Origin of the sequence: Yersinia sp. FDAARGOS_228 (genome assembly GCF_002073315.2) — a bacterium.
Classification (GTDB): Bacteria; Pseudomonadota; Gammaproteobacteria; order Enterobacterales; family Enterobacteriaceae; genus Yersinia; species Yersinia intermedia.
The window spans coordinates 2,133,847-2,249,189 of sequence record NZ_CP020409.2 but is presented as its reverse complement, the minus strand read 5'-3'; the positions used below and the strand labels follow the sequence as shown (position 1 = coordinate 2,249,189).

Sequence of the window (115,343 nt, the reverse complement as noted above, 5' to 3'; positions counted from 1 at the left end):
AAGCAGTACCATGCCACCGTTGGCTGCATGCTCGACAAACAGAGCTAACAGGGTAGCAACCCCCTGTTTATCAATCGCGGTCAACGGTTCATCCAAAATCCAGAGTGGAGCCTTGCTCAACCACAAACGGGCCAATGCCACGCGCCGTTGCTGCCCGGCAGATAATTGAGATACCGGTAAATCTTCATAACCCACTAACCCGACCTGAGATAAAGCCTGCCAGATTGCGGCGCTATCGACCTTTTGCCACACCGATTGGTAAAACGCCAGATTCTCAAAAGGCGTCAGTACCGACTTAATTCCCGGCTGATGGCCTAAAAACAATAAATCCTGATGATACTTAGCGCGATCTCGGCGAATATTCGCCCCCAACCAGCTCACCTGCCCTTCATCTGCATCGGCCAGTCCGGCTAAAATCCGCAATAGACTGGTTTTACCTGCACCATTTTGCCCCTCGACTTGGACAATTTCCCCCGCAGCCACACAGAAGCTCAACTGTTGGAACAAGCTTCGCTCATCTCGGATACAGGTCAGGTTTTTAGCTTCCAACATGAAGGTGTGGTTTCCACCGTAGGATTGTTGTTTCAGGAAAACTGAATGATAACATAAGGCTTAATCCTTACGTAGCGTGGGCCTGACCCTGGCCCTACTCTTATAGAGGTATTATTCGGTATAAGATCAAATTTCTGTAGAAAAAACCAACAACATTAGCGTTTGGTTACTTTACCCTCCCGTTCTGATGGGCTATTTCACGCCCTTAATAACTGCGCCCCCCTCCTCTGAATAGCACAAACTTAACCGCTGTGCTAACGTGGTAATTCCGTACTAGCAAGGAAGTACAACTCATGCATTTCTCTTCGATAGAGGACATCAGAACGGCCATTGATGGCATAGATTCGCAAATTGTCGCGTTAATCGCGCAACGGGGCCAATGTGTCAAAGCGGCCGCCGCATTTAAGCAGGATCAGAACGCAGTACGTGCGCCAGATAGGGTTCAGATAGTGATAGATCGCGTCACCGCAGAAGCCAATAAAGCAGGGCTAGCAGAAGAGATTATCGAGAAAGTCTACCGGACGATGATCAATGCCTTTATTGACTATGAACTTGAACAACATCAGCGCTTAGCACAGAAGTAAACAGAATTCAGTTATCACCGTTCCACTCGCAATGGGTAACCATGATATAGCGGAAATTTTTAATAAAATCCCCTTAGTTAAGTCAATTATCTTTATATCATCTAAACCATGGGAAATACCGTGGCGTAGCAGGATTCAAAGATGATTGAGTAGATAGACCAATAATTATTTACCGGCCCTACTGACCACTTGGCTATTCTTTAATACAATAAAAAGTGTAAAATATGCGAACATCAATATAGCAGTCTGCTATTTATCACTTTTTTATATTTATTCAATTTAATTTCAAGAGGTTAACGTGCAGGATTTACCAAACTGTCCAAAATGTAGTTCTAAATTTACATGGCAAGAAGGTGAACAACTGAATTGCCCGGAGTGTGGTCATGAATGGTCTGAAAGCAGTGCTTCAGCCACGGCCCAAGACGACCTGGTGGTGCGTGATGCCAACGGCAATTTATTGGCTGACGGTGATTCGGTCACTGTGGTTAAGGATCTGAAAGTAAAAGGCAGTTCTTCAACGCTGAAAATTGGTACCAAAGTGAAAGGTATTCGTCTGGTTGAAGGTGATCACAATATCGATTGTAAAATTGATGGGTTTGGTCCAATGAAGTTGAAATCAGAGTTCGTTAAGAAAAGTTAAATTCTTAATCAATGAATTACCCCCCCCGATAGAAATGTAGCCTCTGGGGGAATTGCCGTTGGTTGCTGAGTTTACTGGACACGAGTGGCGACAGCCTCGTGTCCTTAATTAACCTATTCAAATTAGCTTATTCACTTCTCACGTCAGCCTGATACTCGATGTTGTTAATGGCTTACGGCAAAAAAACAGTTATAAGGCTAGATAGCTACAACTGTGCCGATAAACATCGTTTTTCGGTTATTACTATCACTTAATCACTCTCAGTTGGTGACAGAGTAACCAAACAGCCAGCTAACCGCTTATTATCTGGATAAAAATGCGTATAATGCTCGGCAGTACACTTCAGCGGCAATCACCCTGCCGATGACCGGGTCCCCGTAGTTAAACGGATATAACAAGCCCCTCCTAAGGGCTAGTTACTGGTTCGATTCCAGTCGGGGACACCATTAGCACTTCTCAGTACATCCCACTAAGTCCATAAAATCCTGTTAAAACAACGATAAATAGACATTTGGCGTCTAAAGAGATCCCACAATGTTTAGTGGAATCTAAGCACATATGTGTATAGGATTGCGTATAACGCTAGGTTCGATCTTTAGGGCTATACACATGCTACTCACAGATATCCAAATTCGCCGGGCTAAAGCCCAAGATAAAGCCTATACCTTGAATGATGGCAATGGCCTATCCCTATTGATTGAACCCAATGGCTCCAAGGGTTGGCGCTTCCGTTACCGCTTTGCCGGGAAGCCTAAAATGATATCTTTCGGCCTGTATGGTGATATTTCATTAGCCGATGCTCGCAAGAAACGCGATGAAGCCAGAGCGCAAGTGGCCAACAGCATTAACCCCAGTGATGCCCGCAAAGCTGAAAAGATAGCCCTACAGCATTCCCACGCCAACACGTTCGAGGCTATCGCCAAAGAATGGCATACCTCCAAATTACCCACCTGGACGCAAGAATATGCGGATACGGTTATGCGTGGCTTCGATAACAACGTATTTCCTTATATCGGCAAGCGCCCAATTGACCAAATAGCGCCGTTGGAACTGTTAGCCGTTCTGCAACGCATCGAAAAACGTGGCGCACTGGAACTCACCGGAAAAATCAGGCGGCGCTGTGGTGAAGTATTCCGCTATGCAGTAGTGACAGGGCGGGCCACTTATAACCCAGCCCCTGATTTGGCCAGCGCATTGAACCGCCCCAAGAATGGCCATTACCCTTTCCTGACTGAAAGTGAGTTACCCGAATTTATTCAGGCATTGGATAACTATAAAGGCAGCAAACTGACCAAATACGCCACCCAGTTGTTAATGCTCACGGGCGTAAGAACTATCGAGCTACGGGCCGCTGAATGGTCTGAATTTGATCTGGATAATGCCTTGTGGGAGGTTCCTAAAGAACGGATGAAAAAGCGCCGCCCTCATCTTGTACCGCTTTCCACACAAGCCTTAGCGATCCTTGAAAAGCTAAAGGTGCTGACAGGGAATTATAAGTTGGTGTTCCCCGGACGCAATGATGCCGGTAAGCCGATGAGTGAGGCGAGTATCAATAAGGTGATCAAGATGCTGGGTTATCATGGCAGGGCCACCGGTCACGGCTTCCGGCACACCATGAGCACTATCTTGCATGAGAAAGGCTATAACAGTGCATGGATTGAAACCCAGCTTGCCCATGTTGATAAAAATTCCATCCGTGGAACTTATAACCATGCGCAATATCTCGAAGGGCGCAGGGAGATGTTGGAATGGTATGGGACATACATTTTAAATGCAAAGAACTACTAAATTATTTTTTATCGACAAAAGGCCTTACATCTACAACTTTTGTATTTATATAAAAATTATCTATATATACAGTATCATTAAATTTAGTACCAAACTCCCTCTTACGAGAATCAAAAATAACTAGGAAACCTACTTTCGAGTTCGTATTTCTTAGATAATGTAATATCTGTGACTCTCCACTTATAGCATAAGTAGAACTATAGCCTTCCCCACACATTTTCAATTCAACAACTATATTCAGACCTCCTTTTAAAAGGATATATAAATCAATGAATCCAGCACCAGCTCTAGGTTCCTGGATAAGTTCTATACACGACTTTCCAAACTTACCCTTTAAATAAGTTATCAATGCATGTTTTGATACTTCTTCTGGATTTTTAGTCCATCTATATCTTTTTATGGTATCTTCTTTGTTAGCAACCCAAAATTGCATTCTAGAATCAGAAGACATTGACTCTATAAATCCATCGAGTGCTAAAGAAAAGTCATCAAGACTGATAGAGTGATTGTCACTAACTATTATACTTTTATTACTCTCCACTAACTCTTCATTATCAAAATGTTGAATACAGTTTTGTATATGAGAATTTAAAACATCAATATTTATAGATGAATACTGTTTTGCTTTATTAAAGTATTTAAATGCGTCTATCCATTTATTATTTTTTTCTAATATTCTTGCATAGGTAAAACAGATATTCGGTTGTTCTCCATTTATCTTAATTAGTTTTTTCAAAACAATCTCTGCATCATTCCACAACTCATTCTTAAATAGAATGGCTATTAGATCTTGATAGGCATCATAATAAAATTCATTTAGTTCCAAAGAAGTATTATAACTTTTAATAGCCTCTGTTAAGAATCCTTCCTCATAATAAACTCTAGCCATTATATAATAGACCATTGCTTTTAAATCTCCTTCTCTATGGTCTGCAATATTCAGTGCTGAATCAAGAAACTCCAATTTACTATGAATGTTATAACAAGGTTTTAAAGCTTTAGCCATAAACATAGAGGTTTTCAAATTTGAATGTTCTGAGGATAATATTCTTTTTTCGAATTCTTGATCTATTACTTCATTTTAATTTGATAGATATTCATTTAATTCCTGAGATAATAAAAACTCCTCATCATCTATGATGGAAATAATTGAATCCGCTTCTAGCTTATACCTATTTGCTTCATCGTGCTTTTTGATTTTATTACAGCATAACTCAGCCAAAGATAAAGATGCATGAAAACCTTCCAAATTCCCATATAAACCTCTCCGTAGATCACAAATTTCAACGACTAAATCATACGCAACATTTGATCTATTTAATTCAATAAGTAGAGAGGCTTTTTTATGCTTCAATGAAGCTAAATACTCTCTATCCAACAAATTATCACTACTATATAAATTGATAGCTTTATCTATAATATTAAGTGCTTCATCAGGATTTTTCCCTGCTATGATAGAAAATAGAAGCATCATGTTATTTACTGCTTGTTTTTTATTCCCACAAACAAGATGATTATCGATAGATAAAGTAGCATAATGTTTTACATCTTCATACTCACCGTTTACTCTAGCTAATTGACCATATATATAACCTAGAAGTTTTTTATTTTTAATATTACTAATTAACTCTTTAAACAAGATGGTTGAAGCATTAAATGATCCCTTTCTAAATAAAACATTTGCCTTCTCAAAAAGCAATATTTCTTTCATTTCATCTTTTAATTCATCTCCATGATTTTCATATATTAACTCAATATCACTTTCGATATAATCAAACATTTTAAAGTGAAGTGACAAACCTAATATGCTTAAACTTAATTCTTTCTTTCTGTTTTTATCTACAACTAATGAGTAAAGTCTCTTTAGATTGAAATAAATAACCTTATCTTTGGATAACGGTAATCTGTCTTTATTTTCTTCAAAAACATAATAAGCATCATCAACTTTATCACAATTTAGTAACTCTGAGAAACTGGATAAAAATGGAGCTGTGATATCTTCAAAACCTTTTTTTACCGCATCAAAAATACGTAAAGATATATCATCGGAATCATTATTAATAGAATCTCCAGATTCAGACTCTCCAATTACACTCAAACTATCCATATCAAATTCAAATCTGAATGTTTTATTTGTCATTCGTTTCTCCAATTTAACATTGAGTTAATGTTGTTATACTGTGATTTTATACAATATTTTATTTTGTACAAATCTTTAATCCCACGGAAACGGCACTACACCGCACCCGCCTGCACACTTTGCTTTATAAACTTATTTCAGTTTTAAATTCCTACAAACCCTAGCGCCAGCCCGCGCCGTGACTGGGGTTCTGGCTGAAAATCCCAACTGAAAAGATTGAAAAGAATTTCAGTAAATTTCAGTTTCACTTTATCTAACCTTACCGCTGAAAGTTTTAATTATATGATTTAAAAGACATATTCTATTTTACGTGGTCAGGGTGGAAAAAATTAGGTGAGAGAATAGCGTGGGGGAAATGTTGAAACCCTTGCCGGGCGTGGCTTCGCGGGGCAAGGTTATTTTTGGCTAACTGAAAAACACAGTACAGGGCCGGGAAGAAAATCGAGCGCCAGAGTGGTAACACCGGGCTAGCGGTTGGCCACGTAATCCTTGCTCACCCTACGCGTAATTTGCGGTTTTGCGTCACTGATTGCCTGCTGTTGTTCCTCATCTTTATGGGCCACTTGCAATAGCCGGATAGCCTCTTGCCGTTCCTGCGGTGATATATGGTCTACCAAGTCCTTAATTAACCGGCTATGCGTTAACGCACTGGGGCTAAGGGTATGGGAAAAGGTCGCATTCATCACAAAGGTATGGCCACATTCAAGATTAGTACAAGCACAATAGAGATCCGCTATATGGCTATGCTTGCGGTTAGTTTTACGAATATGAGCGGGTGTACCACAATCTGGACAAATAACTTTAAAAACTCGCATATTGATATGGCCCTCTGTTTAAAGCCAGAACCGCCAGCCAGAAAATAAGCCTCGAACTGACTCGTTTTTATATTGTCTCTTACGCCTGTGACTGGTATCAGTGGTAACGCTGGTAACACCTTTGATTTATATAGATAAACTGAGTTACCACTGAGCAATATCAACTGGTAACCGGTGGTAACAGGCTGATTTCTGTTACCAGTGTTACCAATAGCCCTCTACTACTGGTAACAGCCCTGCCCCTTGCGGCTTATGGTTGTTACCTCTGTTACCAGTGTTACCAGTTCTCAATAAGACTCGCGTAAATGTATTAACCTAAAACCGTGCTATTGAACTGATAGACCCGTTTCAGCCCCATTTCTGGCAGGCGAATGTTTTTCTGTGTCCGGGCATCCTCTGGCACATCGAGATAACCGGCCTTTACACAGAGTTGAGCTACTTTCTTGGCATCAAAGCCCTTGCAGATTTCTTTCCAACCGGTGGCCAAAATAAAGAAAGTCGTCACCGCATCTTCTTTGTTATTGCCTTTATCCACTCGCCGGAAGCCCACCATGTTAGCCGGGCGGCTGCGCTCGTCATGCCAGTCAGCAAAGCGGCTGAACTGATTACGGGTAATGAACTCTTTCACCTGCTCCAGTGCGGCAGCGTCTTCCTGATTGGCGGTGTGACCACGATCCCCCATCCACGCATTAAGGCAGGTTTGTGCTGCCCGGAACGCCTCGCCCTCTGGCCAGCCGGTGATCCCAACCTGTGTGGCCAACTCTCCGGCCATTGCCACCAGTGCAAAACGGGTAACTGCGCGGCCCACCTGATTACCGGCGTTCTCCGGGGTAAGCAGCCGGGTATATTCTTTTAGCAGTATCTTGGCCTTGCTGGTCATACCGGTCAGGTCTGCAGTTAAAAATCGCAACCAAGCGCGGAACGGCTCACCGTAGCAGGAAGCAACCGCCTGTTCTAAGTGCTCCGACAGTGCTTTACCTCCGGCAAAGCCGTGCAACTCTTCAAATACACCATGCTTACCGGAATCACTGGGGATCTGTACCATCCGTACTTCCACCCCGGCATAAGTACGCTCTCCGGCGTTGGCAGCATGTTCGACTAACGACAATTCACCGGTAGACAGAAACAACAGACACCAGCGATTAGCCTCGCGCAAACTGCCGTCAGTACGCGCCCGCGCTTTCCCTTGGCCATTCGCCAGCATATAGGCGATATTCCCGGCCTCTCTGCCGTCCACTTCCCGTATTTCGTCTAACATTAGGGTGGCATCATTGCGGCGGCTGGCGGTGCCCTCCAGCGCATTACCGGTTGAGCGCCACGTATGCCAGAAGTCAGTGCCACCACAAACTGAAGCCGCCACTTTCATAGTGGTGGTTTTACCGTCCGTTGATTCCCCTTTCAGGTGATAACCACCGCCGCCCACACCGACCAGTTTTAACAGTGGTGAGGCAAAAGAGAGACTGACAGAAAACGCCACCCGGCCATTACCGACACAATAACGGGAAACCTGATCGCGCCATTCGTCCAGTGTTCCAGCCGTTCTGAAATCCCGCCCTTGCACACTGGCGGTTTGTAAGATTACCGACTCAGCCCCAACGCCGATCACTTCGTCTTGCAACACGTAAACCGAACCATGCCAGCCGGTTTTATTAACACAAGTTACCTTGCGCTCTGGCTTGCACAGGGAAAGGTATTCCATCAAATGCGCCCGTGCCTGCCCGGTGGTACTGATATAAGACAGGCCATTACTCAACAGAATGCGCCGCAGCTCTTCCCCACTGCTACTGAGCATCTCCATCGGCATGGCCCACTTTCGGCTGATACCGTTGGTGTCTTCCCATTCCAGCAAGCGGCCATAATTGCCGCCGTCAGAATCGCAGGTAATCGCCGTGACTCTTACCGGGCTGCACAATTTGATATTGCGGATCTCGGTATCACCATCAGACTTATTCACCAACTTGTCATACCAGAGATATTCCTGCGTTAAGCGGAACCCCTGCGGCAGTTTGGTTTTGCCTTTACCAAACAAGATCATTTCTTCCCGAAAGGCTTCCTTAGCTCGTTCCAACCCGTTATCACGGCGGTAATCGTCCCAATCCGCTTTATGACGGGTAGGCGGTAGTGATACCCAGCCATCTACCGCTTTAGCGGCTTTCTCGGCCCACTGCTTACCGGTGTTCTCTTTACCATCATCAAAATCGTTATCCCCAGCGATAATCAACCGTGCATCGGGCCATTTATGGCGCAGGTGTTGCGCCACGTTCGGCAGATTGTTAACCGCGACTGCCGCCACAACCAGCCCATCAGTTAACATATCCAGCGTTAAAGCCGTGGCATAACCCTCTGTGATAACAACCAGCTCCGGGTTATCCCCTGCCTCTAATGGGTGAACCGCAATAAACGCCCCTTTAAGCACCGTATTGGGCAATAACCGCTTGTCACCTAACGGGCTAATAAGCTGACCACCGGTTAGCTTGCCGTCGATATCAGTTAGCGGTAACAACAAAGAGCCTGCCGGGAAGTCCATACCTCCCGTTTTATGAACATCCTGCGTAATGGATTGGCTATGGACAGACAACCCCTTATTAGCCAGATAACTGCTTTCTCCGCTGCTGCAACGGGCTAGCAAAGCGTGGTAAACCTTGGCCACCATCGCCTTTTTACGCTCTTCGGGGATTTCATTTCTGGCAGGCTTAATCGCTTCCTGCGGTGCATTCGGTAAGGTTAGCGTCTTGGCCACCTCAGTTGCCGCCTGAAATGCCCCGTTGCCAGAAACCAAACGAATAAGATCCAACCCATCACCATGACTGCACTGGCTACAAATCCATGTGCCACGGCCCTCTTGATCATCAAAGCGGAAACGATCACTACCGCCACACTTCGGACAAGCACCGTGTTTACCATTCTCCGGCACGGTAATACCCAGCGCTGGCAAAATATGCGGCCAACGCCCACGGGCCGCTTGCAGCGTTTCAGAGACAAATTGACTGCTCATCGCGGCGTCTCCATCGTAAATATGAAAAGAAATAACAGTGACGGGAATAAATTAACGGCGCTCATTCTTTCCCCTGTCAAATTCGTTATCCAATACAGAATCTAAATCTTCATAAATACAATCAAAGACAGCTGCAATATTGACTGAATTAACATGAGGCTGTGGGGTTTCATTTTTTGAGTACAATAACTCTCTCATTAATTCTGAAACCAGCATGGCCCGTAGAACTTTATCTACACTTCCCTGCGCTAAATTATATTTAGTCGTCATGTTATGCCTCCTGCACAGGCAAACGCCCGGCAAAAAGCAGTATGTAATCTGCGGCATAACGGCGGCGGGCCGTCTTCTCATTCTCTGCGATGATATGCAGCATGACAGGGCTAATTTTCTGTTGGGTGCGGTTGATCGCCGCAAAGATGTAGGTACACTTTGACGTAGCCATTGCGTTAGTTCCTCTAACATGATGGTCAGGCCCGGCTTGGTGTTGGTAGCACCTTGACGGGCCGCTGTATTTTGTCGGTACGCCGTGTTAACGTACGTACCTAACGAAAGACAGCTTATGAGGTTATGTACGTACGTGTCAACTATAAAACGAGATAAAAGCCCGAAAGGTGACGGTCTATCGCCAACATTCCAAATTCGTATCGCACCAGAACTGCGTGAACAACTTAATGCGGAAGCGGCTAAAGATGGCGTGAGCCTTGGCAATTGGCTTAAAGAGCTGGCCCGGCAGGAATTAAAACGCCGTGGCATAGAACCTAAAGCATAAATACTTTTGTCAGTAATATAACCGTATATATCCGAACCTATTTTATTGACGGAAATAACGGTGAATGAGATAGTCAAATCAGCATTAATTGAATTATTTTTCATTGTTGTTTTCCGATAGAAGAGAACCATACCCGGCCCAGCAGCCGGGTATTTCTTATCTGTAATATAAAAATTAACTTAACGCTATTGCAGAAACCCAACCTTTACCGACCATAATAGTGGCGTCTGATAAACTAAATTCCCTCGGCTTACTTATTTTTGCTTTAACACCACGTTTAGAAAAATAAGAACGGTTAGCACTAAAACGTAACCGGTCAGTGCCAATGCTGGCGGGGCTATCAGTAACCGCCAGACCACTTAAATAAAAATGACCTTTGTCCTGAAAATCTTCTTCCACTTCGATGGAGCAAAACAGTTTTTGCCCCAGTTCGTTATAACTCATCAATTTGGCCGTGGGCCGGATACGAGCATACAAATGAACAATACCTCTTTGCTTATCACTGCGTAGCGCCAGCACCTCGCCTAAATTATCCCGGTCACGTTTATGCTCTTCCCAAATCAATGCCGTGTAAGTGCGTACATCATAGGTTTCAGCCATATCAAGCAGCCACTGCGATTCAATTTTGCGGCCATCAAGAGTGGTTCCCTCGGTGGCGATACATATCCAGCCGGTAGTTAATTGCGAATCAGTCATTAGCTACCTCACTTCTTAACCAAGCTAACAGCACTTTCATCGGCTGCCGCATATAAGAAACCGTTCCCTAGGGCATAGCCCTCATTGCGCCAATAGCTGTGCTCATAAACGCACCGGTCATCGACAAACTCAGCTCGGAAGCGGCGGCTTCCCTTTTGGGTATAAATATGCAAATTACTTAATGTAGTCACCGCCAAGCGTTTACCCGGCATAAATGGGGGGACAAAAGCGAAGCGCCCTGCTACCGAACTCATTAGCATTTGGGCTGCGGCCACATCAGATGGACGGTCTGCGGTATTAAATAACCGTAAACGTTCTGCTGCTGCCAATTCAGCACCAATCATCACTACCAAGCGGGGATCTTCTCGATAGGCTTAGGGGATTTTTTCAGTAATAAGATGATTAGCAAGTGCATCTAAATGTGCAAAATCGCCTCCATCACCAATAGTAAATCCATCGGTCAATACCTGAGAGCCGCCATTAAATTCTTTAGCAATTGCGTGCCAACCAATATTTACATCTTCCCCCTTAGGGCAAGCAATAGGATCTGTTGGATAAGCAATCCGTTGGCCATTTAATCCAACCCGCAACATATCCAATGAAACCGCTGTAGCGAAGAAATCTGAGACAGTCTGTGTGAAATGCCCAATACCTCCTACATTAGCAATTGCAGCCATTCGCTCATAAGAGAGAGATGCACAGGAATCTGTATCTGCTAAAGAATAGTCAGAGCCTTCAATCTTTAATTCTCGATTAAAACGCCCCTCAATTGATCTTCCAGTATGTAAGCCTGATTCTCCTATCTCAATATTCTGTCCTTGTGGTGTATCCACATCCAACAAGATAATATTATTCATCATCCAGCCTGATTCCAGCATAGAAACACGCAACTGATTTTCAGCCGGTTCAGAAATAGAAAAACTATTATTGTTATCAAATCTAGATGCTATATTACCAATGAAATTTTGATGAAACTGTCCCGCCATAGCAGGAGGATTAATTCTAGCCATTATAATTTCCTTTTATGAAATGAATTACTTGATCTATTGTTTAAAGGGACTGGTTTAATTCTTGCAATCGACGTTTAGTCCAATCCGTCTTTCCTTTCATATCTTTAACATACTCACTTACCGACATTATTTTCCTAATACTCTCACTTTCTGGCCGATAGTATTGCATACTGAATTCAGCATTTTCTTTTCCACCTTTAGACAATAAATATTTATCATTAGGTATAGAACATTTATCTAAAATAGATTTTATTGATTTTTCTAGTATATTTAGCTCTTTCCAAGCATAAATATGTGATTTCAATCCAAAATTAAACGTTCCCTCTTTATATGTTCTAGCTGGCAGTGGGTCTAAAGGTAATAATGTCATCACCTTGCTTTTAAGTCCTTTTACTCCATTGTTAAGCATAGACTCAGTTTGCTCTCGTAGTAGTCCCAACAAACCTTTACGGGCTGATACCTCTAGTATTGCTTGCTCAAGGTATTGATGCTCATTTTCCATTTTATATTGAACATCAGCAATTAAATGACGAGTATTCTCATGATAATCAGATAAACTACTAACACCACGCTTGGCGTTATTTAGTTCAATTTTTAATTGCTGTATTTTTTGCTCTATCTTCTTTACGTTGCTTTCTTCTCTTTGGCAAATAATCAAACCTCTCTCGACCAGTGAGTTTATTTCTTCTGATGTACAGTTCGCGCGAGGAGTTGCATAACCCGTTAATAATTCGAATTGTTCCAATAAGGGGGCCATTTTCTTTAATCGATATATTTCGATTACCCGGATTGCATAACCAGCATCACCCTGCTCAGGGGAAAATGGTATTGGCTGATATGTCACAATAGTATTGATATCATCATCATACTTCGTCAGTTGTAATTCTTTTAGCATCTCATTTCTCTCTTTGAAATATTTCCATTAATCCAATTAATTACTTCCCCCTCAACCCATGCAACGGATCTTTCTCCGATAGGGATATTGTTAGGGAAGTTCCCTTCTTTCATCTTGAAATAAATAGTAGAACGTTTTAACCCGGTAATAGACATCACATCGGGTAACCGTATTAACCTTTTTGCCATATTATTTATGGTAATAGAATCCCGCTCCATAAAATTATCCTTTAATAGACTTGTATAAATGTGTGAAGACGCTATTAGACTTACATTTCCCCTAGCCAATGTAAATATAGGGTGAATGGACACAACCTAAATTAATACCAATAATTGCTTCTTATTTGTACACCTAATGGTGAATAAAGGTTAATGACAGTTAATAAGGGTTAAGAAGCTTTTCTGTAACTAAATGTAAAAAAAAGAGAATTAAGAGCATTAGGTCAGAGATACTCTATATAGGTAGGCTAATAACATGAATATTGAGTTAGGTGTGACTATCTCGAATAAGAGAAAAATTTATGTATAAGGATATGTATAAGTAGATTAAGAAAAATTAAAAATAAGCATTAAAAACATATAATTAAGTAAATAGTTCGATTCCAGTCGGGGACACCATTAGCACCTCTCAGCACATCCCACTAAGTCCATAAAATCCTGTTAAAACATTACCAGCCAACCCATCCCCCTCACTATATGTGACTTGTTCCTCACTCCATTTCTCGTTGGCACATAATAAATATTTATGATAAATATCAATAAATAACGTACAAACCCCCTCTATTTTCACCCAGAAAATCCACTATTTTTTACTCTCGGCTTGCGGATTTAGATATATCGATCTAAATTAGATATATCTAAGTTGTTTAGATATATCTAAAGGAGAGTCATTATGTTTGGTTTTTCAAAATGTGGTCATCACCAAGGTGGTGAGCACCATGAAGGGCAGCGTTGTTGTGGCAAAAGAATGCATCGCGGGGGCCGTCATCATATGGCCGCTGAAGGCGCTGAGGCAGTAAGGGGTGGCAGGCGTGGTCGTGGTGATAAAATGCACCGTTTGTTCGAACACGGAGATTTGCGCATCGTACTCTTGGCGCTGGTTGATAAAAAGCCGAGCCACGGCTACGAGCTGATTAAAGCAATTGAAGAAGCGTCTTCTGGGCTCTATGTCCCAAGCCCTGGGGTTATCTACCCAACGCTAACGCTGCTAGAAGAGCAAGATTTTGTCACGCCAGTGGCAACCGGTAATGGCCGTAAAAGCTACCAAATCACTGATGCGGGTAAAGTGGAATTACAACAAAATCAACAAATAGTGGATGTAATTTTCTCCCGCTTGGCGCAGGTAAATCGACGGCCAGAAGGGAATCTGGCAGAAGGTATTTCTGATGCTATGCATCGCTTACGCCATATTCTGCGCAGCAGTATGATGCGTTCTGATGTCGCACCAGAGCAGGTGGCGCGCATTAACGCCGCATTACTGACAGCAGTAGAAGTGATTGAAAAAGAATTAGCCCCCCCATCGGTTACAACTGATGAAAAAGATCAGGAGAAAAGCTGATGCCGGGATATCGTTATCGCATCACCATTGAGCCGCTAACCGACCGCAAAGGTGACGCTATTGATAAAGCCCCGCTAACGTTCGAAGCCGAGAATCACGACGAGATCCTCGGCATCATCGAACGGTTACAAGCGCGGGAAGATATAGACTTCGGCAAAGAGAAAACCGCAGCATTTGCCCTCGGGCTGAAACTGTTTTCAGAAACAATGCTGGAAAACCGTAAACACCCGCTGTTTGCACCGCTGCGCACCGCATTTACCGATTTCATGATTCATCTGAAGAAAGGCCCGCACGATCGTAATGATAGCGCCGAGTAATACATCATAAGGAGAAAATGGACCCGCTCCCGACTATATTTATCCACTGGGGATATCGGCTATAGACGATATCCCGGCAGATGACTTAATCCAAATCGGCACCGTTACTGGCAATAACTTTTTTGTACCAATAAAAGGATTTCTTTCTCTTACGGGCTAAAGACCCGTTGCCCTGATCATCACGGTCAACATAAACAAAACCATAGCGCTTGCTCATTTCACCGGTAGAAGCAGAAACCAGATCAATACAACCCCATGAGGTATAGCCCATTACCGGAATGCCATCAGCAATGGCCTCCCCCATCGCGTTGATATGCTCGCGCAAATAACTGATGCGATAATCATCGTCAATCTCGCCTTGCGGGTTGATTTCATCCTTGGCACCCAGCCCATTCTCAACCAAAAATAGCGGTTTCTGATAGCGGTCGTACATCATGTTCATGGTGATGCGCAAACCTAAAGGATCAATACCCCAACCCCATTCACTGGCCTTAATGTGAGGATTTTTCAGCGATTTTACGATATTCGCCGCACTGCTATTATGGTCGTTCATATCTGCCGACGCACAGCGGGAGGCATAATAACTAAAGGAGACAAAATCCACTGTGTGTTTGAGTATCTCGTCGTCACCCGTTTCAGTCACAATTGAAATCCCTTTCTCCCTGAAAAGCCGTTTGGTATAAGCCGGATAAGCACCTCGGGCCTGTACATCAATAAAAAACAGATTTTCACGGTCTTTCTCCAGCGCGGCCCACACATCCTCGGGTTTGCACGTGCGCGGATAGAAGTTCCCCCCCGCCAACATGCAACCCACCTGATTAGCAGGATTGACCTCATGGGCAATTTTTGTCGCCAAGGCGCTGGCAAGCAACTCATGATGAGCCGCCTGATACTTTACTTGCTCCTGATTTTCCTGTTGCTCAAACACCAACCCAGCGCCAGAGAACGGACTATGCAACAGGATATTAATCTCGTTAAACGTGAGCCAGTATTTAACTAATCCATCAAACGCCGTAAAACATGTGCGCGCATAACGGGCAAAGAAATCAACCATTTTCCGGTTACGCCACGAGCCATATTTTGTGACCAGATGCATGGGAACATCAAAGTGGCACAGCGTCACTAGTGGCTCAATATTGTACTTTTTACACTCGGCAAAAAGGTCGCGATAAAATGCGATGCCCTCCGCATTTGGGGTTAGCTCATCACCGTTAGGGTAAATTCGGCTCCATGCGATTGAGGTACGAAATACGGTGAACCCCATTTCGGCCATTAATGCGATATCATCTTTATAACGATGATAGAAATCGATCGCCTGATGACTGGGATAAAACTCATCATCTCTTAAGGTAAAACGCTTCTCCTGCCCCAACTTTACTGCCAAACGGTGTGGTCCATGAGGGATCATATCAACCGTCGTCAGCCCTTTTCCACCTTCAAAGCAAGCACCTTCGGCCTGGTTTGCGGCTAATGCGCCGCCCCATAAGAAACCGTCGGGAAATGTTGATGCTGGCATTACATACCTCGTATTTAGTTAATTTTTACTGCACTCGGCGCAACAGCAGAATGGGCGGTATCGCTTTCGCTATTTTCAACCGGAATATCTTCAAAGCCCAGCAACAGCGTGGTAATAAACGAAATCACGATGGCCAGAATCATCACACCAAACACCCATACAATACTCATTGGATTGGCCGGGTCGAAGAACTGGACACTGGTAAATAATCCAGGAGATGCCATCGAATGGCTTGCCAGCCCACCGATTCCAGCGACCGCACCACAGATAAAACCACTGATAAGACTGGCGATCAGCGGGCGTTTAAGGCGCAATGCCACCCCATAAAGTGCCGGTTCAGAAATACCCGCGACAATCGCTGATGCGGCTGCAGCCAGTGCCGTTTGGCGCAATTCTGGGTTTTTGGTTCGCCAGGCGACAGCCAGCGAAGAGCCGCCTAGTGAAAGATTAGCGCCAATCTCTGATGGCATAACCATGCCTTCTTTGCCCGTCTCCGCAATGGTCTGAATAATGGTTGGAGTAAAGACACGGTGCATGCCGGTCATAACTAATAATGGCCAAAGTGCCCCCATAATCGCCACCGAGAGCCAGCCCAGATAGTCATGAACCGTGTACACTAACGAAGAAATACCGCTGCCGATCCAGATCCCCAGAGGGCCAATAAACATGATGGCAATAGGCGCGGAAATCAGCACGATTAGCATCGGCTTAAGGAAGTTTTTGGTCACCGCGGGTGTAATGCGATCCACCCATCTTTCAATATAAGACAGCAGCCAGGTCATACATAATGCCGGAATAACGGTATAGGTATACTTCACTGCCGTGACCGAAACGCCCATAAACTCAACTTGTTGGCCTTGTGCAGCTTTCGCCATTAAATCAATAAAGGCTGGATGAACCAACACCCCGGCAATGGCGATAGCCAGAGACATATTGGTTTTAAATTTGAGTGCAGCAGAAGCCGCAACCATAACCGGAAGGAAGAAGAACGCCCCATCACCAATGACATTGAGAATAATCAGTGTCGATGAGCCTTTGCCAAAAACACCGGTCATATCCAGAATCATGGCTAACAGTTTCACCATCGACCCACCGATAATGGCCGGTATCAGAGGTGACATGGTGCCAATCAGCGCATCAAGTATCCCTGCGCCAATACGTTTCAAGGTTATTTTATTTTTTTGCGGCAGTGTATTTTCAGCCACCAGCCCTTCTGGCAGAAGTTTTAGCACTTCAGCATATGCATATGAAACGTTATTACCAATAATGACCTGACACTGGTTTTCATTGCGCACCACACCCAGCACACCGGTGATGGACTTCAACTTCGCCAGATCAACCGCACTATCATCGTTAAGCACAAAGCGTAAACGCGTCATACAGTGGGTCACTGCTGCGATGTTATTCACCCCACCAATGGCATCGACTATCGATGCGGATACTGCGGCATAATTCTTTGACATGAGTAGCAACTCCCCGTAATGACGCACGCCGAGCTAAGCAAACCATTTGCGGTCTAAGGGGACTGCCCTCACCGGTATAAGTGGTAATTAGCTATTATATTCATAGAGTTATTTAAATATCACCTGCCGGTATACCCTTGCTTTTAGTTATTATCAGGCAACTAGGTAACCGGTTCCACACGAGAATCTTAAATTACCAATTACAATTCAATAGATGTCAGCATTAAATTTTCATTCTGTGATAAGGATCGGCATTGATCAGGGACGATTGTGTAAGACAGTAGCTGTAGGCCTAAAGAACTGAGTATTGCAGTCAGCCACCAGTCTATGGCCCATTGACCAGAACCCAATGGGAACAGCCTGTATGCCCGCTCAGAGGGTCAGTGAATATTGCTAACAGCCGTGCAGTTTCAAGGATGAAAGGTATAGAATGACAATAATTTTCAACGGGTAGGAAAGACCTATGTCTACAATGCAAGAAGTGGCAAAAAAAGCAGGTGTCTCGAAAGCCACTGTTTCGCGTGTTCTGTCAGGCAAAGGCTATGTCAGTGAAGTGACTAAAGCGCAGGTATATAAAGCGATTGAAGAGAGCGGATATCGGCCAAACTTACTGGCCAGAAATCTGGCGACCAATAAATCACAATGCATTGGTTTAGTGGTGACCAATACTCTTTATAATGGTAACTACTTTAATGAAATACTGTCTCAAGCGGCAAAAAAATTAGAGAATAATGGCCGTCAATTGGTACTGGTTGACGGGAAACACAGCGCGGAAGAAGAACAAGAAGCAATCCAATTCCTGCTCGATTTACGTTGCGATGCAATAATAATTTACCCCCGGTTTTTAACTGTGGATGATATGGATGTTATTATTGATAAATATAAGCAGCCTATTATGGTGGTCAACAGAAAATTAAGAAAAAACCACAGCCACTGTATTTTCTGCGATCATAAAGGGTCCAGTTATAATGCAACAAAATATCTTATTGAACGAGGCCATCAGGATATTGCATTTATCACCGGCTCACTGGATTCACCGACAGCGATTGAGCGCCTTTCTGGATACAAAGAAGCATTAAGAGCATGTTCGCTTCCGCTGCGGGATAGCCTGATTATTCAAGGGAAATGGACCCCGCTCAGTGGTGCAACTGCAGTAGAATCGTTATTAGCCAGCCAACAACCATTTAGTGCCATTATCGCCAGCAATGATGATATGGCCATTGGTGCCATGAAAAGATTAAATGAGGTGGGGATCAACGTACCTGAAGCCGTATCTCTTATTGGGTTCGACAATATTCCCATTGCGCCTTTTTTAAGCCCATCGTTATCCAGTATTAAAGACCCGGTCAGCGGTATGATAAATGATGTCATTAACCGGCTAATTTCAATGTTAGACGGGGGGTATTTATCAACTGAAAATATATTTCAGTCCGAACTGATTGTCAGGGACTCAGTCAGTGACGGGCCCTATTTAGGCCAATCAGCGCTCAACCATCAATAAAGCGCCCTGTTCACTGGGCGCGTATTGGGTATAGCAAGGGCTAGTTTGTGTTTATAGCCCATCGCCCCGGCGATCACTGGGTATTGGTGGCACAGATGAAGCTCTCTCAACCACAATTCGGCGAACCTTATAGCCGGTAACACCCAGTATTAACGTGACTATCGGCGCAGCAATATTAAATACCGCAAATGGCAGGTAGCCCATGGTGGATACGCCTAATACAGCCGCCATATAGGCGCCGCAAGAATTCCAGGGAATCAACGGAGACGTGACGATACCGGCATCCCCCACCAAGCGAGAAAGATTCTCTGGCGCTAACCCGCGTTTGGCAAATTCACCGTGGAATAACCGTGTTGGCAGCAATAAAGCAATATATTGATCACCCGCGACGATATTCAGCCCAATGGCCGTAGCAACCGCAGAAGCAAAAAGTTGCCCAACGGTTTTGGCTCGCAACAAAATAGGGGTTACCAGCTTATTAAGCAGACCAAAGTCATCCACCATAATACCGAACGTCACCGCACCGATGATTAACCAAATAGTTAACAGCATGCTGTCCATTCCCCCGCGCGACAACAATGCATCCATCTGTGGAATACCAGAGTTCTCCTGAAAACCATTAGCCATCGCCAGCCAGACGCCCTTCACAGCGGCAATGGGTAACGCGGTATCAGGTTCAGCAATAAAGCGCGCAATGGCCTGCGGCTGAATAAATGCCGCCATCACACCAGCAAGCAACGCAGCGCTAATAATGGCCAAAGGTGCCGGGACTTTACCGACGGATAATCCAAGCAAGAATATCAGTGGCAGTAAATTCCAAGGTGTAATGTTGAATAACTCATCAAATCGGGCTAATTCGGCGTGCGTAATTGTGGCATCAAAGCTGGCTTGTTGATTGATACCTAATATGATGAAGGCCACCAAAGCAATCAATGCGGCAGGAATAGTGGTCCAAAGTTGTGCCTGTATATGGCGATACAGCTCAACACCATTCAACTGTGCGGCTAACACAGTACTTTCTGATAATGGCGAGATTTTGTCCCCCACATAGGCACCCGAAATCACCGCGCCTGCGGTTATCTCTGGTGAGACACCAATCATATTTGACAGCCCGACTAACCCGACGCCAATAGTCCCCGCGGTTGTCCATGAACTGCCAATGCTCATAGAAACCCCGACGCAAACAAGAAAAGTAATGGGGAAAAACCAATTCGGGGTAATCAGAATAATGCCGTAATAAACCAAGGTCGGGATCGTCCCCGACATGTTCCAGGTACCAATTAATGCACCAACAGCAAGCAGGATAAATATCGCACCGACCACCGTCGATATCCCCTTACGCGTCGACTGGGCAATATCCTCCCACGAATGACCATTTTTCATGATGATTACCGAAGTAATCATGGTGCAAAGGATAAGGGCAACCTGTAAGGGGCCATTGACGGCCTGAAGCCCAAACAGCGCGACAGATGCACCGACGAGTATCACCAACGACAGCATCGGCGTAATGGCATCTAAATAAGAGGGTGGTTTGATAGTGCGCGTTTTTTTGGGAACATTGGCCATATATACCCCACGAACAATTAAATACGATTAGTGAGTCAAATTAATCTTTTAATGATGGTTGCACGCTATGGTCCGATTTTTTAAGTATAGCTATTGGAAGGATATCCGATTAATTAGTTTAACTTTTAACTCAAGCACCCACGCTGGGTACCGACCAAAGAAAAGGAGCACAAGGCTCCTTTAGGTCAAGCAACTGCGGTATTCGTGTCACCCAAACTATTTAGCGCGAACACCTTCGACTGACAAAATCAGCTCGACTTCCTGTGAAGCCGGGCCCAAGTCAGTGGTGATATTAAAATCTTTCAGTTTGATCGTGCCATTGGCTTCAAAACCAGCACGATAACCACCCCAAGGATCATTACCTTGCCCCGTCAACTTGCTTTCCAGTGTCACCGGCTTAGTGACACCGTTTAATGTCAGATTACCCACGACGGAATAACCCTCTGCATTTTTCTTAACGTCGGTCGACTCAAACGTCGCCTGTGGGTATTTACTGACATTCAGGAACTCTTTACTACGCAGATGTTTATCACGCTCGGCATGGTTGGTATCAACACTATTGGTATTGATCACCACATTGACTTTATCAGCGGCCGGATTTTTCTCATCAAAAGTGAAAGAACCGTCAAAATCATTAAAACTGCCGTATAACCAGCTATATCCTAAATGTTTAATTCTGAATTCGATAAAGGCATGTTGCCCTTCTTTATCGATTTTATATTCGGCGGCTACAGCACTGCCTGCAGTAAACATCAGTGCCCCTACAGCCAGGCCCAACAGGGTCTTATTAAACATATTTAATTCTCCATAATACAGTTGGTTAATCGGTGCTACGTCCCAGCATCCGCTTAAGGGTTACATCACCATCAATGAAATGGTGTTTAATTGCGGCCAGTCCATGCAAGAGTGAAAGCACGACGACTGCCCAAGCCAAATAGAGGTGCACAGTTCCGGCAGTATCTGCCTGATCAGGTAGGTTAGTCAGTGTTGCAGGGACAGTGAACCAACCAAATACATTGATAGGTTGCCCATCGGCCGTTGAGATTAAATAACCGCTGAACATAATACAAAATAAAACTAGATATAATATCAAATGTACCAATATCGCACTGAGCCGAGTGAAACGGCTATAACTCGATAATGGTTTTGGTGGCGGCGAAATAAAGCGCCAAATCACCCGAAATAACATCACTGCAAACAGTATGCATCCGATGCTTTTATGTATTTCAGGTGCCTGATGATACCAACCATCGTAGTAGCCTAAGGTTACCATCCATAAACCCAGAGCAAACAATGCATATACTGTAAATGCCACTAACCAGTGGATACCAATAGTTATACGCCCGAACTGCTCCTTGGTATTTTTCCAAAGCATGATTATTCCCTTTTGCTTAATTTACAGAATGCTTAATTCACATGACAATAGTCAAACACTTTGAAACATAAAATCAACACTTATTTTATATAAGATATATCTTTCCAAACGCTGTCAGTTATTTTGTAGGAGTCGATAATTACTCGGTCAGATTAATTGTTGGACTTTACTTAACCTGACATAAGCAGAGTAAACAAGCAGATAAGTACTGGAGAAATAAAAACAGTGGATTGGTTAAACAAGCATTCCCAGCGAAAAAATAGCTGGAATTTAAAGCAGAAAATAATGCCATTATAAATATTTATAATGGCATTATTTGTAGGGGTATCCGTAGAACCTTCTATCTAACAGATAGGTAGAAAGCCATCAGGTTATACCGTAAACCCGAGATAGAGATAGATTGCCAAAACAATACTTGCTGTGGCGATAGCATAAGGCATTTGTGTTCGAATATGCTCAATATGGTCGCAATCCGTTGCCATAGAGGCCACGATAGCATCACCAGAGATAGGGGATGTCATGTCGCCAAAAATAGAACCCGCAATGGCCGCACCAATCATATATTCCACTGGCATCCCCAGAGAGACCCCAAGCTGAACACCAATAGGGATCATAATGGCAAATGTGCCCCACGACGTCCCCGTTGCTAGTGACATAATGGCACTGATAATAAAAATAAAGCCAATTGAGAATCCAGGAGAAATAACACCGGACGTTATAGTGGCAATATATTGCCCGGTATTCAGATCAGCAGAGACATTCCCCATCAAAAATGCCAATACCATAATTGAGCTGATTTTCACCATACTGGCGTAACCGATATACAACTCTTTAAAGAAGGATTCTATATTCAGGATCCGCCGCCCACAGAACCAAACAAAAGAAACTGTTGTCCCAAACATCACGGCGCTATATACCGACATAGAGCCGCTACCTTTAGTGAAATCACCGTCCCCTGTAACATAAAGGGCAACCGGAACCGCAATAACTGTCGATAAGATAGGGATGAGGAAGTTAAGCAATGAATTACACGCCGGATGATCAATGACTTCATCGGGTTCTTTCTCAACGTGCAGATCCTGCTTGCTGGTGAAATTCACCTCAGCTTTTCTCATCGGCCCCCAAGATGCCCCGGAGAAAATATAGAACAGCACTGACGCCAACGAGAACCATGCCATCAGATTCCATACCATCGATCTGGCCAGAATCTCAAAAGGCTGTCCATCGATGTACCCTTTGGCGATCTGGACACCGATAACCCCCATCATTGCCGCCCCCCAACCATTAATCATTGCTGAAGAACAGACTGATACGCACGAGGTTTGGACAATATAAGACATTTTCTCTGGTGATAGACCGTATCTTTTTGCCAGATCTTTGGTCGATGCGCCGGCAATAAGCTGGTTGATCGAACTTTCAATAAAAATAATTGACGTAATCACCATCGCCAACAACTGCACTGCTTTTTTATTGGTAACAAACTGGGTTTTTTCTGTTAAGGCGCGAACTAAACTTCGGACGCCCCCGGTCACGACAATTAAGCGCATGATCCCGCCAATCATCACCATAAAAATAACGGTACGAGTATTCCCAGGAGAAGAGAACGTATCAATAATTCCATTTAAAGTGCCACTGATCCCCTGAAGTAGATTGTGATCATTAATAACCGTAAATCCAACAACTATCCCCATTAATAACGATAATATTACCTGCCGAGTAAAAATTGCCAAACAAATAGTTACCAGTGGAGTTATAATTGTCCACACGCCATAATCATGCATATGACTACCCTATTAATTATTGTATAAAGGAAAGGGCTTGCTCTGCGTCTGCTATTAAATCATTAATATCTTCGATACCGATTGAGAGCCGTAGTGTTGTATCGTATATGCCTATATTTTCCCTCTCTTCTTGAGACATTGAGCCATGCGACATTGAAGCAGAATGGTTAACCATACTTTCAACGCCCCCCAGTGATTCGGCTAAAACAAAATAACTTAATTTGGCAATAAAGGTTTTCACCGCTGTTATATCGCCTTTTAACCGGATACTGACTACCGCTCCGCCAGAACGCATCTGTTTTTTACATAATTGATATTGAGGATGAGATTCCAGACCTGGGTAATGCACATCCAGCACCTTAGGATGTTGCTCTAAAAACTGAGCAATTTTTAAAGCGTTACTGCATTGACGTTCCATACGGACATCGAGTGTTTTCATACCGCGTAATGCCAAATAGGCATCAAACGGCGAGGCAATAGCCCCAACGGTGGTTTTACAGAAATCCAATTGATCTGCAATATCCTGTACATTGGTAATAACTGCACCGCCAATTAAATCTGAATGCCCACCAATATATTTACTGGTAGAGAGCATAACGATATCAGCACCTAAGGTGAGTGGCCTTTGGTTCCAGGCACTGGCAAAGGTATTATCTACGCAGCTCATTATGCCCCTGCTTTTGGCAACCTGGCATACTGCTTCAATATCAACTAATTCCAACAGTGGGTTAGTGGGCGTTTCGATCCAGATTAAACCTGTATTCTCTTGAATATGGTGCTCTACTGACGTCAAATCATTAAGATCGACATAACTGAATGTCGTACCTGAAGTTTGTTTACGCAGACGTTCAAACAACCGATAAGTACCGCCATAGACCCCTTTCATTACTAATACATGGGAATCCTTAGGTAGCAACTCCAATATAAGTGCAGTTGCTGCCATACCGGAAGCGGTTGCCGTAGCATAGATACCACCTTCCAACTCAGCCAAGGCGGTTTCATATGCATATCTTGTCGGGTTACTGCAACGGGAATAACAAAACTCCCCTTCTTCGCCTAAATTTGGCTGAATGAAGGAACTGGCGGTAGTAATCGGTGGAAAAATAGCATTATTGCCTCGGTCAACTTGATCTCCGGCATGGATAACCAGAGTCGCGATCGATTTTGAGTTGCTCATTATTTGTCCCTTTAAATTTTAACGATAGCCCGCCGATCATTATTAATAATGATGTTAGGCCACGCGGTTAAACCGTAATATTTATTTACGTGTCATTATACTGATAATTTCTTTATCTGTTTGCCTCATTGGCGATAACACTAATTTACATAAATTATTGATAGAACCTTCAACATCGCAGGAAACAATGCCATCGCGCTCCCCTGCAACACTATTTTGTTGCGCCATCAACACCGACTTAAATGCACAGGCGGTAGCGGTAGACACTTTCATGGCACAACTATTTGATGCACCATCGCAAATAATGCCACTAATATCACTGATCATATTACTGACCGCGTAGGAGATAGTTTGAAAATCTTGGGTCAATAACCAACTCATACCTGCCGCCGCCCCCATTGCTGCCGTTGACGCCGCACACAATGCGGACAATCGGGTATAACGCATATGAATTGAGATTGCGGCTAGATGGGCCAACGCTAATGCCCGGGCCAGTGTTTCATCATTGGTATTAAGATGTCGGGCAAGTGTCACTACCGGCATTGTCACGGTAATCCCCTGATTACCAGAGCCATAATTTGACATCGCGGGTAAGGGTGCGCCGCCCATACGGGCATCTGATGCCGCAGTGGTGTTGATCAACATTTGACTCAGTAAGTCAGTGCTAATAAAGCCATTTTTTCTGGCTTGCGACAACGCGCCACTCACGTTCAAACCATAGTTCTTCCTTTGCCCCTCGTCAGAAAGCGCGGTATTAATCTCAGCACTTTTCAGCATAAACATGATGTCTTTAGCGGCGACATCGGTTACAAATTTAAATGCATCGTTAAGGGAAAATTCGGGTAGTACACCACTGTCATTGGTGGTAATTAAGTCTCGGACTAATATTTGCTTTATATTATTAATATAAACTTCAGTGACATTAGTATGGCTGCCTTGAATCACAACCCGGCACTGATCACTAAGACTATATAGCGTAATATCGATAAAAATAAAGTCCGTAGCATCTACTGCGTTTAGACACACGTTACCTGATTGATTGAATATATAGGCTTCGGTAATTTGTGTCGCAGTAATATCTTTTAATACCTCTAAATCGGCATCCGCGTTACCACCAATAGCCCCTATTGCCGCTGCAAGAGTGACTCCGCAATAGCTTGTTCCCGGAATAGTGACGCCCATCGCATTTTTATACAGATTCTCCGATATATTCCCCGTTATTTTTAATATCGGTGCGTTGAGATATTTAGCAGCCACTGCGGCAGCATACGCAATAGCAATAGGTTCAGTACAACCTAATGAAAGTTTCACTTCCTTTTTCAACCAATCGAGTAATTGTTGATGTGTTATTTTTTGCATTTGAAGTAATTAATCAGTGATTTGGATTATTTTTATCTTATGGTTTTACGGGGAGAAATACTTTTCCTATTTTCTTGTTGTTTTTAATACCTGGAGAATATTGTTCTCTTTAACAAAAAAGATAAACACAGAACAATTTAAATAAAAAACCATTAAAAACAATACAATAGATAACTCAAACACCATTTACCCCCCACTCAATGAGATACTAATCACAAAACAATAAAGAGAATATTTTCCCCTTGGACGCAATTATTCGCCTTGAATCATTAAACTAGACGATAAAAAAGGCGAGTTAGCTACTGCCAACTCGCCTCAGATAAAATCAGCCGGTGCTGGTTTAGATATCAACCCTGCGCAGGGGACTGCTGCATCGTCCAGTTGAGCACTTGAGTGGCTAACTGGTCACTGGCCAGGCCAAAGGCCTGAACCACCTCATTCATCTCGTTACCTTTTATCGGTTGGCGAATTTCAAACTGGCGAGTTGCAATAATCCTACGGTCTGAAATTCTTACCAGCCGAGCATCAAAGCGGATCAGCACTTCGCTGCTACCAACATGGTATACCCCTTGGAACGCTGACAAATCACCACTCAACTCCACATCAGCCTGCAAGCTATCATCGTCGCTACTGACTGCACGGATCCGTCCATCGCTACGGAACGCCTGAATAAGACGATTGCGCACCAAGATCGGCGCTGAATCACTCCAACGGGAGTTTTTATAAACCGCTATCTCCTGGCCTTGAGGCTGCACCGCTATGCGTGAGCTATTAAGAAACTGGTTCGTCGCCGGTTGTGAAACCCGTAATGACCAGTTTACTGTCTGCGCGTGTGGCGCACTCACTGCTGCTGGCACCGGCAGAAGATAAACTTGTGATACGGGGGCCGAGGGTAAAATGGTGCAGGCAGAGAGCAGTATCGCTCCCCCGGATATCATCAATAGCCACACGCGGCGGCCTGCATAGCGCATTAGATTAAAAGAGAGCATTAAGGCGTAAACTCCTGTGTTCTTTCACGGCCGCGCAACAAGGCCGCTGGGTTTTCTTCCAAACGAGAAACGGCGGCACGTAATGTCGCTAATGTTCTGCGCAGCTCATCTACTGCCGGCCCCAGCTCATTCATCCCCCGCATCCCGTTATTGAGTGAGGTTTTATTTTCACTCACTAATTTATCGAGGATGGCACTGGTATTTTGCAACGATGCCATGGTCTTGGCGGCATCACTGACCAGTTGTTTCCCCTGCCCATCCATTAAGCCGTTAGCATTACGCAGCAGGCGATTAGTTTGAGTCAGTGTCTCATTAGCCTGTTTACTGGCCTGCGCCAACTGCTGCAACAGGGTACGGAGATCACCACGTTGATCAGCCACGGTTTGGGTGACTAGCGCGAGATTATCCAGTGTCGTTACCAGGCGCTGCTGGTTATCCGGTGCCAGCAACTGGTTCAAGCGCACCAACACTTCATTCGCATTGGTCATGAAATTCTCACCGTTAGCCAGTAACTGGCTCATCGGCGAAGGGGTAGCAATAATAATAGGAACCTCGTCATCTTTGCCCTCCAGCAACGGGCTGGTCTGGCTGCCACTGCTGAATTGAATATTTGAGGTGCCGGTAATACCCGCAACGGTGAGACGAGCTTGGGTATCTTCGCGTATCGGAGTAGATGCAGAAACGCGGATACGTGCCCAAACCTTATTCGGATTGTCTCGGTCCAGGCGTAATTGCGTCACCTCACCGACTCGAATCCCGCTGTACTGAACGGTGCTCCCCTGTGACAGGCCACTCACAGGCTCATTGAAAACGATATCGTACAATCTGAACTGGCGATCAGAACCGGAATTTGTCAGCCATAGGCAAAACAGCAGCGCGGCACTCACCACAATAAGAGTGAATAACCCAATAACGACATGATGAGCACGGGTTTCCATATTACAACCTCTCTCCACTGTTAATTGCCGCTGCTTGATAAGCAGCCCGGCCACGTGGGCCATGAAAATACGCCTGAATCCAGCCATCATCAGTCGCTGCAACTTTATCCAGAGTATCAACCACCAGCACTTTTTTCTGCGAAAGCACCGCTACACGATCACACAGTGTATACAGCGTATCCAGATCATGGGTCACCAAGAATACCGTTAGATTGAGGGCATCCCGCAGGGTGCGGATCAAACTGTCAAACGCCGCCGCACCAATGGGATCAAGACCCGCAGTCGGTTCATCAAGAAACAGAATATCCGGGTCCAGCGCTAAGGCACGGGCTAGCGCAACACGCTTGACCATACCACCCGACAGAGATGCCGGATACTTACTGCCAGTGCCCGGCGGTAGCCCGGCCAGTGCCAGTTTAACCTGAGCCAATCGCTCAGCCTCAGCCCGGGGTAATCCGGCGTTTTCTATTAATGGTAATGCCACGTTCTCAGTCACGGTTAGAGAACTGAACAGTGCGCCTCGTTGAAATAATACGCCGAATCGGCGCTCGACCATGGAGCGGGATTGACCTGACAGTGCCATTAAATCCTTGCCAAAAACATGAATTTTCCCGTCAGTCGGACGACGTAGCCCAACAATACTGCGTAACAGAACAGATTTACCGGTACCCGAGCCACCAACCACGCCAAGAACTTCTCCGCGCTTAACATCAAGATTCAACCCTTGATGCACGCACTGTACGCCAAAGCAGTTAACCAGATCGCGAATTTGAATGATTGCATCTTGCGTCATTTGGCTCACCACCCCATTTCCATGAAAAATAGCGCTGCCACGGCATCAAGCAAAATCACCACAAAGATCGAATGCACCACACTGGTGGTGGTATGAACCCCGACTGATTCAGCACTACCGGTTACTTTGAACCCCTCCAGACAGCCAATAATAGCAATCAGGAAAGCAAAAATAGGGGCTTTACTTATTCCCACCAGAAAATGCTGCAACCCATTACTGTTTTGCATAATCGACAAAAACATAGTGGGAGAGATATCCAGTGTTAAGGCACACACCACCATGCCCCCGAAAATACCGCAAACCATGCCAATAAAGGTTAGCATCGGCAGAGAGATCAATAGTGCCAAGACGCGCGGTAGCACCAACAGTTCAACCGGATTCAAGCCCAGTGTTTGGATAGCATCAATCTCTTCATTGGCTTTCATCAAGCCAATTTCAGCGGTAAAAGCACTGGCTGTTCGCCCTGCCATCAGGATCGCGGTAAGCAGTACCGCAAATTCACGTAGAAAAGAAAATACCACCAAATCGACGGTAAAAATGCCCGCGCCGAAAGTAGTGAGTACGGTTGCACCGAGAAAGGCGATAACTGCCCCCACCAAAAAGGTGAGCAACATAATGATCGGCACAGCATTGAGGCCAATCTGTTGAATATTGGCAATTAATGAGGTAATGCGCCAGCGGGAGGGGCGAAAAAGTGTTCCCAGCAAGGTTTCCAGCGCCAGACCAATAAAGCCCAATAGTGACTTAATATCTTGCCATAAGTTATCTACCGAACGGCCGGTATTAGCCAGCATCTCAAGCCAAAACCGTGCGGGTTTTTCAGACAACTCAGGGGTTACGTCAGGCAATACATGGCTTACCGTTTCAAGTAATATCCTCCGCTCTTCTGGCAATTTAGGCGCAAGTTCGCGTAAATTTGCCACACGATCCTCACCCAGAAGCAGAGCTAACAACGTTGCACCGGCGGTATCTAACGCCCCCAGTTGGTTGAGATCAAATACCCCCCCATTGGGCATATTAGCGCGCAATTGCGCAACGCGCGGCTCCAAAACGCAGTAATGCGCCAACACCCAGTCCCCCCGAATATAAACTCTGGGGGGCTGAGCCGCGCTATCGAGATCAAGTTGTGCGGGGGACGTTTGCTCAGTCATTGCTCAGATCTTACCTCTTCCAAACTCTAATGTTTCAAACCCTAAATAGGTATATCACACAGTTAAGTAAGAGTAATGACTGTTTAATTAATGAAGTGTTAACCACACCCTAATCAGTGAGGTGTGGCACGCTGTTTGCCCAATTGCCGTATTTTCCTCTCTGGCAGGGTAAACCAAACGACTACCGCCAGCAGAATTAACAGTACGCTGGCAGTACCTAATACCAGACTATGTGAGGCAGAAAAGGCCAGTTTGGCGCTGCTCAGTAGACGCTCGTCTCCACCAAGGCTATTGACCACCTGAATGGTTTCACTGATAGAAGCACTGGCCTGTGTAACCAGATCAGCGGGTAAATCTGCCGGTAGCTCAATAGACGCGGTATAAGCCCGCGATAACATCAAACCAAATATTGCCACCCCAAATCCAGCCCCCAACTCATAAGCCATGCCCTCAACCGCCCCTGCCGCACCGGCTTTCTCTGGGGGGGCCGCACTCATAATCGCCGCGGTAGAAGCTAATAACGAGGCTTCAATACTGAACCCCAGCACTATCATCCATCCCCATGCCAAATAAACTTGCGAGGCAAAATCGGTCAAGGCCAGGCCGAGAAAACTCAATGAGCTAAATGCAATGCCTGCGCTTGCCACGGTACGCAACCCCAGTTTAGCCACCAGCCAACCGGATATCGGCCCGCTAACACCACTGGCAATCATCAATGGCATCAGAAATATACCCGCTTCGAGTGGGCTTTTACCTAACACAAACTGCAATTCCTGTGTCAGCAAGAGTTCAAAACCAACCAGCGTTATCATTGCCGTCATGGCCATTGCCATACCAACAGCGATCACCCGCTGGCTTATCAGGCGAAAATCGATCATCGGAGCCGTCGTTGATAACTGGTGACGAACAAAAGCAAACAGCATCGCCCCCCCGGTAAACGCGGTCAGGAAGGTTACCCTCATATCTCCCCCACCGCGTAGCCCGGTTTTGGCCGCATAGACCAACAATAGGATCGCAGTAATCAATACCAGTGCCGGTGCCAATTTCCATGATTGCTCCACCCGTACAGGCAGGCTCGGTATGACCAGCAGCGTGGCAATAACCACGGCAATAATAATCGGGATATTGATCAGGAAGACGGACCCCCAGTAGAAATATTCCATCAATAATCCACCGACCAGTGGCCCCATCGCGGCCCCCGTCGTTCCAATGGCAACCCATATCCCCAGCGCCAATGCTCTTTCTCGTTCATCGGTAAAGATATGGCGCACGGCCGACAAAGTTGCCGGCAGGATCATTGCAGCACCGATCGCCAAAAAAGCGCGCGCCGCAATAAGCGCGGCAACCGATGGCGCAAGAGCCGCTGCCAGTGAGGCGAATCCGAACAGTACCGACCCCAATAGCGCCAGCCGTTTGAAACCGATGCGATCCCCCAGCGCCCCCATGGGCAGCAGCAAACAAGCCATGACCAGTGAGTAAATATCAATAATCCACAGCAATTCACTGCCCGTGGCTGACAGCGCAATACCCAGCCGAGGGGCGGCCACATGCAGTACCGTTGCATCAATAGAAACAGGAAGATACATCAGAATAATAACGTAGAAAATCATCCACTTTTTAGACATACAAAACGCTCAAATAAGGCATAGATTAATGTTGAACACTTGTTCAATATATCAATGATAGCGGAAAGTTGAACTGGCGTCCAATTCATCACATAATGGCTGAAACACTAATGCGTCAGATAAGGAGTCACTTTGGCCTATTTGAACCGTGAAGAACGCCACGACACCCTTTTGCAGGCGGCGATGCGTATCGCGATAAGTGAAGGGATGGCGGCAACCACTGTACGCCGAGTTGCCAGCGAAGCGGGGGTGGCTGTTGGGCAAGTTCATCACCATTTCACCTCAGTTTCACGACTACGAGCAGACGCATTTCTACTCTTAGTTAAACAGTCGTTATCTGCTTTTGCGCTAAACAGTCAGCACTTACCTGCCGTTGAACGGATACAGCAAGTTTTGGGCTATCCACAAGATGAAGCCTGCCAAAGAGAAACCCGGCTGTGGAATGAAATTTCAATACTGGCCGAGCGGGATGAACTCATTAAGGAAGCCTATGCGGCTTCGATGTCAGACTGGCACTCGGCGACCGTGGCGGTGATCCATACCGGCATCACCAGCGATGAATTCCGCTCAGATATCAATGCCAGTGATGTTGCCTGGCGGCTGATCGGGCTGGTGTGCGGTCTGGATGGCCTGACTCAGTTTACAGAGTTAGGTTTTTCAGAAGCGGAAATCTTGCGCCATCTGGCCGCGATGATGAAAAGCGAGTTACTGAAAAAACCTTAATAGATTTTCACCTTGGCGGGTACTTAACTCGGAGAGTTTTCCCTGATAGGACAAGCTATAATGATTATCTGATTCCTCAAATCCCCAACGTCATTGGCGTGGCAGCAAAGCAGCGCAGGAATGATCCCCGATGAACTGATATAGGTTATTGATTCGGGTGATAAATCTGTTAGAAGCAGCTAACAGCGCGTCAAGGAACAAGGGGCATATTATAAAGTACATAACATGACTAAACAGACTCCTGTCGCCGACAGTATTTATTACAACGGCACAATTTATACGGCAGATGCTGATAACACGGTTTGCAGTGCCATCGCCATAGGCCAGGGCTATATTCTGGCCACGGGCGGTGAGGAGATCAAACAGCAATTCGCTAGCGCGCATACTCAACTTATCGATCTGGCGGGTAAGTTTATGATGCCTGGCCTGATTGACAGCCATATGCACCCGTTTTGGGGCGGGAAACAACTGATTGGTTGTAACCTCAATTATGCTGCACTAAGTGTTGAACAGACACTGGATATTATCCAGCAGCACCTCGATAGCGATCCTTTTAACGGTGAAAATGACTGGCTGACCGTGCGCGCCTGGCAGCGTCAGGCGATGACACCAACCGGCGCTGATATGAGCCGAAAAGCCTTGGATTCGCTCAATACCCGCCGCCCCATTGCATTATTCTCCAATGATTGCCACACGCTGGCAGCCAACAGCCGCGCGCTGGAATTGCTGGGCATCGATGAACACACTCCAGTACCGCCAGATGGCAAAATTGCTCGCGATAACAACGGTAAATTGACCGGTATTCTGGAAGATGCGCCCGCCATGCGCGCCTTTGACAGTATCCCCTCCGCCACTGCGGAAAAAAATGTGCAAATTGCAGCCCATGTGCAGCAAGTACTTAATGCGCAAGGTGTCACTACCGTGATGGATACTCGTGTTTTTGCCGAACAGTTGCTGGCTTTCCGCCGCTTGCATGAACGTGGCGCATTAACCTTACGGGTACTGGGTGCTAAAGAAGTGACCCCTGATAGCCTGCAAGGCCCGCAGGACGCCGCGCGCGTGGTAGAAGAAGTGGTAGCGTTCGCCCGCCAATGGGGAAGCCACGCATGGACGCCCGCACCGGGTTTCGCCATCGATCACTTGAAATTGTTTATCGACGGGGTATTGCAACCCCCGACTATGACCGCTGCATTACTGGAGCCGTATCGTGCCAACCAAGGTTCAGCACACCAACCTGACTGGCAAAATACCGAGCGCTATGGCGACCTCTATTTTAGCGCGCCAGTAGTCAATGCCGTGATTTTGGAATGTGCTCGCGTCGGTCTTCACCCACACACTCATACCGTAGGTGATGGGGCCATCGAGATGGTGCTGGATGCCGTGGAACAGATGCGCGCTGCTTTGCCGGGCAAAGATATCCGCCCAGGATTAGCACATAACGAACTGGTTGCCGCCCATCAATATGATCGCTTTGCCAAACTGGGGGCAACAGCGGTGCTCTCCTTCCAGTGGGCCGGCCTGCCTGGCGTGCTAATTGATGAAGAGCGTGAGATGTTGGGCGAGGCCCGTTTCCAGCATATGGAGCCGGCAGCGCGCTTCCTTGATGCTGGCGCACGTATTGCGTATGGCAGTGACTGGCCCATTGACCGACTGGATGAATGGTACAACCTGCAAGTGGGTATGACCCGTCGTGCATGGGATCTCGATGGTCATCCGGCTGGCCCACGGTTGGATAATGATCGTGACCTGACGCTGATTGAAACATTACGTTCTGCCACTATTGATGCCGCTTATATGATTGCCAAAGAGCAATATATCGGCTCACTGGAAGCAGGGAAGTTCGCCGATATCATCATTCTGAAAAATAACCTGTTTGAGCAGTCGCCAAACGCGATTTACCAGACACAGGTGGAATCTACGCTGATCGGCGGTAATGTGGTTTATCAAGCCTAGTCAATTCCCCCGCGTCGGTGATGCGGGGGACACATTTGTTTGGCGCAAATTTCAGCATGGCAACATCGGGTTAAGACGGAAGTCATTGGCGTTACAGCGACCCTTATGTCAAAATCCGCTCCTTTATGTTCTATAGCTGCATAAAAATGCAGCGTAACGGTGCTTTTTATCACCAGGAGATGATACGGTAATGCCACAAAATATTCAGTTGCGCAGAGTGCTTAAAACCCCCGCGCTGGTCGCTTTCGGGCTTGCCTATATGGTGCCTTTAGGCGTATTCACTACCTATGGACAGGTGACTGTATTAAGTCAGGGGCATTTGCCCGTTGCCTATCTGGTGACTGTTGCCACCATTCTGTTTACCGCCCTCAGTTATTGCCGGATGACCAGCGCCATGCCGCTGTCTGGCTCCGCCTATTCCTATGTTCAGCGCAGTTTTGGCGGTAAAACCGGTTTTCTGGTGGGTTGGGCGCAAATTTTGGATTATCTGTTCCTGCCAATCCTTAATTATTTAGTTTTAGGCATTTTCTTGCATGAGGCATTTCCGGCTATTCCCGCTCCGGTATTTATTATTGCGTCTATCATCAGTGTCAGTCTGCTTAATATTCTGGGTGTGCGTTTACTCACCTCAGTTAATTTCTCGCTGATCGCAGCACAGATGGTCTTTATCGTATTATTTATTGCGCTTTCTTTCAGTCAGGCCGATTTAAGCCCGGAAGCGTTAATGAAGCCACTGCTGGTGAACGCCGGTGACCTGTCGGGGTTACTCTCTGGTGCGGCAGTGCTCTGTTTAGCCTTCCTTGGTTTTGATGCCATCGCGACCATGGCCGAAGAGGCGCACGACGCCAAACGCACCCTGCCACGGGCTATACTCTTTACGGTGATCAGCGCCGGTGCTATTTTTATCGCCGTTTCCTATGCTGCCCATTTGGCCTATCCCGACTGGCAATCGTTGATCCCGCATCAGGATACCGCCAGCCTGATTATCTCCGAGCATGTCGGTGGGAAGTGGATGTATAACTTCTTTATGGCCACTTATTTGACCGGCGTTTATGCCTCCGCAATGACCGCGCAGACCAGTGTGTCACGTATTTTCTATGCCATGGGGCGAGAAGGCGTACTACCACACAAAGTGTTCTTCCATCTGCATCGCAAATTCCACACACCGTGGCGGGCCATTTTGTTCGTTGCAACCATCTCGCTGCTGGCCCTGTTCCTTGACCTGAACTTAGTGGTATCGATGATAAGCTTTGGTGCCCTCGGTGCCTTCACCTTTGTTAATTTGAGTGTGATAAAGCATTTTATTATCAATGAGAAACGCCGCGGTACTGCGGCTATGTTTAAGTACGGGCTATTACCCATGATGGGATTCGTCATGTCGGTGTGGCTGTGGGTTCACCTTGAGCAACGGGCGCTTGAAGTCGGCTTATTGTGGCTATTGGCAGGCTTTATCTACTTGTTGTGGCTGACTCGCGGCTGGCGTAAATCGCCGCCATCCGTTAATCCAGATGATATTTCACACCTGTTGTAATAAGCACCAACCACTAATAGAAATAGAAAGGGCCGCATCGTAACATGTGGCCCTTTTACTGCTTGCCATAACAGCGCTAACCGCCGGCAACGCCTTTGACTCACCATTTACTGTATTGAACGTGCCCTGCCTACTGCCTCACCTAGCTGCCATACCGCCATCGCGTAATGGGTGCTGTGGTTGTAGCGGGTAATCGTGTAGAAATTGGGTAACCCGTACCAATACTGATAACCGGTGCCGACATCCAGGCGCAATAAACTGGCTTCCTGATAGCCCCCTAACGAACCGGACGGGCTTAGCCCTGCGGCAGATAACGTCGAGGTAGGGTATTTCGTCTTAAAGCCATTATCAAGGTATGGCGCTTGCCCATTAGCGGGCACCGCGACCATCGCATCTTTGGTCCAGCCATGGGATTTGAAGTAGTTGGCAACACTGCCGATGGCATCTTCCGGGTCCCATAAATTGATGTGGCCGTTACCATTAAAATCAACAGCATAGCTTTTAAATGACGATGGCATAAATTGGCCGTACCCCATCGCTCCAGCATAAGACCCCCGCAAGCTGAGCGGATCATTACCCTCCGCACGAGCCATCAACAGGAAGGTTTCCAGCTCGCCAGAAAAGTACTCAGCACGGCGTGGATAGGCAAAGGAGAGTGTTGCCAAGGCATCAATGATGCGCGTTTTACCCATCACCCGGCCCCAGCGAGTCTCAACCCCAATGATTCCGACGATAATCTCTGGTGGCACGCCGTAAACCTCATAGGCGCGTTGCAACGCCTCTTGATGCTGATTCCAGAAGTTCACACCGTTTTGCACATTATCAGGGGTAATAAACTGCTTGCGATAGCGGTTCCACGCACCATTAGGGCCGGAAGGGCGGCCTGCCGATGGCGCTTGTTTATCCATCAGGCGGATAACAAAATCCAGTTTTTTAGTTTGGGCCAATACATCATGCAGTTGTTGAGGCTCAAAACCGTGTTCACGCACCATTTTGTCAACAAATCGGGCAGTGTCGGCGTTATAAGCAAAATCACCGTTTTGCAAATGCCCCACATGTTGCGGCTCAAGCAAGAAACCGCTCTGTATCAGGCCCGCCGATGGCTCGGCAGCAACAGGAGGTGTCGGTTTGCTACTACAGGCAGAGAGCAACGTAAGTAAGGGAAGAATAATAGCCAGGTAGCGCATCGAATACCCATAAACCATACAAAAAAGTGATAGCTATGTTAAGTCATTGTCTGCCACGAACAAACAGGAAAATACAGTATTCCCCTTGGTTCTTCATAAGGAAATGATGAGAACAGTAAATCTATTGACTGGCCACGATCATATTAAGACTCTTTATTAATTAAGAATAATAGTGCTGAAAATGAAACATTTCGTAGCAAATAACGCGAATGATTTTTACTATCATTGTTAATTTCTTTCTATACAATTGCTCTGTTTTGCGGTTGCCTGACAATATCGTCTTCTTCTTTGCGCTTTTAAAAGGATCTCAGTTTATGACGTTACGCTTCCCCTCTTTCGGCCCTGTCGCTTTACTGGCTTCCTCAATGATGCTGGCGTTCTCCGTCAATGCCGCATCAAATGATGAAGGTATCGTGATTTATAATGCTCAACACGAAAATCTGGTGAAATCCTGGGTGGACGGTTTTACCAAAGATACCGGCATCAAAGTGACTCTGCGCAATGGCGGCGACAGCGAATTAGGTAATCAACTGGTTCAGGAGGGCAACTCATCCCCCGCCGACGTTTTCCTGACTGAAAACTCTCCGGCAATGGTACTGGTCGATAACGCTAAACTGTTCTCACCACTGGATACCGCCACACAGGCACAGGTTGCGAAAGAATATCGCCCTGAACATGGTCGCTGGACCGGTATTGCAGCTCGTAGCACCGTGTTTGTCTATAACCCGGAAAAAATTAGCGAAGCCGAATTACCTAAATCCATTATGGATTTGGCAAAACCTGAATGGAAAGGCCGTTGGGCTGCCTCGCCCTCCGGTGCCGACTTCCAAGCCATTGTCAGTGCCATGCTGGAACTGAAAGGCGAAAAAGCAACGTTGGAATGGCTAAAAGCCATGAAAACCAACTTCACTGCCTACAAAGGTAATAGCACCGTGATGAAAGCGGTGAATGCGGGCCAAATCGATGGCGGGGTTATCTATCACTATTATCGTTTTGTCGATCAGGCAAAAACAGGTGAGAACAGCGGTAAAACCAAGCTGCATTACTTCAAACATCAAGATCCTGGCGCATTTGTGAGTATCTCTGGTGGCGGTGTTCTGGCATCCAGTAAACACCCGAAACAAGCGCAGGAATTCGTCAAATGGATCACCAGCAAATCAGGCCAGGATATCTTGCGAACCAACACAGCATTTGAGTATGCCGTTGGTGTTGATGCCGCTTCAAACCCTAAATTGGTGCCACTAAAAGACCTGCAAGCGCCAACTGTTGAGCCATCTAAACTCAACAGTAAAAAAGTGGTTGAGTTAATGACCGAAGCCGGCCTGCTGTAATAAGGGCAACCTGCTGATAGAATACATTTTTAGCCCGTCACATCGCTATGGTGGCGGGCATTTAACAAGCCGAGTGCCTTGACTATTATGGCCAATATAAGCACCGATATTGTATCGGTTTCACTGAGTAAGGCAGCCCAACGGCAGTATAACCACCGCCCAGGGTTCGGGATTGTGGCTATCGCGATTTTGCTGTCACTGCTATCCCTGCTGCCATTAGGGTTTGTTATTGGTATCGCTATTGATACCGGTTGGCCGACAGTCAAAGCATTGGTTTTTCGCCCACGCGTGGGCGAGTTGCTAATTAACACCGCACTACTGGTGGTTTTTACCTTACCTCTTTGCGCCATTATTGGCGTTGCATTGGCGTGGTTGACCGAGCGCACAGCCCTGCCCGGCAGGCGGATTTGGTCGCTATTGGCTATTGCACCGCTAGCCGTACCTGCTTTTGTGCAAAGTTATGCATGGATTAGCCTGGTGCCATCAATGCATGGTCTTGCCGCTGGTGTGTTTATCTCAGTGATTGCCTATTTTCCCTTTATTTATCTGCCCGCATCCGCAGTATTACGCCGCCTTGACCCCGGCCTTGAAGACGCAGCAGCATCATTGGGTAGCCCCCCAACAGTCGTCTTCTTTCGCGTGGTCCTGCCACAACTAAAATTAGCAGTATGGGGCGGGTCGATACTGATCGCGCTGCATCTATTAGCGGAGTATGGCTTGTATGCCATGATCCGTTTCGATACTTTTACCACCGCTATTTTCGACCAATTCCAATCCACGTTTAATGGCCCGGCGGCCAATATGTTAGCAGGGGTTCTGGCGTTATGTTGCCTGGGGCTACTGTTAATCGAAGCCACCAGCCGTGGCTACAACCGCTATGCACGCGTCGGCTCCGGCAGTGCCAGGCGTCAGACTGCGTATTCAATGAGTACAGCCATCACACTGCTGTGTCTGCTATTGCCATTGGTACTCACCACCCTCTCGCTGGGCGTGCCCTTTATCACGCTGGCCCGTTGGCTCTATATTGGTGGGATTGATGTCTGGCTGAACCCTGAACTGCTGCCTGCCCTGAAACAAACACTGGCATTAGCACTGAGCGGTGCGGTTATTATCACATTGTGTGCCGTCCCCATGGCATGGCTATCGGTGCGTTATCCAGGGCGTTTGCACCGTGCGATGGAAGGCTGTAATTATGTCACCAGTTCGCTGCCCGGTATTGTGGTCGCGCTGGCGCTGGTCACCATCACTATCCGTGTTGCTCGCCCGCTGTATCAAACAGAATTCACTATTTTGCTGGCTTATTTATTGATGTTTACCCCACGCGCCTTAATCAGTTTACGGGCAGGCATTGCGACCGCCCCCGTCGAATTGGAAAACGTGGCCCGCAGCTTGGGCAAAACACCGACTCAGGCTGTATGGAGCACCACTATGCGCCTTGCTGCTCCGGGTGCCGCTGCCGGAGCGGCGCTGGTGTTCCTCGCCATCTCCAATGAGTTGACCGCCACATTATTACTGGCCCCGAACGGTACCCGGACACTGGCGACTGGTTTCTGGGCCTTGACCAGTGAAATTGATTATGTCGCGGCGTCACCCTATGCACTGTTGATGGTGGCACTGTCTCTACCACTAACCTGGCTTCTTTATTCTCAATCGCAACGTACGGCAGGATTATGAGCACGCTTGAACTTCAGCAAATCGGTAAGTCTTTCCAGTCGGTTACCGTATTAGATCGAATTAACTTGCAGGTTACCGCCGGCAGTCGCACCGCGATTGTTGGGCCATCCGGTTCAGGCAAGACCACGTTGCTGCGAATTATTGCCGGGTTCGAAACCCCCGATCACGGTAAAGTTATCCTGCAAGGCCATCCGGTATTCGACCATTCAACCCATGTGCCAGCGCACAAAAGAGGGATTGGTTTTGTGCCGCAAGATGGGGCGCTGTTCCCCCACTTTACCGTTGCGGGCAATATTGGTTATGGGCTAAAAGGGACCAAGCAGGAAAAAGCCCGCCGAGTTGATGAGCTGATGGAAATGGTCGCATTGGATCGGCGGTTATCACAACTTTGGCCTCATGAGATTTCGGGTGGGCAACAACAGCGAGTCGCTCTCGCCAGAGCGCTAGCACAGCGGCCGGTATTGATGCTGTTGGACGAACCTTTTTCAGCGCTGGATACCGCGTTGCGCGCCTCAACGCGTAAAGCGGTGGCTGAACTGTTAGCACAGGCGAATATTGCCTCTATTTTAGTGACGCATGATCAAACCGAAGCATTATCATTTGCCTCGCAAGTCGCGGTAATGCGGGCGGGTAAACTGGCGCATGTTGGCCCGCCACAAGAACTTTATCTGCGGCCGGTTGATGAACCAACGGCAACGTTCCTTGGCGAAACATTGATTCTTTCCGCCAATATTGATACCGGATGGGCTGATTGCGCACTAGGCAAAGTCAGGGTTGATGATGAACAACGCCATGGTTTGAGCCGGATTATGTTACGGCCAGAACAAATTACCATTACCCCACTGCCAACTGATCATCACTACACCACTCATTGTATGGCCAAGGTTATCAATATTGATTTTGCGGGTTTCATCTCAACACTTACCTTATATCTTGTTGAAAGCAATGAAACGGTAGACGTCAAAACCATCAGCCGCGAAGGTATAAGTATCGGTTTAATGGTTGATCTGACAATTATTGGTCAAGCGCATATTTTTGCTAACTGAGTAACCTAACTGGGCATTGCACCTCGGTTTTTTGGTTCATTGCTCAGTATGGCTTGCTCGGGGCTTTATGCTGATGCCGTAATCTTCGATACTCCAGCAAAGTCAGTGCGATAACCACTGCATCCAGTGCAGTTATCAGGATCAATAGCACCGAGTGAGTAAAGGTATAACGATAGAGTTGATAGATAATGAATAAGCTGAATATGGTTATTGCCGCCGGATAATAACCCAGTTTTTTGCGCCATAAGCCAATAATGACCCACAACTTAACCACGCCGTGGATGAGCAGATAAAATGCGGCGAAATGCAGACTGCTGATAGAGAGATTTTGCGCCGCATGCAGTAAATAATTGGCTACCATATCGCCACGGTCTTCAATAAATTCAACTTGCGTGATGCGATGCAGAATATCCAGTAAAAATTTCGGTGTCACGAAATAGGTTAAAATACCTGCGATAATCTCCATCATAGCCAATATTGCTTTCAGCAATAAGCTCAGCTCAAAAACTGCATGAATATTCTTCTCACCGAAAATGTGATTATCATCGAATCTGTTTCTCATATTCAACATCGCGCTGATTCCCTGCAAGATAATACCCGATGGAGAATAGAGTAACAGCTTACGTGGTGCCAGTTAAAGCACCACGTTATAGCCGTATTATCGGCAATGCAGCCGCGATTTAGAATGTAATAACTGTTTTTAATCCGGTTACCCACGCATCTTGCGTTTGGTTTACCCCTGCTGGTGAGTGCCAATATTGTAGGTCGGGTTGTAATTCCAGCCATGAAGTGACACGGAAACGATAATACAGTTCAGCGGTAATCGAATGCCCAGGAATTGGAGAGTAACGTGGATTAGCATAATCGGAAACATTATTGATTTGATTCAGATAACGTTGATTATCTTTATAATAATCACTCAGTTTGACCATTGATACGCCGAATCCCAACCAATCTTGTGGGCGGCTATCAAATAAGCCGCGATAACGGATACCTGCGGAAGTAGCGTAATGCATGTAATTGGTCCGTTGATCCGCCAGCGACATGCTGTAAAACACGCTTAGACCACGACTGGCATCATCCTGATGTTTTGTTACCTGCTGATTGAATCCACTGTAAAAGAACCAAGTATTATCATGATAACGATAACCACCTGGGTCGGTCGCTCCGGGAGCGCCAGAGACACCGTTATAAAGATCCCGTTGCTCAGCATTGGTATAAAGAACACCGAGGTTATAAATACCGGGTAGATCCTGAAACGCATTGGTTTTTAATTCCAATTCAAGCGGCAGTAATATGCCTTTGCTGCCCTTGGTTGACCAACTCCATGCTCTACCACGGCTCGGCGCATCAGGATTTTGCTCCATCACCCCAGCTTTTAATGTTAAACCATCAGTAAGCTTATATTGCAGTGTGGTTCCCCAATAATGGACGTTCCAGTTAAACCAGGTCAGTGAGTTTGCTGATTTACCACCACATAATCCAAGAGTTTGAAAATCGCAGGGAATAATTTGGTCAAAATCCTGCACTTTATTCATCAAACCAATTCGCCAATGCAGTTTCTGATCGGCAAAACTGCGGGCAAAGGTTAACCAGCCCAAGCGAGTAATCGACTGTCCACCAAAACTTTCTTGCGACAAATCGGTTATATTCGCCCGAGGATCTTGTAACCGATCCCGCGTTAGGTTGTTATCATGATTACGGTTAACAATATTCCCTTCAATTACCGCATCGGAAATACCCGTATATAACTCAAGGTCCTGCTGAAAAGTCAGTGAAAACTGATCAATATAAGAAGCTTGTTTATCATGATTATAGCCGCCACCCGCGTTATATGATAATTGACTCAAGTAAGCGAGTGAATAATTAAAACCGTGCTCCGATAAAATAGGGCGAATGCCTAACATATCGCCTAGCAGCCCCGTTTGCTGCGGTTCAAAACCTAATGCGATCCCCTGCCACTCCAGCGTTGATTGCTCGACATATTCGCCACTTCCCGTTAAATCTTCGCTTAGTGCCGATGATGAAAATAAAATGGTAGAGGCCAGCAAATAAAATGCAGCAGAATTCATCTGACGAGTCAGATATAAAGTTGGTTTCATTATTTTCCCTTTTTAGAATAATTCGCACATCTAATAATAAATACTCGGTGCTTCTCTCCAAATAAGTCGTGTTGCAGTGAGGAAAAACAGTTGAGTACTGTTCATCTCACTGCAACATATAAGCGTCTCTATTAGCGTTTCAATATCTCGCCATTACTCTGAATGACATCGCGATACCAATAGAAGCTCTTCTTACGGCGACGCGCCAACGTACCCTTGCCATTGTCATCGCGGTCGACATAAATAAAACCATAACGTTTGGATAATTCAGCTTTCGAGGCGCTGACCAGATCAATCGGTCCCCAACTGGTATATCCCATCACCTCAACACCATCTTCGATCGCCTCACTAACCTGAACCAGATGGTCATTGAGATATTCGATGCGGTAATCATCTTCAATATGGCCATTAACATCCGGCTTATCTTTCGCTCCCAACCCATTTTCAACAATAAACAGGGGTTTTTGATAACGATCCCATAATTCATTGAGCAGAATACGCAACCCTTCAGGATCGATCTGCCATCCCCATTCAGAGCTGGCCAAATGCGGGTTTTGCACCATGCTAAGAATATTGCCTCGGGCTTTACGATTTAACTCTTCATCGGCGGTCACGCAGCCGCTCATGTAATAACTGAAGGAGATGAAATCGACAGTCTGTTTTAATGCCAATTTATCTTCAGCCGTAATTTCAACACTAATGCCGTGCTGTTTAAAATAACGAGCCATATAAGAGGGGTAATAACCGCGCACCTGCACATCGCCAAAGAATAGCCATTCACGATTCTGCTGTAATGTTTCCAACACATCGGCAGGCTTGCAAGTGAGTGGATACATCAGCCCACCCAACAGCATATTTCCGATTCGACCATCAGGGATAATTTCATGCAATGCAGCAACCGCTTTGGCACTGGCAACCAACTGGTGATGGATCGCCTGATATACGGCACTTTTGCTGCTTTCTTGCTCTAATCCTACGCCGGTGAACGGCGCATGCAGTGACATATTGATCTCATTAAATGTCAGCCACAATTTAACCTTATGCTGATAGCGCTGAAACACGGTACGGGCATAGTGTTCAAAGAAACCGATTGTTTTACGATTACCCCAGCCACCATAATTCTTAACCAGCCCGTAAGGCATCTCATAGTGGGATAATGTCACCAATGGCGTAATGTTATATTTCGCCATTTCATCAAATACACGGTCATAGAATGCCAGACCGGCCTCATTGGGCTGCTGCTCATCGCCCTGTGGGAAAATACGTGTCCAGGCAATGGATATCCGCAAACATTTAAACCCCATCTCAGCAAATAGCGCAATATCCTCTGGGTAGCGATGATAAAAATCGATAGCAACATCTTTGACATAACTGTCACCACTCACCCTGGGAATGATATCGCCAAAAATACCATGGGGTTGTAAATCAGAGGTAGATAGCCCTTTACCCTCAGTAAGATAAGCCCCCTCTACCTGATTAGCGGCAATCGCACCGCCCCAAAGGAAATTATCTGGAAATGCATGTTTCATCGGTTTTCTCCTGAATCAGTATTAACGAATTACGGTTAATAACGGGGCTTGCTCAGTAATAGCGGTGCCTTTGGCACACAGGACATCCTGATAATTTTCACTGTTGCTGATAATTATCGGTGTCGTCAGGTCATAACCGGCACCTGTAATCGCCGTACAATCGAACTCCAGCAGTAAATCACCCGCGTTGACCCGATCACCGGCTTTAACATGAGCGGTAAAATATTTGCCATCGAGTTTGACGGTATCAATACCAACGTGGATAAGGATCTCAGCACCAGAATCAGACTCAATGCCAATCGCATGGTGGGTTTTAAACAGTGACGCAACAACGCCGTTAACGGGTGACACTACTCGCCCTTGTTGTGGAATAATCGCGATTCCCGCCCCCAGTAAACCACTGGCAAAAATATTGTCACTGACATCCGCTAGAGCTAACAATTCGCCACTGATCGGGCTAAATATCACTTCGCCCAGACCACTGTGGTTATCGGTGATGGATGAGCTGTGAGACAAATCTTCTGTTTCTGCGGTGACAACAGGCGCTGGCAGGCCAAAAAAGAAGGTGCTGATGGCAGCAAAGATCAACGCAATCAGGGTGCCAATAATAGCGCCCCATACACTGGCATCGACACCTGTAGCGGGAATTATCTGGGCAAAAGAGAAGATACTGGCAAGGCCGAATGAATAAACATGGGTCTGGCAGAAACCAACGATGACACCCCCTATCGCACCACCTACGCAGCCAAAAACAAACGGTTTTTTCGACGGTAATGTCACCCCATAAACAGCGGGTTCAGTGATACCGAATATTCCCGCAGTAAATGCCGAACCGGCCAGTACCTTCATTTTTGCATCGCGAGTACGCAAAAAGACACCGAGCGTGGCCCCCACTTGCCCCATAACTGCGGGTAACAACAGTGGCAACATGGCGTCATAGCCTAGTACACTCAGGTTGTTGATCATCAACGGGACTAACCCCCAATGCAGCCCAAAGATAACGCAAATCTGCCATAGCCCAGCCAATACACCACCGGCAACAGGCGGAGCAGCCGAATAGATAATTTGGAATCCCGACGCCAATAAATGGCTGAGCCAGGTTGCCAGCGGGCCAATCAATAAAAAGGTTGCCGGAACGGTTATTACCAGACACAGCAACGGGGTGAAAAAGTTCTTAATATTGCTGTGTAACACCCGGTTGAACCCTTTTTCTAACCGACTACTAACCCAAGCCGCTAATATGATAGGGATAACCGACGAGCTATAATTAATAAATGTAATCGGGATACCAAGGAAATAGACCTCAGAAGCACCAGGTTGCCCGGCTGCGTTAAATGCGGCAAGCATCAAGGGGTGCACCAATGCACCACCAATCGCCATGGTAATGAAGGGATTGCCGCCGAATTTCTTACCTGCGGTATAACCCAAGACCAACGGGAAGAAATAAAACAGCGAATCACTGGCAGCAAATAAAATTGTATAACTGCCGCTATTGGGTTGTAACCAGCCGCAAACAATACTCAGTGCCAGAAAACCTTTAAGGATACCGGAAGCCGCCAGCACACCGAGCAAGGGAGTGAAAATACCCGAAATGATATCAATACAGTGGCTAAACACACTCTCTTTTGAGTTACCTGACTTGCTGTCATGTTCTTCAGCATCAGCCAGCCCCGCCTGGTTTACTAGCGCCTGATAAACCTCACTAACATGGTTTCCGATAACCACCTGAAACTGGCCACCACTTTCCACAACCATAATAACGCCGGGATTGTCTTTTAGCGCTTGGGCATCAGCCCGCGCCGTATCCTTGAGTTTGAAGCGCAAACGGGTAGCACAATGTACTACGCTATTAATATTACTCTGACCCCCTACTCCGGCGAGGATCTCGCTGGCGACCGTTGTGTATTGCATCGTGTATTCCTTCGGTAACACTCTTGTTTATACAGGTAAAAATTCGGGCAAAAAAAAAACCCAAACGCACTCCGCATCGCGACTTAGCGATACAAGTACATTCAGGTTTTGCCTGCCGAAGCAGTAACAATCCAGTTTGGTGAAATTCTGTTACTACTTAGAACCCCGCCCTTTTAAGTCATTTAATCTGGCAGATTAAAACTTTCCCGGCGAACGCGTTCAATATGGATAGTCAAAAACATCCGCTCTTCTTTGCTCAAATCCTGCTGATACTGCAATTTCATATGCTGCTGGATCTTACCCGCACAGCGATAGGCCTCAGCATAATTATCTTTCACCGCATCGTGTAAGGAATCATCATCACTGGTGACCCCATTTCGGCCCAACATCCGCTGCGAGAAAAATTTCAAATGGGTAACAAAACGGTGATAACTCAGCCCGTCCTCATCATATTCCAGCTTAAATTGGTACTTCACGATATGCAGAATTTCCTGCATTACCTTCGTCACTTGCATCACTTCAGGCATTTCACCCTTCAACTGCGCATTCACCAGATGCAGCGCGATAAACCCGGCTTCATCCTCACGCAATTGCACCCCAAGCCGTTGTTTAATGATCTGCAATGCTTCACGACCCAAGGCAAACTCTTTGGGATACAACCGACGAATCTCCCACTGCAATCCATTCGTTATATCCAAACCTTGTTTATGCCGTTCAATTGCATAGAAACAGTGGTCAGTCAGCGAAATATAGAGGTTATCCTGCAACTTACCCAGTTTTGCCTTTGCCTGCGTGATAATACAGTCACAAGTAATCATTACTTCCAATGGAATACAGCTAAGTAGCTCACTCAGTCGCGAAACCAACTCATTATCTTTCAGAGCAAACACTTTTTCTATCAATGAGTTATCTAGTGCTTCACCTGGGTGTTTTTGAAAGCCAAGGCCACGACCCATAATGACTTGTTCCTGACCATGCTGATCGAGAACAATCACCACGTTGTTGTTAAGTATTTTCGCAATTCGCATGCTTTGGCCCTGAAAACAAAAAAACCCGACTCAGCAGCATTCATCAAGCTACTCAATCAGGTTTTGCCCGCCATTGACGGTAACAATCCAACTACCCCTAAATTAACATGTTAATACCCTACTGCAAGCCGCAAGTGATAAAAATCGTGATGTAGATCTCCTCTTGTCATAAAAAATAGATCACCACCTCGTTTAAGCCATTATTTAGCTTGTGTTAATACCACCTAAAATTCGCGTTATCGTGATAAAAAACAATAGAAAAAACAGCAGCGATTTTATTGAGACTTTTCTTAAGATTATAAAGATAAATTAAATTAACATCACAAAAAATGAGAATAATAACAACATACTTTCATTTGAGATTGATTCTTTATTACGACAGCCAAATTTATATAAGTATATTACGTATATGTATAGTAAATGGTTAATACCTTTCATTAAATCATTAATAACCTTCGGCAAACTCACAAAAAATAGCGCTATATTTCCGTTATATCGCCTTAATTGATTTGCATCATATAAAAGTAACAAATTATTTCCTAAGGTGAAGCACTACCATTTACGCCTGATTTTCTTATTTTTCATTAAAAAAGTGTCCTCCGCAAAGGTAATGTCGATGAATAACAATAAAAGACCTATCACCGGTTCACTGAGCCGCCGTGAATTTATTCAAACATCCGCCGCAGTGACTGGGGCTGCGGCTATTGCCGGTTCTATCACCCTTCCTTTTTCAGTACATGCCGCGCCAGAACAGCGCGCAGCAGCAACAGAGGAAACCATTAAATACAGTGCATGCCTGGTTAACTGCGGTAGCCGCTGCCCACTAAAAGTACATGTGCGAAATGGCGAAATTATTAAGATTGCTAATGAAGCAATTTATGATGACTCCACCTTTGGTGAGCATCAAATTCGCCCCTGTTTGCGTGGTAGATCGGTAAGATGGAAAACATATAATCCAGATCGAGTAAAATACCCCATGCTGCGTGTTGGCAAACGTGGCGAAGGTAAATTCAAACGTATCAGTTGGGATGAAGCTACCACTATTGTGGCCGATAATCTAAAAAGAACCATTGCACAATACGGTAACGAAGCAATTTATTATCAATATGGTTCTGGCTCGACCGGTGCTAATTTACAAGGCCGCAATGCCTGTAAAAGAATGCTGAGCTTGCTCGGTGGTTTTCTCGACCAACACGGTACCTATTCTACTGCTCAAATAAATACGGTGATGCCGTATATCTATGGTAGCGCAGACGAAACCTTACTGGATGAAATTAAAAACTCAGATTTAGTGGTCATGTTTGGTCATAACCTGGCAGAAACACGCATGTCGGGTGGCGGGCAATATATCGAAACCGTTCATGCGCTGGGGAAGAGCAAAGCCAAAGTTATTATTATCGATCCACGCATGACCGACAGTGTGACGACCCTCAATGCAGAATGGATCCCCATCTTCCCCGGCACCGATGCCGCACTGGTGGCGGCATTAGGACATGTATTAATTAAAGAAAATCTGACTGATGAAGATTTCCTGACACAATATTGTGTCGGCTGGGATGCCACAACATTACCCGCTTCAGCCCCCGCCAATGGTTCTTACAAAGACTATATTTTAGGTAACGGCCTCGACGGGGTAGAAAAAACACCAGAATGGGCCAGTGAGATAACCGGTATTGCGCCAACACGGATTATTCAATTAGCCCGCGAATTGGGAAATGCCCGTGCAGCATGGATATCACAAGGTTGGGGTATTCAGCGCAGTGCTAATGGCGAGCAGGCGGCGCGCGCTATTATGATGTTGCCACTGATGACCGGCAATATTGGCCGCGCCGGAACCAATACCGGTGCCTGGGGTGGGAATGTGAAATATCCGGTGCCAGGATTCAGTATTCCGAACCCAGTGAAGACGGCTATACCCTGCTTTATGTGGACCGATGCTATTTTCCGTGGCACTGAAATGACGGCGAAAAATGCGCATGTGAAGAATAAAGATAAACTTGATACCAATATTAAGTTTATGTGGAACTACGCCAGTAATGTTATCGGCAATCAGCATTCTGATCTGAATAAAACTCACCGCATTTTACAAGATGAATCACTGTGCGAGTTTATTTTGGTGTGGGAAAACCACATGACTAACTCTGCCAAGTATGCTGATTTATTACTGCCCGATGTCACTTCAGTTGAATCAAATGATTTGATTGATAACTCTTACGCCAGTGGGGCTTATCACTATGTCACACGGTTGCAAAATGCGATCGAGCCACTGTGGGAATGCCGCCCGTCTTATGATGTGTTAGCCGAAATTGCCACTAAGTTAGGGATTGGCGATGCTTTTACCGAAGGCCATACCCAGCAAGAATGGATTGAAATCAGCTATAACAAAATGCGTGAGAAAAACCCCGCCTTACCGCCTTTTGAACAGACCAACGACCAAGGCATCATCGATCGTATTTATGCGGACAGCAGTCAATATATCGCATTAAAAGATTTCCGTGATGACCCGGTGAACCACCCGTTGAAAACCACGTCCGGCAAAATTGAGATCTACTCCGAAGCGCTGGCAACATTGGAAAAAGAGTGGCAACTGGCACCCGGTGATCGCATTACGGCTGTCGCCGAATATTGCCCAACCTTTGAAGGTGTTAGCGATGTAGAAACCATGAAAAACTACCCCTTGCAGATGACAGGTTTCCATATCAAAGGCCATACCCACTCCTCTTATTATAACGTAGCCATGCTGCGGGAAGCGGTTCCGCATCAGTTTTGGATTAACCCCATTGACGCCCAGCCTCGCGGTATCCAACAAGGAGATATGGTCGAAATTTTTAACAGCCGAGGCCGTATTCGTATTGCCGCAAAGGTTACCGAACGGGTGTTGCCGGGGGTGATTAGCGTGCCGCAGGGGGCATGGCGAAATACCAATAAGGATGGCATTGATGTGGGAGGGTGTATCAATACGTTAACAACACTGCGACCGTCGCCACTGGCAAAAGGTAACCCACAACACACCAACCTCGTTGAAGTAAAACGCATATAAGGAGTTGAGTAATGAAGCAATATGGTTTTTTTGTCGACTCCACCAAGTGCACTGGGTGTAAGACCTGCCAAATCAGTTGCAAGGATGAGAAGAAATTAGATCTTGGGCCGAAGTTGCGGCGTGTTTACGAATATGGCGGCGGCAGTTGGGCTAAGCAGAACAATATTTGGGTACAAAACGTCTTCAACTACTATCTGTCTATCGCCTGCAACCACTGCTCATCGCCCACCTGCGTAACAGGTTGCCCAACTGGTGCCATGCATAAACGTGAAGAAGATGGCTTGGTGGTCGTTAATCAGGATCTCTGTGTCGGCTGCCGCTATTGCGAGATGCGCTGCCCATATGGTGCGCCGCAATTTGATGCCAAGAAGAAACTGATGACCAAGTGCGATGGCTGCTATCAACGGGTCGCCGCGGGCGATAAACCGGTTTGTGTCGAATCCTGCCCGCAGCGCGCACTAGATTTTGATGAAATCACGCTATTGAGGGATAAATACGGTGAAGAAAATGCCATTGCGCCATTACCGTACGCACATCTGACACACCCCAATCTGGTTATCAAAAGCCACCGTGATGCCAAGCCATCTGGTGATACATCAGGCCGTATCCAAAATCCGGCGGAGGTATAAAATGCATGAATTACCCTTGGTGTTTTTCACCGTACTGGGGCAAACCGCTGTCGGGTTGTTTGCACTGGTGCTGCTGAGTAACAAACTCGGTATGACCACCCCTTTACAACTCAAACAAGCCAATATCATCGGCCTGATGCTGATGATGGTCGGCCTGATCGTTGGCACTCTACATGTTGGGCAACCATTGCGCGCTGCCACCATGCTACTGGGTGTTGGCCGCTCACCAATGAGTAACGAGATAGTGCTCAGTGGCTTATTTGTCGCCATGGCCTGTGGCACCGTATTTTTCTCAACCATCGTCCAAAATACGCTACTGGCAATGTTGTGCAATGTGGCAACCGTGATCTTCGGCCTGGCCTTTGCCTGGTCAATCACTCAAGTTTATCAACTGACCACGGTGCCTAATTGGGATACCTCGTATACCTCGCTACAACTGTGGATGACGGTACTGGTTGGCGGTGGCGCTTTCGCTATTTTGACCGGCGCTCGCCAGCTTGGTGCATTAGCGGTGTTGGTAGGTGCCATTGTGACATTGGTGAATAAACCAGGTTATCTCAGTTTTCTTGGTCAAAGTTCAGCGGAGCTGAGTAGCCAACAGGGGCTGTTCTGGGGAATTCAAATTCTGCTGCTGACGCTCGGTATCTTTGTTGCCACCGCAGCATTACTGAAAGACAGAATCCCTCGAGTTACGCTCGCGGTCAGTGCTTCGGCGCTGGTGATCGGTGAGTTGGCCGGGCGCATCGCTTTCTACAATCTGTGGCAAGTACCAATGTAAATTAACCTATTGATGCTATTGCCCTACTCACAACTCACTGATTAGCCGTGATACCTGCGGCTAATCAGTATTGAGATAGCTGGACCAAAGAGAGAAAATTTTGATGTTACTAAATACCACGCTGCCAAGGATTTTAGGTGCCTGTTTTTACTATCCACCACAGTCCGATACCGTACAGCGCCTTTGGCCACTGCTGCCACAGATTGCTGAGCTTTTTCCGTGGTCAAATCCGGCTAAAATTGCGCGCTATTGCCAGCAAATGCCGAGTATCCAGCCCGAACAACTGGAATATGATTTCTCGATTTTGTTTGAGGGGCAAGGTGAAATGCCCGCGCCCCCCTGGGGTTCCGTTTATCTGGATAAAGAAAATATCTTGATGGGAGATAGCACCCTGCAATATCGCGAATTCCTGTCAACATTCGGGCTGGTAAATCAAAGTACTATCCGTGAACCTGAAGACCAATTTGGCCTAATGTTATTGGCATGGGTTCATTTAATTGAGCAGCAACCGGTAACTAAGCTTCCATCTGGCGAAGCTGCACTGGTATTACTCACTGAGCATTTACTGCCGTGGGCCTATCGCTACCTTGAGCTGGTATCAAGTAGCCAGACCGAGCATCAGGTATATCCGTTACTGGCAAAGATAACCGAGTGCTACCTGCAAACCTTACAAACTGAACTGGGCCTATTTCCTCAGCCCCGCGAGCTATTTCGGTGATAAAAAAAGAGTCGGTGATAAAAGACGAGCGCTACTACAAAGCGTATCTGGAAAACCGCACCATCAGTCGCCGTGGGCTATTTCGCGGCTTGCTAAAAAGTGCCCGCCAACAACCGCTTCCCCTCTCGTCGGTAACGGCAATCAGGCCACCGGGAGCCATTGCTGAAAGTGCTTTCACGCAAACGTGTACCGGTTGTGAAGCCTGCATGCACGTCTGCGGCGAACATCTGATAGTCATGGTAAATCAAAAGCCTGAGTTGGATTTTTCTACTCAATATTGCAGCCGTTGTCTGGCCTGTACCACCGCTTGCCAAAGCGGTGCTTTATCACCGTCTGCCCACCCTATTACGGCGCATCCGGGCGTAAAAAACATCTGTCAAAACACCTATATCTACTGCGACACTTGTGCTGATTACTGTGATAAACAGGCTTTGCTGTGGCGGCCCCACCAGCCGCCTACGCTGGCTTTAGCACTGTGCGATGGCTGCGGTGAGTGTGCCTTCAGGTGCCCGGCAAGGGCGTTGGAAATGCAACTAACATCGCCCCAAATGGCCGATTGAACCAAAGTACCACTACGTTAAATAAGTAACCCCAACCTGCTGATGTCAGTACAATGCCACTACCTTTAGTAGCTTGTTCGCCACAGGAGTGACACCGTGTTCCATTACCCAGCCCATTATACCCTTGATGAAGCCAGCGGCGAGTACCACATCCAGTATCGCGATTTCCCTGAATTGGAATCAGTGACCTACTCTCAGGAAGATATTGAACTGGAAGCACAAGACGGTATTAAGAATGGTATTGCAGCAGAAATGGAAGAGCGCCGCCCCGTCCCTGCCCCCTCAGCACTGCAACCGGGTGATATTTCAGTTCATGTGCCCATTCTGGTGCGGCTGAAAGCTGAATTACACAATGCGATGTTAACCACCAATACCCGCAAAGCAGATATGGCGCGCAAGCTTGGTTTGAATGCCGCACAGATGGATCGCCTGCTGGATGTGTATTACGCCTCCAAGGTTGAAGCACTAGAGCAAGCCCTGTATTTACTGGGCTTTGAGGCCAACATCGAGGTAAAAAAAATAAGCTGATTATCTTAACGTCAGCCGCATTGGCTTAGATTGTAACCAAGAGAGTAACAAATTGTTATTTGGCGATAATTTAAAAAAACGTTAATAGCCTCACACTTCAATGCATTGGCTCACAATATTTGCCATTTAGATACGAAAACGTGATCTGATGCATAAAATTACAGTATTGAAAGTTTCTCCCTGTTGGGATTACATTAGCCCGATCCTGTCGTATCCCACTGAGTTCACTCAGGCTGGCACGACAATTCGGATGTATCTCAGATTGATAGCTAGCCAGTTATGATGAAATGGCCGCCATTGATTGAACGCGTGATTCGTCCACATTAATACCCAAAGTATTTGGAATTAGCGCTAGCCAGCAAGTGAGTTGATCCCGACGGGCTTACATCAGTAAGTGACTCGGGTTAGCTAACCTCGCGGACGCCACTGCAATTTCAAGTTACAAGGGTAAACGCAGCACAGCAATTTGGATCGTTACTGGCGAAGTAGCTCCAAGGGGAGTTGTTCAGTGAAATATTTCTTTATGGGTATCTCAATTATGTTGGTGGTCTGGGTTGGCACCTTCATGATGATGGTCGAGTAACACTTACTCAAACCATCCACAATCTGACATCGTATAAAGGGCGCATTTGCGCCCTTTATCATTTTCCAGGAATCATTCGTCGTAACGTATCATCCCGGCGAATATAGTGATGATAAAGCGCGGCCATCGCATGAGCGCCAATCACAAAATAGCCTAAATTAGCGATTAACTCATGAGTTTGCTTAAGGTAACTACGCGCGACATCATCCGGTGTCACCCATTGCGGTACCTGCCACCCCAGCAAGAACCAGGTTTTCCCACCATAAGCCTGTGTCAACACGCCCAGCACCGGTAATGATAAGAACATTAAATACAGTCCCCAATGCATAATGTCCGCCCCTAACAGCTGCCATTTAGGTAACGTTGGCGTAATCGCCGGTGCCACATTACGCTGGCGCAACCAGAGCCGTACCAACATCAGTAGCCAGACAGAAATACCAAAATTGAAATGCAGATTTTTCACTAAGGCAAGGTCTTCATCCGGCACCGAGTCACTGAGTAACATGGCGGCGTAAGTCAGAATGACCATCACTAGCGTCAACCAATGCAGGGTTATTTGGGGTAACGAATAGCGATTTCTCATTGTTGTGCTCCACTGACTTCACTAAGTTAATAGTCAGTATGGTACAAAATAGATGAAGAGAACATTAAGGGTGGGCAGATAACGTTTTGAACATAAGGTACTTTATTCTGACCGGACAGCTTGAGTCGCCGGTCAGAATAGGGAGTTAGCTATTTAGTTCAGAGTAAGCGCAGGGTTAGATACCGTCACCTGAAACCGCTTTGCTCGGTTTCAACAAGCCATCGGCACGGAACATACTTTTAATTCCGCGCACCGCCTGACGGATCCGATCCTGATTCTCAATCAAGGCGAAGCGGACATGGGTATCACCGTAATCACCGAATCCTATCCCCGGCGAAACGCAGACTTTTGCCTCAGATAACAGGCGCTTGGCAAACTCAAGTGACCCTAAATGGGCGTAAGGCTCTGGGATTTTCGCCCAGACATACATCGACGCTTTGGGATTTTCAACCATCCAGCCAGCCTCATGCAACCCACGCACCAATACGTTACGCCGCTGGCGGTATTTTTCAGCGATATCACGGACGCACTGTTGATCCCCTTCCAGGGCAGCAATTGCCGCCACCTGCAACGGGGTAAACGTGCCGTAGTCGTGATAGCTTTTGATGCGGGCCAGCGCATTCACCAATTCCGGGTTACCCACCATAAAACCAATACGCCAACCGGCCATATTGTAGCTTTTGGATAAGGTGAAAAACTCAACTGCAATGTCTTTAGCGCCGGGCACCTGCATGATTGACGGTGCTTTCCAGCCATCGTACACAATGTCGGCATAGGCCAAATCATGCACCACCAGCACATCGTATTGCTTCGCTAACGCCACCACCCGTTCGAAAAACTCCAGTTCTACACATTGTGCTGTAGGGTTAGACGGAAAGCCGAGGATCATCATTTTCGGTTTGGGAATGGTTTCACGAATCGCGCGTTCCAATTCACAGAAGAAATCAATGCCCTCAGTCAATGGGACTGAGCGAACTTGCGCCCCGGCAATCACCGCACCATAAATATGAATCGGGTAGCTAGGATTCGGCACCAACACCGTATCACCGTGGTCTAGTGTCGCCAGCATCAGATGCGCCAGCCCCTCTTTCGAACCGATGGTGACAATAGCTTCACTTTCAGGATCGATGTCCACTTGGTAACGCTCGGCGTACCAGTTGGAAATCGCCCTACGCAGCCGAGGTATCCCCCGCGAGGTTGAATAGCCGTGGGTGTCTTCACGCTGCGCGACACTGCACATTTTCTCAACGATATGTGGCGGTGTCGGGCCATCGGGATTACCCATACTGAAATCAATAATATCTTCACCGCGCCGGCGGGCAGCCATTTTCAACTCAGCGGTAATATTGAAAACATAAGGGGGCAAGCGATCAATACGGGTAAAACGACGTTTAGCAGGGAGTTCAGCCATAATTTCCTCGAGGATACGTTAGCGCCCGGACCGTCCGAGCGACGCTGACCATCAGATGGTCTGTTTATGAACATATCCCAGCGCTAAAGGGCTGTCGAGTAGCTGATAATAAATATCTAACTCATCGGATAAGTTACTAAGAATCAAACTCGCAGGCCAACATCCCTAACACCCAGTCATCACACCATTGCCCGCCAAGTTGATAGTTATCCCGCAACGTGCCTTCCAACTGAAAACCACAGCGTTCCAGTAACCCGCGTGAAGCATGGTTGCCCACGGTAACCGTGGCTTTCATTTTATGAAACTGGCATTGCTGGAAACCAAACGCCAATACAGCCAACAAGGATTCTTTGGCAAAACCTTTGCCCTGGCAGGACGGTAACATGGCATAACCCACTTCAGCTTGCTGTAACGGCGACCATTCGGCTAAGAAGCCAGTAAGGCCCATGCTCTGCTCGCTGGCGCGTTCACGAACCACCAGACATAGCCAATGGCTGGAGGTCTTGTCCCAAGGAATTAAGCGTGATTCAAAACGCGCGCGGATCTCGGCTATATCCATTGGATCGGCCATATAACGCTGAACCGCAGGATCCTGGTATAAGCGCAAAAACAGCGGCCAATCCTGTTCTTTAAGACTATCGAGCACCAAACGTGGTGTTCTCAGAGAAATCGGCGAGCTACTGAACATCGGGACTACTGGTGACATTTTTCCCTCGAATTGCAGATGTTAGCCATACACAGAACGCAGAATATTAAAGAGGAAATTTTTCTACAACCTCATCCCTTTATTCTTCTCCATTTTACTTAAATAATGTTCACTTCAAGATAACAAAAAACAAACAAATGGTCAGCATCACACGCACCATTACCACGGCCCTCCCCTACAGCTATCGGAGAATCAGTATTATGGCTTCATTACAAATAGACGATATTCCCGCAGCAATCAAAGCGGTGAAGCAGCAATTACGTCAGGCGCTGCCTGATTATCAGCAGGTCTTCCAAGCCGTGGAAGAGAATATTCGCCAGCAAGTCACCGAGATCCGCCGTAGTCTGGCACAGGGTGAGAACCCAGTTCCCCAAATTCATGCCGATGATATTATCAATGGTAAGGTCACCGAAGAACAAAAAACACAAATAAAACAACGGGGATGCTGTGCCATTCTCGGTGTCTTCCCAACGGAAAAAGCGGCGGCGTGGAACCGTGAAATCGGTAACTATCTCGAACGTAATAATTTCGTCGAACGCCTGAAAAATGCCGCAGAAGATAACTATTTCGGAACGCTGGCTGCCAGCAAACCGCAAATTTACGGGATTTACTGGTCCACACCGCAGGTTGAGGCTCGCCAGGATCAGCGCATGAATGCGGTGCAGGTATTTTTAAATAATTTGTGGCAAACCGAGAGCAACGGCAAGCAACATTTTGATGCTAACCGCGTGGTGACTTATGCCGACCGCACCCGTCGCCGCCCACCAAAATCATCATCACTGGGCTTATCACCTCACGTTGATGGTGGCTCCATCGAGCGCTGGTTGGATGAGAACTTCCGTCACGTATACCGCCATGTATTCTCAGGTGACTGGCAGAAGTATGACCCATTTGCCGCTGAAGGCCGCCCACAAGTGCGCGAATTCCCCTCGCCGGCAGTGTGTTCGATGTTCCGCACCTTTCAAGGCTGGACGGCACTGACACCGCAACGAACCCATGCGGGGACGCTGAATGTTATCCCGATCGCTAATGCCATGGCCTATATCCTGCTGCGCGCATTACAAGATGATGTCGCTGACGATGATCTGTGCGGTGCTGCACCAGGGCGCGCTTTATCCGCCTCTGAGCAGTGGCATCCTCTTTTAATGGAAGCTATTTCCCCTATTCCAGATTTGGAAGCGGGTGATACGGTATTTTGGCATTGCGACGTGATTCACTCAGTGGAAAATGAGCATAACGGTGAGTTTGATAGCAACGTCATGTATATCGCGGCAGCGCCATGGTGTGACAAGAACGCCGCATACCTGCCACGCCAGTTAGCCAGTTTTATTGATGGCCGCTCACCACCAGACTTTGCCGCCGATGATTTCGAGGTGGATTTCAGCGGCAGAGCTACCGCCGATAACCTAACCGCCATCGGCAAACAACAGTTAGGTATGGTTGAATAACGCACCAATTAATCCCGTGTTTCTCTGCCAATAATGACGATATAAATAATCTCCTCAACGTTATCTCTGCTGGCGCGGCCCGCCAGCAGATTCCCTTGCACCCCGCAGTGCCCTTCATCGGATAACGCGGATAAAGTGGTAGTCGACGGCTATTTTCCTTATAGTTAACCGCTTATTCGCCTCAGAACCTGATTGTTCCCCAGCTAAGACTAAGGCTGTTGCCAAGAGAAAATAGTGTGCACCAGATATTTGAAATGCTACTGGCGGTGTTCGACCGCGCCGCATTAATGTTGATTTGCTTATTCTTTCTGACTCGCACCCACCTGTTTCGTCAGTTATTGCAAAAAGAGAAGCACACACCACTGGAGCTGGCAGCGGTAACCGCTATCTTCTCGTTATTCGCTATTTTTGGTACTTATTCCGGTATTAACGTCGAAGGTTCGTTAGTGAATGTTCGGGTTATTGCCGTCATGTCTGGCGGTATTTTGTTTGGCCCGTGGGTAGGTATCATTACCGGGCTTATCGCTGGATCTCACCGATATTTAATTGATATTGATGGAATTACATCAATCCCCTGTCTGATTACCAGTATTATTGCTGGCCTGATGTCTGGCTATATCCATCTAAAAATAAAGAAAGAACGGCAATGGAGTGTCGGTATTCTGGCAGGCATGATTTGTGAGTCACTCACCATGCTATTGGTGGTTATTTGGGCCAGGCCGACCGCATTAGGTATTGATATTGTGTCTAAAATCGCCATTCCAATGATTTTAGGGGCGGTTTGTATCGGGTTAATTGTTCTGCTGGTACAAAGTGTCGAAGATGAAAAAGAGGTTATTGCCGCGCGGCAAGCGAAACTGGCACTGGATATCGCCAACAAAACCCTGCCGTATTTTCGCAATATCAATGGCGAATCACTGCGCAGTGTGTGTGAGATTATTCGCACCGATATTAAGGCTGACGCTGTCGCCATTACTGATACCCAACATATTTTGGCTTATGTGGGGGTGGGCGTTGAAGCCTATAATATCGGCCATGAGATCATCAGTGATATTACCAAAGAGAGCATTCAGCGCGGGAAGATTACCATCCGCAATAATGATGAAGTCAATCGCACACCACAAATTCACTCCCTCATCATTATCCCGTTATGGGAAAAAGGCGAGGTCACCGGCTCGCTAAAAATCTATTATTGCCATGCACATAAAATCACCTATTCATTAAAAGTGATGGCGGTAGGCTTATCACAAATCATCTCAACTCAGATTGAAGTTTCCCGCATAGAACAACTACGCGAAATGGCAAATAAAGCGGAAATGCGCGCACTACAAAGTAAAATTAACCCGCACTTCTTGTTTAATGCCTTGAATGCCATCTCGTCCTCAATTCGTATTAATCCAGATACCGCGCGCCAATTGATCATCAATTTATCCCGTTATCTGCGTTATAACCTTGAACTGAATGACGAACAGATTGATATTCGCAAAGAACTACATCAAATTCAGGATTATATCGCCATCGAGCAGGCCCGCTTCGGCAGCAAGTTAACCGTGATTTATGATATTGACGACGATATTGCGCTGAAAATACCCAGTCTGTTAATTCAACCTTTGGTTGAAAATGCTATTGTGCATGGCATTCAGCCGTGTCGTGGTAAAGGTGTCGTGGTCATTGCGGTTAAAGACAGTGGCGACCAAATAAAAATTTCAGTGAAAGACACCGGTAATGGTATTAACCCAGAGACTATTGAGCGCGTGGCGAATAATGAAATGCCGGGCAATAAAATTGGTTTACTCAATGTGCATCATCGGGTGAAATTACTGTATGGGGAAGGTTTACAGATACGCCGCATGGAACCGGGCACCGAGATCTCTTTTTATATCAGCAAAAATGGCGGCAAAATCCATGCTGAACCCCGTATTCCAGCCGGAGTTTAACCCGTGAAAGCAATCATTGTTGAAGATGAGTTTCTGGCTCAAGAAGAGTTGAGTTACCTGATTCGCCAGCACAGCGGCATAACCATTGAGGCAACCTTTGACGATGGGCTGGATGTGCTTAAATACCTGCAAAACCATCAGGTTGATGCTATTTTTCTCGATATCAATATTCCGTCGTTGGATGGCGTGTTATTGGCTCAGAACATCAGCAAGTTTGCCCATAAGCCTTATATTATCTTTATCACTGCCTATAAAGAGCATGCGGTAGAAGCCTTTGAAATTGAAGCCTTTGACTATATTTTGAAGCCTTACCATGAGTCTCGTATTGTCACTATGCTGCAAAAACTCGAAGCGCTGCATAAGCGTGAGCGCCAAAATAGGGAGCAGACCAGCAGTACCAGCCACCGTTCTGCGGCACATACCATCAATTTGATGAAAGATGAGCGCATCATCGTCACCGACATCAATGATATCTATTATGCAGCGGCGCAGGAAAAGGTCACGTTGGTCTATACGCGACGCGAAGAATTCATTATGCCGATGAATATTACCGAATTTTTCAGCCGCCTGCCGGAGGAGTACTTCTTCCGCTGCCATCGCTCCTATTGTGTCAATTTAGCCAAAATCCGTGAAATTGTACCGTGGTTTAACAATACCTATATTCTGCGGCTCAGCGATTTGGACTTTGAAGTCCCTGTCAGCCGCAGCAAGATAAAAGAATTCAGGCAACTGATGCGCCTTTAAATGCATTTCATTCCGCGTGGAATGCAGCTCATTCCCCTTTCGATCTATAGTGATTAGCCCGCCCGTATACTGGTTTCATTCGGCGGGCTGATAACACCTCAAGACAAGATTTCCGGTGCTCCATCAGCGCGTAATCTTTGGCTTCCGACGCTATTGCAACTGATTGTTATGTTCGCAATAGCCATATTCGAGCCACATTGCATTGATGTTTAAGGAGTCCGGCATGAGCAGTAAACCGGTAAATCGTTGGCTAATTGTTGCGGGTACCATCATCGTTCAGATGGGGTTGGGAACTATCTATACCTGGAGCTTATTTAATCAGCCACTGGGAGAGAAGTTCAGTTGGTCGTTAGGGGCGGTTGCAACCACATTTTCCATTACCAGTTTTTCTCTCGCTATTGCCACTCTGTTTGCTGGCCGCCTGCAAGAGCGTATCGGTATCCGTAAACTGACGTTGATTTCCGGTATCATCCTTGGCTTGGGCCTGATCGCCAGCTCTTTTGCCACATCATTGGGAATGATTTATCTGTTGGCCGGTATCGTGGTCGGCTTCGCCGATGGCACTGCCTACATCACCACCCTGTCAAATCTGATTAAATGGTTCCCGGAACGTAAAGGGCTGATTTCCGGCATTTCGGTGGGGGCATTTGGTACCGGCAGCTTATTGTTCAAATATGTAAATGCCAGTCTGATTGCCAACCAAGGGGTGTCGCTGGCATTTTTCTACTGGGGCATCATCGTGATGGTATTAGTGGGAGCCGGCTCTTTCTTGCTACAAGAAAAAGCAGTTGCACCACAGGCCAACAACAGCCTGCAAACTGCCCGTAACGGGCGTGATTTCAGTGTCAAAGAGATGCTGGCAGTTAAAGAGTCTTACTTCTTATTCATCATCTTCTTCACCGCCTGTATGAGTGGCTTATATCTGATTGGTATCGTGAAAGATTTAGGCGTACAACTGGCAGGAATGGACCTGGCGACGGCGGCTAACACCGTGTCGGCCATTGCTATCTTTAATACCGCAGGGCGCATTATCCTTGGTGCACTATCAGACAAAGTGGGCCGTTTGCGCGTAATCAGCTTCACCTTGCTGGTCACCACATTAGCGGTATCCGTGTTGAGTTTTGTTCCACTGACTCATGCGCTGTTCTTCCTGTGTGTCGGGGCGATAGCCTTCTGCTTTGGCGGCAATATTACCGTGTTCCCAGCGATTGTGGGCGACTTCTTCGGTCTGAAAAATCACAGTAAAAACTACGGCGTCATCTATCAAGGGTTTGGTCTGGGTGCGCTGGCAGGTTCGTTTATTGCCGCACAACTGGGAGGATATCAGGCGACATTTATGGTTATCGCGGTGCTGTCAGTGCTTTCTCTGCTGCTGACGTTGATAATCAAACCGCCAAAAGGTGCAGCAACCGAGATTGAAAGCACATCAACCGCGACAGCAGGCGTGACTGCCCGTAGCCATGCCTAATAGGGTGTGACGCAGCCCACCATAACTAATACAACTCAGCCAGAGTTTGTAAAGTATGGGGCTGGTTTAAAGCAATGATGTAAAAAAGCAGAGCCTTGGCTCTGCTTTCATATTTCACCGATGGCGAACAAAAACCTTATAATTCATGCCCTAATCGCTGACGCAAGTAAGCGCCCGCCCCCAGCAAACCCGGTTGCTGATGGGTAATCATATAAACAGGAATATCTTGCAGGAAATCTTTGAAACGGCCTTTATCTTCAAAAGCACTACGGAAGCCCGAGGCTTTAAAGAATTCCATAAAGCGCGGCACGATACCGCCAGCAATATAAACGCCACCAAAAGTGCTGAGATTCAATGCCAGATTGCCGCCAAAACGGCCCATAATCACGCAAAATAGTGATAAGGCGCGGCGGCAGTCAGTACAGCTATCCGCCAGAGCGCGTTCAGTAATGTCTTTCGGTACCAGATTCTCCGGCAGGCGTGCGTCAGATATCACGATAGCCCGGTATAAATTAACCAGCCCCGGCCCGGAAAGTACCCGCTCAGCAGAGACATGGCCCAGCTCCTGGCGCAAAACCGCCAAAATAACGTCTTCTTCTTCACTGTTCGGGGCGAAGTCCACATGACCGCCCTCTCCCGGCAAGCTAATCCAACGGCGGTCCACATTAACTAAATGGGCCACACCTAACCCAGTACCTGCGCCATAAACTGCCACTGGTTTACCCGGTTGAGGCGTTGTACCGCCAAACTGCAACACATCCTGTTCGGACAGCACCGGGATCGCCATCGATACCGCCGTAAAATCGTTGATCACCTCCAGATGATCCAACCCCAGGCTTTGCTGCATGGCTGCAATAGAAAATGCCCAAGTATGATTGGTCATCGCCACCCAATCCCCGGTAATCGGGCAAGCAATAGCGATACAGGCAGCCTTTACAGTGACTGTATGTTCTGACAGATATTGCTTAATGACATCTTCCAGGCTGTCGTATTCCAACCCTGAATATGTTTTTGCTTGTGATATTTCGCCCGTCGCCACAGCGCAAAGCGCCAAACGGGCATTAGTGCCGCCAACGTCACCCACCAGGGCATAGCTCGTCATCAGAAACTTCTCCGTTACAGGGGGATGCTTAATTTCAACTACGCCCACTGTAAAATCAGGTTGGAGAAACAACAATATCAATGCGCTAAACCCTTTCGCTTTGTGACAAAGATCACATAAAAACGTTTCAGCAACGGCAAAATACCGCTGCTGAAGGTGAAAAATGACGTAAGTATTTAGCGCGAATTGCGCCCTTTCTCAGAAACCGGTTGCAATGTCGCAAGCTGGCGCGAGCGAATAACACGCATCCGCAGGCTGTCATAGGCCCAGTTGTAACATACGGTGTAAGGCAGGAAGAACAAGAAGAAACCGATCTCCAACATAAATGCCTGTAACAGCGACACGCCCAACGTGAAAGCCGCGATAGGTAAGCCTATCAGGATAAAACCACCCTCGAAGCCCAGTGCATGGAGTACCCGCACGAGCAAAGTCTTTGCTACCCGGCTGACTGGCCAGAAGTGGTCAAACAGACTGTTGTAGACAATATTCCACAGCATCGCTACCGAGGAGAGGATCACGGCTAATGTTCCCATTTGCAGTATGGAACGATCCAGTAACCATGCACCAATGGGCGCACAAATGGCGACGGCAATCACTTCAAACCCAACGGCATGAATAATCCGCTCCAAGAGAGATCGGTAATGAACTTGCATAAAACACCTACTTAAATTAATTGATGACAGATTGTTGGAGGTGATTATCATCGTTTTTTAAGATAGATTAAAAATAGAACCCATCGATAAAATAGATAGTTTATGCAATATTCTCCCGAAGCCTTAATCGCATTTGTTGAAGCCGCAGCCCTTGGGTCCTTCTCCGCGGCGGCACGTAAGTTGCGCAAAAGCCAATCAACTATCAGCACCGCCATCGCTAATCTGGAAGCCGATCTGGGGTTGACCTTATTTGACCGCCAAGCGCGCCAGCCGGTATTAACTGACCATGGCCGCCGGGTGTTATCCCATGTGCAGGAAATTCTGGCGGCCAGCGAACGGCTGGATAATCTATCAATTCGCCTGGCAGGTCAGGTTGAAACTCGACTGACTTTTGTCCTTTCTGATACTTATCAACCAACACATCATGAGGTCTTACTACGCCGTTTTGAGCAGCGTTACCCTGATATCGAATTTGAGTGCCTGATTGCCGAAGAGGGTGACGTTATTGACCTGCTACAACTGCGGCGTGCACATATCGGTGTAGTAGAAGTTCAGTCGCACTATCCACCGGATATTGCGGCCCGCCGATTAGCCGCACAGACTGAAATGGCGATATTCGTGCAGCAGGGTCATCCGCTGGCAAAGCTCCCCCAGGTTCACCGCGAACAATTGGCCACCACCCGACAACTTTGCCTCAATACTTACAATCGAACTGAACGCAACCAGTCACAAGGGCTAATGTGGTCAGCCCCCAGCTACTTAATGTTATTAGAAATGGCGGAGCAAGGCTTTGGCTGGGCCATTTTGCCACGCTGGTTGGTGGATCAATACAGCCGTAAAAAACTGGTCGCGTTGCCCACCATTGGTTGGCCGAAAATGATCTCTATTGATGCGGTTTGGTCGAAAAAAAGCCCACCGGGGCCAGCGGGCTATTGGTTGTTAGACCAATTAACCGGTAGTAATGGTATCGATAAACCAGACGCCTAATTAGTGACTACTGTAATTATTTTCTAACATTCCCTTCTCCGCTTTATCTTGTGATCCTGTTAGCTTACGTCGCCAGTGAAAACGCATACACTAAACTGTCGTTTACTCTCGCTAATAAGGATCATCATGGTCTATCAGGCAACGTCCTCCCGTTATCAAGAGATGAAATATCATCGTTGTGGTCGTAGTGGATTAATGCTCCCGGCAATTTCTCTTGGCCTGTGGCATAACTTTGGTGACAGTACACTGTACGAAAATAGCCGCAATTTGGTTCATCGTGCTTTTGACCGTGGTATCACTCATTTTGACTTAGCCAATAACTATGGTCCGCCGCCCGGTTCAGCCGAACTGAACTTTGGCCGCATCCTGCAACAAGACCTGCGCCCCTATCGTGATGAACTGATTATCTCTTCAAAAGCGGGATACACTATGTGGCCTGGCCCTTATGGTGACTGGGGTTCGAAGAAATATCTGGTGGCCAGTATCAACCAAAGTCTGCAACGCATGGGGCTGGATTATGTTGATATTTTCTACCACCATCGCCCAGACCCTAACACACCATTGGCAGAAACTATGGCTGCATTGGATCTGCTGGTGCGCCAAGGTAAAGCGCTGTATATCGGTTTGTCTAACTATCCAGCCGCGCAAGCCCGCCAGGCCTGTGACATTCTGGCGAGTCTCGGTACGCCTTGTCTGATCCATCAACCTAAATATTCGATGTTCGAACGCTGGATTGAAGCCGATCTGCAAGACACCTTAGATGAGTATGGCGTGGGGTCAATTGCCTTTTCACCGTTGGCGGGCGGCGTTTTGACAGATCGCTATTTGGCCGGTATTCCACAGGACTCAAGGGCTGCCAGTAGCAGCAAATTCCTTAATCCTGAGCAGCTTACCGCAGAAAAACTGGTCAAAGTGCGCCAGTTGAACACGTTGGCGCACGAGCGCGGCCAGAAGTTGTCACAGATGTCTTTAGCCTGGGTATTACGTGGCGGGCGGGTGACTTCAGCACTGATTGGTGCCAGCAAAACCAGCCAGATTGACGATGCTGTCGGTATGTTGGCAAACACGGACTTCAGCGCCGAAGAAATCAAACGTATTGAAGATATTCTGGTGTAAACGCTCTCTCTAAGCAGCAATAGGGGTACTCAGGTACCCCATCCATCACTTTTACAGATAAATCTCAATTTTTTATTTTACAGTTTTATCTGAGTCACAGTTGCCGAACCGCAGTTTAAGATAGGCCATAGCCAATAAAGCTGCGCAAGGATAAATCATGTCAAAAGTGGATGTTTTGAAACCGACGATATTTAGACCTATTTCGTTAAGACCACTGTTATTAGTAACGATATTAGCCTGGTTTCCTCTCGTTCCTATGGCAAATGCCGAGAGTATTGAGCTACTCCCCAGTGTTTCATTGCAGATAGGTGAGCAAGATCGCCGTGGCAATTATTGGGATGGTTATGACTGGCGCGATCAGCGATGGTGGCAGGATCATCAGGGGCGGGATTTAGGCGAACGAAACCGCCATGGGCATTACTGGGATGGACACCGCTGGCAAAACAGAGACTCATGGCAAAAGAACTATTATTACCGTGAAGGGCGCTATTGGAAATACGATAAACATCATGACAACCGCGGCAAGAAACATCATCGTGGTAAAGGGCATGAGCGCCATCATGATGATGACTAATTAGCAAAAGCTTCAGGCGGATGATTGGCTATCGATCCGCCACCATAAATACCTTAGAGCAAGCTAATCAGCAGGTAGGCATTTAATCCAACCACGACTAACACAATCATCTTCCCCAAAACTTGAATCAATTTTGAGTTAACCATCTCTCCCATCAATTCTTTATTGCCAGTGAAAGCCAGCAATGGAACTAACGCCAACGCAATACCAAAACTCAGCAGTACCTGACTCATCACTAAGATCCGTGTTGCATCCATACCTGCCAAAATGACAATAAATGAAGGCAACATGGTCACCGTACGGCGCACCCAGATAGGAATATAAAACCGGACAAAGCCTTGCATCACGACCTGCCCTGCCAATGTCCCCACCACTGTCGATGACAACCCGGCGGCAACCAAACTTAAGCCAAAAATAGTGGCGGCGGCATTACCTAACAAAGGTTGTAGTGTTAGATATGCTTGCTCGATTTCAGCAATACTGCCATAGCCATTGAAATGGAAAGCCGCCGCTGCCGTTGCCATCATCGCCAGATTTACAAAACCGGCAATTGTCATGGCAATCGCCACATCCAATTTTGTGGCAGCATAACGGGATGTCTTGGAGTCATCTCCCGCCGTTTGCGTCAAGGATGAATGCAGATAAATAACGTGTGGCATTATGGTGGCACCTAATACCCCAGCGGCCAAAAACACCGCGTCACGATTAGGTAGCTCAGGAACCAACATACCGCGCCCCAACGCCGCGAGTTCCGGCTGGGAGAAAATAAGTTCGACGATATAAGCCGCAGCCACAAAAATCAGCAACCCAGCGATAACCAGCTCAAGAGGTTTTTGCCCACGTTTTTGCAGCATAAGAATCAGGAAAGTGGCGATACCGGTCAGGACAGCACCTTCAAGGAGTGTCACGCCTAGCAGTAATTTAAACCCGATGGCCGCTCCGATAAATTCGGCAAGATCTGTCGCCATCGCAATAATTTCAGCTTGTACCCAGTAAGCCCATACCGCAGGCCGTGGAAAACGGTCACGGATATGCTCAGCCAGATTTTTGCCGGTGGCAATACCGAGCTTGGCGGAGAGCAATTGAATCAACATAGCCATAATGTTGGCCCAAACCACCACCCACAATAAGGTATAACCGAAAGAAGCCCCGGCCTGAATGTTGGTAGCGAAGTTGCCGGGGTCGATATAACCGATGGCCGCGATAAAAGCAGGCCCCATCAGGGAGAGTTTTATCCTCCTTGATGTACGGCGGGATGTATCGACAGCGCGGCTATTTAGCATTCAGTATTACCCTTGAAAACTTACGTCTACTTTCTTACCAGCAATAATATCTAAATGATAATAATTATCAAGCGCATTTGGGGTGGTAAAAGTTATCTCTCTAATAGCTAACACCGTATAATCAGGCGGCAGCAATCACCGGTGACTGCTTTCTGAAAACGCGAGTTAACTATTCCATCGCTATTTTCGTCACGCGTTACTACAATTGTTCAACCTAGCATATTTGAACTACTTTCGTAGCAAATTATTAACATCCTATTTTTTGTGATCAACCCCACTAATTCGTTTGCATTAGTGCAAGTGAATTTCTATATTTGCTGCCTACATCTCGTTTTTAATGTAGCCGTTACATAAAATGTCCACCGAAATCTAGCCTGCCTCAAATTTGGAGCACACATGTCCCATATTCTGCAGTTTGCGTTGGCCTTAGTCGTGGTGGCCATATTAGCTCTGGTGATCTGTAAGGATCGGAAAAGCATTCGCATTCGGTTTGTTATTCAATTGCTGGTAATTGAAGTGTTGTTGGCGTACTTCTTCCTCCATTCAGAAGCTGGATTGGGTTTTGTGAAAGGATTCGCCGGTTTATTCGACAAGTTACTTGGATTTGCCGCTAACGGTACTGACTTCGTCTTTGGCAATATGGGTGATAAAGGTTTGGCGTTCTTCTTCCTGAGAGTGCTGTGCCCAATCGTCTTTATTTCTGCTCTGATTGGTATTCTGCAATACATTAAAGTTCTGCCGGTCGTTATTCGTATTATTGGTACTTTGCTGTCTAAAGTTAACGGCATGGGTAAGCTGGAATCATTCAACGCCGTCAGCTCACTGATTCTGGGCCAATCTGAAAACTTCATCGCCTATAAAGACATTTTGGGCAAAATGTCTGAAAAACGCATGTACACCATGGCAGCAACCGCGATGTCGACAGTTTCCATGTCAATCGTGGGTGCATATATGTCAATGCTGGACGCGAAGTTTGTGGTTGCAGCGTTAGTGCTTAACATGTTCAGTACCTTTATCGTGTTGTCATTGATCAACCCGTATAAAGCAGAGGATGAAGAAGAGTTGCAACTGAGCAACTTGCACGAAGGCCAGAGCTTCTTTGAAATGCTGGGTGAGTACATTCTGGCCGGTTTCAAAGTGGCTATCATCGTTGCAGCCATGCTGATTGGTTTTATCGCATTGATTTCTGCGATGAATGCCTTATTTAGCTTGCTGTTCGGTATCAGCTTCCAAGGTATCTTGGGCTATGTCTTCTTCCCGTTTGCCTGGGTGATGGGCGTACCAACTCATGAAGCCTTACAAGTTGGTGGCATCATGGCAACCAAACTGGTTTCTAACGAATTCGTGGCAATGATGGACTTGCAGAAAGTGGCATCAGAACTGTCGCCACGCAGCGTGGGTATCCTGTCAGTATTCCTGGTTTCATTCGCTAACTTCTCCTCTATTGGTATCGTAGCCGGTGCGATTAAAGGTTTGAATGAGCACCAAGGGAATGTGGTTTCACGCTTTGGCTTGAAGCTGTTATACGGCTCTACGCTGGTCAGTGTGCTGTCCGCCTCTATTGCGGGCCTGGTACTCTAAGTCGCAGAAAAAAATCCTTAAAGAGGCGCTACGGCGCCTTTTTTTATGCCTACGATTCACGCCTGGGCTATTTACACGAATGATGATTCTTTGAGTAATCAAAAGTTGGGGGACTTTAGTGGGTAAATTTAATACTGGGATGGATGTGATATGGCAGTTAATAAGCAATAAATGGCGTTGTAAGTGAGGTAGTGAATATAATGGTGGGTCGTGCGGGATTACTCGGCCTCTGGCCTCGCCCTTCGGGTCAACGCTGCGCGTTGCTGTCTCGCTTCGCTCGGCTCGAACCTGAACGCAAGGTCTCACCCACACGATTTCGTGTAGTTTTTGAAGTTTTAGTATCGGGGGGATTAAAGCGGTACTTGATATAATGGTGGGTCGTGCGGGATTCGAACCTGCGACCAATTGATTAAAAGTCAACTGCTCTACCAACTGAGCTAACGACCCATTATATAGATTTATTAGACATTTTTAACGCGATTCATGCGGGATTACTCATCCTGCGGACTCGCCCTTCGGGTCAACGCTGCGCGTTGGTGTCTCGCTTCGCTCGGCTCGAACCTGAACGCAGGGTCTCACCCACACGATTTCGTGCAGTTTTTGAGTTTTTAGTGTCGGGGGATTAATGCGGTACTTGATATAATGGTGGGTCGTGCGGGATTCGAACCTGCGACCAATTGATTAAAAGTCAACTGCTCTACCAACTGAGCTAACGACCCATTATATAGGTTTATTCGACATTTTTAACGCGAATTATGCGGGATTACTCATCCTGCGGATTCGCCCTTCGGGTCAACGCTGCGCGTTGCTGTCTCGCTTCGCTCGGCTCGAACCTTTAACCAATTGATTAAAAGCTACTATCTTGCCAACTGAGCTAACGACCCGTTGTAGGATACTGCGAAGTAAAAGAAGTGGTGGGCGATACCAGATTCGAACTGATGACCCCCTCCGTGTAAAGGAGATGCTCTACCAACTGAGCTAATCGCCCACTTCTACTACTTTGAATCTTAACGCTTTAAATAATGAGCGATGAGTGGTGGGCGATACCAGATTCGAACTGATGACCCCCTCCGTGTAAAGGAGATGCTCTACCAACTGAGCTAATCGCCCTCATCTATCTCATTTATTGCTTTACTTCATAACACGTCGAGTTTGGTGGGCGATACCAGATTCGAACTGATGACCCCCTCCGTGTAAAGGAGATGCTCTACCAACTGAGCTAATCGCCCCGCCGTGTTGTTGGAGTCGCATTATAGGGATAGTTCGAAGTGAGTCAACGGTTTTTAAAACGAAAACAATCGTTCGCCGCAAATTTAAACAGGATGCGATATTTATCACCGCTGTGAACCTTTATTAAACTATCCACAAAATATTTCAAGGTGCAGGAAGATGGCAAGCAAATGAACCCGATAAGCTTACACAGTCAGTGATTCGGGTGAGTGAGTGCGGACAACACACCTGCAATTTGAAAGATGACGGGGATATCATCAATTGCATACCGGTAACATCGTTGAGGAATTACTACAGGGTGGTAGAATGTCACCTACTTTTTCAAATTTCGAGCAACTGTCAGCTTTTGCTGGCCGGCGTAGCGTAATAAGGCATCGATTCCAATGAAAATCAAAACCCGTTTTGCACCCAGCCCTACCGGCTATCTCCATGTAGGTGGCGCGCGCACCGCATTGTATTCCTGGCTGTTCACCCGTCATTTAGGTGGTGAGTTTGTTCTGCGTATTGAAGATACCGATCTTGAGCGCTCAACTCAGGAAGCCATCGACGCGATTATGGACGGTATGAACTGGTTGAATCTGGATTGGGATGAAGGCCCGTATTTCCAAACCAAACGGTTCGATCGCTACAATGCCGTGATCGACCAAATGTTGGAAAAGGGCACCGCTTATCGCTGCTATTGCTCTAAAGAGCGCCTGGATGAGTTGCGTGAAACCCAAATGGCCAATGGCGAGAAGCCTCGCTACGATGGCCGCTGTCGCGATAGCCAGTGTACTCATGGCGCTGATGAGCCATCAGTGGTGCGTTTTCGCAACCCGCAGGAAGGCTCAGTCATTTTCGACGACAAAATCCGTGGCCCGATTGAATTCAGCAATCAGGAACTGGATGATTTAATCATCCGCCGTACCGATGGTTCACCAACCTATAACTTCTGTGTGGTCATTGATGACTGGGATATGGAAATCACCCACGTTATCCGTGGTGAAGACCATATTAACAATACACCGCGTCAGATTAATATTCTGAAAGCATTAGGCGCGCCAGTTCCTGAGTATGCCCATGTCTCAATGATTCTGGGTGATGACGGTAAAAAACTGTCTAAACGCCACGGTGCTGTTGGTGTTATGCAATACCGCGATGACGGCTATCTGCCAGAGGCACTACTGAACTATTTGGTACGTTTGGGTTGGTCTCATGGTGATCAGGAGATTTTCTCGGTGGCCGAAATGACTGAGTTGTTTACACTCGATGCGGTCAGTAAGTCAGCCAGTGCATTTAATACTGAAAAACTACAATGGCTGAATCATCACTATATCAATAGCCTGCCACCAGAGCATGTTGCTGTTCACCTGTCATGGCATGTTGAGCAACTGGGGCTTGATACCCGTAATGGCCCTGAGTTAGTTGAAATCGTAAAATTGTTGGGTGAGCGCTGCAAAACTCTGAAAGAGATGGCCGAGTCCTGCCGTTACTTTTACGAAGAGTTTGACGAGTTCGATGCTGATGCGGCTAAAAAGCATTTGCGTCCAGTGGCCCGCCAGCCGCTTGAAGCGGTTAAAGCCAAACTCGCCGCCATCACCGACTGGACCACTGAAAACGTTCACAACGCGATTCAGGGCACGGCTGATGAGTTAGGTGTAGGTATGGGTAAAGTGGGTATGCCGCTGCGTGTCGCTGTCACCGGTGCGGGTCAATCGCCAGGAATGGATGTCACTGTCCATGCTATCGGTCAGGCACGCTCACTGGCACGTATTGATAAAGCATTAGCCTTTATCAGCGAGCGCGAAGCACAACAATAATACGGTTATTGCGCGTTCAATCAGGCGGCTATTCAGGCCGCCTTTTTATTATTACTCGTTAGATAGTGTGAGCTACATTTAATATTTAATGCTATTTACCCGCTGATTTGGCGGCTTTTTCAGCGCTTAACGCGAGAAATCGAATTAGCCGTTGACACTGTTTCAGTGGTTTCATATCATGCGCCCCGTTCACACGATTTATTATGTGCGCATTGGGGCTATAGCTCAGCTGGGAGAGCGCTTGCATGGCATGCAAGAGGTCGACGGTTCGATCCCGTCTAGCTCCACCAAATTTTCTTGTTTGATTGCATATCAGGCCGGAAAAGGGTGGCATTATAGATAAGTCAGTACGAACAACCACATTTGTGGGGCTATAGCTCAGCTGGGAGAGCGCTTGCATGGCATGCAAGAGGTCGACGGTTCGATCCCGTCTAGCTCCACCACTCTTTAAGAAACCGGCCTATGGTCGGTTTTTTGCTTTCTCGCGTAAGCCCTCCTCACTATTTGTCATTTATCTCTGCTATCCTGCGAGCTAATCAAAGGTATTGATTACTGTGGAAATAGGCATGAATCAGCAGCAACAAATCATTCAATGGCTACAGGCTGACCCTTATCGTATGCAGGCTTTATCGATTGCCCGAGAACTCGGGTTAAACCAGTGGTGTCTGGCGGCAGGATTTGTGCGTAATCTGGTGTGGGATCAATTACATGGGTACCCGTTAGCAACCGCGCTCAATGACATCGATTTAGTCTATTTCGATAAGCAACATGCCCACGAACAACATGACTTACAGCGAGAAGCGCAGCTACAGCAAAAGAGTGCGGCTCAGCATCTCTCCTTCCCCTGGTCAGTAAAAAATCAAGCCAGAATGCACCTGCGTAGTGGTCGCCAACCTTATACCAGTACCGACGATGCCATCAGCTACTGGGTTGAAGTAGAAACAGCAATCGGTGCCAGGCTCAATGCTAGCGGCGATATTGAACTGGTGGCACCGCTGGGTTTGGGCGCACTGTTTACTCGAACGATCACCTTGAACCCAAAAAACGGTGAGGTTGATACCTACTACCAACGGATAAAGAACAAAGGTTGGCAACGACATTGGCCTGAACTACGTTTGGTGATTTAACGCCTCAGGATAATATTATTGTGTTCAAAAAACAGCCAAGTGATAAGCAAGTGATAAGATTGTGTAAAGCAGCCCTTTAACGTTAAAGGTTAATATCCTCTCGTCGATAAGCATTACTCCACCCACGTTTTACTGAGGAATAATGATGTCGAATACTATCTCTGCAGCATCGGTGTCAGTGAGCAGCAGTAGCTCTTCTGACAGCAGTGCGGCGGCACAAATCAAATCCATTAGTCAGCAGATCCAAAAACTGACCGAAAAATTAAGTACGTTAAAAGATTCTGGTTTGACTGCCGATGAACTGCAAAAGCAACAACAACAGATTCAGAGTCAAATTGCAGCGCTACAAGCTGAGCTTGCCCGTATTCAGGCACAGGAAGCGGATAAAAGCAAAGAAGGTGACAACAATGCGGCAACTGCGCCCACCGGTGATGGAGTAAACCGCCCTTCCGCACAGAACCAGATTGACGTTTATATTTAATCACATTGATATTTGGTTAAACACTGATGGGGCGATGGCAGCATAACGACCATCGCCCTGTTTTAGACTGCAAAGTTAACCACGCTTGAGGGGTTTTACCAAACCATCCAATCCCTCGATTTTAATGGTCAGCGTCAGCTCCATCAGCATACCCAACTTGCCCGGCGGAAATTCCCCTTTACGGGCGAACCAGAGCAGGTATTCCTCCGGCAAATCGATTAATACCCGCCCTTGGTATTTACCAAACGGCATCCGGGTATTGGCAATCTCAATCAAATTTTCTTTTTCCATACCGCCCTCTGGCGTTAGCTCTACTCACCCAGCAGGCGAATCATTTCCGCTTCATCAATGACGGTAATCCCAAGTTCCTGCGCTTTCGCCAGTTTTGACCCCGCCGCCTCACCAGCAATAACCAGATCCGTTTTTTTGGAAACACTGCCACTCACTTTGGCACCTAAAGCGGCCAGACGATCTTTCGCTTCGTCCCGCGAGAGTATGGTCAGTGATCCCGTCAGCACTACCGTTTTCCCAGCAAAGGGGCTATCAATCTCTTCGGCAATAATTTGCTGAGGTTCCGGCCAACTGATCACTTTCTCCAGCGCCGCGATCACTTTCTGATTATGTTCTTCGCTGAGGAAATTCCGCACATGCCTGGCCACCACTTCCCCTACATCCGGCACACTTTTTAATGCGTCGATATCTGCCGCGCGCAGATTATCCAGATTACAGAAGTGAGCCGCTAAATTAGCCGCAGTCGCCTCGCCGACTTCACGAATACCCAGGGCATACAGGAAGCGGGCAAAGGTTGTTTGTTTCGCTTTCTCTAACGCCGCAATCAGATTTTGTGCCGACTTTGGCCCCATCCGATCTAAACCGGTCAGTTTGCCAGCGGTCAACTCAAATAAATCAGCCGGGTTCTCGACATACTGTTTCTCTACCAGTTGTTCGATAATCTTGTCACCCATCCCGTCCACATCCAACGCCCGGCGGGAAACAAAATGCTTCAACGCCTCTTTACGCTGTGCGGCACAGAACAGGCCACCGGTGCAGCGAGCAACCGCCTCACCTTCTACCCGCTCGATATCAGAACCACATACCGGGCAGTGCTCCGGGAAAACTATCTCTTTGGTATCCTGCGGGCGTTGTTCCATCACCACACCAACCACTTGCGGGATCACATCTCCAGCACGGCGAATAATGACGGTATCGCCAATACGGATACCAAGACGCTCAATTTCATCGGCGTTATGCAATGTCGCATTACTGACGATCACGCCCGCCACCTGCACAGGCTCCAGACGTGCCACTGGAGTGATAGCACCGGTGCGCCCTACCTGAAATTCCACGTCACGAACTTGAGTTATCTGTTCCTGCGCCTGAAATTTAAACGCTGTAGCCCAACGGGGGGCGCGAGCCACGAAACCAAGTTGCTCTTGCAAGTCGAGTGAATCAACCTTGATAACCACGCCATCAATATCAAATCCCAAACTGGTACGGTCCTGCTCTACCTGACGGTAGAAGGCAATCACCTCATCGCTACCAGTACATAATTTCACTCGATTACTGACCGGCAGCCCCCAGGCTTTAAATTGCATCAGGCGCTGAATATGACTACGCGGAAGATCACCGCCATCGAGTAAACCCACACCATAACAGAAGAACATTAATGGCCGTTTAGCTGTGATACGGGGATCAAGTTGACGCAATGAACCGGCGGCAGCATTGCGTGGATTGGCGAAAATTTTACCGCCTTTGCGGCGTGCCTCTTCGTTAAGCTGCTCAAAACCCGCTTGCGGCATAAAGACTTCACCACGAACTTCCACCCGCTGCGGAATATTCTCCCCATGCAAGCGCAGTGGAATGGCACGGATGGTACGCACATTTGCAGTAATATTTTCACCCGTGGTACCGTCACCACGGGTGGCGGCCCTGACTAACTCACCATTTTCATACAATAGGCTGACTGCCAGGCCATCCAGCTTCAGCTCACAGCAGAAAGTCAGTGGCTCCGCGCTTTTCAGGCGATCGTGCACCCGTTTGTCAAAAGCCAGGTAGCTATCTTCATCGAAGACGTTATCAAGAGACAGCATCGGCACTTCGTGCCTAACCTGTTCAAATGCATCAAGTGGCGCGGCACCCACTCGCTGCGTCGGTGAATCATGAGTAATCAGTTCGGGGTGTTGTGCTTCCAGGGAACGTAATTGCTGCATCAAACGGTCATATTCAGCATCAGGGATCTCAGGGGCATCCAACACATGATAAAGATGTTCATGATGGCGCAATGAGGTTCTTAGTTGATTAATTTGCTGAATTATCGATTCCATGGCTCACCATCAAAGATAAAAAACCCCCGGCATGCGGGGGTTCGGGTTAATTCGATTCATTGCGAGGCGACGTTATCAGGCGCTTGCGTTTGCATCCAGCACTTCGCGGATACGCGCTTTATACGTTTCCAGCTTCTGCGGGGTCATCATGCGGCGGTCATCATCCAACACCACACCACCAACATCATCGGCAATGCGTTGGGCAGATTGCAGCATTAACTTAAAGTTCTGATTTGCATCGCCATAAGACGGTACCATCATAAACATTGAAACACCCGGCGTTGAGAAATCAGACATGGTATCAGGGTCGAAAGAACCCGGTTTTACCATATTCGCCAGACTGAATAATACTGGGCCACTGCCTGCCGGGCTAAGATGACGATGGAAAATACCCATCTCACCAAATTGGAAACCAGACTGAAGAACACTCTGTAGCAGCACCTCGCCACCAAGAGCACCACCGTGATGCGCGGCAACATGCAACACCAGAACGGTTTCTTTCAGTTTCTGTGGTTTCACCTCGGATGCCGGAGCCACAGGCTCTGGTTGTGATGCCACATGTTGTGGTGCCACACGAGGTGCAGGTTCTGCCACATGCGGTGACTCTGCGTGTCGCGGTTGTGAATAAGACTCGTCAACCGTTCCAAGCAAAGGATCACGCGGTGATGCATGCGGTGGTTGCTCAGCCGATAGCCCACCCAAAAGAGGGTCGTCATAGTCTGTTGGCACTGAAGCAAAAGGTTTCTGACGAGGTTCCGCCTTGACCTGAGCCGGTTTGGTATCAGTATGCTGAATAACCGGCATTTCTCCGTCGTCGTCATCAATATGACTAAACGAAGGCTTCTCCTGTGGATGAGCAGTGCGGACGCGCACTTCTCCTACCCCTTCATCGAGACTCTCGATCGGGGTTTCAACACGTTCTTGTTTCGGACGTTTAACTGGGCGATCGCGAAAAAGTGAAGAGCGTTCTTTACGGCTGGTCCATAAACCATGCAATAACAACGCTATTATGGCGATCGCGCCAACAACGATTAATATCAGACGCAAATCCTGCATCATTACTATCTCTGTTGTTCCAATACATTGCCACCGCGGCAAACATTCACCCTTTAACTCTATTTGCCAACGAACACAAGTGCAAGTCCGTGCTCAATTTTCTTCGAAGAAAGATGATTATGCTAGATGTTTCGCTTACTTTTTGCACAATATGTGACTATGCAGTGGGAAATCATACCGATATGATACGCGGGTCAATAGACTTACAGAGAACTGAATGGCATGGCGTATACGCAAAAAGCGGTAAAAAAGGTAAGTGGTGTCCATTATTTTGCCCAAGGATGGCAATTAATTTCCCGTCCGGGTATCCGGCGATTTGTTATTTTGCCTTTATTGGTGAATATTCTGCTGATGGGGGGCGCTTTCTGGTGGTTATTCAACCGTATAGGCGACTGGGTGCCCCAGTTGATGAGCCATGTTCCCGACTGGTTGCAGTGGTTGAGTTATTTGCTGTGGCCAGTAATGGTTATCTCAGTGCTACTGGTATTCAGTTACCTGTTCAGTACCCTCGCCAATATTATCGCCGCCCCTTTTAGCGGTTTGCTGGCTGAACAACTGGAGGCCAGCCTGACGGGTAAACCACTGCCAGACACGGGCATATGGGGAATAGTTAAAGATTTGCCCCGCATTATGGCGCGCGAATGGCAAAAGCTGGCTTACTACCTGCCCCGGGCATTAGGACTACTGCTGCTCTACTTTATCCCTGGCATTGGTCAGACGGTTGCTCCGGTATTGTGGTTCTTATTCAGCGCCTGGATGCTGTCGATTCAATATTGCGATTATCCCTTTGATAACCATAAGGTGAGTTTCCAGCAGATGCGCAGCGCGCTGCGCCAGAATAAAGTCGATAACCTGCAATTTGGCGCACTGGTGAGCTTGTTTACCATGATCCCATTCCTTAATCTGGTGATTCTACCGGTTGCCGTCTGCGGGGCCACTGCAATGTGGGTAGACCGCTATCGTGACCAGTTTACTCAACCAACGCGTTAGTGTCCTCTGGGCGTGCCAGTCACGCCCTCGTGACTAAGATCAAAAGCTATTGGGATTAAAACTTATTTCCTAATAACATATCGATATACTAATTACTTACTTCCATAGCCATACTGTTAGCGTATGCTTTGAACGTTTCCTACATTTTCATAGAGTTAAAGGACGGGCTATGAGCAAGATATATGAAGACAACTCTTTAACAATCGGCCATACGCCGCTGGTTCGTCTGAACCGTATCGGTAACGGGCGCATTTTGGCGAAGGTTGAATCACGCAATCCAAGTTTCAGCGTTAAATGCCGTATCGGTGCCAATATGATTTGGGATGCCGAAAAGCGCGGTATTCTGACCGCTGGCAAAGAACTGGTAGAGCCTACCAGTGGTAATACCGGCATTGCTTTAGCATTTGTTGCCGCCGCGCGCGGGTATAAATTAACCCTTACTATGCCGGAAACCATGAGCATTGAGCGCCGCAAGTTATTGAAAGCGCTTGGGGCCAATCTGGTACTGACCGAGGGGGCCAAAGGCATGAAAGGGGCCATTGCCAAAGCGGAAGAAATTCAAGCAACTGACCCTAACCGTTATCTGATTTTGCAGCAATTCAGTAACCCGGCAAACCCGGCAATTCATGAGCAAACCACCGGCCCGGAAATCTGGGAAGATACCGATGGTGAAGTAGACGTCTTTATCGCTGGTGTCGGTACCGGTGGCACCCTGACAGGTGTTAGCCGCTATATTAAAAATACCAAAGGCAAAGCGATTACCACGGTGGCGGTTGAACCGACCGATTCCCCCGTTATCACTCAAGCTTTGGCTGGGCAGGAAATCAAACCCGGCCCGCATAAAATCCAGGGTATCGGTGCTGGTTTTATTCCCGGCAACCTCGATCTGAGTTTGGTTGACCGCGTAGCGTTGGTAACCAATGACGAAGCTATCTCAATGGCGCGTCGTTTGATGGACGAAGAAGGTATTTTGGCCGGTATTTCTTCCGGTGCAGCCGTTGCGGCAGCAGTCAAACTTTCCGAAGAAGATGGCTTTACTGACAAAACAATTGTGGTTATTCTTCCTTCCTCGGGTGAGCGTTATTTAAGCACAGCATTGTTTGCAGATTTGTTCACAGAGCAAGAGCTGCAACAATAGTCACGCTGTCGCACTAAATGCTAAAAAAGCACCCCCGTGGGTGCTTTTTTTGTGGCCTACTTCAAAGTTTTCACTACATAAAGATTGATTTTACCCTCTGGGTTTAGTATTTAACCGGTCAATTATTTTGATACGCGAAATTAATCGTATCTTGAGTGCATCTCTGGCTGAATCGATTTATCAATTATGCAATGCGGCAAAAAATGTCATCACTGAACGCAGATTGAAGACATAACGCAAAGAGAGCATTATTGTTAGATATGGCAGTGGCGATTTTAGACCCGAATTCGGGTCGCATCAGAAACTGTCTTTGTGACTTGCCGGTGGTTGAGGCATAGTCATGCGCAAGTCTAATCGTCTTGTTACACGCGCACCAATACAGGCTAAAGTTTGGGTTTTACACTAAACTTTAGCTCCACAACATAAATCCAATAAGTTGGGGAAATACAATGTTCCAGCAAGAAGTTACCATTACTGCACCAAACGGTCTGCACACCCGCCCTGCTGCCCAGTTCGTAAAAGAAGCAAAAGGTTTTACGTCTGAAATTACTGTGATTTCTAACGGTAAAAGCGCCAGCGCCAAAAGCCTGTTCAAACTACAAACTCTGGGCCTGACCCAAGGTACTGTTGTTACGATCTCTGCCGAAGGCGAAGATGAGAAGAAAGCTGTTGAGCATCTGGTAAAACTGATGGCTGAGCTTGAGTAATCACGCACGCTTTTTTAGTTAACACCAGTCAAGAGTAAGGTAGGGTTATGATTTCAGGCATTTTAGTATCACCGGGTATCGCTTTTGGTAAAGCACTTTTGCTGAAAGAAGATGAGATTGTCATCAACCGGAAAAAGATCTCTGCTGACCAAGTGGAGCAGGAAGTCGAACGTTTCAAATCTGGGCGGGCCAAAGCGTCTGAGCAGTTAGAAGCGATTAAGACCAAAGCTGAAGCAAGCCTCGGCGAAGAGAAAGCTGCCATCTTCGAAGGGCATATCATGCTGTTGGAAGACGAAGAGCTTGAGCAGGAAATCATAGCCCTCATCAAAGATGAGCATGCCTCTGCTGATGCAGCCGCTTATTCAGTGATTGAAGGGCAAGCAAAAGCCTTGGAAGAACTGGATGACGAATACTTGAAAGAGCGCGCGGCTGACGTGCGTGATATCGGTAAACGCCTGCTGAAAAACATTCTCGGCCTGACAATTGTTGATCTGAGTGCCATTCAGGAAGAAGTTATTCTGGTTGCCACCGATTTGACGCCGTCAGAAACCGCACAGCTTAATCTGGATAAAGTGTTAGGGTTTATCACCGATTTAGGTGGCCGTACCTCTCACACCTCGATTATGGCTCGTTCGTTGGAACTCCCGGCGATTGTCGGTACCTCTGATGTGACCAAACAAGTCCAGAATGGCGACTATTTGATCCTCGATGCGGTAAACAACAAAGTCTATTTAAACCCGACTGCCGATATTATTGAGCAGTTGAAAGCGGTGAATACTCAATACATCACCGAGAAAAATGATCTGGCCAAATTAAAAGACCTGCCTGCTATCACCCTTGATGGTCATCAGGTTGAAGTGGTTGCCAACATCGGTACTGTGCGTGATATCGCCGGTGCTGAACGTAATGGCGCTGAAGGTGTTGGCCTGTATCGTACCGAATTCCTGTTTATGGATCGCGATTCTTTGCCAACGGAAGAAGAGCAGTTCCAGGCTTATAAAGCCGTTGCAGAAGCCATGGGTTCTCAGGCCGTTATCGTGCGTACCATGGACATCGGCGGCGACAAAGATTTGCCGTACATGAACCTGCCGAAAGAAGAAAACCCATTCCTGGGCTGGCGCGCCATCCGTATTGCGATGGATCGTAAAGAGATTCTGCACGCACAACTGCGCGCAATCTTGCGAGCCTCGGCATTTGGCAAATTGCGTATCATGTTCCCGATGATTATTTCGGTTGAAGAAGTACGTGAACTGAAAGCTGAACTTGAGCTGCTGAAAGGCCAATTACGTGAAGAAAACAAGGCCTTCGATGAAACGATCGAAGTCGGCGTAATGGTTGAAACACCTGCAGCGGCAGTCATCGCTCATCATTTAGCTAAGGAAGTTGACTTCTTTAGTATTGGGACAAACGACCTAACTCAGTATACTCTGGCAGTAGATCGTGGTAATGAGCTGATTTCTCATCTCTATAATCCAATGTCGCCATCGGTATTGGGCCTGATCAAACAGGTTATTGATGCGTCTCACGCTGAAGGTAAGTGGACCGGTATGTGCGGTGAACTTGCTGGTGATGAACGTGCTACACTGTTGCTATTGGGCATGGGGCTGGATGAGTTCAGCATGAGTGCGATTTCGATCCCACGCATCAAGAAAATTATCCGTAACACGAATTTCGAAGATGTGAAGGTGTTGGCAGAGCAGGCATTAGCTCAACCAACAGCGAAGGAATTGATGGATTTGATTACCACATTCATCGAAGAAAAAACACTCTGCTAATTCCACGATACTGGAACGCTGCCCGATATAAACTCTAAATAATTCGAGTTGCGGGAAGGCGGCAAGTGAGAGAGTCCCGATGAGCTTACTGTGTTGTAAGTGATTCGGGTGATTGAACGCAGCCAACGCACATGCAGCTTGAAGTATGACGAGTATAAATACTTAGGAGAAGATCATGGGTTTGTTCGATAAACTGAAATCATTGGTTTCAGATGATAAAAAAGACAGCGGTACTATTGAAATCGTTGCACCATTGTCTGGTGAAATCGTCAACATTGAAGATGTTCCTGATGTTGTTTTTGCAGAGAAAATCGTTGGTGATGGTATTGCTATCAAGCCTTCAGGCAATAAAATGGTTGCTCCTGTTGACGGCACCATCGGTAAAATTTTCGAGACTAACCATGCTTTTTCTATCGAATCAGACAGCGGCATTGAGCTGTTCGTCCACTTCGGTATTGACACTGTTGAACTGAAAGGCGAAGGCTTTAAACGCATCGCTGAAGAAGGTCAACGCGTCAAGAAAGGTGATGTGGTTATTGAGTTCAATCTGGCCCTGCTGGAAGAGAAAGCCAAGTCTACATTGACGCCGGTTGTTATCTCCAACATGGACGAGATCAAAGAACTGATTAAGCTGTCCGGTAGTGTCATCGTTGGTGAAACACCGATTATTCGTATCAAGAAGTAATCTTCTACGAATAAAATAAACGGCGCCTAAGGGTGCCGTTTTTGTTTTCTGCTATAACCTTATCGCTATTGCCGTGACTAAAAAACTACGCCACAGCAAGCCAACGTGGAACCCGCAGTGTAATCACCAACCCCCCCTGCTCACCATTGCGAGCTTCAACCTGCCCGCCATGAGCCTGAATCACTTTACGCGTAATGGCTAATCCCAAACCATAACCTTTACCAGACATTGCAGACTTCACGCGCACAAACGGGTCGAAAATACTGGATAACAGACTCTCCTCAACCCCTGGCCCTTGGTCAGCAACCTGAATCTGATAACTCTTATCCACCAGTGAAAGTGCGACGTTGACCTGTTGCCCATGAACGGAGAAGCGCAGCGCGTTACGGACAATGTTATCAATAGCCCGCCGCATCAACTCAGCATTACCCCTAACGGTATACTCAATTAGCGGTGACACCTGTAGCAGGATTTCAACCCCCGGAACTTGCGCCTCAAAGCGGGCATCGTTTACCACCACGTTGACCAGTTCGTGTAAATCGAAATACTCATCATCATCAGCCAGATGGTGGCTTTCAGCCCGTGATAGCGCCAACAGCTCGCCAATCATCTTATCCAGCCGCTCCGACTCATGTTCAATGCGCTGTAATGAGCTTTCAACATTGCCCGGATTCTGATGCGCTAACCCAATCGCCAGTTGCAAACGCGCCAGCGGGGAGCGCAATTCATGGGAAACATCATGCAGTAATTGCTCCCGCGCACTGACCAGCGCTTCAAGGCGCTCGGCCATTGAGTCAAAGTCGCGCGCAACTTCGGTCAACTCATCATGACGCCGCCGCATTACCGGCAGCAATCGTACCGACAAATCCCCCTGTGCCACCCGTTCAAAGCCGGCACGTAGCTGGCGCATTGGCCGCGTTAGGTTCCAGGCTAATAACGCGCTGAAGAACAACCCGCCTAATACTCCCATCCAAATCATAGGAATAGGTATATTCAGTATTTCATGGCGGTTTTCATCCGGCCCACCCCGCTGATTAACGGGACGTAAACCATCAATGTCGTAGCTAACGCGGTAGTTTTGCCCATCCGGGTCTTGGGCCCAAGTGGTCACCTCACGACGGTAAAATTCAGGTTCACTGCCTTGGGAAGCGGCCTTTGTGGTGGGCACTTCTTCGGCCAGCGGTGGCAGCGCCGCCACCGGTAATACAGAAAAATGAGTTTTGTCTGCCGCTGACCAGTTCGCTGTCATGGTATTCAGCGCAGGCAAACCACCGGATTGTAATACCGATGCCGCCGAAGCAACCTGCAATTTAGCAATTTGCCGCACCATTTCACGCTCAGGGGGTTCATGGCGATTGCCGTAAAAAGAAAACACCACCCACAACATCTGAGTCATTAAAATAAAGGTAAACCAAAACCCTAGCAGGATTTTCCAGAACAGCCGTCCGCGCATAAGTAATGTCACTCCACCCAAGGCTATTATCTGATGCGGTAGCCAATACTACGTACCGTTTCAATATTCAGCTTATTCCCCGCCAAGGCTGCAAGTTTTTGACGAATATTACTGATATGCACATCAACACTGCGGTCATAGGCTTCCCGTGGTCGGCCTAATCCTTTATCGGATAATTCATCTTTGGTGACCACGCGATCGGGTGAACGCAACAGCAGTTCTAACAAGTTAAATTCTGATGCAGTCAGATCAAACGCTTTACCCTGCCATTCGCTGCTGCGTGTTGACGGGTTGAGCGTGAGGTCGCCATGGCTGATGATACTGTCATCGGCTGACGATACATCAGGATGTTCATCAAAACGGCGCAATACCGCACGCAAGCGGGCTACCAGCTCGCGGGGGTAACAGGGTTTAGGCATGTAGTCATCCGCCCCCATTTCCAGACCGATAACCCGGTCAATATTATCCCCTTTGGCGGTTAACATAATGATCGGTAAGCGACTTTTTTTACGCACTTGCCGCAAGACATCAATGCCACTCATATCAGGCAACATAATATCGAGAATTAAGGCGGTATAGTCTCCTGATAAGGCTGCGGCAATACCTGCTTTGCCGGTTAATACCAATTCGGCATTAAACCCCTCGCCGCCCAAGTATTCCCTCAGCATCGTGCCCAATTCCACATCATCATCGACTAACAAAATCTTCATTTTTAACTCTCCTGCCTGATTTCGGCTATTTTCATGCCTATTTGACTCGCGTGCAGCCGGTTTTACTCAATCCTTACATATTCTTGAATCTCACTTAACTCACACTCAGCGGTGTTGGCGGTAAATTACCCCCCTGCATTTGGTTTCACTATTTTCTTCATTGTGGTTCAAGGATCTTTGATTGATTATGCAACAGGTTACAAGGTCGAAACGACGCATTATCGGGCTGGCCGTACTGCTGCTGATAGCGGGCGGCGTACTACTATTTAGATTGATTTCACCGGCGGATAAACCCGCTTACATTGCCGCCGCCGCAGAAACTCGCACTCTGGAACAAACTGTCCTGGCTGATGGCACCATCAAAGCACAAAAGCAAGTCACTGTTGGTGCTCAGGTTTCAGGGCAAATCAAAGCGCTCCATGTCACTCTGGGACAACAGGTTGAGAAAGGCCAATTAGTGGCTGAAATTGATGACCTAACTCAGCAGAATGCCCTGAAAGATGCCGAGGAAGCGCTGAAAAATGTGCTTGCCCAACGTGCGGCAAAAGTGGCAACGCAGAAAAACAATCAATTAACCTACCAACGGCAGCAGCAAATTCTGGCCAAAGGTCTCGGCGTGCGCGCTGATTTTGATAGTGCCAAAGCCACATTAGAAAGTACTCAGGCGGAAATTACTGCGCTTGATGCCCAGATTGCACAAGCAGAAATTGCCGTCAATACCGCCAAACTCAATCTTGGATACACCAAAATCAGTTCCCCCATCACCGGCACCGTGGTGGCTATCCCAGTTGAAGAAGGGCAAACCGTCAACGCAGTACAAAGTGCACCGACGATTATCAAAGTCGCTCAACTCGATACGATGACGATAGAAGCACAAATTTCTGAAGCTGATGTGGTGAAAGTCAAAGCGGGTATGCCCGTTTACTTCACCATTTTAGGTGAGCCGGAACAACGATTCAGTGCCACGCTGCGGGCAATAGAACCGGCCCCTGATTCGATCAACGATGAAACCACCACCACCACCACCTCATCATCATCCAGTTCCAGCACCAGCAGCACTGCCATTTATTATAACGGCCTGTTTGATGTTGCTAACCCGAACGGCGCTTTACGTATTTCAATGACCGCGCAGGTCTACATTGTGCTCAACAAAGCCGAGAACGCCGTCGTTATCCCAGCGACCGCATTAGAAAATGTGAAAGGAAAGTATCAGGTTCAAGTGGTAAGCGACAACGGCAGCATCCGCTGGCGTGAAGTAGCTGTTGGATTAAATAATAATGTTGATGCGCAGATCCTCTCTGGCTTGCAAGCCAGAGAACAGGTGATCGTCAGCCAAGGCAGCACTACCACCACCAACAATAAGGCCCAACGCATGGGGCCGCAGATGGGGATGTAACTGATGCCAGACCTCAACCACAGTAAGATCTTACTTCAGCTTGATAATGTCAGCCGTGAATTTATAAATGGCGAACAGACGGTTCAGGTACTGAAAAATATCAATCTAACCATTTGCAGCGGCGAAATGGTGGCGATTGTTGGGGCATCAGGCTCCGGCAAATCAACGCTGATGAATATCCTCGGTTGTTTGGATAAACCCAGCTCAGGGGAATATCTGGTCGCTGGACGCATCCCGCGACATTTGGACAGCGATGCGCTCGCCGAACTGCGCCGTGAACATTTTGGCTTTATCTTTCAACGCTACCATCTGCTAAATGATTTAAGTGCGCAGGCAAATGTGGAAATTCCGGCGATTTACGCCGGTATCAATCGAGAAGAGCGCAAGCAACGCGCCGCCAGCCTGTTGTCTCGCCTTGGTCTGGCCGAGCGGCTGGATTATCGTCCCAGTCAGCTTTCCGGTGGGCAACAGCAACGGGTCAGTATTGCCAGGGCGCTAATGAACGGCGGTGAAGTCATTCTGGCCGACGAACCCACCGGGGCACTTGATACTCACAGTGGCAATGACGTCTTAAATATCCTGAAAGACTTACATCAACAGGGCCACACGGTGGTGATTGTCACCCACGATATGTCGATTGCAGAACATGCACAGCGAATTGTCGAATTGAGAGATGGTGAAGTCATTACTGACCGGCAAATGCAATCAGCGGAATCGGTAAGTACAGCAACGGTTGAACAAGAATCAAGCATTACCAGCAAACCACCACTCACCGCATGGAAAGCGCAGCGTGACCGCCTACAAGAGGCGTTTAAAATGGCGATACTGGCGATGGCGGCACAACGTTTGCGCACCGTACTGACCATGCTGGGGATTATTATTGGTATTGCCTCAGTGGTATCGGTGGTTGCATTAGGCAAAGGCTCGCAGCAACAGGTTTTGGCGAATATCAACGCGATGGGAACCAGTACGCTTGAGATTTTCCCCGGCAAGGACTTTGGTGATATGCGCTCAGCGGCGATCCATACCCTACGAGCGACCGATGCCGATGCACTGGCACAGCAGGGTTATATTCACAGCGTGACCCCGGCGGTTTCTACCAGTACCACGCTGCGTTATGGCAATAAATCGGTCAGTGGCACCGTCAATGGGGTCGGTGAGCAATATTTTTTGGTGCGCGGCTACAGTATTAACCAAGGGATGGCCTTTAACCGCACCAGTGTCGATGGCCTGATGCAAGAAGCCGTCATTGATGAAAACACCCGCGATAAGCTGTTTGCCCAAGGTGAAAATCCCATTGGCAAAGTTATCTTGCTCGGATCCTTGCCCTGCCGCGTGATTGGTATAGCCGCCAAGAAGCAAAGTGGCTTTGGTAGTGACGAGAACCTCAACGTGTGGATCCCTTATACTACCGCGATGAAGCGCATGCTCGGGCAATCTTATCTAAAGAGTATTACCGTGCGGGTAAATGATGATATTGATCTGGCGAATGCTGAGCAAGGTGTAACAAAACTGCTCACTCAACGTCACGGGACACTGGATTTCTTCGTGATGAATACCGACAGTATCCGTCAAACCATTGAGAAGACCACCTCAACCATGACTTTGCTGGTATCAATGATTGCAGTTATTTCATTGGTGGTAGGTGGTATTGGGGTGATGAATATCATGTTGGTATCAGTCACCGAGCGCACCAAAGAAATTGGTGTGCGGATGGCGGTTGGCGCACGGGCCAGCGATATTATGCAGCAGTTTTTGATTGAGGCGGTGCTAGTGTGCCTGCTAGGTGGTTGCCTGGGGGTAATATTATCGCTAGCAATCGGCCTGATATTCAGTCAGTTCAGCAGTAACTTTTCAATGGTTTATTCAACCACCTCTATCATGATGGCGTTTATTTGTTCTAGTTTGATTGGGGTGATTTTTGGTTTTTTCCCCGCCAAACGGGCCGCCGAAATGGACCCCATCAGGGCTTTAGAGCGGGAGTGAATAATTCGGGGGGCTTAAGCATAGGATTATCATCATCTATATTCGCTATGCCCCCCTTAAATAGACTAACAAAAATACAATCTCGATATTATTAATCAAAAAATATAAAATAATAAAATAAACAACCATACATTTATTAGAATATAATAAATCACACCCCAACAGACAGACCATATAATACCAATGAGTGCCACCGGTTATTTATAAGACTTTTCTTGCTTTCATGAGAATGGTCTTATAAATAACAAATAACATTCTTAAAATTAAGCCAATAACCTGAAGAACCTTTACACATCTAATTACCTGCGGTAATGTGTGGATATACATGTTTAAAATCCAGACAGCACATGGCAAGTATTATCTATTTTTTATAATACACTTATAAATACTTCTATCCTTTTGGCGTAGTTATTTTCGCCATATTGGTATTCCATACTCTATTTTTGTTTTTCAGCATACTGGGCGCTGTAAACCAGAGGCGGTAGCGTGGACAAACCAAATTAACTTTTTGGACAACAACAGATGGCTCGTAGTGGTTTCGAAGTACAAAAAGCTGCCGTTAATGCTTTGTTTCTGAGGGAAATTAAAACCAGATTTGGCAAGTATCGGCTGGGTTATCTTTGGGCGGCGCTAGAACCTATGGCTCACATGCTCATTTTGCTAGGCATTTTCGGCTACATTATGCAGCGCACCATGCCAGACATCTCCTTCCCGGTTTTTCTGATTAATGGGATTGTCCCCTACTTCGTCTTCATCAATATCAGTAACCGTTCAATTGGTGCCATAGAAGCCAACCAAGGCTTATTTAACTATCGCCCGGTAAGGCCGATAGACACCATCATTGCCCGCGCTATTTTAGAGTCACTGATTTATGCGGTAGTTTACGTTTTACTGATGGCGATCGTCGGCTTGCTTGGCGAAGAGTTTGAAGTCGTTAACCTTATTTCACTGGTTCTGGTTTGGTTAATGCTAATCATTTTCTCCTGTGGCATCGGCCTGAGTTTTATGGTGATAGGAAAGACCTTCCCCGAAACCGAGAAATTTCTACCCATTCTGTTAAAGCCGCTCTACTTTATTTCCTGCATTATGTTTCCGCTCCATTCAATCCCAAAGGATTACTGGCCGTACTTATTGTGGAATCCGTTAGTCCATGTCGTTGAGCTATGCCGTGAAGCCGTCGTTCCGGGTTATATCAGCGAAGGTGCCAACTTATACTATTTAGCCTTCTGCGCGTTAGTCAGTTTGTTTGTCGGGCTAGTGCTGTACCGTAACGGTGAAGAGGCGATGCTAACCTCATGATCAGAATTGAAAATCTAACCAAATCTTACCGTACCCCGGCTGGCCGCCATTACGTTTTTAAAAATCTGCATGTCGAGTTCCCTGCCAATAAAAGTGTGGCCCTGATTGGACGCAATGGGTCCGGTAAATCCACGCTATTACGGGTTATCGGTGGTATCGATCGGCCTGATAGCGGCAAAGTTATTACCGATAAAACGATCTCCTGGCCAGTAGGGTTGGCGGGTGGATTCCAAGGGAGTTTGACCGGGCGTGAAAACGTTAAGTTTGTCGCCCGTCTGTATGCAACAGACCGTGAATTACGAGAGAAAGTAGCCTTTGTTGAGGAGTTCGCCGAGCTTGGCAAATACTTTGATATGCCAATCAAAACCTACTCTTCCGGCATGAAATCCCGCCTGGGTTTTGGCCTGAGCATGGCATTTAAGTTTGATTACTATCTGGTGGACGAGGTCACCGCCGTAGGTGATGCACGCTTTAAGCAAAAATGTGCGCAGTTATTCAAATCCCGCCACCAGGAATCCAGCTTTCTTATGGTTTCCCACAGCCTTGGTTCACTAAAAGAGTTCTGCGATGCTGCACTATTTATTGGCCGAGATAATCAAGTGAAATATTTCGAATCAGTGGATGAAGCGATTGCGGTTTATAAAGTTGATGAAGGGATATAGTTTTTATTTAATTTAATTAAAAATTTTAAATAGAATTAAAAATAAAATAATTGATATAACAACAATCATTTGGAAAAATAAAAACGACATAAAATATCACAAGTAGTTATTTATATAGTTAAAAATAGGTATTTTTTAACTCTGTTGGACATGTAACGGAAACATACAAAAAAACAAAAACTCTCAATTAATTAAATTAGTCTACAGATTAAATTCACATTAAGGAATGGTTCATGAAGTATCTAGTTATTAACCCTTATCATAATGCAAGTCATGGAATTGCCAATTACATTAAAAATCTAAAAAATGTAGTTAATGATATTGATTTAGTCAGCTTTGACAATAAAAAAAATCTCTCTCCAATTGAATTCAGGGAAGAAGTCTTAAGATATATAACAACTAAATTTGGGTTTGATGATGTTATCATAGAAGCGCCAGAGGCAAGAGCATCAACGTTACTCCTCCCATCAAAATATAATGTTCACATCCGTTTACATTGTCCTTTGGCTGTTGCCCAAAAATACGATGGGCACACTCCTAATCAACAAGAATACTCAAATGAACTTAGGGTAATATATAAAGCAAAATTAGTTTCATCTCCTTCTTATGCTTTAATAAAAGAAATAGAAAATGAATTAAAAAACACACAAGTCACATATTATAAAAACCCAATAGATATTGAGGAACCAGAGTTAAAACCTGAAAAAATATATGACTTAGTGTTTATGGGTAGATTTCAAGAGTTAAAAGGCACAGCTCATATAAATAGAATACTAGAATATTTACCAGATAGCTTCAATGTTCTATTATTTGGTGCAAAGTCTGAAACACTTAAAATATCACCTAAAGTAAAATGTAAAGTTCATAAAAAAGGACAAATATTAGGTAACGCGAGATTTGATTTAATCAGAAAATCTAAGTGCCTGATGCTACCAAGTAATTTTGAAAATTGTAGTATGGTGATACTAGAAGCATTAGCATGCCATGTTCCGGTTGTAACTTGGGATGTTGGTGGCAATAAAGAAATATCCCCCCCTACTGTTTTACAATGTGCAAAATTTGGTGATTATAGAGACTTCGCTATAAAAATAATAAATTTTGTCGAGAACCAACCAGAAAAAAATCATTTCGAGACAAGCATTAATAATATTAATAAAGACTTTAATAATGGAATTTCATCTCTAATTAAAGAAATAACAAAAAAAGAAATAGCACCTTATTTTGGCATGAACAATGCAAAACATCATGTATATGAACCTGTTAGGAGTGAAATATCACACCAGGAGATAAATAAATTAAGAGTATTTGGAGTCGCATACTCGAATGAACATATTGAAGAGCTTTGGGGGCCCGTAATTTCTTATTTAGGTTATGAGTATAGGTATGTATCCAGACAGCCATTGGGTCATCATACCGTTTTTAAACATGATCCTTTTGAAATAGAAAAAAAATATTTTTGTCATTTCGATTGGGTTAAAAATACGTCTCGATTAATAACTCAAATAAAAAATTACAGGCCAAATTTCATATTATTTCATAATGGTTCCCATCCTATTTACACTCATGTATTAAGAGCATTAAAAGAACTTAAAATCCCAATAGTATATTCAGAATTAGGATGGTTCCCCCAAAAAGATCATGTTTACTTCGATAAATGGGGTGTAAATGGCTTATCTTATTTAGCTAGTCAAACATCTGAACAGCTATGCGGTAAGACATTTGATAATTGCAATGCTGAGGTGAAAATTTCTGGCGACTATGCGCTTTTAGTTACACAGTTAGAGAATGATACTAACTTGATCGTCAACTCTCCAAGATTCAAAAACAATGAAACCTTCATTAAACATATCATTGATCAAATATCTGATAGAACATTATTAATAGTAAAACCTCACCCGTTGGATAAAAATACTGATCGCTATGATAAATTTGCAAGCGATAGAGTAAAAATAGAGAAGAGTTTAGATACTAATACCCTAATACAAAATGCGCACTCAGTTATTGGTATAAATTCAACAGTATTACTTCAATCTCTAGAATTTGACGTTAATATTTATACTTACGGTCACTCAATACTAGACAACAAAGGAGTATCAATTGACTGTATATCTGATGAAATAAGTTTGATATGGCAAGATACACTAAAAGGTTCGAGAAAAGTTAGAAACGCCATAATTAATAGCTTAAAGAGTAGACAGATAAATCTTTTGGCGATAAGAGAAAAAGTAAGACCAAATGACATTTCGTTAATTCCATTAATTGAAAATAACATTTCCGACTTCAGTCATATAATTAATTCAAAACTAGAAAAAATCCCCAAACAGATAGCTCATCCTATTGAAAATAACACATATTCAAAAAGTCCTGTCATATATAAAAAATTTAGAAAATTAAGAAAACTGGTAAGAGAACCTAAGTCATTCATCCACGATATGTGGAAAAACCTCTTTCATACAAAAAACAAGGTAATTCATAAACAATGAAATTAATTTGTTCATTTGGAAGCTGCTTATCGGCAAGTGTCGCTGAACAATTATCTAAAATGTTTGATAATTGGTTAAGAATAAGCAGTGTCCAACATAATAGAATTGACCAATTTGATCAAATTTACATAAAGGAAATTTACCCTAGACTTACTAAAAACAATATTGGTTTAACACTTTTGGATGAATTTAATTACGTCAATACTATAGACAACCAATTGGCTGATATCGGATTAGGGCGAGCTCTACCTAAAAAAGAAGATAAAGTACCTCTTAATAATATTCTTAGTTGTATAGAATCTGGCAAAGTTGATATTTTCATATTTGATAACTTTGCTGAATTGTTTTTCAAACTATATGAGCACATTGAGCTTAAAACACCAATGTTTATTAATGAGAAGTATTTAACCGAAAAGGCTGATAAGTTTACATTTAATAATAGTTTTATTTCTGTGGAGAGTTATGTTCTAAGCTATAGCAGTGTATTTGAGTATATAACTTCAAAAAATCCAGGATGTAAGATTATTTTCCTTCCATTCCCAATATCATTAAAGAATGACAAAAATCTTAAATCAAGGAGTGATTTATATTTAGAGGCAATAAATGGATTAACCTCTACGTTCGAAAATATATATATATACTCAGAGATTGAAATATCAACACTCGATCTACTTAGAGAGAATGATATATATCACTTTAATGATAGGGCTTATAATTTTCTTGCAAAAAATATTATCAAACATTGTCTTACCTAAGAAATAATAAAAATCAATATGAGTTAAGGTGAATATATGTCAATATTAGTAACAGGTGGCGCAGGTTATATAGGCTCGCATACAGTAATAAAGTTACTCGAAGACGGTTATAAGGTAATTGTTCTGGATAATCTATCAAATTCATCAAAGAAAGCAATAGAAATGGTTGAGCGAATCACCAATAATAAAATAGACTTCATTATTGGTGATATATTAGATACTAATATACTAAATGATATTTTTAGAAAAAATAAAGTAGAGTCTGTAATTCATTTTGCGGGATTAAAATCCGTTAGTGAGTCTATTAATAAACCAATTAAATACTATAAAAATAATATTTCTGGCACTTTGAATTTAATTAACGCAATGCTTAAGGCTGAAGTCTACAACTTTATATTTAGCTCTTCAGCTACTGTCTACGGCTTACCAGAAAAAAAACCATTAACTGAAGACTGTAGAACTGGAGGAACAACTAACCCTTATGGTGAATCAAAACTGATCGTTGAGGAAATGCTAAAAAGTATTTCTAATGCTGAACCAAAATTTAATGCTACATGCTTACGCTATTTTAATCCTGTAGGGGCACATGAGTCTGGACTGATCGGTGAAGATCCTAATGGGATTCCAAATAATCTTGTCCCATATTTATTGCAAGTTGCAATTGGCCGGTTAGAATACGTTTCTATTTATGGTAACGATTATCCTACGCCTGATGGAACTGGTATAAGAGATTATATTCATGTTATGGATCTTGCAGAAGGCCATTTAGCTGCTTTAAAAAAAACTGGTAGTATAGATGGTGTTTCTGTATATAATCTTGGTACAGGTAAGGGATATTCAGTTTTTGAAATCATTAACGTTTTAAGTAAAGTATCTAATAAAGACATCAAATATAAGATCGCACCAAGAAGAACAGGTGATATTGCAGAGTGTTGGTCAGACTCTTCATTGGCAAATAAAGAGTTAGGCTGGAAAGCACAGAAAGACTTATCGGAAATGATAAGGGATAGTTGGAATTGGCAAGTAAAAAACCCTAATGGTTATAAAAAAAATTAATTTATATCATCACAGCTCTAACTGATTAATAACCTTTTAGAGCTACTATTAAAAATATCAACCCAATCGTTAATGTATATTCCCAACCCCCTCATCTTTAATATCTACACGAGTGCCAATAAACTTATTCCCTTCCAATACATTGTTATCGGCGTAATCAGCAAAGTACTTACCAGAATTATCTTTGGGGTTATCACCACAATCAAAACCAGAGAGATCTCTGCTTTGGCGGGAGGCTAGCCAAATGCCGATCTGCTCGTCGGTAAAGGTGTTATTGCGGATAATATTGTGGTCGCTGTGCTGCCAGCGGATAACAGACTTCCCACTGCTGTAATGCTCGCCGCAGTTCTTATACAAAAACACACCACCCGCGCCATTGCCTTTAAATAGATTCCCCTCTATCAGATTATTGGCGGATGAATCCACCGCTAATCCTTCCCGCTTGCCCCGCCCCAGACTCTCATGACCATTATTCACGATACGGTTATTAATAATCCGGTTGTTGCGCGATGAGTGCTCCAGATATATTCCTGACATATAAGATTGCTGGACAGTAGAATTACTGAGGGTGGAGTCAGTCACGTAGTCATCAAAATAAATGCCTACTCGCCCGCTGCCAGTCACTATCACTGCGTCGATAAGAATACCCGTCGGCGTTCTGTGATAATTAATCTGGTGATCGGTGCTAAGTTGATTAGCCGGAATAGTAGAGGTAATGCGGATACCGCTGTGCCTAAAGTTGCGGATGTGGCAATTTTTGATGCTGACGTTTTTTAGTGGTTTGCCTTTGCTATTGACCATTATACCAAAGGGCAGATTATTGTCCCCTTCCAACGTAGCCCCTTGGCAGTCGAGGTGAGTATTGCTGTGCGATATCAGGAGGGATTGACGATAAATACAGTGCGGCTGCAAGCTGATATTCCCCTGTAACGTGGTGGCATCAGGTAAATAGCATGTCAGTTGAGCAGCTTGTAGCGATAATGTGTATGAGGCGGCTGAGGCTAATACTAACCAGAGGTGGCAGCGCAACAATAATCGGAAAATGGTTGCAGCAGTGTTATCTGTATTATTTATCGGCATCAGCAATAATCATTTCTCCGCCCCATCTTGAAAGGTATCCCTCAAACTCACTAAACCGGGATCTGGTAATATTCGTCTTTATATTCGGTCTTTACCGTAGGTATCAGTTCAAGCTGGTTATCACCATAATAAACCGCATTAATCTGGGTATTTCTCAGTATATATAGCCGGAATTTTTTGAATAACTTCATATCTGGCTTGAAATCAGACTGCCAAAATTGATTAAGATGCCCCTGAAACGTTAACCCTTTCATGTCATACAGCGCGTTACCCATAACGATCAACGGCTTGTTATGAATAAGGGCTGATAACCCAGCCGTGCTGTTAATCGTGACCACCGCCCTGGCGTGAGTCAGCAGTTCCGGCATCGGCAAATCGTGTACATATTTTACTCGCTCGCTGATGTTGTATTGCTTACCGAGTTTACGGATTAATGGCCCGTACAGGCGATGCCCCCTGTCCATAGGATGATGTTTGATAACTAACCACTGGTCACTACAGGCTTTTTTTGAAAATGAATACATTACGTCGTTGATGTAATCACGCACGTCGTTGTATGGGCTGTGGTTGCGGATCTGGCTATCATTGTAGACCTGTAAAACCACCAGATGGTAGCGCTGGTCAAGCTCACCCTGTAGTTGGCTCAGTACTTTTCGTTGCAAGAATCGGTACCACTGTTTACGCGCGGCAGCACGTATCCAGCAACGGGCTTCATACCAGGGTGAAAAGGATTTATGGTGACGATATTGTGGGAATTGGTGGCGGTAAAACCAGCCCGCCAGATAATAACCTATGCAACGGCGCACCCGCAGACTAAAGCATGATGTCAATTTTTTGGCGACCGGTGCTTTAATTTCTGGCAACTTACGGTAGAAATCAGGATTACGTGGCAAGGCGGAAAACGCATTCACCCCGCCCTCTTCGAGGGTAATAAAATGCGGGCGGAGGTAGCCTTCCTCAAACGCCAGAAAACGCACCCCTTTGGTCTGCGCCCAAAGTCTGGCAACCTGATGTAGCGGGCGGCAATCGCCAAAACACAAAATAGTGTCGAAGTGGTAATCTTGCCAGGTATCTTTCAACCAGGTGGGGAACTCTTTCGGCGTCTGCCTGAACACCAAATAGTCTCGCTTACGGCAATAAAACTTGTCGCCACCGTTGAATACCACGTTCACCGCTTCGCACCCCTGAGATTCGAGCCACTCAGCGGTATCACTGAAATAAGGTCCCATCGGGCCTTGTAACAGCAGGTACTTCTTCCCAGCAAGAAGTGTTGTCAGTGCACGGCAATCTGTAAGCATAAACACGCCACCATTATTATTTAACAGACTGATTTATAAGTTCATTGTTACTTTAGTTAGCATGAGCAGTTTTCTATAATTACGCATAATCCTGCCCGCCTTTCTTTTACTAAATTGCATTTCGGCACGTGGCTGAGTCGCCAATATGTCTAACGCCCGTTCTGCGGTTATTGCTTCACGCCGAAGAGGGTCAACATACGTCGGGTAAGCGATCAACGCCTGATAGACCAAGTCATCCAGCGTCAATATGCGCTGCCGACGTGGTGCTGGATGTTCGTCCTGTGTCAGCCCCCAACCCGCATAAAAAGGTATGCCGTAGCAAAATACCTGCTTCCCATGCAATAGCGCTTCAAAGCCCGAAAGCGACGTCAAAGTATGCAACTCATCCGCAGCCTGAATGCATTGGATGATGTCGGCATCCTGCGCCTGAGTGTTAGCCCAACGCGCAATATCAGCGGCAGGGATATGCCCTTGCCGGTTGCCAACCAATACGTCCGGGTGCGGCTTATAGATAATGAAAGCGTCCGGGTTACGCTGGCGCACCGTTTTCAGCAGTTCACTATTGGTACGAATACTGATTGTTCCGCTCAAAATGGATGCATCGTCTTCCACCTGGCCGGATACCAGCAGAATGCGTTTACCACTGGCTTGCGGCGGCAGACTGAATGGCGCGCCAATGTTGTATTTACTGATTTTGGCGCTGACCAACCGCTGGCGAAGTTTTGCGGCCCGCACTCGCTGTAGGTCAGTTAACCGGCTGCTATTGAGTAACGACTCAAGATCACTCGGCCGGGTGGCATCGTAGTAAATGCCGCTTTTATCCAGTACCAGCGACAGCGGCGGATGCAAGTCAGACCCCAGCCCCGATGAGCGTATAAACCCATCTTCCATACGCCATACCGGCACGTTTTGCGCCTGAGCCTTTGCTTGCCAGCGCTGTTCGCCTTTATTGCCCCATACCACACAAGCCGTGTTCGATGTTTTACGTTCTCTGAAAGAGACGTTGTTCAGTGTGGTCTTTAAAAACAGTAAAAAAATACTGCGTTTCCAGAGTGTTAATCCCGGTGCCCATAACTGCCCCTGGCGTTGTAGCTGATGATTTTTTTGCATCAACAGGCCGTCTAACACATCAAATAATGTCCCCGGCTGCCCACTACAGGGATCGATATAACGGCTGTATCGCAGATAGGCGGCGCTGAATAAATCCAGCAAACTGGCCAGCCCACGCCGGGCCGATAATCCGCCAGCCTGTGGGTGGCGATCGTCAGTCAATCCCCAACCGGCATACCAAGGCTGACCAAATACCGTGACAGATTTGCCCGCCAGCAACGCTTCAAAACCATATTGCGAAGTCACCACATACACACGGCTGACCTGGCGCAATAACGACTGCGGGCTGACATTTTCTGCCAGCAACTTGATGCGTGGATTTTTTGATATTGCCTTGAAGTAGCCTGCTTTCTTACCCTGTAAAACATCGGGATGAATTTTCAGCCAAACCTCTGCCTGTGGGTTTTCATTCAGCGCGGCATCTAACATAGCCTCAAAGTCCGCCGCACTGGCATTGCCGTACTTAACAGCCATGTCACCAAAAGTCTGGTCCACGACCAATACCGCATCACCTTGCGCAGGCGCGCCGCTGAATGCCGGTGCCAGGTTATATTTCGACAAGTCAGCATCAACAATTAACTGCATTGCCTCTCGGGCGTCGGCATAAAGTGGTTGGTTACCGGCCTGGTCAAGAATCAGCGATTCCAGTGAGCTGGCACCACTGGCGTCGTAATAGATACCCTGAGTATCCACCACCATCGACAACGGCGGGCAACCGGACACACCCAATCCCAGCGACCGGATAAAGCCGTCTTCCAGACGCACAACAGGCAAGCTGGCAGCACGCGCTAACGCGACAGCTTTATCACCGCTCGGACGATGGCCCCACACCGCCACCGCACTTATCCCCGGCGGAATTGATCGCAACGATGACAGCTTGCAGCATGGCTCAGCCAGAAAGTTTTCCAGATGCTCAATGCGATAGATCCCTGCCGAAAAGATGCCTATCATCAGAGTGTTAGCACCACTTTAGCGGCAACTGCCAACTGGTAAAGAATGGTCGAAATCCCCCGCGTTACTTCGATGTTTTTCGATTCAAACTTCGGTAATACCATCAGTTCGTCACCCGGTTGCAGCGTCTTAACGTCTTCAGCATTCAGCGCTTCACCATTCTGTTTAATCAGAATGACTTTGGTGTTACTGGCTTTTTGCGTATAACCGCCAACCTTGGTGATGTAATCATCCGGGCTAAGCCCTTTCTGCCAGCTCACCGCATTCGGGAACATCACTTCGCCATGGATCATGACCAGTGAGGTCTTTTCAGGGATCTTAATCACGTCACCGTCTTCCAAAATCACCTGATCAAGATTGCTTTCATTGAGCACCACTTCGCCTTTGGGTACCACGTTGCGGGCTTTGTTAACGAAGCGGCTGATAAGCTGTGCTTCTTGCATCCGCAGACGGGCCTCTTCTGAGGTGGAAGACTGTGCAGATAAAGAGGCTTCTTCGAGTTTTTGCAGTGATAGGTCAAGCATCTCTTTCTGACGCAGCGCGACCGAGCGGCGATACAGTTGGATCGAGTCCATTTGCGACATGCTATTTGGGCGGATTTTTGTCAGAACCTGACGCATGGTCGCACCATAGGGCAGTACCATGGCATGCTCGCCAGAATGCGCACCTTCGATCCGAACCTGAATGGTTCCTGAGTAGCGATCCGTACTGATAATCAGCTTATCGCCATCTTGTAATGAGCGCCCTGGTGCAGAGCTAAGCGGATAGTATTCACTGCGCTTAATCGTACCTTGCTGGCGAATAATGGTCATATGGGTGGCCCCCGGCTTAGGGCGTGCCCAACTCAGCGCTTCACTCACCGGAATAGTGCTATTGCGGAATTCAAAGTCGTAGCTGTTGAACACTTCGCCTTCCACACTGAAAGTGTGTTGGCGTGGACCGACCACGATAGTATCGCCGTCAGAAAACTGTGATAGCCCCAAGTTGCCGTTGAGGAGAAAATCGTACAAGTTAACCTGTGAGCGCACGCGGTTACCACGTTTGATGCTGATATCCACATAGCTGCCACTCTGGGTATCGACGCCACCGGCTTTACTGAGATAGGAGAGTAACGAGTCAGATGCCACCCCGCCGTACAAACCAGGGTTATTAACATAACCGGTGACAAACACCTTGACCGGTTGAGCCTGCAATAAAGAGGCGTAGACATTCACATTCGACTGATAGACCTGTTTGACTTTGGCCGTCACCACGCTGTTTATCTGGCTATTTGGGATGCCAACCACTTTCAGCGGGCCAACGTTTGGCAAGAAGATATTACCTTTCGGGTCCACACTCAGCGCACCTTCAAAGTTAAATGCTCCCCATAACCGTACCTGGATCTGATCCCCCAAACTCACCACGTAGTTTGGATTGAAACCGATACTGGAACCACTATCCGCCGCAGAGACCGAAGTAAAGAGCTGCGCACCAAACATGCGGCTCATCACCACCGGGATCACCGGTGGGGGGGTATCGTCAAACTGACTGTCGTTATAAGACCGCTGGCTTTGACCAGAAATAATCGACGGCAACGGTGCCGCCCCCGTCATATTGGGATCGGCATTCAGATCAACGGCCTGAGCGGATGTTGCCTGTATGGCAATAATCAGAAGAACAGATTTCAATAATTTCATAGCATGCTCTGAGTTACTGCCTGCGGTATCATTCCGACAAGCTAGAAATAGCGTTAAAACAGCGTCAATCTTTATGATCGTCAATCACCGTCAGCAATAATTTGACGGTGCCAAAAAGTAAGCAACAAACCAGTAACCAACTGATAAGCAGATACAAACTGCTGGGGAACTTTGATTCCTGCGGTAACTGAGGAGAGCTGATCACCGATAACATCTTCAGCTTTCTTGCCGCGTCAACGCGGGTTTTCTCAATTGATGTCAGGGTCAATTTGTAGATATCAGTATCGAACTGCACCTTGGCTTTAATCTCTTCAAAATCCACCGCCATACGGTTTAATTTGAGCCCATCGGGTGCGGTGACTTTGCTTTTTTCATTATCAATCTGGCTGGCGAGTGACTTGAGTGCATTTTGTGCACTGACCACCTGAGGTGCATCTTCACGCAAGAAAGTCAGTAGGTTACGCAATTCCGCTTCCATCTGGATGCGCTGGCTTACCAACGTATTAATCAATGAGGTCGCGGCCAAAGCCTGAGCTTCAGGGTCAAGAATATTATTGCTGTTCTGATAAGTGAGTAGCTCGGTTTTGCTGCTATTTAACCGCGTGCGCGCGTCCTGCATTTCGTTTTCAGCAAACAGCAACTGCTCGCGGGCAATGCGGTGTGAGATCTCATTGATAAATCGTTCGGATTCTTTCAAAACAGCCTGATTGAATTTTTGGGCAAATTCAGGTGAGAACCCCTGTGTACCAATGGTGAGCAAACCGGTTTTATCATCGTAAGAAACAGAGATACGGTTACGGTAATAATTAAGGAATTGCTCACGAGTGGCGCTATCAGACAAATGATAGAAAAAATCCCAACCGCTGTGACCGAAAGCCTGACGAAAATCGAGCTGTTTATCCAAGACCGCCAACATATCAGGAGAATTAATATATTCTTTCAGATATAAGGCATCTTCGGCAGAACTTGGGTTACCAGCGCCCATCAGCAAAGCTACGTTCAGATTACTGCCATTGAGATCGTTGGAATGTTTGATGGCAACTTTAGATTCACTGAGATAGCGTGGCTGGCTAAAAATCAATAAGTAGAGAATCAGCAGCAACATCGGTATCAGAATCATAATCTTACCTAAATGGCGCTGTACCTTGGACAGAGTTAAGTGTGACATGCGCACGCGCTTCAACATATCACCAGGCCAAGCCGACTTTATTTTTTCAATAAACATGGGTTTCATCATTTGTTATTTGCGCGGGCATTTCCCATCACTTCTAATGCAAATATCAGCGGAAAATTCGAGTAATAAAATAACCATTACCCAGCTTAGGTAAATTAAACTCGCCGATAGTAGGTATTATGTTCAATCAACAGATGTAGCAACATACGATTAGCCCAGAGGGATAAGCCCATGTTGGGCTGAAATACAGACGTTTTGCCAGCAAAACTCTAAGTGAAGGGGTAAATCAATAAAAATTGCGGCTACAACACTGTTGATTATTATATTTTTACACTTAAAGGATTTTAATAAATATTACAACCCTTTAACTTACTTAAGTCATTGAAAATAAACATTCACAAAAATAGAGCATCAAATAAAATATATATGAACTTTCAATAGAGAATATAAGACCAACACGAACAGCAGCAGTATAGAAAGAATAGACAACCAACACCAATTGGTTAAATGTTACAGAATGTAACCATACGCAGCCAAATAAATCTGGCATAGTAAATTGATTTATAAGAATTTTCTCAAAAACAAACTAAAATACCCTTACAACTCATAGCAGTAAATAACGACAACTTAAATTAAATGGCTAATCAATGAAGCTGACTGTATGAATATTCCTACAATATTTATTTTAACTATGTGATGCGAATTGGCTATATTTACAAAATAGGTTTTTCTAATAGCCCACAATTAATTGCATAAATATCATTTACCAATAGATAACATCAGCAGGCAATTTGGCTGGAGGGAAAGGACAACAACAGAGTTCTAATGTACTTAAATATGATTAGTTATAAATCAAAATCTCTGGCGCCAAAAATCCGCTCAGTTTTATAACGTATAAACCCAATAGATTTCAAAATGCAGGAAGGCGGCAAGCGAAAGACAAATTGGTTGTAAACCATTTTGAACAACGCTTGCGCTGGCCCGTAGAGTGAGCCTCTGATGAAGTTCATAATCCCGATGAGCGCACGACGGTAAGTGATTCGGGTGGTTGAACGCGGCCAACACACCTGCAACTTGAAAGATGACGGGTATAGATTCAAGACTATAAAAGTTGAAGCATTGAACGGGAGGCGCAAATATCCTATCAAGCCCAACTGACAGTGTGTTCAGATGGGCTTGATAGGCTAGGGTAACCAGCAGTCGGTTTACTCAAAAACCCCTGTCGACAAATATCGGTCACCACGGTCACAGATAATCGCCACGATCACCGCACCGGGATTCTCAGCAGCCACCCGCAGTGCGCCAGCAACCGCACCACCAGAACTGACACCACAAAAAATCCCCTCTTCCGTGGCCAGTCTTCGTGTCGTTACCTCGGCTTCACGCTGCGTGATATCCAGTACCTGATCAACCAACTCAGGGCGGAAAATCCCCGGCATGTATTCCGGTGACCAACGGCGAATACCAGGAATACTGCTGCCCTCCGCCGGTTGCAGGCCGATAATGGTAACTTGTGGGTTTTGGCTTTTCAGATATTGGCTAACGCCGGTAATCGTCCCTGTCGTTCCCATGCTGGACACAAAATGGCTCACTTTCCCCGCAGTTTGTTGCCAGATTTCCGGCCCGGTACCGGTGAAATGTGCATAGGGGTTGTCAATATTATTAAACTGATCCAACACTTTGCCCAACCCCTGAGCCTGCATCCTCAGCGCTTCATCGCGCGCGCCTTCCATTCCTTGCTCGCGGCTAACCAAAATTAGCTCCGCACCGTAGGCACGCATTGCAGCCTGCCGCTCTTGGCTCATGTTTTCTGGCATCAGCAACTTTAGCTTATAGCCCTTCATGGCCGCGATCATCGCCAGCGCAATACCGGTATTACCGCTGGTTGCCTCGATCAACACATTACCCGGTGCTATTTCACCACGTAATTCGGCCTGTTGGATCATTGCCAGTGCCGCGCGGTCTTTGACCGAGCCTGCCGGATTATTGCCTTCCAGTTTGACCCAAATCTGCGCATCCAGCCCTTGGCTTAAACGTTGCAGTTTGACTAGTGGGGTGTTGCCAATGCAGTGTTCGAGGGTTGTCACTGTAAATACCTATTCAATACCCTTTCTCCTTGAAGCGGCAGCTATGTTCACTGCTCTCACGAACCCGAATCACTTACTTATGTAAGCTCATCGAGATTATGAGCCTTATTGAGGCTCACCCTACGGGCCAGCACAAGCGCTGTTCAAAATGGTTTACAACCAATTTATCGCTCGTTAGCTGCCTTGCTGCCACTCCAATGACGTTGGGTATAATTCTATGTTTACCAAAAGAAGAAAAACTTATCAGGCGCTTTGCGCTAACGCAATGGGTTGTAATAATTGGTCGCCAGAATATAAGCGTGCATTTAACCCGCCCACATAATAACGATTACCGCGCACCGGGGCGTCAATTTCGCCTTCCGGCAGTACCACACTGATAGGATCTTGATGCCAACCAATAGGTTGCACCGTCAATTGCCAGAAATGCCCACGCGGGCTGACTTCAAGCACCTGAACCGGTAGCGGGCAACGAGCACTGGCGTGTGTATTGACTTCCATCTCCCACGGTCGCAGGAATAAATCAACACTGCCCTGATGCATCGGTGCCAAATCCAGCGGCCAGTGGTGCGCGCCAATATAGAGTTGTGAGCCTCGAATCTCCCCACTCAAGCGATTAACTTCACCCAGAAACTCCAACACAAAGCGGGTCGCAGGGTAGCGCCACACTTCATCTGGCGTCCCGACCTGCTCAATATTACCCTGGCTCATCACTACCACCCGATCAGCAACTTCCATTGCTTCTTCCTGATCGTGGGTAACGAATACGCTGGTAAATTTCAGTTCTTCGTGTAGCTGGCGTAACCAGCGACGTAACTCTTTACGCACCTGTGCATCCAGCGCACCGAATGGCTCATCCAGTAACAGGATTTGGGGTTCGACGGCCAACGCACGCGCCAAGGCCACACGCTGTTTCTGCCCACCAGAAAGTTGTGATGGATAACGGCTGGCAAGGTGCCCTAACTGCACCATTTCTAACAGTTGTTCTACTTTCTGCTTGATGGCTGCCGCATTCGGCCGCTCGCGGCGCGGTAACACTGTCAAACCGAATGCAATGTTATCGAACACCGTCATATGGCGGAACAGGGCGTAATGCTGGAAAACAAACCCGACACGTCGATCACGGGCATGCAGGCGGCTAACGTCAGTGCCATGGAAACTTAAACGCCCGGCGTTCTGGTTCTCCAGCCCGGCGATAATGCGCAGCAGGGTCGTTTTCCCCGAACCGGAAGGACCAAGCAAGGCCACCATCTGACCAGAAGGAATATCAAGCCGGATGTCATTCAGTACCTTGGTACGACCAAAATACTTGCTGATATTATCAATCTCAATGCTCATGCTTTTGCTCCTGTTCGAGACGAACAACCTGACGCGCTAAGCGCCATTGCAGGCCACTTTTCAGAAAAAGGGTCAATATTGCCATCAGGGTCAGTAACGCGGCGGCGGTAAATGCCCCTGCGGTGTTGTAATCCTGATGCAACAACTCAACTTGCAGTGGCAAGGTGTAGGTTTCGCCACGAATAGAACCGGATACCACCGAGACGGCCCCGAACTCGCCAATAGCGCGGGCGTTGGTCAACACCACGCCATACAACAACGCCCAGCGAATGTTCGGTAACGTCACCCGACGGAACATCTGCCAGCCAGATGCCCCAAGTAATACTGCGGCTTCATCTTCCTGGCTGCCCTGACTCATCATTACCGGCACCAGTTCACGCACCACAAATGGGCAGGTGACGAAAATGGTGACCAGCACCATACCGGGCCAGGAGAACATCAATTGAATATCGTGAGAATCTAACCAGCCGCCCACCACACCATTTGAACCGTAAAACAGCAGGTACATCAGGCCGGCAACTACCGGTGAGACCGCAAACGGGATATCAATTAGGGTCATCAATAACTGACGGCCGGGAAATACAAACCGCGTCACCAACCATGCCAGTACCACACCAAACACCAAATTCACCGGCACCGTAATCAGTGCCACCAGCACAGTCAGCCAAATGGCATGCAACATGTCCGGGTCTAATAAATTTTGCCCAACCACCGCAATTCCTTTGGAAAAAGCGGTGATAAAGATCCACGCCATCGGGATCACTAACAGTAAAAATGAGAACACCGCGCCAATGGCGATCAGGGTCCATTTGCCCCAATTGATGGGTGGGCGGGCCACGCCGTTAAATTCCGTGATATCAGCCATCAGTGCCCGCCTATCCGCCGACCAAAGCGGCTTTGTAACGTGTTAATACCAAACAGCAATACCAGTGAAACAGCCAGAATAACGGAAGCAATGGCACTGGCAGCCGGGTAATCAAATTCTTGTAGCCGGATGAAGATCATCAGCGAGGTGACTTCTGTCTTCCAGGCAATGTTACCGGCGATAAAGATAACTGCGCCAAACTCCCCCAGACTGCGGGTAAAGGATAAAGCAGTGCCTGCCAGTAACGCCGGAGCCAGTTCTGGCATCACCACCAGCCGGAAGCTCTGCCAACGGCTGGCACCGAGAGTTTCTGCGGCTTCTTCATATTCGGGACCCAATTCTTCCAACACCGGTTGTACGGTGCGCACCACAAACGGCAAACTGGTGAATGCCATCGCTACGGCAATCCCCAACCAGGTAAAGGAAACTTTAATTCCTAGTTCGTTTAACCAGGCACCGTACCAGCCCGTAGTAGAAAACAGCGTTGCCAGTGTCAAACCCGCCACTGCCGTGGGTAAGGCGAACGGTAAATCCATCAAACCATCCAGCAAACTGCGGCCAGGGAACTGATAGCGGGTCAAGATCCATGCCATCAACATGCCAAAAACCGCATTAAATATGCTGGCAACGCCTGCGGCCAGTAAGGTCACCTTATAAGCAGCGACCACTTGGGGGTTAGTAATCACCTCCCAGTACTGGGCCCAACTCATCTGTGCAACCTGCATGACTAACGCGCTGAGCGGTAATAATAAGATCAGGCAGGTGTAAAGCAGGCTGCTCCCAAGACTGAGGGTAAATCCGGGCAGAACCCGTTTACTGGATGCCGACAACATTACTGATGCCCTTGCGCTAACAATTTATCCAGCACACCGCCAGTCACAAAATGGGTGCTCATCACCTGCGGCCAGCTACCGAATTGATCTTCAACACGGAATAGTTTGGTTTGTGGGAATTGGGACTTAGCTGCTTCCATTGCCGCTTTGTCGTAAACCCGATAATTGAAGCTGGTGATCACTTGCTGCGCTGGCGGGCTGTAGAGATAGTTGAGATAAGCTTTAGCCGCTTTCTCAGTGCCATTTTTCTCGACATTCTTATCCACCCAGGCCACTGGGAATTCAGCCAGAATATCTACCGGCGGGACAATTACTTCGTATTTATCACTGCCATACTCTTTGCGGATATTGTTAACTTCCGATTCAAAACTGATCAGCACATCACCCAACCCGCGTTCGACAAAGGTGGTGGTAGCACCACGGCCACCGGTATCAAACACCACCACATTGGTCAGAAAACGCTTCATCCAGTCGCGGGTTTTGGCCTCATCCTTGCCATTCGCTTGTTGGGTAGCGCCCCAGGCTGCCAGATAGGTATAACGGCCATTGCCAGAAGTTTTTGGATTCGGGAACACCAGTTTGACGTCTTCACGCACCAAATCATCCCAGTTGTGGATATTCTTTGGATTGCCCTTACGAACCAGGAACGCCATGGTGGAATAGAACGGTGAGCTGTTATTAGGTAAACGCGCCTGCCAGTCTGCCGGGATCAGATTGCCGCGGTCATGTAGGATCTGCACATCGGTGACCTGGTTATAGGTCACTACATCTGCTTTCAAGCCCTGTAAGATAGCCAGAGCCTGTTTAGACGACCCGGCATGAGATTGTTTGATGGTCAGCTTGTCGCCGGGATTCTGCTGCTCCCACTGTTGCTGGAAGCCTGGATTGAGTGCCGCGAATAACTCGCGGGAAACATCATAAGAGCTGTTAAGTAACTCAGTGGCAGAGGCAGTTGCACTGCCGAAAATTAACGCGCTTAATAAGGCAACACGGTGCCATCCTTTATGCGTAGCGCTCTTCACTGAAGTCTGTTTCATGCCGCACCTTATTCACTGAGTTCATCCGACAGGCATGTCATTAAATGTGAGCAGTGCCTGTAATATGTTCAGTGTATTTATAACTAGGTGCATACCTATAATGCTTTTATATACCGTTTAGTGATGTTCAAGTATCAAATGCTCTAAGCCAGCAACCGCGCTGGTCGCCAGCCACTCCCTTTTGCCCATTGAAAACCCGGCCAACCTGCACCGGGTGATAGAAAAGACTTATGGGTAAATATTGTCGGTTGCGAAACCCCTGACGCCCAGCCTTACGTACTTACAGTGATAATAATTGAGTCAGCGACGGGGCGAAGTAATAACTGCCGGTCACCGGCTTACTGAAACCTAATAACAGATCATGCTTATCGTCTATTGAGCCAAACATACTTAATAATTGCTGTTCGATATTATGTAAGCGCGCGCAATAAGCAATAAAGTACAACCCGTGTTTGCCACTGGCGGTACCGTAAGGCAAGCTTTGACGCAAAATTTTCAGCCCTTTGCCATTTTCTTTTAAATCGACGCGGCTGACATGGGAAGTTTCCGGGCGCTGATCCGACGGCAACTCCTCGCTGCCATGTTTGGTACGCCCGATAATTTGCTCTTGCTTGTGTTCAGGAATGCGCTGCCATTTTTTCAGGTCGTGCTCATAACGCTGTACCAGCACATAGCTACCACCGGCATCTTCCTCACCGTCCGCAATCACCGCCACTTCCGGGCGGCTATCCCCTTGCGGGTTTTCGGTGCCATCAATAAAACCAGTAAGATCACGTTCTTCTACCCAGCGGAAGCCATGTGTCTCTTCTTCAACGGTAATCGCATCACCAAAAGCGGCCACCGCAGCCTGCGCTAAAGTAAAATTGATATCCTGACGCAATGACTGAATATGAATCAACAAATCGCGTTGTGTTGCGGGGGCGACGATTGGCGCTTTGCCTAATGGCACAAAGGGTTTTAACTCATTAGCCCCTTTACCGCCGGATAGGTCATGCCAAATATCAGAACCAAAAGCAATGACAGCGCCTAAATGTTCGTTAGGAAATTCTTGCTGTAATTCCTGCAATGATTGACAGAATTGCTTGCATCCCTGACGAATAGCATCTAGCTCGCCCTGTACTTTTGCTTCCATAAAGATGGCAAAACGACAATGTTCCAGCAGAATGCCACTCTGAACTTGAGTCATGTTTGGTTCCTCACAAAATATCGGTGTTGATTATGGCGAATATAATAGCGGAACCGATTAGGATTACCTTGCGACAACGCAAAATAAATTTAGGCAGAGGAAGTGATACCACAGGTGGGAATATTATTAGCTAATTCACAAAAGAGAACCAAAGCAATGATAAACAATACCGCCCTACATTATTGGCGTTACAGCAAGACAGCAAACGAAGGATAAAACTGCCAGAAGCCGATTTGAACGTGGCTTGCAGCGGCCTCACCTTAGCAGGCCCAGGCGATGGGCCGAGTAATGCGTGCCGCTAACACTGCTGTAACGCCAGGGAAGAAGAGGCGGTTACTCGCCTTTAGCTCGCCAGATAATCTTGCTCACTTTCCAACTTTGCAATGTATCATCGGATGGCATTAAACCTTCAGGACCATGCCAGTCGCCATCAAACAAATAGCTGACGTGCTTGCTGTCCGGTGCCGCACACTCTATTTGTGCGCTATCATCACCACTGCCTTTACGGCAAACACCAAAGGCTTTTTTATATAGCTCGCTAAATGGTGTGCCAACCGTCACCCCCCACTGGCTGGGAATAGCCTTATCCATAACATCAATGCGCTCTACCGTGCCTTTCTGCTGCCCAGAGATAACCAGCTTGATTTGGCCCTCTTTCATCGCCTGATAGAAGGAAATCAATTTACCGTCTTTGGTCGCCATACCACTACGCAACCGATAATCGCCTTTTAGCCCTTCTTTGATGTCACTCTCAGTCAACGCAGTAGTGGCGGTAACGCCGCCGACACCCTGATCAGTCACCTGCATACTGCTGCTGCCAAACCAATTGAGTGGCGACAGACTAGACCAGGAAAAACCTGACATGGTTGAGCACCCGGCTAACAACAAAGGGGCACCCAGTAATAACAATCTCACCCCAGACAACCGTGGGCGAATATTCATCTAAAGCTCCTTATAAAACCACCGCATCCGGTAAGCTGTTCTGCATTGTACAAGGTACAGAGGGCATCTACATGCGCAGTTTAAAAATGATAACCAGTGGTTTGAGTCCACACAGTTAAAAAAGTGCCCTAACGCTACCGGCTTTAATTGTTATAACCAGTAAATAGGTCTATACCCTAAATAATTCGAGTTGCAGGAAAGCGGCAAGCGAGAGAGTCCCGATGAGCTTACTGTCGTAAGTGATTCGAGTTATTGAGTGTAGCCAACGCACATGCAGCTTGAAGTATGACGGGTCTAATCGAATAGACTTGCGGCCACGGTATTGCAATACTTCAGCACGCCTTAACGCAAATTTGGTCTACTATTGGGTACCACAGAGGCTTGTGCAGTTTTTGTTTTCAAACGTAATGATTCATTCATTGAAGGAGCAATAAAATGAAGAAATTAACCTTAGCGGCAACCTTAATTATGTTATGCGGCACGCCGTTATTGGCGCAAAGTGCGACCAATACCGCGCAAGGGGGCTTCGACGGCCCGGCAGCAACACAGACACAGCCAGCAACTCAGGGTGGGTTCTCTGGCCCAAGTGTAACCAATACCACGGTAGACAAAGTCAAAACGATGCGTGATGACACTCGTGTCACTCTGCAAGGGAATATCGTTGAGCGTTTAGGTCACGATACATATACTTTCCGCGACAGCACCGGTACCATCACCGTTGATATTGATAACAAACGCTGGAACGGCCAAACCATCACGCCACAAGATAAAATACAAATCGAAGGAAAAGTTGATAAAGACTGGAATTCGGTAGAAGTTGATGTGAAAAGTATTACCAAGATTAAATAATTAATCTTTACCCTATCCTCTGCTGCTTTATCAGCTTTTGGGGATAGGGTTATTGTCATATTAAGGTTAAGACCAACCTTAATACTCCTGATCGACAATCAGCCGTTTGCCCAGCATGATGCTGTCTTGGGTTTCATAATCAAGTTTTTCATACATGCCGATCACTGCATCATTGTCTTCGCGCACCATAATGTTGAGCTTTGGGCAGCCACGGGCGATGAGTTTCTTTTCCAAACGGCTGATCAGCGCATTGGCAAAGCCAATTTAAACTCTGGGGCTAACTGGGGTTAATACTATATTTTCAATAAAAATCAAAATATTATACAAACAAAGAATTGCAGAACACGAGGTTGAATTGCAGTATTGTGCGTTATAAGTGTGGCAAGATTGTGGCGTAGTAACATCAAGATTTAGTGTAAGATTTTTCCTGTTCCTCTACCGCGATGTCTTTTAATCACTCTGCAAATATTGCACTCATCTGAAACCCGATGCGATCCAATGCAAGAAGCATGGTCGCAAGATGGAGTGCTTATGCAAGACTTAATGACCGCCGAACAACTTTCTAAAATCATCCATAAAACCGTGGCCAGTATCCGCAGCGATGCCACACGCAATCCTATTTCATTACCACCTATCTGCCGATTACCCAATACTAAGCGCTTATTGTGGCGCTTGGAAGATGTAGAACAATGGTTGGCTTGCCATGTGTGTACTCCACAGCAACCTCCCCTACCCAGCTCAATAAATCTTGTTGTTCCTGCCAAGCGTGGCCGCCCAACAAAAGCGGAGCAAATCGCCCGCAACAAAAAAAGATCGGTACTGCCGATAGCTCTTAAAACCGGACGATAATCTGGTGAGTGATATTGACGTTAAGCCTTCCCTTCTCACTCGCGTTAGAACGCTGCAAGCCAGCTCGCCAAAGAGAAATAAGGAAAAGACTAACGATAGGCAGTTAATGCCCCCTCATCTCCCAGAAATTGGTGAGCTTTATCGTACCATGCCAAATCATATAGCTCGCTCAAGCCTTTTTGCACCTATAGGAACCAAGCCGAAGCAAATATATAACGATGTAACTCTCGTCAGCCGTCAAGATGCTGTAATTAAGTTCTCAGGTGAACAACTTGATGAATCTCAGGCTGATGTTTGGATGCAGGTAATGTTTGAAGCATCAAAATTCCCTTTGGGCCACCCTGTAGAAATTAATCGCTCAAAGTTCCTTCAAGCTATCGGTCGCACGACAACCGGAACAAACTACGAGTGGTTGCACAGAAGTATGGAGAAATTGGTTTTAGCCATATTATCCATTCAGTTCAAGTGTAATAGGAGCCAAAGGATACTAACTATCGGGAAAAACTCGGAGTTACATTTGATTAACTCCTTTGATTATGATGATAAATCTCAAAAACATATACTTCGTATAGACCCTCGTTGGAGCCTTATGTATAGAAATAATGAATACTCCCTTATTAATTGGAGTAAACGGCTAAAAATTGGTCATAAACAAGATATGGCCAAATCACTACAACGGCTGATTTCCACATCTAGTGATGAGATTCAATACTATTCTCTTGAATGGCTTAAAGAGAAGTTTGTTTACACTGGTCGCCTCAGAGATTTCAAACCAGCCATTGTTAAGGCCATGAAAGAACTAACTCGCCTTAAAATCATAACGGAAGCCCGGATCGAGAAAAGTAAAAAAGGCAATATTCAGACAGTGTGGCGCAGGCTAAAAAATTCGTAATTATGGCTCGCTGTTGCGTCGCGGTTTTATCGCTGTTGCGTCGCGCTTTGTCGCTGTTGCATCGCGCTTTATCGCTGCTGCGTCGCGCCGAATTCTCCGCAGCCCGCATGTAGCCTGCTTTCCAGAGCAGCGAAATTCCCTCTACCTTATTTCTACCAATAACTACCCTGACTTAGAGAAAAATCAGAGATAACAAACGCAGGTTTGAGAGTGAGAGTGGCGACTAAAATCCCGTTTCAAGACGTTTTACGCCAGAGAAAGGCGCTATGATGAAGCTAACGCGAATACCCACAGTAGGTTGATCAAGATGAAACAGACGATATCAGTAAAGATCGCCCCAGAATTGAAAGACAGACTGGCGCAGCTTGCTCTCACGAAAGACCGCTCAATACACTGGTTGTTGATGCAGGCTATTACGCGCTATGTAGAACAAGAGGAAAGGCGGGAATCGATCAAGGCTGCATCACTAGATGCCTGGATAAACTTTCAAATGACAGGGGTTGGAGTTCCATCAAAGGATGTTTGTGATTGGTTGTCCGATTTAGCACAAGGAAAATATCGAAACCCACCGCTCTGAGATGATAAATAAAGGAGTCCTCTCTAGTTTAGTTATCAACATACTTCGGCGGAAGAAACCAAATTTCGAGAGGACAGGCAGGTATTAACCCACTAACAATTATAGTGCTGAGTTTTTGCAAAGCAATTCCTGTAGCACAGAATGCAGTCCAATTTTAAAAGTGAAAATCAAAGGCACATTATTAAGGATTTTATTTTGCTATCATAATGCTAAATTTTAGCGGCTAAAATTTAAGTTTTGCTGGCAAAATGAATCAATATTAAAAGATGAGCTATATTTATCATCTTTTCTACTCTCTAATTCTAATTTATCAATTTCGCTCGTTATAGTGGGTAAAAGGTCTAACTCAATAAGTTCTGGAGTTAATAATTCACTGTTTAAAATATTACGAACATTCTTGAAATAAAGATCGCAGATATAAATGCCTACACCTTCAAGTTGAGTTTTTCTGTCTGTTATTAAGTGAAATCTATAAGCCGCTACAGCTCTGGCTAAATCTGCAATGGTCAATGTCTCTGTATAACCCAAATTTGCCGATATGGTTATTGCCGTTGAAAACTCTTTTAGTGGTGATGACGCCGATATCATTGGATGCGTTCGCATACAGGCCACCAATTGGCTGGTATGCCCCCACAGAGCCGCCCACAGCCCTCCTGGGCCATATTGATACACTATCTCTATGTCATCAAAGAACATTTTGAGATCAGCTAAGGTCTTCTTTGTTATGGATTGATCGCCTTTAGCTATCGGATACCACTTCTTCGATGTTGTTGTTTCCGGAATCTCTTTCCCATCGATTCTCATACTCTCGGTACGCAGATCAAACCATTTGGCGAATTGATTTGGATTGGTTGTATTAGTTCTTCGCATTAACTCTTGCATCAGAAAAGTAGTACGAACCTTATCCCTTTCGATTAACTCTTTTTTCGAAAACATATAGTGAGTTCACTCATAAGGTGTAGGAATTTTAAATAATACTACCATGCAAACTAACCAAGTCCAGATAATAATAAATCATCCAATTTTAATTGAGCCAAGTTTATGAAAAGTAATT

At 46.3% G+C, this 115,343-nt stretch carries 101 protein-coding genes, 8 tRNA genes, 3 other RNA genes and 2 pseudogenes (2 of these 114 only partly in view); 51 read left to right on the top strand and 63 right to left on the bottom strand.

Features of this window, described 5'->3' with window-relative positions:
- A protein-coding gene (ccmA, locus tag A6J67_RS10380; protein ID WP_032905924.1) for a cytochrome c biogenesis heme-transporting ATPase CcmA crosses the window boundary here: on the bottom strand, positions 1-552 show its 5' portion. The gene continues 75 nt to the left of window position 1, outside the view; 552 of the gene's 627 nt are visible here — the first part of the coding sequence; it begins with the start codon at positions 550-552; the stop codon falls past the left edge of the window.
- Between the two features lie 293 nt (positions 553-845).
- On the opposite strand from ccmA, the gene A6J67_RS10375 reads away from it, so the two are divergent.
- From A6J67_RS10375 to A6J67_RS10360, 4 genes are all read left to right on the top strand, one after another.
- Complete coding sequence (locus A6J67_RS10375) at positions 846-1,136, top strand: chorismate mutase (RefSeq protein WP_005183468.1); 291 nt, start codon at positions 846-848, stop codon at positions 1,134-1,136.
- A 298-nt stretch (positions 1,137-1,434) separates the two neighbouring features.
- The gene (locus A6J67_RS10370) at positions 1,435-1,776 is read left to right on the top strand and encodes a zinc ribbon domain-containing protein YjdM (RefSeq protein WP_005183469.1); all 342 of its coding nucleotides are present in this window, start codon (positions 1,435-1,437) and stop codon (positions 1,774-1,776) included.
- Between the two features lie 371 nt (positions 1,777-2,147).
- Positions 2,148-2,222, top strand: a tRNA-Arg gene (locus A6J67_RS10365).
- A 163-nt stretch (positions 2,223-2,385) separates the two neighbouring features.
- On the top strand, positions 2,386-3,564 hold the full coding sequence (locus A6J67_RS10360; RefSeq protein ID WP_050296737.1) for a tyrosine-type recombinase/integrase: 1,179 nt from the start codon (positions 2,386-2,388) through the stop codon (positions 3,562-3,564).
- A 1-nt stretch (position 3,565) separates the two neighbouring features.
- Here the strand turns inward: A6J67_RS10360 and A6J67_RS10355 are convergent, their stop codons facing one another.
- The 6 genes from A6J67_RS10355 to A6J67_RS10325 all read right to left on the bottom strand — a co-directional run bounded on the left by A6J67_RS10355 (position 3,566) and on the right by A6J67_RS10325 (position 9,956).
- A complete protein-coding gene (locus A6J67_RS10355) occupies positions 3,566-4,576 on the bottom strand; it encodes a tetratricopeptide repeat protein (protein WP_080608159.1) in 1,011 nt (336 codons plus the stop codon).
- A gap of 69 nt (positions 4,577-4,645) precedes the next feature.
- Positions 4,646-5,704, bottom strand: a complete 1,059-nt coding sequence (locus tag A6J67_RS10350; RefSeq protein ID WP_080608158.1) for a hypothetical protein — start codon at positions 5,702-5,704, stop codon at positions 4,646-4,648.
- Positions 5,705-6,171: 467 nt separating this feature from the next.
- Entirely contained in the window at positions 6,172-6,519 is a 348-nt protein-coding gene (locus A6J67_RS10340) for an ogr/Delta-like zinc finger family protein (RefSeq protein WP_005172006.1), read from the bottom strand.
- A 310-nt stretch (positions 6,520-6,829) separates the two neighbouring features.
- Positions 6,830-9,514, bottom strand: coding sequence for a DUF927 domain-containing protein (locus A6J67_RS10335; RefSeq protein WP_080608157.1), 2,685 nt, complete (start codon positions 9,512-9,514; stop codon positions 6,830-6,832).
- 51 nt (positions 9,515-9,565) lie between these two features.
- A complete protein-coding gene (locus A6J67_RS10330; RefSeq protein WP_004703795.1) occupies positions 9,566-9,784 on the bottom strand; it encodes a hypothetical protein in 219 nt (72 codons plus the stop codon).
- A gap of 1 nt (position 9,785) precedes the next feature.
- Entirely contained in the window at positions 9,786-9,956 is a 171-nt protein-coding gene (locus A6J67_RS10325) for a host cell division inhibitor Icd-like protein (protein ID WP_050296740.1), read from the bottom strand.
- 135 nt (positions 9,957-10,091) lie between these two features.
- Between A6J67_RS10325 and A6J67_RS10320 the strand changes: the two genes are divergently transcribed.
- Positions 10,092-10,283, top strand: a complete 192-nt coding sequence (locus A6J67_RS10320) for a toxin-antitoxin system HicB family antitoxin (protein ID WP_050296741.1) — start codon at positions 10,092-10,094, stop codon at positions 10,281-10,283.
- Positions 10,284-10,457: 174 nt separating this feature from the next.
- Here A6J67_RS10320 and A6J67_RS10315 read toward each other — a convergent pair whose 3' ends face one another.
- The 4 genes and pseudogenes from A6J67_RS10315 to A6J67_RS10300 all read right to left on the bottom strand — a co-directional run bounded on the left by A6J67_RS10315 (position 10,458) and on the right by A6J67_RS10300 (position 13,102).
- Complete coding sequence (locus A6J67_RS10315; RefSeq protein ID WP_050296742.1) at positions 10,458-10,979, bottom strand: GPO family capsid scaffolding protein; 522 nt, start codon at positions 10,977-10,979, stop codon at positions 10,458-10,460.
- A gap of 8 nt (positions 10,980-10,987) precedes the next feature.
- Positions 10,988-11,989 (bottom strand): annotated as a pseudogene (locus A6J67_RS10310) (P2 family phage major capsid protein).
- 40 nt (positions 11,990-12,029) lie between these two features.
- Entirely contained in the window at positions 12,030-12,884 is an 855-nt protein-coding gene (locus tag A6J67_RS10305) for a hypothetical protein (protein WP_050296744.1), read from the bottom strand.
- Complete coding sequence (locus A6J67_RS10300; RefSeq protein WP_226967894.1) at positions 12,878-13,102, bottom strand: AlpA family transcriptional regulator; 225 nt, start codon at positions 13,100-13,102, stop codon at positions 12,878-12,880. The genes A6J67_RS10305 and A6J67_RS10300 overlap by 7 nt, the downstream gene beginning before the upstream one ends.
- A 673-nt stretch (positions 13,103-13,775) precedes the next feature.
- On the opposite strand from A6J67_RS10300, the gene A6J67_RS10295 reads away from it, so the two are divergent.
- Positions 13,776-14,441: a PadR family transcriptional regulator gene (locus tag A6J67_RS10295; RefSeq protein WP_005183552.1), complete on the top strand. Its 666-nt coding sequence runs from the start codon at positions 13,776-13,778 to the stop codon at positions 14,439-14,441.
- On the top strand, positions 14,441-14,758 hold the full coding sequence (locus A6J67_RS10290; RefSeq protein ID WP_032905948.1) for a DUF3861 domain-containing protein: 318 nt from the start codon (positions 14,441-14,443) through the stop codon (positions 14,756-14,758). The genes A6J67_RS10295 and A6J67_RS10290 overlap by 1 nt, the downstream gene beginning before the upstream one ends.
- An 85-nt stretch (positions 14,759-14,843) precedes the next feature.
- Here A6J67_RS10290 and A6J67_RS10285 read toward each other — a convergent pair whose 3' ends face one another.
- Positions 14,844-16,274 carry a 6-phospho-beta-glucosidase gene (locus tag A6J67_RS10285; RefSeq protein WP_005183555.1) on the bottom strand — a complete coding sequence of 477 codons (1,431 nt, stop codon included), beginning with the start codon at positions 16,272-16,274 and terminating at the stop codon, positions 14,844-14,846.
- 14 nt (positions 16,275-16,288) lie between these two features.
- Positions 16,289-17,737, bottom strand: coding sequence for a PTS cellobiose/arbutin/salicin transporter subunit IIBC (gene ascF, locus A6J67_RS10280; protein ID WP_005183557.1), 1,449 nt, complete (start codon positions 17,735-17,737; stop codon positions 16,289-16,291).
- A 463-nt stretch (positions 17,738-18,200) separates the two neighbouring features.
- Here ascF and A6J67_RS10275 point away from each other — a divergent pair, with 463 nt between their 5' ends.
- Positions 18,201-19,238 carry a LacI family DNA-binding transcriptional regulator gene (locus A6J67_RS10275; RefSeq protein ID WP_042568355.1) on the top strand — a complete coding sequence of 346 codons (1,038 nt, stop codon included), beginning with the start codon at positions 18,201-18,203 and terminating at the stop codon, positions 19,236-19,238.
- Positions 19,239-19,289: 51 nt separating this feature from the next.
- Here A6J67_RS10275 and A6J67_RS10270 read toward each other — a convergent pair whose 3' ends face one another.
- The 11 genes from A6J67_RS10270 to A6J67_RS10220 all read right to left on the bottom strand — a co-directional run bounded on the left by A6J67_RS10270 (position 19,290) and on the right by A6J67_RS10220 (position 31,992).
- Positions 19,290-20,804, bottom strand: coding sequence for a Na+/H+ antiporter NhaC family protein (locus A6J67_RS10270; RefSeq protein ID WP_005183568.1), 1,515 nt, complete (start codon positions 20,802-20,804; stop codon positions 19,290-19,292).
- 216 nt (positions 20,805-21,020) lie between these two features.
- On the bottom strand, positions 21,021-21,599 hold the full coding sequence (locus tag A6J67_RS10265; RefSeq protein ID WP_005183570.1) for a YceI family protein: 579 nt from the start codon (positions 21,597-21,599) through the stop codon (positions 21,021-21,023).
- Positions 21,600-21,624: 25 nt separating this feature from the next.
- Complete coding sequence (locus tag A6J67_RS10260) at positions 21,625-22,179, bottom strand: cytochrome b (protein ID WP_042568356.1); 555 nt, start codon at positions 22,177-22,179, stop codon at positions 21,625-21,627.
- 371 nt (positions 22,180-22,550) lie between these two features.
- Positions 22,551-23,960 (bottom strand): Na+/H+ antiporter NhaC family protein, encoded by a 1,410-nt coding sequence (locus A6J67_RS10255; RefSeq protein ID WP_042568357.1) that lies wholly within the window; start codon positions 23,958-23,960, stop codon positions 22,551-22,553.
- Positions 23,961-23,976: 16 nt separating this feature from the next.
- The gene (locus A6J67_RS10250; RefSeq protein ID WP_050296745.1) at positions 23,977-25,137 is read right to left on the bottom strand and encodes a trans-sulfuration enzyme family protein; all 1,161 of its coding nucleotides are present in this window, start codon (positions 25,135-25,137) and stop codon (positions 23,977-23,979) included.
- Between the two features lie 81 nt (positions 25,138-25,218).
- On the bottom strand, positions 25,219-26,496 hold the full coding sequence (locus tag A6J67_RS10245) for a serine dehydratase subunit alpha family protein (protein WP_042568359.1): 1,278 nt from the start codon (positions 26,494-26,496) through the stop codon (positions 25,219-25,221).
- Between the two features lie 347 nt (positions 26,497-26,843).
- Entirely contained in the window at positions 26,844-27,485 is a 642-nt protein-coding gene (locus A6J67_RS10240; protein WP_042568360.1) for an ABC-type transport auxiliary lipoprotein family protein, read from the bottom strand.
- Positions 27,485-28,423, bottom strand: a complete 939-nt coding sequence (locus A6J67_RS10235; RefSeq protein ID WP_050073775.1) for an MlaD family protein — start codon at positions 28,421-28,423, stop codon at positions 27,485-27,487. The genes A6J67_RS10240 and A6J67_RS10235 overlap by 1 nt, the downstream gene beginning before the upstream one ends.
- A gap of 1 nt (position 28,424) precedes the next feature.
- Positions 28,425-29,216 (bottom strand): ABC transporter ATP-binding protein, encoded by a 792-nt coding sequence (locus tag A6J67_RS10230; RefSeq protein ID WP_005183587.1) that lies wholly within the window; start codon positions 29,214-29,216, stop codon positions 28,425-28,427.
- Between the two features lie 5 nt (positions 29,217-29,221).
- Positions 29,222-30,367, bottom strand: coding sequence for an MlaE family ABC transporter permease (locus A6J67_RS10225; RefSeq protein ID WP_050296746.1), 1,146 nt, complete (start codon positions 30,365-30,367; stop codon positions 29,222-29,224).
- Positions 30,368-30,480: 113 nt separating this feature from the next.
- On the bottom strand, positions 30,481-31,992 hold the full coding sequence (locus A6J67_RS10220) for a SmvA family efflux MFS transporter (protein ID WP_050296747.1): 1,512 nt from the start codon (positions 31,990-31,992) through the stop codon (positions 30,481-30,483).
- Between the two features lie 132 nt (positions 31,993-32,124).
- Here A6J67_RS10220 and A6J67_RS10215 point away from each other — a divergent pair, with 132 nt between their 5' ends.
- From A6J67_RS10215 to A6J67_RS10205, 3 genes are all read left to right on the top strand, one after another.
- Positions 32,125-32,715: a TetR family transcriptional regulator gene (locus tag A6J67_RS10215; RefSeq protein WP_005183598.1), complete on the top strand. Its 591-nt coding sequence runs from the start codon at positions 32,125-32,127 to the stop codon at positions 32,713-32,715.
- Positions 32,716-32,940: 225 nt separating this feature from the next.
- The gene (locus tag A6J67_RS10210) at positions 32,941-34,668 is read left to right on the top strand and encodes an amidohydrolase (protein ID WP_050296748.1); all 1,728 of its coding nucleotides are present in this window, start codon (positions 32,941-32,943) and stop codon (positions 34,666-34,668) included.
- Positions 34,669-34,858: 190 nt separating this feature from the next.
- Positions 34,859-36,199, top strand: coding sequence for an APC family permease (locus A6J67_RS10205; protein WP_050296749.1), 1,341 nt, complete (start codon positions 34,859-34,861; stop codon positions 36,197-36,199).
- A 107-nt stretch (positions 36,200-36,306) separates the two neighbouring features.
- Here the strand turns inward: A6J67_RS10205 and mltB are convergent, their stop codons facing one another.
- Complete coding sequence (mltB, locus tag A6J67_RS10200) at positions 36,307-37,386, bottom strand: lytic murein transglycosylase B (protein WP_005183620.1); 1,080 nt, start codon at positions 37,384-37,386, stop codon at positions 36,307-36,309.
- Between the two features lie 314 nt (positions 37,387-37,700).
- Between mltB and A6J67_RS10195 the strand changes: the two genes are divergently transcribed.
- The 3 genes from A6J67_RS10195 (at position 37,701) to A6J67_RS10185 (ending at position 41,437) form a co-directional block, all read left to right on the top strand.
- The gene (locus tag A6J67_RS10195; RefSeq protein ID WP_050073779.1) at positions 37,701-38,717 is read left to right on the top strand and encodes an iron ABC transporter substrate-binding protein; all 1,017 of its coding nucleotides are present in this window, start codon (positions 37,701-37,703) and stop codon (positions 38,715-38,717) included.
- A gap of 87 nt (positions 38,718-38,804) precedes the next feature.
- Entirely contained in the window at positions 38,805-40,391 is a 1,587-nt protein-coding gene (locus A6J67_RS10190) for an ABC transporter permease (RefSeq protein ID WP_050296750.1), read from the top strand.
- Positions 40,388-41,437, top strand: coding sequence for an ABC transporter ATP-binding protein (locus A6J67_RS10185; protein WP_050288593.1), 1,050 nt, complete (start codon positions 40,388-40,390; stop codon positions 41,435-41,437). Before A6J67_RS10190 ends, A6J67_RS10185 begins: the two co-directional genes overlap by 4 nt.
- A 43-nt stretch (positions 41,438-41,480) precedes the next feature.
- Here the strand turns inward: A6J67_RS10185 and A6J67_RS10180 are convergent, their stop codons facing one another.
- From A6J67_RS10180 to licT, 5 genes are all read right to left on the bottom strand, one after another.
- Positions 41,481-42,008 (bottom strand): DUF2127 domain-containing protein, encoded by a 528-nt coding sequence (locus A6J67_RS10180; RefSeq protein ID WP_005183632.1) that lies wholly within the window; start codon positions 42,006-42,008, stop codon positions 41,481-41,483.
- 109 nt (positions 42,009-42,117) lie between these two features.
- Positions 42,118-43,539: a carbohydrate porin gene (locus A6J67_RS10175; protein ID WP_080608155.1), complete on the bottom strand. Its 1,422-nt coding sequence runs from the start codon at positions 43,537-43,539 to the stop codon at positions 42,118-42,120.
- 131 nt (positions 43,540-43,670) lie between these two features.
- A complete protein-coding gene (locus tag A6J67_RS10170; protein WP_042568366.1) occupies positions 43,671-45,068 on the bottom strand; it encodes a glycoside hydrolase family 1 protein in 1,398 nt (465 codons plus the stop codon).
- 21 nt (positions 45,069-45,089) lie between these two features.
- Positions 45,090-46,979: a PTS beta-glucoside transporter subunit IIABC gene (gene bglF / locus A6J67_RS10165; protein ID WP_042568367.1), complete on the bottom strand. Its 1,890-nt coding sequence runs from the start codon at positions 46,977-46,979 to the stop codon at positions 45,090-45,092.
- A 182-nt stretch (positions 46,980-47,161) separates the two neighbouring features.
- On the bottom strand, positions 47,162-48,007 hold the full coding sequence (gene licT, locus A6J67_RS10160) for a BglG family transcription antiterminator LicT (RefSeq protein ID WP_005183644.1): 846 nt from the start codon (positions 48,005-48,007) through the stop codon (positions 47,162-47,164).
- A 616-nt stretch (positions 48,008-48,623) separates the two neighbouring features.
- Between licT and A6J67_RS10155 the strand changes: the two genes are divergently transcribed.
- From A6J67_RS10155 to ypdK, 7 genes are all read left to right on the top strand, one after another.
- Complete coding sequence (locus A6J67_RS10155; protein WP_050296751.1) at positions 48,624-51,047, top strand: DmsA/YnfE/YnfF family dimethyl sulfoxide reductase; 2,424 nt, start codon at positions 48,624-48,626, stop codon at positions 51,045-51,047.
- 11 nt (positions 51,048-51,058) lie between these two features.
- Positions 51,059-51,676 carry a DMSO/selenate family reductase complex B subunit gene (locus A6J67_RS10150; RefSeq protein ID WP_005183646.1) on the top strand — a complete coding sequence of 206 codons (618 nt, stop codon included), beginning with the start codon at positions 51,059-51,061 and terminating at the stop codon, positions 51,674-51,676.
- 1 nt (position 51,677) lies between these two features.
- Complete coding sequence (locus tag A6J67_RS10145; protein ID WP_050073784.1) at positions 51,678-52,454, top strand: dimethyl sulfoxide reductase anchor subunit family protein; 777 nt, start codon at positions 51,678-51,680, stop codon at positions 52,452-52,454.
- A 103-nt stretch (positions 52,455-52,557) separates the two neighbouring features.
- The gene (locus tag A6J67_RS10140; RefSeq protein ID WP_050073785.1) at positions 52,558-53,172 is read left to right on the top strand and encodes a molecular chaperone; all 615 of its coding nucleotides are present in this window, start codon (positions 52,558-52,560) and stop codon (positions 53,170-53,172) included.
- Positions 53,169-53,732 (top strand): 4Fe-4S dicluster domain-containing protein, encoded by a 564-nt coding sequence (locus A6J67_RS10135; protein WP_050073786.1) that lies wholly within the window; start codon positions 53,169-53,171, stop codon positions 53,730-53,732. The genes A6J67_RS10140 and A6J67_RS10135 overlap by 4 nt, the downstream gene beginning before the upstream one ends.
- 96 nt (positions 53,733-53,828) lie before the next feature.
- Positions 53,829-54,260, top strand: coding sequence for a hypothetical protein (locus A6J67_RS10130; protein ID WP_005183650.1), 432 nt, complete (start codon positions 53,829-53,831; stop codon positions 54,258-54,260).
- A 508-nt stretch (positions 54,261-54,768) separates the two neighbouring features.
- On the top strand, positions 54,769-54,843 hold the full coding sequence (gene ypdK / locus A6J67_RS10125; RefSeq protein ID WP_098057507.1) for a membrane protein YpdK: 75 nt from the start codon (positions 54,769-54,771) through the stop codon (positions 54,841-54,843).
- A 58-nt stretch (positions 54,844-54,901) separates the two neighbouring features.
- Here the strand turns inward: ypdK and A6J67_RS10120 are convergent, their stop codons facing one another.
- From A6J67_RS10120 to A6J67_RS10110, 3 genes are all read right to left on the bottom strand, one after another.
- Entirely contained in the window at positions 54,902-55,426 is a 525-nt protein-coding gene (locus A6J67_RS10120; protein ID WP_005183662.1) for a cytochrome b, read from the bottom strand.
- A gap of 175 nt (positions 55,427-55,601) precedes the next feature.
- A complete protein-coding gene (alaC, locus tag A6J67_RS10115; protein WP_005183665.1) occupies positions 55,602-56,837 on the bottom strand; it encodes an alanine transaminase in 1,236 nt (411 codons plus the stop codon).
- 136 nt (positions 56,838-56,973) lie between these two features.
- Positions 56,974-57,483: a GNAT family N-acetyltransferase gene (locus A6J67_RS10110; protein ID WP_050088829.1), complete on the bottom strand. Its 510-nt coding sequence runs from the start codon at positions 57,481-57,483 to the stop codon at positions 56,974-56,976.
- 260 nt (positions 57,484-57,743) lie between these two features.
- Here A6J67_RS10110 and A6J67_RS10105 point away from each other — a divergent pair, with 260 nt between their 5' ends.
- The 4 genes from A6J67_RS10105 (at position 57,744) to A6J67_RS10090 (ending at position 63,140) form a co-directional block, all read left to right on the top strand.
- Positions 57,744-58,991: a DUF1479 domain-containing protein gene (locus A6J67_RS10105; protein ID WP_042568373.1), complete on the top strand. Its 1,248-nt coding sequence runs from the start codon at positions 57,744-57,746 to the stop codon at positions 58,989-58,991.
- A gap of 236 nt (positions 58,992-59,227) precedes the next feature.
- Complete coding sequence (locus A6J67_RS10100; RefSeq protein WP_005183692.1) at positions 59,228-60,928, top strand: sensor histidine kinase; 1,701 nt, start codon at positions 59,228-59,230, stop codon at positions 60,926-60,928.
- Between the two features lie 3 nt (positions 60,929-60,931).
- A complete protein-coding gene (locus tag A6J67_RS10095) occupies positions 60,932-61,672 on the top strand; it encodes a LytR/AlgR family response regulator transcription factor (protein WP_005183695.1) in 741 nt (246 codons plus the stop codon).
- Between the two features lie 223 nt (positions 61,673-61,895).
- Entirely contained in the window at positions 61,896-63,140 is a 1,245-nt protein-coding gene (locus tag A6J67_RS10090) for an OFA family MFS transporter (protein ID WP_042568374.1), read from the top strand.
- 136 nt (positions 63,141-63,276) lie between these two features.
- Here A6J67_RS10090 and glk read toward each other — a convergent pair whose 3' ends face one another.
- The gene (gene glk / locus A6J67_RS10085) at positions 63,277-64,242 is read right to left on the bottom strand and encodes a glucokinase (protein ID WP_032905958.1); all 966 of its coding nucleotides are present in this window, start codon (positions 64,240-64,242) and stop codon (positions 63,277-63,279) included.
- Positions 64,243-64,418: 176 nt separating this feature from the next.
- Positions 64,419-64,895, bottom strand: a complete 477-nt coding sequence (locus A6J67_RS10080) for a multidrug/biocide efflux PACE transporter (RefSeq protein ID WP_050296752.1) — start codon at positions 64,893-64,895, stop codon at positions 64,419-64,421.
- A gap of 102 nt (positions 64,896-64,997) precedes the next feature.
- Here A6J67_RS10080 and A6J67_RS10075 point away from each other — a divergent pair, with 102 nt between their 5' ends.
- From A6J67_RS10075 to A6J67_RS10065, 3 genes are all read left to right on the top strand, one after another.
- Complete coding sequence (locus tag A6J67_RS10075; RefSeq protein ID WP_050296753.1) at positions 64,998-65,882, top strand: LysR family transcriptional regulator; 885 nt, start codon at positions 64,998-65,000, stop codon at positions 65,880-65,882.
- Between the two features lie 126 nt (positions 65,883-66,008).
- Positions 66,009-66,998, top strand: a complete 990-nt coding sequence (locus A6J67_RS10070) for an aldo/keto reductase (RefSeq protein ID WP_005183708.1) — start codon at positions 66,009-66,011, stop codon at positions 66,996-66,998.
- Between the two features lie 157 nt (positions 66,999-67,155).
- Entirely contained in the window at positions 67,156-67,572 is a 417-nt protein-coding gene (locus A6J67_RS10065) for a DUF2502 domain-containing protein (RefSeq protein ID WP_073999945.1), read from the top strand.
- Between the two features lie 53 nt (positions 67,573-67,625).
- On the opposite strand, the gene A6J67_RS10060 is transcribed toward A6J67_RS10065, so the two are convergent.
- On the bottom strand, positions 67,626-68,855 hold the full coding sequence (locus A6J67_RS10060) for an Nramp family divalent metal transporter (RefSeq protein ID WP_042568376.1): 1,230 nt from the start codon (positions 68,853-68,855) through the stop codon (positions 67,626-67,628).
- Between the two features lie 396 nt (positions 68,856-69,251).
- On the opposite strand from A6J67_RS10060, the gene A6J67_RS10055 reads away from it, so the two are divergent.
- A complete protein-coding gene (locus A6J67_RS10055) occupies positions 69,252-70,436 on the top strand; it encodes a NupC/NupG family nucleoside CNT transporter (protein ID WP_005183720.1) in 1,185 nt (394 codons plus the stop codon).
- 201 nt (positions 70,437-70,637) lie between these two features.
- Here A6J67_RS10055 and A6J67_RS10050 read toward each other — a convergent pair.
- From A6J67_RS10050 to A6J67_RS10015, 8 genes are all read right to left on the bottom strand, one after another.
- Positions 70,638-70,762: non-coding RNA, RtT sRNA (locus A6J67_RS10050), on the bottom strand.
- 45 nt (positions 70,763-70,807) lie between these two features.
- A tRNA-Lys gene (locus tag A6J67_RS10045) sits at positions 70,808-70,883 on the bottom strand.
- Between the two features lie 27 nt (positions 70,884-70,910).
- Positions 70,911-71,035, bottom strand: a non-coding RNA gene (locus A6J67_RS10040) — RtT sRNA.
- A 44-nt stretch (positions 71,036-71,079) separates the two neighbouring features.
- Positions 71,080-71,155, bottom strand: a tRNA-Lys gene (locus tag A6J67_RS10035).
- A gap of 27 nt (positions 71,156-71,182) precedes the next feature.
- A non-coding RNA gene (locus A6J67_RS10030) (RtT sRNA) lies at positions 71,183-71,310 on the bottom strand.
- A gap of 38 nt (positions 71,311-71,348) precedes the next feature.
- Positions 71,349-71,424 (bottom strand) — tRNA-Val (locus A6J67_RS10025).
- Positions 71,425-71,470: 46 nt separating this feature from the next.
- Positions 71,471-71,546 (bottom strand) — tRNA-Val (locus tag A6J67_RS10020).
- Positions 71,547-71,589: 43 nt separating this feature from the next.
- A tRNA-Val gene (locus tag A6J67_RS10015) sits at positions 71,590-71,665 on the bottom strand.
- Positions 71,666-72,049: 384 nt separating this feature from the next.
- On the opposite strand from A6J67_RS10015, the gene gltX reads away from it, so the two are divergent.
- The 5 genes from gltX (at position 72,050) to A6J67_RS09985 (ending at position 75,073) form a co-directional block, all read left to right on the top strand.
- Positions 72,050-73,465 carry a glutamate--tRNA ligase gene (gene gltX, locus A6J67_RS10010; protein WP_042568377.1) on the top strand — a complete coding sequence of 472 codons (1,416 nt, stop codon included), beginning with the start codon at positions 72,050-72,052 and terminating at the stop codon, positions 73,463-73,465.
- Positions 73,466-73,679: 214 nt separating this feature from the next.
- Positions 73,680-73,755 (top strand) — tRNA-Ala (locus A6J67_RS10000).
- A gap of 77 nt (positions 73,756-73,832) precedes the next feature.
- Positions 73,833-73,908, top strand: a tRNA-Ala gene (locus A6J67_RS09995).
- Positions 73,909-74,031: 123 nt separating this feature from the next.
- Positions 74,032-74,592, top strand: a complete 561-nt coding sequence (locus tag A6J67_RS09990) for a nucleotidyltransferase family protein (RefSeq protein WP_050296755.1) — start codon at positions 74,032-74,034, stop codon at positions 74,590-74,592.
- A gap of 145 nt (positions 74,593-74,737) precedes the next feature.
- A complete protein-coding gene (locus A6J67_RS09985; RefSeq protein WP_032905961.1) occupies positions 74,738-75,073 on the top strand; it encodes a FlxA-like family protein in 336 nt (111 codons plus the stop codon).
- A 75-nt stretch (positions 75,074-75,148) separates the two neighbouring features.
- Here the strand turns inward: A6J67_RS09985 and A6J67_RS09980 are convergent, their stop codons facing one another.
- The 3 genes from A6J67_RS09980 to zipA form a co-directional block, all read right to left on the bottom strand.
- Entirely contained in the window at positions 75,149-75,364 is a 216-nt protein-coding gene (locus A6J67_RS09980) for a DUF3820 family protein (protein ID WP_005183737.1), read from the bottom strand.
- A 20-nt stretch (positions 75,365-75,384) separates the two neighbouring features.
- Positions 75,385-77,397, bottom strand: a complete 2,013-nt coding sequence (gene ligA, locus A6J67_RS09975) for an NAD-dependent DNA ligase LigA (protein WP_050088801.1) — start codon at positions 77,395-77,397, stop codon at positions 75,385-75,387.
- A 75-nt stretch (positions 77,398-77,472) separates the two neighbouring features.
- A complete protein-coding gene (zipA, locus tag A6J67_RS09970) occupies positions 77,473-78,456 on the bottom strand; it encodes a cell division protein ZipA (RefSeq protein ID WP_032905962.1) in 984 nt (327 codons plus the stop codon).
- 219 nt (positions 78,457-78,675) lie between these two features.
- Between zipA and cysZ the strand changes: the two genes are divergently transcribed.
- From cysZ to crr, 5 genes are all read left to right on the top strand, one after another.
- A complete protein-coding gene (gene cysZ, locus A6J67_RS09965; protein WP_005183746.1) occupies positions 78,676-79,443 on the top strand; it encodes a sulfate transporter CysZ in 768 nt (255 codons plus the stop codon).
- 169 nt (positions 79,444-79,612) lie between these two features.
- The gene (gene cysK / locus A6J67_RS09960) at positions 79,613-80,581 is read left to right on the top strand and encodes a cysteine synthase A (protein ID WP_005183749.1); all 969 of its coding nucleotides are present in this window, start codon (positions 79,613-79,615) and stop codon (positions 80,579-80,581) included.
- 449 nt (positions 80,582-81,030) lie between these two features.
- The gene (ptsH, locus tag A6J67_RS09955; protein WP_005183751.1) at positions 81,031-81,288 is read left to right on the top strand and encodes a phosphocarrier protein Hpr; all 258 of its coding nucleotides are present in this window, start codon (positions 81,031-81,033) and stop codon (positions 81,286-81,288) included.
- A gap of 47 nt (positions 81,289-81,335) precedes the next feature.
- Positions 81,336-83,063 carry a phosphoenolpyruvate-protein phosphotransferase PtsI gene (ptsI, locus tag A6J67_RS09950; protein ID WP_005183755.1) on the top strand — a complete coding sequence of 576 codons (1,728 nt, stop codon included), beginning with the start codon at positions 81,336-81,338 and terminating at the stop codon, positions 83,061-83,063.
- A 175-nt stretch (positions 83,064-83,238) separates the two neighbouring features.
- Positions 83,239-83,748 carry a PTS glucose transporter subunit IIA gene (gene crr / locus A6J67_RS09945; RefSeq protein ID WP_005183761.1) on the top strand — a complete coding sequence of 170 codons (510 nt, stop codon included), beginning with the start codon at positions 83,239-83,241 and terminating at the stop codon, positions 83,746-83,748.
- 85 nt (positions 83,749-83,833) lie between these two features.
- Here crr and A6J67_RS09940 read toward each other — a convergent pair whose 3' ends face one another.
- The gene (locus A6J67_RS09940; protein WP_005183764.1) at positions 83,834-85,201 is read right to left on the bottom strand and encodes an ATP-binding protein; all 1,368 of its coding nucleotides are present in this window, start codon (positions 85,199-85,201) and stop codon (positions 83,834-83,836) included.
- A gap of 26 nt (positions 85,202-85,227) precedes the next feature.
- Positions 85,228-85,911 (bottom strand): response regulator transcription factor, encoded by a 684-nt coding sequence (locus A6J67_RS09935; protein ID WP_005183766.1) that lies wholly within the window; start codon positions 85,909-85,911, stop codon positions 85,228-85,230.
- Between the two features lie 187 nt (positions 85,912-86,098).
- Between A6J67_RS09935 and A6J67_RS09930 the strand changes: the two genes are divergently transcribed.
- The 7 genes from A6J67_RS09930 to galE all read left to right on the top strand — a co-directional run bounded on the left by A6J67_RS09930 (position 86,099) and on the right by galE (position 95,548).
- Entirely contained in the window at positions 86,099-87,307 is a 1,209-nt protein-coding gene (locus A6J67_RS09930) for an efflux RND transporter periplasmic adaptor subunit (RefSeq protein ID WP_080608154.1), read from the top strand.
- Between the two features lie 3 nt (positions 87,308-87,310).
- Entirely contained in the window at positions 87,311-89,293 is a 1,983-nt protein-coding gene (locus A6J67_RS09925; RefSeq protein WP_005183773.1) for a MacB family efflux pump subunit, read from the top strand.
- Between the two features lie 522 nt (positions 89,294-89,815).
- Positions 89,816-90,592 carry an ABC transporter permease gene (locus A6J67_RS09920; RefSeq protein ID WP_050073551.1) on the top strand — a complete coding sequence of 259 codons (777 nt, stop codon included), beginning with the start codon at positions 89,816-89,818 and terminating at the stop codon, positions 90,590-90,592.
- Entirely contained in the window at positions 90,589-91,254 is a 666-nt protein-coding gene (locus A6J67_RS09915) for an ABC transporter ATP-binding protein (RefSeq protein ID WP_050088797.1), read from the top strand. Before A6J67_RS09920 ends, A6J67_RS09915 begins: the two co-directional genes overlap by 4 nt.
- A 233-nt stretch (positions 91,255-91,487) precedes the next feature.
- Complete coding sequence (locus A6J67_RS09910) at positions 91,488-93,737, top strand: glycosyltransferase (RefSeq protein ID WP_050296757.1); 2,250 nt, start codon at positions 91,488-91,490, stop codon at positions 93,735-93,737.
- Complete coding sequence (locus tag A6J67_RS09905) at positions 93,734-94,492, top strand: SGNH/GDSL hydrolase family protein (protein ID WP_080608153.1); 759 nt, start codon at positions 93,734-93,736, stop codon at positions 94,490-94,492. Before A6J67_RS09910 ends, A6J67_RS09905 begins: the two co-directional genes overlap by 4 nt.
- A 36-nt stretch (positions 94,493-94,528) precedes the next feature.
- Positions 94,529-95,548, top strand: a complete 1,020-nt coding sequence (gene galE / locus A6J67_RS09900) for a UDP-glucose 4-epimerase GalE (protein ID WP_050296759.1) — start codon at positions 94,529-94,531, stop codon at positions 95,546-95,548.
- A gap of 69 nt (positions 95,549-95,617) precedes the next feature.
- Here the strand turns inward: galE and A6J67_RS09895 are convergent, their stop codons facing one another.
- The 12 genes from A6J67_RS09895 to A6J67_RS09835 all read right to left on the bottom strand — a co-directional run bounded on the left by A6J67_RS09895 (position 95,618) and on the right by A6J67_RS09835 (position 111,122).
- The gene (locus A6J67_RS09895) at positions 95,618-96,628 is read right to left on the bottom strand and encodes a right-handed parallel beta-helix repeat-containing protein (protein ID WP_105165827.1); all 1,011 of its coding nucleotides are present in this window, start codon (positions 96,626-96,628) and stop codon (positions 95,618-95,620) included.
- A gap of 50 nt (positions 96,629-96,678) precedes the next feature.
- Positions 96,679-97,926 (bottom strand): capsule biosynthesis protein, encoded by a 1,248-nt coding sequence (locus tag A6J67_RS09890; RefSeq protein WP_050296760.1) that lies wholly within the window; start codon positions 97,924-97,926, stop codon positions 96,679-96,681.
- Positions 97,927-97,959: 33 nt separating this feature from the next.
- Positions 97,960-99,987 (bottom strand): capsular polysaccharide biosynthesis protein, encoded by a 2,028-nt coding sequence (locus A6J67_RS09885; protein WP_050296761.1) that lies wholly within the window; start codon positions 99,985-99,987, stop codon positions 97,960-97,962.
- Positions 99,987-101,663 (bottom strand): polysaccharide biosynthesis/export family protein, encoded by a 1,677-nt coding sequence (locus tag A6J67_RS09880; protein ID WP_032905966.1) that lies wholly within the window; start codon positions 101,661-101,663, stop codon positions 99,987-99,989. Before A6J67_RS09880 ends, A6J67_RS09885 begins: the two co-directional genes overlap by 1 nt.
- Before the next feature lie 64 nt (positions 101,664-101,727).
- Positions 101,728-102,900, bottom strand: a complete 1,173-nt coding sequence (locus A6J67_RS09875) for a capsule polysaccharide transporter (RefSeq protein ID WP_005183784.1) — start codon at positions 102,898-102,900, stop codon at positions 101,728-101,730.
- A 1,142-nt stretch (positions 102,901-104,042) separates the two neighbouring features.
- The gene (cysM, locus tag A6J67_RS09865) at positions 104,043-104,924 is read right to left on the bottom strand and encodes a cysteine synthase CysM (RefSeq protein WP_005183790.1); all 882 of its coding nucleotides are present in this window, start codon (positions 104,922-104,924) and stop codon (positions 104,043-104,045) included.
- A gap of 243 nt (positions 104,925-105,167) precedes the next feature.
- Positions 105,168-106,259 carry a sulfate/thiosulfate ABC transporter ATP-binding protein CysA gene (cysA, locus tag A6J67_RS09860; RefSeq protein ID WP_032905968.1) on the bottom strand — a complete coding sequence of 364 codons (1,092 nt, stop codon included), beginning with the start codon at positions 106,257-106,259 and terminating at the stop codon, positions 105,168-105,170.
- Positions 106,249-107,124 carry a sulfate/thiosulfate ABC transporter permease CysW gene (cysW, locus tag A6J67_RS09855; protein ID WP_005183797.1) on the bottom strand — a complete coding sequence of 292 codons (876 nt, stop codon included), beginning with the start codon at positions 107,122-107,124 and terminating at the stop codon, positions 106,249-106,251. The genes cysA and cysW overlap by 11 nt, the downstream gene beginning before the upstream one ends.
- Entirely contained in the window at positions 107,124-107,957 is an 834-nt protein-coding gene (gene cysT, locus A6J67_RS09850) for a sulfate/thiosulfate ABC transporter permease CysT (protein WP_032905969.1), read from the bottom strand. Before cysT ends, cysW begins: the two co-directional genes overlap by 1 nt.
- Entirely contained in the window at positions 107,957-108,994 is a 1,038-nt protein-coding gene (locus A6J67_RS09845) for a sulfate ABC transporter substrate-binding protein (RefSeq protein WP_050296763.1), read from the bottom strand. Before A6J67_RS09845 ends, cysT begins: the two co-directional genes overlap by 1 nt.
- Positions 108,995-109,274: 280 nt before the next feature.
- The gene (locus A6J67_RS09840; RefSeq protein WP_005183803.1) at positions 109,275-110,180 is read right to left on the bottom strand and encodes a Dyp-type peroxidase; all 906 of its coding nucleotides are present in this window, start codon (positions 110,178-110,180) and stop codon (positions 109,275-109,277) included.
- A gap of 333 nt (positions 110,181-110,513) precedes the next feature.
- Positions 110,514-111,122: an RpoE-regulated lipoprotein gene (locus A6J67_RS09835; protein ID WP_005183809.1), complete on the bottom strand. Its 609-nt coding sequence runs from the start codon at positions 111,120-111,122 to the stop codon at positions 110,514-110,516.
- A gap of 435 nt (positions 111,123-111,557) precedes the next feature.
- On the opposite strand from A6J67_RS09835, the gene A6J67_RS09825 reads away from it, so the two are divergent.
- Positions 111,558-111,971, top strand: a complete 414-nt coding sequence (locus A6J67_RS09825) for a YgiW/YdeI family stress tolerance OB fold protein (RefSeq protein WP_005183812.1) — start codon at positions 111,558-111,560, stop codon at positions 111,969-111,971.
- Between the two features lie 78 nt (positions 111,972-112,049).
- Here A6J67_RS09825 and A6J67_RS09820 read toward each other — a convergent pair.
- Positions 112,050-112,232 (bottom strand): annotated as a pseudogene (locus A6J67_RS09820) (GNAT family N-acetyltransferase); the annotation flags it as partial.
- Between the two features lie 270 nt (positions 112,233-112,502).
- Here A6J67_RS09820 and A6J67_RS09815 point away from each other — a divergent pair.
- From A6J67_RS09815 to A6J67_RS09805, 3 genes are all read left to right on the top strand, one after another.
- Entirely contained in the window at positions 112,503-112,820 is a 318-nt protein-coding gene (locus tag A6J67_RS09815) for a hypothetical protein (protein WP_046050490.1), read from the top strand.
- Between the two features lie 4 nt (positions 112,821-112,824).
- Positions 112,825-113,712 carry a plasmid replication initiator TrfA gene (gene trfA / locus A6J67_RS09810; protein ID WP_080608152.1) on the top strand — a complete coding sequence of 296 codons (888 nt, stop codon included), beginning with the start codon at positions 112,825-112,827 and terminating at the stop codon, positions 113,710-113,712.
- Positions 113,713-114,019: 307 nt separating this feature from the next.
- On the top strand, positions 114,020-114,289 hold the full coding sequence (locus tag A6J67_RS09805) for a CopG family ribbon-helix-helix protein (RefSeq protein ID WP_050881692.1): 270 nt from the start codon (positions 114,020-114,022) through the stop codon (positions 114,287-114,289).
- A 216-nt stretch (positions 114,290-114,505) separates the two neighbouring features.
- Here A6J67_RS09805 and A6J67_RS09800 read toward each other — a convergent pair whose 3' ends face one another.
- Positions 114,506-115,225 carry a hypothetical protein gene (locus tag A6J67_RS09800; protein WP_167310395.1) on the bottom strand — a complete coding sequence of 240 codons (720 nt, stop codon included), beginning with the start codon at positions 115,223-115,225 and terminating at the stop codon, positions 114,506-114,508.
- Positions 115,226-115,330: 105 nt separating this feature from the next.
- On the opposite strand from A6J67_RS09800, the gene A6J67_RS09795 reads away from it, so the two are divergent.
- Positions 115,331-115,343 carry the 5' portion of a hypothetical protein gene (locus A6J67_RS09795; protein WP_011815845.1) on the top strand. 218 nt of this gene lie beyond the right edge of the window, so 13 of the gene's 231 nt are visible here — the first part of the coding sequence; it begins with the start codon at positions 115,331-115,333; its stop codon lies off the right edge, out of view.

Bases quoted from the DNA above. Each gene is read 5' to 3' on its own strand.
- A6J67_RS10145 (WP_050073784.1), top strand. From the start codon at position 51,678: ATGCATGAATTACCCTTGGTGTTTTTCACCGTACTGGGGCAAACCGCT.
- crr (WP_005183761.1), top strand. From the start codon at position 83,239: ATGGGTTTGTTCGATAAACTGAAATCATTGGTTTCAGATGATAAAAAA.
- A6J67_RS10150 (WP_005183646.1), top strand. From the start codon at position 51,059: ATGAAGCAATATGGTTTTTTTGTCGACTCCACCAAGTGCACTGGGTGT.
- mltB (WP_005183620.1), bottom strand. From the start codon at position 37,386: ATGCGCTACCTGGCTATTATTCTTCCCTTACTTACGTTGCTCTCTGCC.
- A6J67_RS10220 (WP_050296747.1), bottom strand. From the start codon at position 31,992: ATGTCTAAAAAGTGGATGATTTTCTACGTTATTATTCTGATGTATCTT.
- cysK (WP_005183749.1), top strand. From the start codon at position 79,613: ATGAGCAAGATATATGAAGACAACTCTTTAACAATCGGCCATACGCCG.
- A6J67_RS10185 (WP_050288593.1), top strand. From the start codon at position 40,388: ATGAGCACGCTTGAACTTCAGCAAATCGGTAAGTCTTTCCAGTCGGTT.
- A6J67_RS10350 (WP_080608158.1), bottom strand. From the start codon at position 5,704: ATGACAAATAAAACATTCAGATTTGAATTTGATATGGATAGTTTGAGT.
- cysZ (WP_005183746.1), top strand. From the start codon at position 78,676: ATGGCGTATACGCAAAAAGCGGTAAAAAAGGTAAGTGGTGTCCATTAT.
- ptsI (WP_005183755.1), top strand. From the start codon at position 81,336: ATGATTTCAGGCATTTTAGTATCACCGGGTATCGCTTTTGGTAAAGCA.
- A6J67_RS10315 (WP_050296742.1), bottom strand. From the start codon at position 10,979: ATGACTGATTCGCAATTAACTACCGGCTGGATATGTATCGCCACCGAG.
- A6J67_RS09980 (WP_005183737.1), bottom strand. From the start codon at position 75,364: ATGGAAAAAGAAAATTTGATTGAGATTGCCAATACCCGGATGCCGTTT.
- A6J67_RS10335 (WP_080608157.1), bottom strand. From the start codon at position 9,514: ATGAGCAGTCAATTTGTCTCTGAAACGCTGCAAGCGGCCCGTGGGCGT.
- A6J67_RS09800 (WP_167310395.1), bottom strand. From the start codon at position 115,225: ATGTTTTCGAAAAAAGAGTTAATCGAAAGGGATAAGGTTCGTACTACT.
- A6J67_RS09990 (WP_050296755.1), top strand. From the start codon at position 74,032: ATGAATCAGCAGCAACAAATCATTCAATGGCTACAGGCTGACCCTTAT.
- A6J67_RS10255 (WP_042568357.1), bottom strand. From the start codon at position 23,960: ATGCATGATTATGGCGTGTGGACAATTATAACTCCACTGGTAACTATT.
- A6J67_RS10105 (WP_042568373.1), top strand. From the start codon at position 57,744: ATGGCTTCATTACAAATAGACGATATTCCCGCAGCAATCAAAGCGGTG.
- A6J67_RS09895 (WP_105165827.1), bottom strand. From the start codon at position 96,628: ATGCCGATAAATAATACAGATAACACTGCTGCAACCATTTTCCGATTA.
- A6J67_RS10340 (WP_005172006.1), bottom strand. From the start codon at position 6,519: ATGCGAGTTTTTAAAGTTATTTGTCCAGATTGTGGTACACCCGCTCAT.
- A6J67_RS09930 (WP_080608154.1), top strand. From the start codon at position 86,099: ATGCAACAGGTTACAAGGTCGAAACGACGCATTATCGGGCTGGCCGTA.
- A6J67_RS10290 (WP_032905948.1), top strand. From the start codon at position 14,441: ATGCCGGGATATCGTTATCGCATCACCATTGAGCCGCTAACCGACCGC.
- A6J67_RS10065 (WP_073999945.1), top strand. From the start codon at position 67,156: ATGTCAAAAGTGGATGTTTTGAAACCGACGATATTTAGACCTATTTCG.
- A6J67_RS09875 (WP_005183784.1), bottom strand. From the start codon at position 102,900: ATGATGAAACCCATGTTTATTGAAAAAATAAAGTCGGCTTGGCCTGGT.
- A6J67_RS10260 (WP_042568356.1), bottom strand. From the start codon at position 22,179: ATGCTTTGGAAAAATACCAAGGAGCAGTTCGGGCGTATAACTATTGGT.
- A6J67_RS10285 (WP_005183555.1), bottom strand. From the start codon at position 16,274: ATGCCAGCATCAACATTTCCCGACGGTTTCTTATGGGGCGGCGCATTA.
- A6J67_RS09910 (WP_050296757.1), top strand. From the start codon at position 91,488: ATGAAGTATCTAGTTATTAACCCTTATCATAATGCAAGTCATGGAATT.
- A6J67_RS09920 (WP_050073551.1), top strand. From the start codon at position 89,816: ATGGCTCGTAGTGGTTTCGAAGTACAAAAAGCTGCCGTTAATGCTTTG.
- A6J67_RS10180 (WP_005183632.1), bottom strand. From the start codon at position 42,008: ATGTTGAATATGAGAAACAGATTCGATGATAATCACATTTTCGGTGAG.
- A6J67_RS10275 (WP_042568355.1), top strand. From the start codon at position 18,201: ATGTCTACAATGCAAGAAGTGGCAAAAAAAGCAGGTGTCTCGAAAGCC.
- A6J67_RS10360 (WP_050296737.1), top strand. From the start codon at position 2,386: ATGCTACTCACAGATATCCAAATTCGCCGGGCTAAAGCCCAAGATAAA.
- A6J67_RS09880 (WP_032905966.1), bottom strand. From the start codon at position 101,663: ATGAAATTATTGAAATCTGTTCTTCTGATTATTGCCATACAGGCAACA.
- galE (WP_050296759.1), top strand. From the start codon at position 94,529: ATGTCAATATTAGTAACAGGTGGCGCAGGTTATATAGGCTCGCATACA.
- A6J67_RS10210 (WP_050296748.1), top strand. From the start codon at position 32,941: ATGACTAAACAGACTCCTGTCGCCGACAGTATTTATTACAACGGCACA.
- A6J67_RS10170 (WP_042568366.1), bottom strand. From the start codon at position 45,068: ATGAAACATGCATTTCCAGATAATTTCCTTTGGGGCGGTGCGATTGCC.
- A6J67_RS09905 (WP_080608153.1), top strand. From the start codon at position 93,734: ATGAAATTAATTTGTTCATTTGGAAGCTGCTTATCGGCAAGTGTCGCT.
- bglF (WP_042568367.1), bottom strand. From the start codon at position 46,979: ATGCAATACACAACGGTCGCCAGCGAGATCCTCGCCGGAGTAGGGGGT.
- A6J67_RS10245 (WP_042568359.1), bottom strand. From the start codon at position 26,496: ATGCAAAAAATAACACATCAACAATTACTCGATTGGTTGAAAAAGGAA.
- A6J67_RS09940 (WP_005183764.1), bottom strand. From the start codon at position 85,201: ATGCGCGGACGGCTGTTCTGGAAAATCCTGCTAGGGTTTTGGTTTACC.
- A6J67_RS09805 (WP_050881692.1), top strand. From the start codon at position 114,020: ATGAAACAGACGATATCAGTAAAGATCGCCCCAGAATTGAAAGACAGA.
- cysT (WP_032905969.1), bottom strand. From the start codon at position 107,957: ATGTTGTCGGCATCCAGTAAACGGGTTCTGCCCGGATTTACCCTCAGT.
- A6J67_RS10325 (WP_050296740.1), bottom strand. From the start codon at position 9,956: ATGGCTACGTCAAAGTGTACCTACATCTTTGCGGCGATCAACCGCACC.
- A6J67_RS10190 (WP_050296750.1), top strand. From the start codon at position 38,805: ATGGCCAATATAAGCACCGATATTGTATCGGTTTCACTGAGTAAGGCA.
- A6J67_RS10330 (WP_004703795.1), bottom strand. From the start codon at position 9,784: ATGACGACTAAATATAATTTAGCGCAGGGAAGTGTAGATAAAGTTCTA.
- cysW (WP_005183797.1), bottom strand. From the start codon at position 107,124: ATGGCTGATATCACGGAATTTAACGGCGTGGCCCGCCCACCCATCAAT.
- A6J67_RS10225 (WP_050296746.1), bottom strand. From the start codon at position 30,367: ATGACTGAGCAAACGTCCCCCGCACAACTTGATCTCGATAGCGCGGCT.
- A6J67_RS10120 (WP_005183662.1), bottom strand. From the start codon at position 55,426: ATGAGAAATCGCTATTCGTTACCCCAAATAACCCTGCATTGGTTGACG.
- cysA (WP_032905968.1), bottom strand. From the start codon at position 106,259: ATGAGCATTGAGATTGATAATATCAGCAAGTATTTTGGTCGTACCAAG.
- A6J67_RS09985 (WP_032905961.1), top strand. From the start codon at position 74,738: ATGTCGAATACTATCTCTGCAGCATCGGTGTCAGTGAGCAGCAGTAGC.
- A6J67_RS09825 (WP_005183812.1), top strand. From the start codon at position 111,558: ATGAAGAAATTAACCTTAGCGGCAACCTTAATTATGTTATGCGGCACG.
- A6J67_RS09915 (WP_050088797.1), top strand. From the start codon at position 90,589: ATGATCAGAATTGAAAATCTAACCAAATCTTACCGTACCCCGGCTGGC.
- licT (WP_005183644.1), bottom strand. From the start codon at position 48,007: ATGCGAATTGCGAAAATACTTAACAACAACGTGGTGATTGTTCTCGAT.
- A6J67_RS10235 (WP_050073775.1), bottom strand. From the start codon at position 28,423: ATGGAAACCCGTGCTCATCATGTCGTTATTGGGTTATTCACTCTTATT.
- ptsH (WP_005183751.1), top strand. From the start codon at position 81,031: ATGTTCCAGCAAGAAGTTACCATTACTGCACCAAACGGTCTGCACACC.
- ligA (WP_050088801.1), bottom strand. From the start codon at position 77,397: ATGGAATCGATAATTCAGCAAATTAATCAACTAAGAACCTCATTGCGC.
- A6J67_RS09885 (WP_050296761.1), bottom strand. From the start codon at position 99,987: ATGATAGGCATCTTTTCGGCAGGGATCTATCGCATTGAGCATCTGGAA.
- A6J67_RS10305 (WP_050296744.1), bottom strand. From the start codon at position 12,884: ATGCTAAAAGAATTACAACTGACGAAGTATGATGATGATATCAATACT.
- A6J67_RS10195 (WP_050073779.1), top strand. From the start codon at position 37,701: ATGACGTTACGCTTCCCCTCTTTCGGCCCTGTCGCTTTACTGGCTTCC.
- A6J67_RS10090 (WP_042568374.1), top strand. From the start codon at position 61,896: ATGAGCAGTAAACCGGTAAATCGTTGGCTAATTGTTGCGGGTACCATC.
- A6J67_RS10300 (WP_226967894.1), bottom strand. From the start codon at position 13,102: ATGGAGCGGGATTCTATTACCATAAATAATATGGCAAAAAGGTTAATA.
- A6J67_RS09890 (WP_050296760.1), bottom strand. From the start codon at position 97,926: ATGCTTACAGATTGCCGTGCACTGACAACACTTCTTGCTGGGAAGAAG.
- A6J67_RS09835 (WP_005183809.1), bottom strand. From the start codon at position 111,122: ATGAATATTCGCCCACGGTTGTCTGGGGTGAGATTGTTATTACTGGGT.
- A6J67_RS10240 (WP_042568360.1), bottom strand. From the start codon at position 27,485: ATGCTCTCTTTTAATCTAATGCGCTATGCAGGCCGCCGCGTGTGGCTA.
- A6J67_RS10140 (WP_050073785.1), top strand. From the start codon at position 52,558: ATGTTACTAAATACCACGCTGCCAAGGATTTTAGGTGCCTGTTTTTAC.
- A6J67_RS10175 (WP_080608155.1), bottom strand. From the start codon at position 43,539: ATGAAACCAACTTTATATCTGACTCGTCAGATGAATTCTGCTGCATTT.
- A6J67_RS09840 (WP_005183803.1), bottom strand. From the start codon at position 110,180: ATGACTCAAGTTCAGAGTGGCATTCTGCTGGAACATTGTCGTTTTGCC.
- A6J67_RS10080 (WP_050296752.1), bottom strand. From the start codon at position 64,895: ATGCAAGTTCATTACCGATCTCTCTTGGAGCGGATTATTCATGCCGTT.
- alaC (WP_005183665.1), bottom strand. From the start codon at position 56,837: ATGGCTGAACTCCCTGCTAAACGTCGTTTTACCCGTATTGATCGCTTG.
- glk (WP_032905958.1), bottom strand. From the start codon at position 64,242: ATGACGAGCTATGCCCTGGTGGGTGACGTTGGCGGCACTAATGCCCGT.
- A6J67_RS10070 (WP_005183708.1), top strand. From the start codon at position 66,009: ATGGTCTATCAGGCAACGTCCTCCCGTTATCAAGAGATGAAATATCAT.
- A6J67_RS10230 (WP_005183587.1), bottom strand. From the start codon at position 29,216: ATGACGCAAGATGCAATCATTCAAATTCGCGATCTGGTTAACTGCTTT.
- gltX (WP_042568377.1), top strand. From the start codon at position 72,050: ATGAAAATCAAAACCCGTTTTGCACCCAGCCCTACCGGCTATCTCCAT.
- A6J67_RS10375 (WP_005183468.1), top strand. From the start codon at position 846: ATGCATTTCTCTTCGATAGAGGACATCAGAACGGCCATTGATGGCATA.
- A6J67_RS09815 (WP_046050490.1), top strand. From the start codon at position 112,503: ATGCAAGACTTAATGACCGCCGAACAACTTTCTAAAATCATCCATAAA.
- ascF (WP_005183557.1), bottom strand. From the start codon at position 17,737: ATGTCAAAGAATTATGCCGCAGTATCCGCATCGATAGTCGATGCCATT.
- A6J67_RS10055 (WP_005183720.1), top strand. From the start codon at position 69,252: ATGTCCCATATTCTGCAGTTTGCGTTGGCCTTAGTCGTGGTGGCCATA.
- A6J67_RS09935 (WP_005183766.1), bottom strand. From the start codon at position 85,911: ATGAAGATTTTGTTAGTCGATGATGATGTGGAATTGGGCACGATGCTG.
- A6J67_RS10270 (WP_005183568.1), bottom strand. From the start codon at position 20,804: ATGGCCAATGTTCCCAAAAAAACGCGCACTATCAAACCACCCTCTTAT.
- zipA (WP_032905962.1), bottom strand. From the start codon at position 78,456: ATGATGCAGGATTTGCGTCTGATATTAATCGTTGTTGGCGCGATCGCC.
- A6J67_RS10060 (WP_042568376.1), bottom strand. From the start codon at position 68,855: ATGCTAAATAGCCGCGCTGTCGATACATCCCGCCGTACATCAAGGAGG.
- A6J67_RS09925 (WP_005183773.1), top strand. From the start codon at position 87,311: ATGCCAGACCTCAACCACAGTAAGATCTTACTTCAGCTTGATAATGTC.
- A6J67_RS10205 (WP_050296749.1), top strand. From the start codon at position 34,859: ATGCCACAAAATATTCAGTTGCGCAGAGTGCTTAAAACCCCCGCGCTG.
- A6J67_RS10265 (WP_005183570.1), bottom strand. From the start codon at position 21,599: ATGTTTAATAAGACCCTGTTGGGCCTGGCTGTAGGGGCACTGATGTTT.
- A6J67_RS09845 (WP_050296763.1), bottom strand. From the start codon at position 108,994: ATGAAACAGACTTCAGTGAAGAGCGCTACGCATAAAGGATGGCACCGT.
- A6J67_RS10295 (WP_005183552.1), top strand. From the start codon at position 13,776: ATGTTTGGTTTTTCAAAATGTGGTCATCACCAAGGTGGTGAGCACCAT.
- A6J67_RS10155 (WP_050296751.1), top strand. From the start codon at position 48,624: ATGAATAACAATAAAAGACCTATCACCGGTTCACTGAGCCGCCGTGAA.
- A6J67_RS10250 (WP_050296745.1), bottom strand. From the start codon at position 25,137: ATGAGCAACTCAAAATCGATCGCGACTCTGGTTATCCATGCCGGAGAT.
- A6J67_RS10075 (WP_050296753.1), top strand. From the start codon at position 64,998: ATGCAATATTCTCCCGAAGCCTTAATCGCATTTGTTGAAGCCGCAGCC.
- A6J67_RS10355 (WP_080608159.1), bottom strand. From the start codon at position 4,576: ATGTTTATGGCTAAAGCTTTAAAACCTTGTTATAACATTCATAGTAAA.